Annotated in this window: 74 protein-coding genes and 3 pseudogenes; 34 read left to right on the top strand and 43 right to left on the bottom strand. The window is 58.2% G+C overall.

Annotation, left to right across the window (positions count from 1 at the left end):
* Positions 1–162: 162 nt before the first annotated feature.
* Positions 163–558 carry a hypothetical protein gene (locus AXW79_RS14645; RefSeq protein WP_005315702.1) on the bottom strand — a complete coding sequence of 132 codons (396 nt, stop codon included), beginning with the start codon at positions 556–558 and terminating at the stop codon, positions 163–165.
* A gap of 425 nt (positions 559–983) precedes the next feature.
* On the opposite strand from AXW79_RS14645, the gene AXW79_RS14640 reads away from it, so the two are divergent.
* Entirely contained in the window at positions 984–2960 is a 1977-nt protein-coding gene (locus AXW79_RS14640; protein ID WP_011898689.1) for a Lon protease family protein, read from the top strand.
* 80 nt (positions 2961–3040) lie between these two features.
* Positions 3041–3601 (top strand): 3-hydroxyacyl-[acyl-carrier-protein] dehydratase FabA, encoded by a 561-nt coding sequence (gene fabA, locus AXW79_RS14635; protein ID WP_005315696.1) that lies wholly within the window; start codon positions 3041–3043, stop codon positions 3599–3601.
* A gap of 73 nt (positions 3602–3674) precedes the next feature.
* Here the strand turns inward: fabA and rmf are convergent, their stop codons facing one another.
* The 14 genes from rmf to AXW79_RS14570 all read right to left on the bottom strand — a co-directional run bounded on the left by rmf (position 3675) and on the right by AXW79_RS14570 (position 24480).
* Positions 3675–3854, bottom strand: coding sequence for a ribosome modulation factor (gene rmf / locus AXW79_RS22360; RefSeq protein WP_005315693.1), 180 nt, complete (start codon positions 3852–3854; stop codon positions 3675–3677).
* A gap of 159 nt (positions 3855–4013) precedes the next feature.
* Positions 4014–5648: a DUF3466 family protein gene (locus tag AXW79_RS14630; RefSeq protein ID WP_005315688.1), complete on the bottom strand. Its 1635-nt coding sequence runs from the start codon at positions 5646–5648 to the stop codon at positions 4014–4016.
* A gap of 8 nt (positions 5649–5656) precedes the next feature.
* A complete protein-coding gene (uup, locus tag AXW79_RS14625; RefSeq protein ID WP_011898688.1) occupies positions 5657–7567 on the bottom strand; it encodes an ATP-binding cassette ATPase Uup in 1911 nt (636 codons plus the stop codon).
* A 71-nt stretch (positions 7568–7638) separates the two neighbouring features.
* Positions 7639–7878, bottom strand: a complete 240-nt coding sequence (locus tag AXW79_RS14620; protein ID WP_005315677.1) for a glutaredoxin family protein — start codon at positions 7876–7878, stop codon at positions 7639–7641.
* The gene (rlmKL, locus tag AXW79_RS14615; RefSeq protein WP_005315674.1) at positions 7878–10073 is read right to left on the bottom strand and encodes a bifunctional 23S rRNA (guanine(2069)-N(7))-methyltransferase RlmK/23S rRNA (guanine(2445)-N(2))-methyltransferase RlmL; all 2196 of its coding nucleotides are present in this window, start codon (positions 10071–10073) and stop codon (positions 7878–7880) included. Before rlmKL ends, AXW79_RS14620 begins: the two co-directional genes overlap by 1 nt.
* A 721-nt stretch (positions 10074–10794) precedes the next feature.
* Complete coding sequence (locus tag AXW79_RS14610) at positions 10795–11331, bottom strand: cell division protein ZapC (protein WP_005315669.1); 537 nt, start codon at positions 11329–11331, stop codon at positions 10795–10797.
* 87 nt (positions 11332–11418) lie between these two features.
* Positions 11419–12429 carry a quinone-dependent dihydroorotate dehydrogenase gene (gene pyrD, locus AXW79_RS14605; RefSeq protein ID WP_005315654.1) on the bottom strand — a complete coding sequence of 337 codons (1011 nt, stop codon included), beginning with the start codon at positions 12427–12429 and terminating at the stop codon, positions 11419–11421.
* 46 nt (positions 12430–12475) lie between these two features.
* The gene (locus tag AXW79_RS14600; protein ID WP_005315650.1) at positions 12476–17317 is read right to left on the bottom strand and encodes an NAD-glutamate dehydrogenase; all 4842 of its coding nucleotides are present in this window, start codon (positions 17315–17317) and stop codon (positions 12476–12478) included.
* 278 nt (positions 17318–17595) lie between these two features.
* The gene (locus tag AXW79_RS14595; protein ID WP_005315647.1) at positions 17596–17817 is read right to left on the bottom strand and encodes a DUF2835 domain-containing protein; all 222 of its coding nucleotides are present in this window, start codon (positions 17815–17817) and stop codon (positions 17596–17598) included.
* Between the two features lie 112 nt (positions 17818–17929).
* Positions 17930–20554, bottom strand: a complete 2625-nt coding sequence (gene pepN, locus AXW79_RS14590) for an aminopeptidase N (protein ID WP_005315644.1) — start codon at positions 20552–20554, stop codon at positions 17930–17932.
* Between the two features lie 136 nt (positions 20555–20690).
* Positions 20691–22706, bottom strand: a complete 2016-nt coding sequence (gene prc, locus AXW79_RS14585; protein WP_005315633.1) for a carboxy terminal-processing peptidase — start codon at positions 22704–22706, stop codon at positions 20691–20693.
* Between the two features lie 8 nt (positions 22707–22714).
* Positions 22715–23347, bottom strand: a complete 633-nt coding sequence (proQ, locus tag AXW79_RS14580) for an RNA chaperone ProQ (protein ID WP_005315631.1) — start codon at positions 23345–23347, stop codon at positions 22715–22717.
* 106 nt (positions 23348–23453) lie between these two features.
* A complete protein-coding gene (locus AXW79_RS14575) occupies positions 23454–23912 on the bottom strand; it encodes a GAF domain-containing protein (protein WP_005315627.1) in 459 nt (152 codons plus the stop codon).
* Positions 23913–24021: 109 nt separating this feature from the next.
* A complete protein-coding gene (locus AXW79_RS14570) occupies positions 24022–24480 on the bottom strand; it encodes a hypothetical protein (RefSeq protein ID WP_005315624.1) in 459 nt (152 codons plus the stop codon).
* A 284-nt stretch (positions 24481–24764) separates the two neighbouring features.
* On the opposite strand from AXW79_RS14570, the gene ccoN reads away from it, so the two are divergent.
* The 11 genes from ccoN (at position 24765) to ttcA (ending at position 34964) form a co-directional block, all read left to right on the top strand.
* Positions 24765–26189: a cytochrome-c oxidase, cbb3-type subunit I gene (ccoN, locus tag AXW79_RS14565; RefSeq protein ID WP_005315616.1), complete on the top strand. Its 1425-nt coding sequence runs from the start codon at positions 24765–24767 to the stop codon at positions 26187–26189.
* 16 nt (positions 26190–26205) lie between these two features.
* On the top strand, positions 26206–26820 hold the full coding sequence (ccoO, locus tag AXW79_RS14560) for a cytochrome-c oxidase, cbb3-type subunit II (RefSeq protein ID WP_005315614.1): 615 nt from the start codon (positions 26206–26208) through the stop codon (positions 26818–26820).
* A gap of 11 nt (positions 26821–26831) precedes the next feature.
* Positions 26832–27011: a CcoQ/FixQ family Cbb3-type cytochrome c oxidase assembly chaperone gene (locus AXW79_RS14555; protein ID WP_005315611.1), complete on the top strand. Its 180-nt coding sequence runs from the start codon at positions 26832–26834 to the stop codon at positions 27009–27011.
* The gene (gene ccoP / locus AXW79_RS14550) at positions 27011–27988 is read left to right on the top strand and encodes a cytochrome-c oxidase, cbb3-type subunit III (protein ID WP_005315607.1); all 978 of its coding nucleotides are present in this window, start codon (positions 27011–27013) and stop codon (positions 27986–27988) included. The genes AXW79_RS14555 and ccoP overlap by 1 nt, the downstream gene beginning before the upstream one ends.
* Positions 27989–28118: 130 nt before the next feature.
* Positions 28119–28607: a FixH family protein gene (locus AXW79_RS14545; protein ID WP_005315604.1), complete on the top strand. Its 489-nt coding sequence runs from the start codon at positions 28119–28121 to the stop codon at positions 28605–28607.
* Between the two features lie 86 nt (positions 28608–28693).
* Positions 28694–31087: a heavy metal translocating P-type ATPase gene (locus AXW79_RS14540; RefSeq protein WP_005315601.1), complete on the top strand. Its 2394-nt coding sequence runs from the start codon at positions 28694–28696 to the stop codon at positions 31085–31087.
* Positions 31088–31201: 114 nt separating this feature from the next.
* A complete protein-coding gene (gene ccoS, locus AXW79_RS14535) occupies positions 31202–31390 on the top strand; it encodes a cbb3-type cytochrome oxidase assembly protein CcoS (RefSeq protein ID WP_005315597.1) in 189 nt (62 codons plus the stop codon).
* A complete protein-coding gene (locus AXW79_RS14530; RefSeq protein ID WP_005315594.1) occupies positions 31374–32060 on the top strand; it encodes a sulfite exporter TauE/SafE family protein in 687 nt (228 codons plus the stop codon). The genes ccoS and AXW79_RS14530 overlap by 17 nt, the downstream gene beginning before the upstream one ends.
* 68 nt (positions 32061–32128) lie before the next feature.
* Positions 32129–32884: an FNR family transcription factor gene (locus tag AXW79_RS14525; protein WP_005315591.1), complete on the top strand. Its 756-nt coding sequence runs from the start codon at positions 32129–32131 to the stop codon at positions 32882–32884.
* 141 nt (positions 32885–33025) lie between these two features.
* Positions 33026–33973, top strand: coding sequence for a universal stress protein UspE (gene uspE, locus AXW79_RS14520; protein ID WP_005315586.1), 948 nt, complete (start codon positions 33026–33028; stop codon positions 33971–33973).
* A gap of 82 nt (positions 33974–34055) precedes the next feature.
* On the top strand, positions 34056–34964 hold the full coding sequence (ttcA, locus tag AXW79_RS14515) for a tRNA 2-thiocytidine(32) synthetase TtcA (protein WP_005315582.1): 909 nt from the start codon (positions 34056–34058) through the stop codon (positions 34962–34964).
* 81 nt (positions 34965–35045) lie between these two features.
* Here ttcA and AXW79_RS14510 read toward each other — a convergent pair whose 3' ends face one another.
* Both AXW79_RS14510 and AXW79_RS14505 read right to left on the bottom strand, forming a co-directional pair.
* A complete protein-coding gene (locus tag AXW79_RS14510) occupies positions 35046–35726 on the bottom strand; it encodes a DUF2987 domain-containing protein (protein WP_005315579.1) in 681 nt (226 codons plus the stop codon).
* Positions 35727–35802: 76 nt separating this feature from the next.
* Positions 35803–36540 (bottom strand): hypothetical protein, encoded by a 738-nt coding sequence (locus AXW79_RS14505; protein ID WP_005315577.1) that lies wholly within the window; start codon positions 36538–36540, stop codon positions 35803–35805.
* 285 nt (positions 36541–36825) lie between these two features.
* On the opposite strand from AXW79_RS14505, the gene AXW79_RS14500 reads away from it, so the two are divergent.
* From AXW79_RS14500 to AXW79_RS14470, 7 genes and pseudogenes are all read left to right on the top strand, one after another.
* Positions 36826–37443 (top strand): glutathione S-transferase family protein, encoded by a 618-nt coding sequence (locus AXW79_RS14500; RefSeq protein WP_005315576.1) that lies wholly within the window; start codon positions 36826–36828, stop codon positions 37441–37443.
* A 225-nt stretch (positions 37444–37668) separates the two neighbouring features.
* Positions 37669–38088: a D-ribose pyranase gene (rbsD, locus tag AXW79_RS14495; protein WP_005315575.1), complete on the top strand. Its 420-nt coding sequence runs from the start codon at positions 37669–37671 to the stop codon at positions 38086–38088.
* 20 nt (positions 38089–38108) lie between these two features.
* A pseudogene (rbsA, locus tag AXW79_RS14490) lies at positions 38109–39660 on the top strand (ribose ABC transporter ATP-binding protein RbsA).
* Positions 39657–40625 (top strand): ribose ABC transporter permease, encoded by a 969-nt coding sequence (gene rbsC / locus AXW79_RS14485; protein WP_005315574.1) that lies wholly within the window; start codon positions 39657–39659, stop codon positions 40623–40625. The pseudogene rbsA and the gene rbsC overlap by 4 nt, the downstream one beginning before the upstream one ends.
* A 37-nt stretch (positions 40626–40662) precedes the next feature.
* On the top strand, positions 40663–41544 hold the full coding sequence (gene rbsB / locus AXW79_RS14480; protein WP_005315573.1) for a ribose ABC transporter substrate-binding protein RbsB: 882 nt from the start codon (positions 40663–40665) through the stop codon (positions 41542–41544).
* Positions 41545–41654: 110 nt separating this feature from the next.
* Positions 41655–42587 (top strand): ribokinase, encoded by a 933-nt coding sequence (rbsK, locus tag AXW79_RS14475; RefSeq protein WP_005315572.1) that lies wholly within the window; start codon positions 41655–41657, stop codon positions 42585–42587.
* Positions 42587–43597 (top strand): substrate-binding domain-containing protein, encoded by a 1011-nt coding sequence (locus AXW79_RS14470; protein WP_005315571.1) that lies wholly within the window; start codon positions 42587–42589, stop codon positions 43595–43597. Before rbsK ends, AXW79_RS14470 begins: the two co-directional genes overlap by 1 nt.
* A gap of 61 nt (positions 43598–43658) precedes the next feature.
* On the opposite strand, the gene AXW79_RS14465 is transcribed toward AXW79_RS14470, so the two are convergent.
* The 14 genes and pseudogenes from AXW79_RS14465 to AXW79_RS14400 all read right to left on the bottom strand — a co-directional run bounded on the left by AXW79_RS14465 (position 43659) and on the right by AXW79_RS14400 (position 60572).
* A complete protein-coding gene (locus AXW79_RS14465; protein ID WP_005315570.1) occupies positions 43659–45311 on the bottom strand; it encodes a GGDEF domain-containing protein in 1653 nt (550 codons plus the stop codon).
* Positions 45311–45786: pseudogene (locus AXW79_RS14460) on the bottom strand (hypothetical protein). The gene AXW79_RS14465 and the pseudogene AXW79_RS14460 overlap by 1 nt, the downstream one beginning before the upstream one ends.
* 87 nt (positions 45787–45873) lie before the next feature.
* Positions 45874–46647, bottom strand: a complete 774-nt coding sequence (gene cobB / locus AXW79_RS14455) for a Sir2 family NAD+-dependent deacetylase (protein ID WP_005315566.1) — start codon at positions 46645–46647, stop codon at positions 45874–45876.
* A gap of 90 nt (positions 46648–46737) precedes the next feature.
* Complete coding sequence (locus tag AXW79_RS14450; RefSeq protein ID WP_011898684.1) at positions 46738–47337, bottom strand: GNAT family N-acetyltransferase; 600 nt, start codon at positions 47335–47337, stop codon at positions 46738–46740.
* A 3-nt stretch (positions 47338–47340) separates the two neighbouring features.
* Positions 47341–48588, bottom strand: coding sequence for a response regulator (locus AXW79_RS14445; RefSeq protein WP_005315557.1), 1248 nt, complete (start codon positions 48586–48588; stop codon positions 47341–47343).
* Between the two features lies 1 nt (position 48589).
* A pseudogene (locus tag AXW79_RS14440) lies at positions 48590–52539 on the bottom strand (ATP-binding protein).
* Between the two features lie 54 nt (positions 52540–52593).
* Positions 52594–52890 carry an integration host factor subunit alpha gene (ihfA, locus tag AXW79_RS14435; RefSeq protein WP_005300715.1) on the bottom strand — a complete coding sequence of 99 codons (297 nt, stop codon included), beginning with the start codon at positions 52888–52890 and terminating at the stop codon, positions 52594–52596.
* A gap of 3 nt (positions 52891–52893) precedes the next feature.
* The gene (gene pheT / locus AXW79_RS14430; RefSeq protein WP_005315545.1) at positions 52894–55293 is read right to left on the bottom strand and encodes a phenylalanine--tRNA ligase subunit beta; all 2400 of its coding nucleotides are present in this window, start codon (positions 55291–55293) and stop codon (positions 52894–52896) included.
* A gap of 12 nt (positions 55294–55305) precedes the next feature.
* Positions 55306–56289, bottom strand: coding sequence for a phenylalanine--tRNA ligase subunit alpha (gene pheS / locus AXW79_RS14425; RefSeq protein WP_005315542.1), 984 nt, complete (start codon positions 56287–56289; stop codon positions 55306–55308).
* A gap of 323 nt (positions 56290–56612) precedes the next feature.
* Positions 56613–56969, bottom strand: coding sequence for a 50S ribosomal protein L20 (gene rplT / locus AXW79_RS14420; RefSeq protein ID WP_005300683.1), 357 nt, complete (start codon positions 56967–56969; stop codon positions 56613–56615).
* Between the two features lie 15 nt (positions 56970–56984).
* On the bottom strand, positions 56985–57182 hold the full coding sequence (gene rpmI / locus AXW79_RS14415; protein ID WP_005315535.1) for a 50S ribosomal protein L35: 198 nt from the start codon (positions 57180–57182) through the stop codon (positions 56985–56987).
* Positions 57183–57268: 86 nt separating this feature from the next.
* Positions 57269–57799 carry a translation initiation factor IF-3 gene (infC, locus tag AXW79_RS14410; RefSeq protein ID WP_155603220.1) on the bottom strand — a complete coding sequence of 177 codons (531 nt, stop codon included), beginning with the start codon at positions 57797–57799 and terminating at the stop codon, positions 57269–57271.
* Between the two features lie 21 nt (positions 57800–57820).
* Positions 57821–59749 (bottom strand): threonine--tRNA ligase, encoded by a 1929-nt coding sequence (gene thrS / locus AXW79_RS14405; protein WP_005315531.1) that lies wholly within the window; start codon positions 59747–59749, stop codon positions 57821–57823.
* A gap of 235 nt (positions 59750–59984) precedes the next feature.
* Positions 59985–60572 carry a tetratricopeptide repeat protein gene (locus AXW79_RS14400; protein WP_005315528.1) on the bottom strand — a complete coding sequence of 196 codons (588 nt, stop codon included), beginning with the start codon at positions 60570–60572 and terminating at the stop codon, positions 59985–59987.
* Between the two features lie 176 nt (positions 60573–60748).
* Between AXW79_RS14400 and AXW79_RS14395 the strand changes: the two genes are divergently transcribed.
* Positions 60749–61804 carry a PA0069 family radical SAM protein gene (locus AXW79_RS14395; RefSeq protein ID WP_005315526.1) on the top strand — a complete coding sequence of 352 codons (1056 nt, stop codon included), beginning with the start codon at positions 60749–60751 and terminating at the stop codon, positions 61802–61804.
* A 78-nt stretch (positions 61805–61882) separates the two neighbouring features.
* On the opposite strand, the gene AXW79_RS23350 is transcribed toward AXW79_RS14395, so the two are convergent.
* Together AXW79_RS23350 and gyrA are read right to left on the bottom strand one after the other, a co-directional pair.
* Complete coding sequence (locus tag AXW79_RS23350; protein WP_011898680.1) at positions 61883–62053, bottom strand: hypothetical protein; 171 nt, start codon at positions 62051–62053, stop codon at positions 61883–61885.
* A 268-nt stretch (positions 62054–62321) separates the two neighbouring features.
* Positions 62322–65126 carry a DNA topoisomerase (ATP-hydrolyzing) subunit A gene (gyrA, locus tag AXW79_RS14390; RefSeq protein ID WP_005315523.1) on the bottom strand — a complete coding sequence of 935 codons (2805 nt, stop codon included), beginning with the start codon at positions 65124–65126 and terminating at the stop codon, positions 62322–62324.
* Positions 65127–65327: 201 nt separating this feature from the next.
* Here gyrA and ubiG point away from each other — a divergent pair, with 201 nt between their 5' ends.
* The 5 genes from ubiG to yfaE all read left to right on the top strand — a co-directional run bounded on the left by ubiG (position 65328) and on the right by yfaE (position 71165).
* On the top strand, positions 65328–66044 hold the full coding sequence (ubiG, locus tag AXW79_RS14385) for a bifunctional 2-polyprenyl-6-hydroxyphenol methylase/3-demethylubiquinol 3-O-methyltransferase UbiG (protein ID WP_005315513.1): 717 nt from the start codon (positions 65328–65330) through the stop codon (positions 66042–66044).
* Entirely contained in the window at positions 66044–66730 is a 687-nt protein-coding gene (locus AXW79_RS14380; protein ID WP_005315510.1) for an HAD family hydrolase, read from the top strand. The genes ubiG and AXW79_RS14380 overlap by 1 nt, the downstream gene beginning before the upstream one ends.
* A gap of 556 nt (positions 66731–67286) precedes the next feature.
* Positions 67287–69554, top strand: a complete 2268-nt coding sequence (gene nrdA, locus AXW79_RS14375; RefSeq protein WP_005315509.1) for a class 1a ribonucleoside-diphosphate reductase subunit alpha — start codon at positions 67287–67289, stop codon at positions 69552–69554.
* An 80-nt stretch (positions 69555–69634) separates the two neighbouring features.
* The gene (nrdB, locus tag AXW79_RS14370) at positions 69635–70768 is read left to right on the top strand and encodes a class Ia ribonucleoside-diphosphate reductase subunit beta (RefSeq protein WP_005315508.1); all 1134 of its coding nucleotides are present in this window, start codon (positions 69635–69637) and stop codon (positions 70766–70768) included.
* 76 nt (positions 70769–70844) lie between these two features.
* Complete coding sequence (gene yfaE, locus AXW79_RS14365; RefSeq protein WP_005315506.1) at positions 70845–71165, top strand: class I ribonucleotide reductase maintenance protein YfaE; 321 nt, start codon at positions 70845–70847, stop codon at positions 71163–71165.
* Positions 71166–71369: 204 nt separating this feature from the next.
* Here the strand turns inward: yfaE and mltA are convergent, their stop codons facing one another.
* Entirely contained in the window at positions 71370–72521 is a 1152-nt protein-coding gene (gene mltA, locus AXW79_RS14360) for a murein transglycosylase A (protein ID WP_005315504.1), read from the bottom strand.
* Positions 72522–72671: 150 nt separating this feature from the next.
* Here mltA and AXW79_RS14355 point away from each other — a divergent pair, with 150 nt between their 5' ends.
* A complete protein-coding gene (locus AXW79_RS14355) occupies positions 72672–72923 on the top strand; it encodes a DUF1289 domain-containing protein (protein ID WP_005315494.1) in 252 nt (83 codons plus the stop codon).
* Positions 72924–73022: 99 nt separating this feature from the next.
* Here AXW79_RS14355 and fruA read toward each other — a convergent pair whose 3' ends face one another.
* Genes fruA through fruB form a run of 3 tightly spaced genes read right to left on the bottom strand, consistent with a single transcriptional unit; the run spans position 73023 to position 76839 of the window.
* On the bottom strand, positions 73023–74747 hold the full coding sequence (gene fruA / locus AXW79_RS14350) for a PTS fructose transporter subunit IIBC (RefSeq protein ID WP_005315491.1): 1725 nt from the start codon (positions 74745–74747) through the stop codon (positions 73023–73025).
* Positions 74744–75739, bottom strand: coding sequence for a 1-phosphofructokinase (gene pfkB, locus AXW79_RS14345; protein ID WP_005315488.1), 996 nt, complete (start codon positions 75737–75739; stop codon positions 74744–74746). The genes fruA and pfkB overlap by 4 nt, the downstream gene beginning before the upstream one ends.
* Entirely contained in the window at positions 75739–76839 is a 1101-nt protein-coding gene (gene fruB, locus AXW79_RS14340; protein ID WP_005315485.1) for a fused PTS fructose transporter subunit IIA/HPr protein, read from the bottom strand. The genes pfkB and fruB overlap by 1 nt, the downstream gene beginning before the upstream one ends.
* Before the next feature lie 307 nt (positions 76840–77146).
* On the opposite strand from fruB, the gene cra reads away from it, so the two are divergent.
* The 4 genes from cra to AXW79_RS14320 all read left to right on the top strand — a co-directional run bounded on the left by cra (position 77147) and on the right by AXW79_RS14320 (position 81020).
* A complete protein-coding gene (gene cra, locus AXW79_RS14335; RefSeq protein WP_005315482.1) occupies positions 77147–78133 on the top strand; it encodes a catabolite repressor/activator in 987 nt (328 codons plus the stop codon).
* A gap of 332 nt (positions 78134–78465) precedes the next feature.
* Positions 78466–79659, top strand: a complete 1194-nt coding sequence (locus AXW79_RS14330; RefSeq protein WP_005315480.1) for an aromatic amino acid transport family protein — start codon at positions 78466–78468, stop codon at positions 79657–79659.
* Positions 79660–79926: 267 nt separating this feature from the next.
* On the top strand, positions 79927–80331 hold the full coding sequence (locus AXW79_RS14325; RefSeq protein ID WP_005315478.1) for an MbcA/ParS/Xre antitoxin family protein: 405 nt from the start codon (positions 79927–79929) through the stop codon (positions 80329–80331).
* On the top strand, positions 80331–81020 hold the full coding sequence (locus AXW79_RS14320) for an RES family NAD+ phosphorylase (protein WP_005315475.1): 690 nt from the start codon (positions 80331–80333) through the stop codon (positions 81018–81020). The genes AXW79_RS14325 and AXW79_RS14320 overlap by 1 nt, the downstream gene beginning before the upstream one ends.
* 112 nt (positions 81021–81132) lie before the next feature.
* Here AXW79_RS14320 and AXW79_RS14315 read toward each other — a convergent pair whose 3' ends face one another.
* A complete protein-coding gene (locus AXW79_RS14315) occupies positions 81133–82536 on the bottom strand; it encodes a DEAD/DEAH box helicase (RefSeq protein ID WP_005315472.1) in 1404 nt (467 codons plus the stop codon).
* Positions 82537–82859: 323 nt separating this feature from the next.
* Between AXW79_RS14315 and AXW79_RS14310 the strand changes: the two genes are divergently transcribed.
* The gene (locus AXW79_RS14310; RefSeq protein ID WP_005315470.1) at positions 82860–83702 is read left to right on the top strand and encodes a substrate-binding periplasmic protein; all 843 of its coding nucleotides are present in this window, start codon (positions 82860–82862) and stop codon (positions 83700–83702) included.
* A 120-nt stretch (positions 83703–83822) separates the two neighbouring features.
* Here the strand turns inward: AXW79_RS14310 and aroC are convergent, their stop codons facing one another.
* Together aroC and prmB are read right to left on the bottom strand one after the other, a co-directional pair.
* Positions 83823–84911 (bottom strand): chorismate synthase, encoded by a 1089-nt coding sequence (gene aroC / locus AXW79_RS14305; protein ID WP_005315468.1) that lies wholly within the window; start codon positions 84909–84911, stop codon positions 83823–83825.
* A gap of 12 nt (positions 84912–84923) precedes the next feature.
* Positions 84924–85859: a 50S ribosomal protein L3 N(5)-glutamine methyltransferase gene (gene prmB, locus AXW79_RS14300; protein WP_005315466.1), complete on the bottom strand. Its 936-nt coding sequence runs from the start codon at positions 85857–85859 to the stop codon at positions 84924–84926.
* An 82-nt stretch (positions 85860–85941) separates the two neighbouring features.
* Here prmB and smrB point away from each other — a divergent pair, with 82 nt between their 5' ends.
* Together smrB and AXW79_RS14290 are read left to right on the top strand one after the other, a co-directional pair.
* Positions 85942–86466, top strand: coding sequence for an endonuclease SmrB (smrB, locus tag AXW79_RS14295; RefSeq protein ID WP_005315464.1), 525 nt, complete (start codon positions 85942–85944; stop codon positions 86464–86466).
* Between the two features lie 153 nt (positions 86467–86619).
* Positions 86620–87918: a sensor domain-containing diguanylate cyclase gene (locus AXW79_RS14290; protein WP_005315461.1), complete on the top strand. Its 1299-nt coding sequence runs from the start codon at positions 86620–86622 to the stop codon at positions 87916–87918.
* Positions 87919–87973: 55 nt separating this feature from the next.
* Here AXW79_RS14290 and AXW79_RS14285 read toward each other — a convergent pair whose 3' ends face one another.
* From AXW79_RS14285 to AXW79_RS14275, 3 genes are all read right to left on the bottom strand, one after another.
* The gene (locus tag AXW79_RS14285; protein WP_005315459.1) at positions 87974–88258 is read right to left on the bottom strand and encodes a class I SAM-dependent methyltransferase; all 285 of its coding nucleotides are present in this window, start codon (positions 88256–88258) and stop codon (positions 87974–87976) included.
* 21 nt (positions 88259–88279) lie between these two features.
* Positions 88280–88678 carry a GFA family protein gene (locus AXW79_RS14280; RefSeq protein ID WP_011898674.1) on the bottom strand — a complete coding sequence of 133 codons (399 nt, stop codon included), beginning with the start codon at positions 88676–88678 and terminating at the stop codon, positions 88280–88282.
* Between the two features lie 272 nt (positions 88679–88950).
* Entirely contained in the window at positions 88951–89322 is a 372-nt protein-coding gene (locus AXW79_RS14275) for a VOC family protein (protein ID WP_005315454.1), read from the bottom strand.
* Between the last annotated feature and the right edge of the window lie 152 nt (positions 89323–89474).

Below are 89474 nucleotides of genomic sequence, written 5' to 3'. Positions count from 1 at the left end.
CCGATGGCGTGGCCAATGGCGTGGCCAATGGCCATGTCATCGCTTGTTATCTCTAACGAACGTACGGGGCAGTAATACGGGGGAAATCCCCAGACAACCATGTTCACGCTATCCATGGGCAAGCGGCATATAACAAAAAGGGCCGTTATGGCCCTCTGTTTACTAGTAGCGATCCCTTCTCCACCACTTAAATCCGAACCCTGCTGCTGCAATGGATATTCCCATAATAAACTGCCAATATGACTTACCATACCATGCAGGTTCGATAAATAGTGGCTCACCATTACGACCACCGGCCCAGTGATTGAGAATAGGAGATAGCGCCAATACCATGCCCCCCAGCAACAGGGGCCATGTATCGCTGAATTTCCCCAAAATGTCTTCTTTTTGCAGGAAAACTGTAAATCCGAAAAGCACTACCCACATCAACATGCCTGGCACGGTCTCTATAGCCACCTTCCAAGGCACACCGAATATCGACACAATTCCCAAAGTGAATAGGGCGAGTATACCGCCACTGATTACTAGCGCTTCTGAACCATCATTGTTACGACTCATCAAATTCTCCTATTTAGTTACCAGAACGGCTAAACTGTACAGACACACAGGTTCCCCGCGAGCCTCAATATACACAATAAAGAAGGGGGTTATGAAGCCTATTGAGGTCATTGCCGCTCGTCGCCTTCACTGTCTTTGAGGTCTCTGAGCTTCTCTAGGGTGACTCTGGGTTAGGCTCAATGTGAGACTTGTAGTGCTAGCCGATGAGTATGATGCTAATCGCTCGCAGACGTTAAGTTATGCCGATAAAGCTACTTATCGGCATCAGAACGAACCAAGGGGGCCTTCGGCCCCTTTGTGCTACCTACCAGGCATGACTGCGCATAATGTATATTATGTTAAATTTAATATCTTGTTTTCTGTTCCCGTAAATTGAACTGTGTATAATGGAAACAAATGATCCTATCTCCGACCGGATATCTTAAGTGGCTGAATTAACATCAGAACAACTAAAACCCGCTTTCGCGATTGAACAGTTCCCTGCACTTAGCGAGCTAGAACCCATTCCCTTCGCCGCCTTGCAACCCAGAGTGATTTCCGGCATCAAGCGCCTCGCCAGTTTTGATGGTGATTGCCCGGTCATGCTGCTCAATGGTTTCCCCGGCGCTGACTATGAAGGTGTGTGCCAGACATTGATCGCCGCCTCCAATGGCAAGGATGGTGACCTGTTTGATCTCTGCTATACGGAAAACCTGAACAACCCGTTCAAACCGATCTGGTTACGTCTGCAACCTGGTACCGGCATCGAGTTTTGCGAAATGGTTGGCGAACTGCTCAAACTGATGAGCCACCATCTGGATGCCGAGCGTCTGGTCACTCGCATCATGCGCAAGCAGAACAACGATCCCAAGATCGATGACTTTCTTTCCGATCTGGCGGCCCATGTGGCTCAAGGACTCGAATTCCAGCACCCTGTGCTCATCAACCTGCTGATCCACCATGAAGATCAGGAAGCTCCGGTGATTTATGGCCGGGATCTGAACTGGGATACCCTGTTCGGCTCCATCAACTATCAGACCGAACAAGGCTCTGTTTACGCCAACCAGCATCTGCTGGAGCCGGGTCTGCTGCGTCAGGCCAATGGCGGTTATCTGATATTGCAACTCGACGAGCTGCTGGATCAGCCTCACCTCTGGTTCAAGCTCAAGAATGCCATTCAGAAAGGCGAGCTGGACTGGAACGCCTATCAGGAAGGCAAGACCCTGACTCCCTTCTTTACCCCGGAAGCGACCCCCATCAAGCTCAAGCTGATCCTGGTCGGTGACCGCCTCGAGGTATCCGAGTTCCAGATGCTGGACAGGGACATGTCCGAGCGCATCTTCCTTCGTGCGGATCTGGTATCAGAGGTCAACATTGATGAAGACCTGCCTGAATTTCTGCAGTATCTGGCATGGTTACGCGAGCGTTGGACACTGCTGGACTTCACCCCGGCCGCCCTCGCCGCCCTCTGTCGCCATGCCAGTCGCCTGTGTGACCATCAGGAGTGGCTCTCTCTGTCCGAGATACAGCTCAGTGCCATCATGCGCATGGCGGACAGCCTGGCTCGCGAAATGGAAGCCGAAACCGTGACTGATGAGCATATCCGGTTGGCCCTTGAAGAGCAGGACTACCGCCTGAATTATCTGGTTGAACAGTCTGATCAGGGCGTCATTGACGGCCAGATCCTGTTGCAAACCGATGGTGAGGAGATCGGCCAGATCAATGGTCTGTCCGTCATTCAGGTCTCGGGTCATCCCTATGATTTTGGCGAACCTGTACGTCTCACCGCGACCGTGCACCTGGGCGATGGCGACATTGCGGATGTCGAACGAAAAGCTGAGCTGGCTGGCCATATCCACGCCAAGGCGATGATGATCATTCATGGTTATCTCTCCAACAAATTTGGTGCAGAAACCCCCTCGCCGCTCTCTGCCAATCTGGTTTTCGAGCAGTCCTATCATGAGATCGATGGTGACAGCGCCTCTCTGACCGGCCTGTGCGCCCTCCTCTCTGCCCTCGCCCGCCAGCCCATCTATCAACACTTTGCCGTCACCGGCGCGGTCGATCAGTTCGGCAATGTGCAGGCGGTAGGTGGTGTGAACGAGAAGATTGAAGGCTTCTTCCGGGTGTGCAAGATCCATGGCATCACAGGCAAGCAAGGTATCATTCTGCCGGGCACCAACATCCAGCAGTTGAACCTATCCGACGAGGTGATTGCCGCCGTCGAAGCAGGTCAGTTCCACATTCATCCGGTGGACCATGTGGAAGAGGCCATCGAGCTGCTGACTGGCTGTGTAGCGGGTGAGCCGGACATGCCGGATACCCTGTTTGGCCGGATCCAGCAGCGACTGGACGAACTGAATGGCACCGCGTTCAAGGGGGGCTTGATCCGCCGCCTGCTGGGCCGGTTGTTCAGCCTGTAATAAAGAAGAGATCGGAGTTGTTTAGCGCACAAGTGTACGCTAAATTGGCCCGGCTTTGACCCATATGAAGGATAAACAGCGTGACCGTAGACAATACCACCATTGATCCCCGCCTTTCCCTGTGTGAACAAGGCAAAGACTCGTTTACCCGTGAAGAGCTGCTCGCCTGCAGCCGTGGCGAATTATTTGGTGAGGGTAACAGTCAGCTGCCCGCCCCCAACATGTTGATGATGGATCGCATCGTCAAGATCAACGACAACGGTGGTGAGCATGGCAAGGGCGAGATCCTGGCAGAGCTCGACATAACGCCGGACCTCTGGTTCTTTGACTGCCATTTCCCGGGTGACCCCGTTATGCCAGGCTGTCTGGGTCTGGATGCAATGTGGCAACTGGTCGGCTTCTTCCTCGGCTGGAAAGGCGGTCCGGGTAAAGGCCGTGCACTGGGTGTAGGTGAAGTGAAATTCACTGGCCAGATCCTGCCGACCGCCAAGAAAGTGACCTACAAGATCACCTTCAAGCGTGTCATCAACCGCAAGCTGGTCATGGGGATCGCCGATGGCGTCGTGGAAGTCGATGGCCGTCCCATCTATAGCGCCAGCGATCTGAAAGTAGGTCTGTTCAAAGATACCACTGCATTCTGATCGACTGATTTAGTGGTAACGTAAAGGGGCCTCAATGGCCCCTTTCCTTTTGTAATGAGTGATGAAGTACCAATTACTTCATGAAGAGGCCTGAACCCCGCCCTTCCATGGCGTCTCGCCAACCACCAAGCCAATGCCCTCGGGCATCCAGGCATTGGTACGGACACGCTTCTTTCTGTTTGCCGACCACGCCAGCCTGATAACCACGAGCGCGAGCTCTTTCCAGACGGTCCCGTTTTTGTCTCTTCATCATCTACGACCCTCTTCGTGGAACAAAAAAAGCGACCAATTTTTCATCGGTCGCTTTCATCTTTACCCCACGAGATGGGCAGGGTCAAACAAAAAATGTCATGCTATCCGGTCATTGTGACACAAGACACTGAACCACATTAATTTTTAGTGACATCCCATTTTATCGTTGGTAACGGCGCAGCCAGGTAAACGGCAGGGCCAGCAGAGTCAACCAGAACAGGCTGCCACCACCACTGCCACCATCCTGACCAGTCTGGTTATTGACCGGCGCATTCGCAACCACATAGCTTGCAGGCTCGTTGTTCTTGTAATCGGCAACGGCTGGCGTCAGCTTCACGCTAACGATGGTGGAATTGGTACGATTGTTGAGATCGCTCTCGCTGTTATAGCGAAAAGCCGTCGCAGCGACAGTACCATCCGTGCTGATGCCGCTGGCATACGCGATGTGGTAGTAGTAGCCGTTCTGGGCACACTGCTTGGCACCGGCATCATCCAGCCCGCAGATGAGGTCGTTCAGATACCAATTTTTGCTGGTTGCAGCATTGAGCAGGAAACCTTCCTGCATGCGATTGGTGCCATTGACCACTGGCTGGGTCTGGTGACGAGAGTCACGCCAGCCCACGACCATGTTGTGGTTGTTGATGGCGGCAGCTTCCGAGCCTGCACCGCTGATTGGGCTGTCTTGCAACGGCACACTCGCCGTCTGCTTGGTGTTCAAGTTGAACACGAACATCTCGACCGGGCGATTCTGCCCCTTGTTGATGCGATAGAGCTGGTTGCCAATCACATAACCGTTGTCGTTGACCGCCACAGCCCAGCTGTGTTGCAGCTTGGCGTCATCCTTGCCCGGCTCGCCTTCGGCCAGCGGTATGGTCTGGGTGGTACCGACCTTGCCACCGGCCAGATCCAGCGTCCAGTATGCCGCCAGGTTGCGGCCATCCAGGTAGTTGGTGCCAATTTCACCGGTAGAGGAGTAGCCCACACCGAACAAGCTGCCATTGACGTTGCCAACCCCGAGTGCAGACGCAGTCTGGATCACTTCGTTACGGCCACGGGAATACTCATTGGCCTGGATCAACTTGTTGAAGGTGCCTGTGCTGTTGAGCAACCAGAAGCTGGCCTGGGTGTTGAGGCCCGGGCAGTAGCGGTAGTCACCATACTGGCCGTCGTTACCGGCGAAGCACCAGTTGTAGGTCTCGGAATTGACGGCAATGGTCTTGCCGGTGGCGGCAGTACCGGTCACCAGGTACTGGCCGTTGTCCAGTTTCTTGATGCTGGTCGGCACGCTCAGGCTGTGGGTGCTGGCGCCATCCTTGAGGTTGACGGCGTTGCCTTCCTCGACGATGGCAAATGCGGTGCGCAGTTTGCCATCCATCTTGTAGCCCACACGAGTGCCTGCTACGTCACCCAAAGCGGTAACCAAACCATCAGTTTCGTTGCTGACTAGGTCACCCACATTGCTGCGCTGATCGGTTTTGGCCAGAAAGTCGACACGCCACTGATACGCAAAGTTGCTCTTGTCGTTCCAGAAGGCGTTGCAAACCGAGTTGGAGAGCATGCAGCCCTGCTCAAAACGGAAACGATCGACCAGGAAGTCGGCGAAACGTACGGTCGAGAAGTGATCGGCCATGTTGTTTTTGGTGTTGATCCCGACGAGCCCGTTGCCATCGGCACTGATCGCGCTGGCGAATCCCTTGTCAGACCCGTCAACAATGGTGAAAAAGGGGCTTTGTGCCGCCTGGGCGTGCAGGCTGGCGCTGACCAGAATGGCCAGCATGGATAATTGCTTTTTCATCTACTTCCTTAGTCCTGATGTTTCAACGCTTCCAACTCCTCCCAACGGGAGAAGGCTTGTTCCAATGCAGCCTCTGCTGCATTCAGGGCATCCAGTTTGAGCTGGGTTTGATCGCTCGGCAACGCGAAGAAACCGGGATGGTTTACCTCTGCCTGCAGGGCATTCAGCTCAGTCTCCAGCTGTTCCAGTCGGGCTGGTAGATTATCCAGCTCCAGCTGCAACTTGTAAGAGAGTTTTTTGACTTTAGAGGCAGCAGGGCTTGCCACAGCGACAGGCTCTGGCGTTTTGACCTGAGCCGCTTTTGCCGCCAGCTGTGTGCTCTGCTGGGCCCGCGTCGCCATCATGTCGGCATAACCGCCCACGTAATCGCTGATACGTCCATCCCCTTCAAACAACCAGCAACCTGTCACTGTATTGTCGATAAAGCGACGATCGTGACTGACCAGCAACAGGGTGCCAGGATAGTCCGCCAGCAGCTCTTCCAGCAATTCCAGCGTTTCGACATCCAGGTCGTTGGTTGGTTCATCGAGGATCAGTAAATTACTGGGCTTCAAGAACAATTTGGCCAACAGTAAACGGTTTTTTTCGCCCCCTGACAAGGCTTTCACAGGGGTACGTGCCCGCTTGGGTTCAAACAGGAAGTCCTGCAGGTAACCCAGAATGTGACGGGAACGGCCGCGCACCATCACTTCCTGCTTGCCCTCCCCCACGTTGTCCATCACCGTCTGCTCGGGATCGAGCTGATCGCGATACTGGTCAAAGTAGGCCACTTCCAGCTTGGTGCCCCCCTTGACCAGACCACGGCTGGGCTCGAGTTGGCCCAGCAGCAGCTTGATGAGGGTCGATTTGCCGCAACCGTTGGGCCCCACCAGGGCGATCTTGTCGCCACGCAGCACTTGCAGATCCAGCCCCTGGAACAGAGTACGATCGCCGAAGTCCAGCCCCAGCCCTTCGGTTTCGAACACCAGCTTGCCAGAACGATTCACATCGTCCATTTGCAGCTTGGCCTTGCCCTGCAGCTCGCGACGCTGGGAACGCTCCATCCGCATCGCCTCAAGGGCACGAACGCGCCCTTCGTTGCGGGTACGGCGCGCCTTGATGCCCTGACGTACCCACACCTCTTCCTGGGCCAGCTTGCGATCGAACTCGGCATGTTGCAGCTCTTCAACCCGCAGTGCCTCTTCCTTGCCCTGCAGATATTCGTCGTAGTTGCCAGGCCAGGAGGTGATCACGCCGCGGTCGAGATCGATGATCCGGGTCGCCAGCTTGTGGATGAACTCCCGATCGTGGGAAATGAAGACGATGGCGCCGCGAAAATCCTTGAGGAAATCTTCCAGCCAGTTGATGGCTTCGATATCCAGGTGGTTGGTCGGCTCATCGAGCAGCAGCAGATCCGGATCGCAGGCCAGCGCACGGGCCAGGGCCACTTTACGCAACCAGCCACCGGACAGGCTGTCCAGGGTTGCGTCGGGATCGAGGTTCAGCAGGGTCAGCACCTGGCTGATGCGGGTCTCGAACTGCCAGCCATTCTGATAGTCGAGCTGTTCTTGCAGATCGCTCATGATGCGTATGTTGGCATCGCTCGGATCGTGGGCCAGCTCCATGGAGATATGGTGATACTTCTTGAGCAGCTCGCCGACACCGGCCAGCCCTTCGGCCGTGTAGTCAAACACAGTGAGGTCACTCGATGCAGGCGGATCCTGCTCGAGGCGAGTCACTTTCAGATCCTGCTGCTGTACCATGCGCCCGTCATCGAGCGGCAGTTCGCCGGCAATGATCTTCATCAGGGTGGACTTGCCCGCCCCGTTGCGCCCGACCAGACAGAGACGCTCACCGCGCTCAATGCTGAGCTCGGCATTGTCGAGCAGCGGGAAATCACTGAACGACAGACAAGCGCCGTGCAATGTTAATAAAGCCATGTTTCTTCCTTATTACCTGATGAAAAAAGCGGGGCCAGATACTCTCTGCCCCCCTTTTTCTCTATTCGTGCTCAGCCGTGACTGGCCTGCGCAGTTACCCAGACACCGAGTTCTGCCAACGTAAAGGGCCAGCCCAGCTCGCGGCCGGCCTCATCGCGCAGCACCGGAATGCGTACCCGATAAGCAGCGAGCCATTCGGCATCATTGATGATGTCGCACTGGCGGGTCTGGCTGGCCATTCCGGCCTCTTCCACCAGCTGCCATGCCTGTTCGCACAGGTGGCAGCCGTCGGTGTGAAACAGGGTCAGCATCAAGCCTCCGCTGGCGCCTCGGCGTGGGTGATGATCCAGCAGTTATGGATATGCTGGTTGCGCTCGAAGTCCTTCGGTCGGGTCTTGCTCGTAATGTTCTGCGCCTTGAGGCCAGCAGCCTCGAGCCCGGCCAGATCCATCTTGAAGTGACGCTTGTTGTTGGAGAACACCAGGGTGCCATCGGCCGCCAGCAGGCGCTTCAGGTGCTGCATCAGCAGCAGGTGATCGCGCTGCACATCGAAGCTCTCGTCCATCCGCTTGGAGTTGGAGAAGGTGGGCGGATCGATGAAGATGAGGTCGTACTGATCATCCGCTTCCGACAGCCACTTCAGGCAATCAGCCTGAACAAACTTGTGCTGACGGCCCACCAGCGAGTTGAGACGCATGTTGTCCTGCGCCCAGTTCAGATAGGTGTGAGACATGTCGACCGTGGTGGTCTCGCTGGCACCGCCCAGACCCGCATGCACTGTGGCACTGCCGGTATAGGCAAACAGGTTCAGGAAGCGCTTGCCCTTGGCCATCTGGCCCAGCATGCGGCGAGTCTGACGGTGGTCAAGGAAAAGGCCGGTATCCAGGTAGTCGTAGAGGTTGACCCAAAGACGGGCACCGTACTCCTGCACTTCCATCCGGTGCTGCTCTGCGGCGAGCTTCTGATACTGCTGTTTGCCCTCCTGACGCTCGCGCACCTTCAGGATCACCTTCTCGCCGTCCATGCCGGTCACCTTGATGGCGGCCTGCACCATGTCGAGCAGACGCTGGCGGGTCTTCTGGGCGGGGATGTCTTTGGGCGCGGCGTACTCCTGCACCACCAGGTAATCCTGATAGCGGTCGATGGCAGCATTGTATTCCGGCAAGTCCGCATCGTAGAGGCGGTAGCAGTCGATGCCCTCTTTGCTCGCCCATTTCTCGAGGGTTTTAAGATTCTTGCGCAGACGGTTGGCAAAGTCCTGCGCCACCTCTTTCTGGGAGGCCACGGAGTCCAGCGCAATCTGGTAGTTGCGCAGCTGACATTCAAGCGCCCCGTTGAACAGACGATATTGCTTGTCGGCACGCAGACGCAGACAGCTCAGCAGCTCGGGCGAGGCAGAGAGAATCGAGACACGCCAGCCCTGGAAGCCACGACGCAAGGCATCGCCGAGTGCCTGATGCACTTCGAGCAAGGCCGGAAACTCGCCGAGACGCTCGCCATAGGGCGGGTTGGAGATAAGCATGCCGACTTGACGGGCTTCCTCCTGACTCACTTCCCCTTCAACAACGGCTGGCATCGGCAGCGGATTTTCAAGCTGGGTCACATCGGCTTGCTTAAAGGTGATGAGGTGGGCCACACCGGCCGCCTTGGCGTTGTCGCGGGCTTTCATGAGCACACGGGGGTCGGCATCGCAGCCAAACAACTTAACTTCGCAGCGTTGCATGCCACGCTTGGCGCGCACCTGGGCTTCCATCATCAGGCTCTGCCAGAGTTCGCTATCGTGTTGCAGCCAGCGATCGAAACCGAAGCGCTCGCGGCGCAGCGCCGGCGCCATGTCGGCGGCGATGAAGGCCGCTTCGATCAGCAAGGTGCCGGAACCACACATGGGGTCCATCATGGGCTCACCGGCCCAGCCGCTACGGGCAATCATGGCACAGGCCAGGTTCTCTTTGAGCGGTGCTTCGCCTGTGCCCTGACGATAGAAACGTTGGTGCAGCGCCGGGCCTGACAAGTCCAGCGTGATATTGGCCTTGCCTTTGCCCAGATGCGCCATGATGCGAATATCCGGCGCCTTTTTGTCCACATCCGGGCGCACATGACCGCGCTTGGTGAAGCGATCAACAATGGCATCCTTGATCTTCAGCGCACCGTACTGGGTATTGCGAATGGCGGGGTTGGTACCGGTAAAGTCCACCGCTATGGTGGAGGTGCCGGAGAAGTGCTCTTCCCAGGGGATAGTGTGGGCGCCCAGATAGAGATCCAGATCGTCGTTCATCTGGAATTCGGACAGCACCAACACGATGCGGGAAGCAAAACGGCTCCACAGACAGGCCTTGTAACCAATGGCCAGTTCGCCTTTGAAGTGAACGCCGGCGACAGTCTCACGGACCTGCTCTGCGCCCAGGGTGGTCAGCTCGTCGGCCAACAGGTTTTCCAGCCCCTTGGGGCAGGTTGCAAAAAATTCTTTCATCACGCTCACGGGGATGCCATAAAAATAGTGCCGCATTATACCTTAAGAGCCGATCCGGAGCAGCAAAAGCTTCGCGCTGGCGCGACAGACAGGTACAGGCCAGCTTGCTCCCCACCCCCCATTTATCTGGCATACGCAAGAAGGCTTGGCCAATTGACATATAGGAACCTGATGGAGATGTGATGCTCATGTGGGTCAGCTTGTGGGTCAGCTATAGACGAGCGGTCATCAGATGGTCCCGGATATTCATTGCCTCGTCAGAGCAAGACGCTAGGTAATGGCTTCTATATCCGGGTATGAATGGCCTACCGTTCTTCACAGGGATTGCCATATCTGACAGGCGTCAAACAAAACTCATTGCGTTATTATCTTTCCGACAGAGCAAGTCCTTTCTGTAACCCCGTGTTTTGCCCTCCCGTTATCGTCCGTAAACCGGGAGGGCTATTTTTTGGGCGCTGGCTAGCGATAGCCTATTTATGCCGGACTGTCATATCTGTCAGGTTTCAGAAGAAACAATTCCCTCTAACATGACCCGGCTGTTGAAACAAACCATCCATTCCTTCTGTCGTGTGTGTTTTACGCCCTCTTATCATGTTTGGTAGGAGGGCTTTTTTGTTAGGCAAAAAGTACTATGGCGCGACAGAAAAGGGCTATTCACCAAATAGGAGGGGCATTGAGGAGCAACAACAAAGGGAGCAAAAAAATATCGGACGAGCAAAATCAGACTAAATATTAAGCACGTTTACTTGGATGGGTGTCAGCTCACCTGACGATATTGTGTCTGGGTTGCAACTCTGGCGGTCATGCGGTTGTTCATCACCTTGATCACACCAAAGCGCGGCAGGTTCTTGCTGGTTGTCAGTATCAGATCCTCGGTCAGATTGAGGCACACGCTGGCCTGTTCACCTGCTTCGATCACCATGAACTCCCCCTTGCCATGAGGTGTATTCATGCACACCAAGGATCCGGTTTCAGGAATAATAAAGGGGTGGACCTCACCAAAGAACCAGCTTTGTGGCATCAGTGGTTTATAAAAGCGACTGACAGCGATGGCATTGAGTACCAGCTGGACCTGATGTGGCGTACTCCAGTCGAGTTCGACAACTTTGTCCATCAATTGATAATAGAGGGCAGCATCATCCACACAAAAAGGCTGAGTGGTGAAGGAGCTGGGCACCAATTGTCGCCCTTTATATTCGGTCGCGAATATCATGCGATCGGATAAATCCAGCATCAGACGATCATCATGAGCATCATAATGCCACTGCCAATTGTCATTGGGTTGGATACACATGGGGGTGCCCTTACTGAAAGTCGTTACTCGACTTTATTCCATGTCGAGAATTTCAGCAACTTTAAATAAAGGGCACCCGTTTATTTCTTAAATATGAGTCACAATTTCTTTGACCAGACTCGGGCCCTTATAAATAAAGCCGCTATAAATCTGGACCAAACTGGCACCCGCAGCGAGCTTCTCCCGCGCAGCCATGGCGCTGTCGATACCCCCTACCCCTATGATGGGCAGAGCACCGTCCAGAGCCTTGGCCAGCTGGCGAATAACCTCTGTGCTCTTGTGCTGCAACGGACGCCCACTGAGGCCACCGGCTTCACCGGCATGGGGCATGTCATAGATCATCTCCCGATCCAGGGTGGTATTGGTGGCAATAACGCCATCGATCCCGTTTTTGATCAAGGATGCAGCGACCTGATTAATTTCATCCAGACTCAAGTCCGGTGCAATTTTAACGGCGAGCGGCACGTACTTTTTATATTGGGCGGCCAGCTCTTGCTGACGCACTTTGAGGGCTGCGAGCAACTCATCGAGGGCATCACCGTATTGGAGCGAACGCAGGCCCGGAGTGTTGGGGGAAGAGATATTGACGGCAATATAGCCGGCATGATCATAGACCTTGTCCATGCAGATCAGATAATCGTCTTTGCCCTGCTCTATGGGAGTGTCTTTGTTCTTCCCGATATTGATGCCGATGACACCCTGGTATTTGGCTTTCTTGACCTGCGCCACCAGATGATCGACACCCTTGTTGTTGAATCCCATGCGGTTGATGATCCCCTCTGCCGGAATAACCCGGAACAGACGGGGCTTGTCATTGCCACTCTGGGGTTTGGGGGTGACGGTACCGACTTCTATAAAGCCAAACCCCATGGCCCCAAATGCATCGATGCACTCCCCGTCTTTATCCAGCCCGGCTGCCAATCCGACCGGATTGGCAAAATAAAGCCCCATGACAGTGACGGGGCGTTTGGGCAATGAATGGCGGAAGAAACAATCAAGTGGCGTACCGAGAAGGCGGGGCAAATATTTGATGGAGAGATCGTGTGCCTGTTCGGGATTGAACTTGAACAAGAAATGCCTGGCGAGGGGGTACAACATTTTTGCTCCTTAAAAAAGCCCCGGCAACTGGCCGGGGCTTTCGGGGTTATGCCGAGGTTCGGCAATTCAACTGGAGCAGGTTCAACTCTCGCAAGGCCACCGAGAACTTGGCGAACTCGTGGGTACTCGTGGTCTTGAAGTCGGCCAACATATGGGTCCAACGGGACAAGAGTTGCTCATGCTCCGAAATCCAGTCGGCCAGTATGGTAGCGCATTCTCCCTGCTCTTTGCACCCTTCCAGTACCACAGATGTGAGACTGCGTTGCTGCCAGTCCAGATCTTCACGGAACGATGCCCGTGCCATTGCCTGCCAGTGGTTGCCCACCGGCTGATGGTTGATCTGCTCAAGGAACCAGTGCAGATCCAGCTTGGCACCGAGACGATAGTAGACATTGGCGGCACGCAGTATGTCGGTCTTGTGCTCAGCGGCAATCTGCGCCAGATCCAGGCTGGAGAAGAGGCTGCTCATGTGGGCCACCTGACGGGCGATGGACTCGGGCACTTGTCTGGCCACCAGGGCTGCCACGGCCTGGCTGTGCTCTACCACTTCACTCTCGTCCATCACCTCATAGAGGTGCGAGCCCAGGGTCTCGAACGCCGGGCGGAAGAAAGCGATGTTCTCAGCGATGCTCCAGCTGCGATTGCGGGCACGCAGGAACCAGCGAGTAGCACGACGCACAATGCGGCGGCTGTAGAACATCAGCTCGAGCTGGGTCTGGGCATCCACCAGGTTGTCACACCCTTCGATGTCACGCCACAGGGCCCCCAGGCCAAACACCTCACGGGCCATGGCGAAGCAGCAAGCCACTTCCGCCACAGAGGCACCGGTCTCGTCCTTCATCCGGCTGGCGAAGTTGAGCCCCATGTCGTTGACCAGCATGTTGGCCACCCGGGTCGCAATGATTTCGCCACGCAGCGGGTGCTGGGCAAGCGCTGCACCAAACTGCTGCTGCAACTTGGCCGGGAAGCTGGTGACCAGCATGTTGGCCAGGAAAGGCTCCTCGGTTATCTCAGGGCAGTTGAGCTGCTCCTTGAGCACCATCTTGCCATAAGCCACCAGCACCGCCAGCTCGGGTCGGGTCAAGCCCTGCCCTGCCGCCATCCGCTCGGACAGCTCCTCATCGGATGGCAGGAACTCCAGCCCCCGATCCAGCTTGCCTTCGCGCTCCAGCCCCTGGATGAAGCGTTGCTGCTCTTTCAGTTGCTCGGTGCCACGGAAACTGGTGACCGAGATGGACTGGGACTGGCGGTAGGCGTTGGTAATGACAATTTGCGCTACATCGTCGGTCATCTCATACAACATCTGGTTACGCTGCTTGAGGGTCATATCACCGGCAGCCACCAGCTGGTTGAGCAGGATCTTGATGTTGACCTCGTTGTCGGAGCAATCCACCCCGCCCACGTTGTCGGTGAAGTCGGTGTTGATGCGCCCACCCTGGCTGGCGTATTCCACCCGACCGAGCTGGGTAAAGCCCAGGTTGCCACCCTCGCCGACGATGCGAGCACGCAGGTCGCGACCATTGACCCGCAGTACATCATTGCTGCGATCCCCCACTTCGGCGTCGCTCTCGCGGGCGCTCTTCACATAGGTACCGATACCGCCGTTCCAGAGCAGGTCCACATTCAGACAGAGCAGCGCCTTGATCAGCTCGTTCGGGGCCATGCTGGCCTTGTCGGTACCAAGCAGTGTCTGGATCTGCGGGCTCAGCTTGATGGACTTGGCCGAGCGCAGGAAGATTCCACCCCCTGCCGAGATGAGGTCACGGTTGTAATCATCCCAGCTGGAGCCAGGCAGTTCGAACAGGCGCTTGCGTTCGACGAAGCTCTTGGCTGCATCGGGGGTCGGGTCGATGAAGATGTGCATATGGTTGAACGCACCCACCAGCTGGGTGTGCTCGGAGAGCAGCATGCCGTTGCCGAACACGTCGCCGGCCATGTCACCCACCCCTACGCAGGTGAAGTCGGTGGTCTGGCAATTGATGCCGATTTCACGGAAGTGACGCTTGACCGATTCCCAGGCACCACGGGCCGTGATCCCCATCTTCTTGTGGTCATAACCGACCGAGCCGCCGGAGGCGAAGGCATCGCCCAGCCAGTGGCCATACTCCTGGCTTATCTCGTTGGCGATGTCGGAGAAGGTGGCTGTCCCCTTGTCAGCCGCCACCACCAGGTAGTAGTCATCCTCGTCGTGACGCACCACGGATTTGGGCGGGATCACCTCACCCTGAATGATGTTGTCGGTCACATCGAGCAGACCGCGGATAAACAGACGATAACAGGCCTTGCCCTCTTCCTGGATAAGGGCGCGGGCGGCCCCCACCGGCATCTGCTTGCAGTAGAAGCCGCCCTTGGCGCCCACCGGCACTATGACGGTGTTCTTCACCTGCTGCGCCTTGACCAGACCCAGTACCTCGGTGCGGAAATCTTCCTTGCGATCGGACCAGCGCAGGCCGCCACGGGCCACCTTGCCCCAGCGCAGATGCACCCCTTCCACCCGCGGCGAGTAGACGAAGATCTCGAATTTGGGCAGCGGCAACGGCATGTCGGTAATGCTGGCCGGTGCCAGCTTGAAGGAGATGTAGGGCTTGATCTGCCCAGCCTTGTCCAGCTGGTAGTAGTTGGTACGCAGGGTGGCGTCGATCATCTCCACAAAGCGGCGGATGATGCGATCGTCGTCCAGGTTCGCGACCTGATCCAGTTTGGCCGCCAACTGATCATGGAGCTTGGCCTGTACCTTGGCATCTTGCTTGCCAGCAGGATCGAGGCGCTGCTCGAACAGGGTAAACAGCAGTTGGGCGATGTCAGGATAACGGGTAAGCGTCTCTTCGATATAGGACTGGCTGAAGGAGACACCGGTCTGGCGCATGTATTTTGCATAGGCACGCAGCACAGAAACCTGACGACCCGTGAGGCCGGCCCCCAGTACCAGACGGTTGAAGCCGTCATCTTCCAGTCCCTTGTTCCAGACGGCGGCGAAGGCTTCCTGGAAGCGCTGCTGGCTCTGCTCCAGATCAAAGGGCTGTTCACCGCGCAGCAGCATGGAGAAGTCGAGGATCCAGAATATATCCCCTGAAGGGGTACGCACCTGATACGGGGTCTCACCGATCACCCGCAGCCCCATGTTTTCCAGCATGGGCAGCACATCGGAGAGGTGAATGGGCTCGGTGCGATGGAACAGCTTGAGGCGAACCCGGCGATCGTTCTCTTCTTCCTGAGCGCGGTAAAACAGCATGCCCAGCGGTTCGGCTTCGCTCAGATTGTCCAGCGCCATGATGTCGGCAACGGCGGAGCCCGGCAGTACATCTTCCTTGTAGGCACGGGGGAAGGCGCTGCTGAAACGGCCACGCAAGGCATTGCCGCGGGCCTCGCCATAATGGGAGAGCAGCACGGAGTCGAGTCGGTCATCCCAGCTGCGGGCCGCTTCAATCAGGTTGTTCTGTACTTCGTTCACGTCCACATCCACGTTGTTATTGTTGACCCGTACTATGTATTGGGTCCGCGCCAGCACGCCTTCGGAGAAGTAGACGTTGAACTCCACCTCTTCGCTGCTGCCGAAATATTTCTGCAAAATCTGCTGGGTCTTGACTCGCAGCGCCGTGTTGTAGCGCTCCTTGGTGACATAGACCATACAGGAGAAGAAACGACCGTAGACGTCGCGGCGCACAAACAAGCGCAACATGTCCCGCTCCTGCATCTCCAGCACACCGAGGCCCGTTGCCAGCAGCTCCTCTTCGCGAGCTTGGATCAGCTCGTCGCGGGGGTAGGTTTCCAGCACGTTGAGCAGCGCCTTGTAGGCGTGTGAACCCTTCTCATGACCGGAGGAGGCCATGATGCGTTCCAGCCGGTGGCTGATAAGCGGGATCTGGGTAGCACTGGTGTTGTAGATGGAAGAAGCGTAGAGACCGATGAAACGATCTTCCCCTACTACCTTGCCGTGCTCGTCAAAGCGCTTGATGCCGATGTAATCCACATAGGCAGGGCGGTGGACGCGGGACTTGCTGTTTGACTTGGTGAGGATAAGCAGATCGGAGCTCAACGCAGCATGGCGGGCACTGGCCGGCATATTGCCCAGGCGCTGCCCTTCATCCTTGATGGAGTTCTTCATCAGACCCAGGCTGGATTCCGGCAGCGGCAGTATCTCGTGATCTCCCTCCACCGCCTTGACGTCATAGCGGCGATATCCCATCAGGGTGAAGTTGTGGGCAGCGACCCACTTGAGGAAAGCCACACAGGAGTTGACCTCCTCCTTGCTGACCGGGTTCTTGCGCTTGGGCAGCTCGTCGATGATCTCGTTCAGGCGACCCAGCATGGGTTGCCAGTCCCCCACCGCCAGTGCCACTTCCCCGGCAACCGAGTTGAGCTCGGCAGCCAGCGCATCCATCTGCTCATCACCGGTCAGGTGATCGATCTCGATGAGGAAGGCGGTTTCGACCGAAGTTTGTCCGGCCGTATTGTCGAGATCCAGAATGGCGCTGATCTTGCCTTCGTTGCCACGAATAAGGTGCAACGGCTGGTGCAGCATCATGTGCGCCGTGATGTTCAGACGCTTGAGTGCCATCCGGATGGAGTCCACCAGGAAGGGAGAATCCTGCAGTATGATCTCGACTATGGTGTGGGGAGACTGCCAACCGTGGCGGGTCAGCTCGGGGTTGTAGACCCGGATGTAGGGTTGTGTGCTGGTACGCTGGTTGAGCGCATTCCACAGGCTGAGCGCGGCGCCGTAGAGATCGCTGTCATTGCGATCGTGCAGATCGGTGCTGGCCATGTTGCCATAGAACTTGGCAACGAAGCATTCGACCAGGGAGGCACTCTTCTTGGGCAACTTCTGATGGATCAGGCTGAGAACGTTTTCGAGCAGAACTGAGGTAGGGGCGTCTTTCAATGCCATTGCTATATTCCTTATCGGACGACATGAACCACCGACGGAAAGACATCCACCCTGGATGCCCACCGGTACAGAGTTGCTGCGAAGTGTAATGTCTTGGATCAAGGAAGGCGAGCAAAGGTGATAACGACTTGTTAAAAACAAGGGACAGATCACGGCTTGAGCTGTGAAATATTTTGTCAATTTGGCAAAAAACAGAAAATCCCACTGGGTGATTACGGATTTACCGGATAGATAGTGACTGAAAGCAGATAATTACTCGGGATCCTGTTCGAATTTTGTTAACTTATGCGTTCCAGGCTGATAAAGCGATAATCATCCTGTGTTTTCAGCCGAAAATAGCCGTATACCCCACTGATAGTGACAAATGGCCGGATTTTTTCCAAGGCCAGCTCTATGGTGAGCCCCTGTTCGGTACGCACCACCAGCCGCCTGGCGTGCCCCTGATACATCAACAGTATGTCATCGCTACTGAGTGACAGCCGAAAGGTAAACTGCTTCAACACTGACTCCTTCTCGATAGCGCCCGACCATGATGCGGTCACTGCGGTGCCTTGCTCGATGGTGTTTTCAACAAAAAGGCAGGAGAGCCAGGCTCCCCTGCCCCGTCAACACTTACTGCTGTAGCGCCTTGCTCACCTTCTCGAACAGATCCCGTGCCAGTCCGTCCAGGTTGAACAGCCGGAGCAGCTCTGCGCGGATCAGGGCCTTGCGCCCTTCATCCAGTCGCTTGAACTGAATGAGCGGTGTGATGAGGCGAGAAGCAACCTGGGGATTGACCTCATTGAGCTCGATGAGGATATCGGTCAGGAAACGGTAACCACTGCCATCGATGGCATGGAACTGCACCTGGTTGCTCATGGCAAAACTGCCGATCAGTGCTCGCAGCCGGTTCGGGTTGCGAATGCTGAAGGTGGGATGGGCCATCGCATGACGAACCTCACTGAGGACATCGGTCGCCGGTTTGCTGCCCACCAGTCGCAGCCAGTTATCCAGTACCAGCCCATCCCTGGCCCATTTGCCTTCAAAATCGGCCAGCAGTTCGGAACGGCACGGCAGCAGATAGCCGTTGGCCACCTGCAGCGCCGCCAGGGTATCGGTCATGTTGTCGGCATTGGCGTATTGCTGGCGCACCAGCGCATCAGCGTGCGCGGCATCCAGTGCCGCCAGATAACCGAGCACAACCCCTTTGAGCGCACGCTTGGCCATATCGGCATGCACCACCTGATAGCCTTGCAGTTGCAGGCTCGCATAGGTGGTTGCCAGCCGAGCGCCGAACGCGGCGGCAAGACGAGCATGAATAGCATCCCGCACCTGATGGATGGCATCGATATCGGCCACCTCGAACAGCTCGGCCAGGGTAGCTTCCCCCGGCAGGGCAAGGATCTCGGCCTTGAGTGCCGGATCCAGCGAGGCGTCATCCAGGATGGCGACAAAGGCTGCCAGCAGGGTCTCGGAGACATCGACTCCCTGTCCGTGCTGCACCTGCACAACCCCTGCCATCACCGCCTTGTTGATCAACATCTGGGCCGCATCCCAACGGGCAAATTCGTTGCGGGCATGACGCATCAGGAAGGCCAGTGCCTCGTCGCTGTAGTCATAATGCAGCTTGACCGGCGCGCTGAAGTCCCGCAGCAAAGAGGGAACCGGCTTGACTGGCACCTTATCGAAGATAAAGGTCTGCTCTGCTTCGAGCACGTCAAGCACCTGGCCTATTTCCTTGCCCTGATATTGCAGCGGGATGACGGCGCCATTTTGGTCATACAGCTCAATGTCGAGGGGGATGTGCAGCGGCAGTTTCTGCGGCTGATCCTGAGTCGGCGGCGTGTGCTGGCTCACATGCAGGCGATAGACGCCGCTGGCAGCATCGTACTCATCCGTCACTGTCAGCTCAGGGGTGCCGGACTGGCTATACCAGCGGCGGAACCGACCGAGATCCACACCGGAGGCATCTTCCATCGCCTGCACGAAATCATCACAGGTCACTGCCTGACCGTCAAAGCGCTCGAAATAGAGGCGCATACCCGCCTGGAAATTGTCTTCTCCCAGCAGGGTATGCAGCATGCGGATCACTTCCGACCCTTTCTCGTAGACGGTCAGGGTGTAGAAGTTGTTCATCTCGATCACCACATCCGGGCGAATGGGGTGGGCCATGGGGCCGGCATCTTCGGCAAACTGCGGACCGCGCACAGTACGCACATTGTTGATGCGGTTGACACCACGGGATCCCAGATCGGAAGAAAACTCCTGATCCCGGAACACCGTCAGACCCTCTTTGAGGCTGAGCTGGAACCAGTCGCGGCAAGTGACCCGGTTGCCGGTCCAGTTATGGAAGTATTCGTGACCTATGACCCGCTCGATACCATGGTAATCGCTGTCGGTGGCGGTGGCCGGGTTGGCCAGCACGAACTTGGAGTTGAAAACGTTCAGCCCCTTGTTCTCCATGGCGCCCATGTTGAAGAAGTCCACCGCGACGATCATATAGATGTCGAGGTCGTACTCGAGGCCAAAGCGCTGCTCGTCCCAGCGCATGGAGTTAATCAAGCTCTCCATGGCGAAACCGGCTCTGTCCAGGTTGCCCTTGTCAACGAAGATCTCGAGGGCTACCTTGCGGCCGCTCTTGGTAGTGTAGTGGCTGCGCTCTACATCAAAGTCACCGGCCACCAGGGCAAACAGGTAGCTCGGTTTTGGGAAGGGATCCTGCCACTGCACGAAGTGGCGACCGCCATCCAGCTCACCGCAGTCGACCTTGTTGCCGTTGGAAAGCAGGAAGGGATACTTGGCCTTGTCGGCAGTGATCCTTGTGCTGTAACGGGCCAGTATGTCGGGGCGGTCCAGATAATAGGTGATGCGGCGAAAACCTTCGGCCTCGCACTGGGTGCAGTAGGCATCACCTGACTTGTAGAGTCCTTCCAGCGCCGTGTTGGCGGCAGGATCCAGCAGGGTGACTATGGTCAGCACACATTCGGCCGGCAGGTTGAACAGGGTCAGGGTGTTCTCCCCCTGTTCGTACTCTTGATAAGGCACGCCATCCACGCTGACACTGTGCAGGGAGAGCCCCTCACCATCCAGTACCAGCGGCTCATTATGTTCACCGTTACGGCGCAGACGGGAGATGGCGGTGACCTGGGTCAGCGGCTCCTGCAGTTGAAAATCCAGATCGATGCTGTCGATCCAGTAGAGCGGAGCCTGATAATCCTGGCGATATTTGGCCGTCATGGCCTGGGAGTGATCGGTCATTATTGTTTGCTTCCACGCTTGTAATTGACGTGTCAGAGGCTGTCACAACCGGTTGGCAGGGTCAAATAGTTTGCATTCAGGCAAAAGAAAGGGCGACCTGAGTCGCCCTTGTGTACCTGTTATTGCCAAGCCAACGTCAGCCTTGTTTGCTGAGTTTGGCCAGGTCCGCCGTGATATTGGCCGCTTCGATCAGATACTCGTCGGGGGCTTCAAAATCCGCCGGCAATTCGTCGAGGCTCTTCACCGCAGGTTTGCCAAGGCGTGCCAGACGTTCGTTGGTGCGCAACAGCGCATTCTCGTCCTGCTTGGCCTGCTCTGCCAGACGTTCCGCCTCATTGAGGGAGACAGACTTCTTGTCCTGCTCCACCTTGTAGTCGGCGATGTCCTGCATCACATAGGCAAACTCGGGATCCTTGGCGATCCGTGCCTCGTGGGCCGTTTTCAGCTTGGGCAAGAGGCTGGCGAAGTTACCGAGTTTTTCGTAACTGGCCGAGGCAATCTTGTCCCAGGGCAAGGCGTTGAACTCGCGACTTTCACCCGTCTCATCCGGTGCTACCGCAGTGGGGAAACCGATATCGGGAGCGACGCCCTTGTTCTGGGTGCTGCCACCGTTGATCCGGTAGAACTTGGCAATGGTGTATTGCACGTGACCCAGTGGCTGCTCGTAGAAGTCATAGACCTTGGCGAGGCTGCGATGCTGCTGCACTGTGCCTTTGCCGAACGAGTTTTCGCCGAGGATCAGGGCGCGGCCATAATCCTGCATGGCGGCGGCAAAGATCTCGGATGCAGACGCGCTGTACCTGTCGATCATCACCGACATGGGGCCACCGTAATAGATGTTGCCATCGTCATCGCCATTGACCGTGATACGGCCCATGTGATCACGAATTTGCACCACGGGCCCGCCAGCAAAGAAGAGACCGCTCAGGGCAGAGGCTTCGGTCAACGCACCGCCGCCGTTGCCGCGCAGATCGACGATCAGGCCTTCGATCTTCTGCTTGTTGAGGCTGGAGATCTCCTTGATCACGTCATCGTGCAGGTTGACGTAGAAACTCGGGATTTCGAGCACCCCAATTTTCTTGCCTTCCGCTGTGATCACTTTGGACTTGGCGGCCCTGTCTTCCAGGCGCACCTTGTCGCGGGTCAGCTCGATCTGCTCGGTCTTGACGCCGGCGCCCTTGCCGCGCTGGATCTCCAGCTTGACCTTGCTGCCTTTGGGTCCCTTGATGAGCTCGACCACGTCATCAAGACGCCAGCCAATCACATCGACAATCTTGCCATCGTCCTGCCCTACCCCGGTGATCTTGTCATCGGGTTTGAGGTGGTTGGACTTGGCAGCCGGGCCACCCGGCACCAGGGAGCGAATGACGGTAAAGTCATCCTCTGCCTGCAACACGGCTCCGATGCCTTCCAGCGAGAGGTTCATCTCGGTATTGAAGCGATCGGCGCTGCGCGGGGAGAGATAACTGGTGTGCGGTTCGATGGCACGGGCGAAGGAGTTCATGAAGAGCTGGAACACATCCTCGCTCTCGGTCTGGGACATCCGCTTGATGGCGTTGTTGTAACGCTTGCCAAGCAGCTCCTTGACCTCGGGCCACTCCTTGCCGCTGAGCTTGAGGCTCAGGGCATCGAACTTGACCCGCTGGCGCCACAACTCGTTGAGTTCGCCTTCATCTTTGTGCCAAGCCGCCCCTTCCCGATCAAAGAGGTAATTGTCGGGCTGGGTAAAATCGAAAGGGGTATCGAGCAGTTTGAGGGCGTATTCGAACCGCTCATAGCGCCGCTGCTGACTCAGATTGAACATCTCGTAAGCAGGCGCCAGCCGTCCTCTTTCGAGATCGGTGTCAAAGCCGTTACGGTACTTTTCAAAGCGGCTGATATCAGAGGCCAAAAACAGGTTTCGGCTGTAGTCCAGATTCTCCAGATACTTGTCGTAAATCACGGAGGAAAAGGCATCGTCCAGCTTGAACTGCTTGTAATGCGAGCGGGTAAACAGATTGGCAATTCGCTTGCTAGCCGTAGCATGTTGGCTCTCTTGAGCCAACACAGGCAAATCACTTTCCTTGAGCACCGGCTCGATGGCCTGTGCAAGCCCGGCAAGCGCCAGGCTACAGGCAACGAGGGAAAAACGAATTACGCCATGCTTCAACATTTGTCTCCTTAGAGAACCAGATGCTCAAATTTGACCTGCAGCATCATGCCGGTCTGCAGTTGGACCTGAACGTCATCCTTGGTCACTTCCTTGATGGTCGCCGGCACCGGAGACTTGCCCAGCACGACCCTGACACCCTGATCCACTTTCAGATTGGCGGCATCGACCTTCACCAGAGGCGCATCGGCAACGACTGCCTTGGGTGCGGCCTTGGGCTTGTCAGATTTGGCGGCAGCATCAGCCTTGCGCGGGGCAGGACGACGGGGCTGCTTGGCCTTCTCTTCTTTATTGTTGGTGCGACGGCTGGCAAAGACACGCTCTTTGCTCTCTTTCAGCGCTTGCTTGGCGTGTTCGATGTGCTCTTCGGTGAGCAGCTCGCCCGGGTTGCCGTCCAGATCGACACGGGCCTGGCCGGCTTTGAGGCCATGCAGGTAACGCCAGCTGGAGGTGTATTGACGCAGTGCAGAGCGCAGCATGGTCTTGGAGACTCTGGCATCGTCAGCGAGACGCTCGGCCAAATCCTGGAAGATGCCAATCTTGAGCGGCTTGGCCTCTCCTTCAGCGATGAAGCAGGCCGGGAACTTCTCGACCAGGTAGGCAACGATCTCTTTACTGTTCTTCAGCTTTTCAGTGTTTTCCATGTATAACCTTGGCTTTCATATAAACGCGCGGGTACGCCCGAGCACAACACAACAAAGGCCCCATTATAGAGAGCTTGGGGCCTTTTGCGAACCATCTAGCAATGACTTAGAGCATGCTTTCCAATATTTGCACCGTTTCTTCGAGTCCAATCCGGTCTTTCTCATCAAAACGGTTAAAAATTGGACTGTCGATATCGAGCACGCCGATGATCTCGCCACCACGGCGCACCGGGATCACGATTTCGGCATTGCTGGCACCATCACAAGCGATATGCCCTTCAAATTGATGCACATCGTCAATGAGCTGGGTTTTACCCTCAGCAACCGCAGTGCCGCATACCCCACGCCCGACCGGAATACGCACGCAGGCCGGTTTGCCCTGGAAGGGCCCGAGCACCAGAGTATCTCCCTGCAACAGGTAGAAACCCACCCAGTTGATGTCGGTCAGCTCCAGTGCCAGCAAGGCGGAGAGATTGGCCAGATTGGCAATGAGGTCCGGCTCCCCTTCCAGCAGCGCCTGCGCTTGCTGGTTGAGTCCGCGATAAAATGCTTGTTTTTCAATCATGATTAAATGAACTTCACTCCTTGATAATCTGTGCAAGGTAACGCCCTGCCTGAAAATTTCAAATCAATTTTCACTTCAACCCCATCCTCTTCTTATTAAAGAAGAGGATTTAGCGGGCAACCGAGAGCGCCAGCTGCTGGCGCTGGCCATTGCTCCACTCGATATTGAGCTGCCAGATCATCATCGCCGAGGTACAGGATCCCACCATGGTCGTCCCCTGCCAGCCAGTGCTTGTGGACTCGAAACTGAGCGGTATGGTGCCCATGAACATGTCCCGTCCCTCCAGCCAGGCTTTTACCGGTTTGATCCCCGGATCCCCGCCCTGAAGCAGTATCATGAAGTCATGTTCAGCCTGTACCGGCAGCGACGCGATACTGACGGTCAAGGGTTTGTCACCAAGAACCGTGCTGCATGAGGTGTGAGACAGATCGCAGATTTGATCTTTTTCTGATCCCGCCACCTGGGCCTGCCCCCCGCCAAACCAGGTTCGATAGGCAACCAATCCGAGCAAAATAGCCAGGACGATCGCCAAGTGGACAATTTTGCGTGAAGTGAGTCTCTCTTTCATGAAAAAACAACCTTTTAAGATGCCTGAAAAATGACATTTTCGTGATCTCGCGCAAGGTAATTTATTAAGCAGGCGGGACCCGACGGAGCCAAATATATCACTGTTTATACTGTTATTTTACCTGTCGGTTCAGTATCATTCCCATTGAATTTTCATTTAGCTACTTTTTGCTTTTCCTTTCATTAACAGTTGTTAACAAGAGGCAGGGCAGTAGCCAATGATGTCGGTCCATGTCACTGGACACAAAAATCAAACAACAGCAGCATCGGAAGCGGAATACAACGATGAGCCATATAACTAACCATCCTGAGTACAACTACACCGTTGTTCGCCAGTTCACCGTCATGACAATTGTCTGGGGAATTGTCGGCATGTCGGTTGGCGTACTGATAGCAGCCCAGCTGATCTGGCCTGCCCTCAACTTCGACACTCCCTGGCTGACTTACAGCCGCCTGCGCCCTCTGCACACCAATGCGGTTATCTTCGCATTTGGCTGTAGCGCACTGATGGCGACCTCCTTCTATGTGGTGCAACGCACCTGTCAGGTCAGACTGTTTGGAGGCAAGCTTGCCTCCTTCGTGTTCTGGGGCTGGCAGGCGATTATCCTCTCTGCCGCCATTTCGCTGCCGATGGGATTCACCTCCGCCAAGGAGTACGCAGAGCTGGAATGGCCTATCGACATCGCCATCACAGTGGTCTGGGTTGCCTATGCCGTTGTCTTCTTCGGCACCCTGGTCAAGCGCACCACCTCCCATATCTATGTGGCGAACTGGTTCTTCGGCGCCTTCATCATCACGGTTGCCGTGCTGCACATCGTCAATAACATGGAAGTGCCGCTTTCCGGCATGAAGTCCTACTCCATGTATTCCGGTGCCATGGATGCCATGGTGCAGTGGTGGTATGGCCACAACGCGGTTGGCTTCCTGCTGACAGCCGGTTTCCTTGGCATGATGTACTACTTCGTGCCCAAGCAGGCGGGACGTCCGGTTTACTCCTACCGTCTCTCCATAGTGCACTTCTGGGCGCTGATCTCCCTCTATATCTGGGCCGGTCCTCACCACCTGCACTACACCGCACTGCCTGACTGGGCTCAGTCTCTGGGCATGGTGATGTCCCTGATCCTGTTCGTTCCCTCCTGGGGTGGCATGATCAACGGCATCATGACCCTGTCCGGTGCCTGGCACAAACTGCGTTATGACCCCATTCTGCGCTTCCTGATCGTGTCCCTGTCGTTCTACGGCATGTCCACCTTCGAAGGCCCCATGATGGCGATCAAGACAGTCAATGCCCTCTCCCACTACACCGACTGGACAGTGGGCCACGTTCACTCTGGTGCCCTGGGTTGGGTTGCCATGGTATCCATCGGCGCCATATATCACCTGATCCCGAACCTGTTCGATCAGGGCCGCATGTACAGCATTCGCCTTATCAACGTGCACTTCTGGCTGGCGACCGTGGGGACAGTACTCTACATCGTTGCCATGTGGATTTCCGGCGTGATGCAGGGACTGATGTGGCGTGCAGTCAACGATGACGGCACCCTGACCTACAGCTTCGTGGAAGCGTTGCAGGCCTCTTATCCCTTCTACTTCGTGCGCTTCCTGGGTGGCTGCTTCTTTGTCACCGGTATGTTGCTGATGGCCTACAACGCCTACCGCACCATCTCTGCGCCCAAGGGTTCCCTGGAACCTGTCGCCCAGCCCGCATGATTGAAGAGGTCTAAGCATGAGCAACAATAACCGTCACGAGATATTTGAAAAAAGCGTACCCATGCTGGTGGTCGGCATCATCTTTGCCATCAGCTTGGGGGGGCTGGTTGAAATCACCCCGCTGTTCTTCCAGAAACAGACCACTGAGCCGGTGGAGGGCCTCAAACCTTACACTGCCCTGCAGATGGAAGGACGCGACATCTTCATTCGCGAAGGCTGTACCAACTGCCACAGCCAGATGATCCGTCCGTTCCGGGCCGAAACCGAGCGTTACGGTCACTACTCGGTCGCGGGTGAAAGTGTGTGGGAGCACCCCTTCCTGTGGGGCTCCAAGCGTACGGGTCCGGACCTGGCCCGTGTGGGCGGTCGTTACTCTGACGACTGGCACCGTGCTCACCTCATCAACCCGCGCGATGTGGTGCCTGAGTCCAACATGCCTGGCTACCCCTGGCTCGATACCACTGTGATGACAGGTGAACTGACCGGCAAAAAGCTGGCCCTGTTCCGTGATCACTTTGGCGTGCCCTACACAGAGGCCGACGTGCAAGGTGCAGGCGACGCCGTGAAGGGCAAGACAGAGCTCGATGCGCTGGTAGCCTATCTGCAATCACTGGGTCATGCCCTGAAATAAGGAGTCAGGATATGGATTACGGCACATTTCGCGGCCTTTATACCCTGCTGTTGATGGCCATCATGATCGGCATCATCGTCTGGGCATACAGCAAACGCCGCAAGGCCTCTTTCGACGAGGCAGCCAACCTGGTTTTTGCCGATGACGAGCAACCCGGTGCTGATAACAAGAACGCAGGAGCGAAACAATAATGAGCACTTTGTTTAGCATTTTTGTGACCGTCATAAGTCTGGGAACCATTCTCGGCTGCTTCTTGCTGCTGGTGTGGTGCCTGCGGGACAAGATGGGTGTAGAGGAAGGTAAGTCCATGGGACACGCCTTCGACGGCATCGAAGAGATCAACAATCCGCTGCCGAAGTGGTGGACCTATATGTTCATCTTCTTCATCGTCACCGGCCTGGTCTACCTGCTGGCCTTCCCGGGCCTGGGCAACTGGAAGGGTCTGCTGGGCTGGCAGAGCTCCAATCAGGATGTTCGCTCCCTGGCGGAGTCCAAGGCGGCGGCAGCCTCTGCCAAGGCTGAAGGACGTGCGGTGGAGTATGACCGTGAGCTGCTCAAGGCTGACGAGATCTACGGCGCCAAGTTCCGCGAGCTGACCTATCAGACAGACGGCAAGACTTACAAAGATATCACTGAGATCGCCAAGGATCCGGAAGCACTGAAAGTCGGACAGCGCCTGTTTCTGCAGAACTGTTCCCAGTGCCACGGCTCCGATGCCCGCGGCGGTCGCGGTTTCCCGAACCTGACCGACAGCGAATGGCAATGGGGCGGAGAGCCAGCCCAGATCAAGACCACCATCATGGGCGGTCGTCAGGGTGTGATGGCTGCCTGGGGCGAGATACTGGGCAAAGATGGCGTCAAGGAAGTGGCCTCCTACGTGCTGGGTCTGTCTGGTCGTAAGGTTGACCTGGTGGAAGCCAAGAAAGGGGAAGCCCGCTTTGCCGTCTGCGCCGCTTGTCATGGTCCGGATGCCAAGGGAGGGATCGCCTTCGGTGCCCCGGACTTGACCAACAACATCTGGCTGTACGGCGGTTCCCGTCAGGTGGTCGAGCAGACCATCACCCACGGTCGTCACGGTGTGATGCCAGCCTGGCAGGATATTCTGGGTGAAGACAAGGTGCACCTGCTTGCCTCCTACGTTTACAGCTTGTCTCACACCGACAAGTAAAATCAGCAGTAACATGTGATAAGCACGTGATTACTCAGCAAAAAGCCTCGACTCTTCGAGGCTTTTTGTTATCTTGTGTTGGCTAAATCCCCTCTATTTCGTTAATCACAGGTTTCACGGTAGTAGCACTATGTCCCAACCCTGGTATCGCCAATTTTGGCCCTGGTTTATCATCGCCCTCCCGGCCGCCGCCGTGATTGCCGGCATCAGCACGGCAATCATCGCCAGCAAGGATGGGGTCAATCTGGTCGCAGAAGATTATTACAAACAAGGCAAAGAGATTAATCAGGACTTGAGCAAGTTCGATCGATCCGAAGCGCTCAATATCCGCATTGCGCTGGAAGTGAACGGCAACGAGCTGACTCTCAAGCCCCTCTCAGGAGAGATCCCACCCCGTCAGGCCCTCTACCTCTCCCTGTTTCACCCGACCCTGGCCGGCATGGACAGCGAACACATGGTGACTGCTGACGCCAGCGGCGTTTATCGTCTGTTGCTCGACCAGCCCTTGAGTGGCAAGTGGCATATACGGGTCGATGCCTTCGACCATGAGTGGCGGTTGCAAGAGACAGTCCAGCTCCCGACCACAGCCTCCGTCGAACTCGATCCCAAAGGGCGTTAAGTCATGACAGGCGGTTTTTACTGTGGCGAGCCGGTTGCCGCCAACAGTCGAGGTGCCCTGCTCGCCATCCCCCGGGGTAACACACCATGAAGGCTTGCTTTCATTGCGGCGAGCCGGTTCCCGCCGCCAGCCACTATGCCCTCGAGATAAAGGGCATAGTGGAACCCATGTGCTGCCCGGGCTGTCAGGCCGTGGCAGAAACCATCATGGAGTGCGGTCTCTCCAGCTATTACGATCACCGCACAGCGCCCGGTACTAGGGGAGAACTGGTGCCCGAAGAGCTGGCGGCCCTCACCCATTATGATCTTGCCGAAGTGCAACAGGATTTTGTCACCAACAGCGGCACGGGCAGCCACAGGGTGCGAGAGATCCAGCTCAGCGTTGAGGGGCTTACGTGCGCCGCCTGTGCCTGGCTTATCGAGCGCCATCTGACCGGCCTTGCCGGTCTGCACTACATCAATGTCAACACCACTACTCACCGCGCCCGCATCATGTGGGATCCGGACCAGCTTTCGTTAAGCGACATTCTCAAGGGATTCGCCAAGATAGGCTACCGTGCCTACCCCTTCCAGACCCACACCCAAGAGGCTATTTACGCCAAAGAAGTGCGCAACTACATGTTCCGGCTGGCGCTGGCGGGCCTGGGGTCCATGCAGGTGATGATGTGCGCCGTGGCGCTCTACATGGATCTCTTCATCAGTGTCGAGGATGAGTTCATGGTCTACTTCAAGTGGATCAGCCTCTTGCTCTCGACCCCCATCATGATCTATTCGGCCCAGCCCTTTTACGTGGGGGCATGGCGCAGCCTGAAACAGGGCCACCTCTCCATGGACGTGTCGGTGTCGCTGGCACTGATCGGCGCCTTCGTCGCCTCCATGTGGGCCACCGTCTTCAACACAGGTGAGGTCTATTACGACTCCATCACCATGTTTGTCTTCTTCTTGCTGCTGGGACGTTTTCTTGAGTTGAGAGCCCGGCGCAAGGCGTCCGAGTCCAGCTCCAACCTGGCACGGCTAGTGCCCATCATGGCCACCCGCATTGATGAGGAGGGTGAGCACGAGGTGGCGGCCAAGACCTTGCAGGTGGGGGATAGAGTACGGGTGCTGGCCGGTGCAACCCTGCCGGCGGACGGCATCATTGTCGAGGGACAGGCCAGCCTCAACGAATCCATGCTGACCGGCGAGCAACTGCCACTGCTCAAGCAGGTGGGCGACAGCGTCTATGCCGGCACCATCAACACGGATGCACCGCTCCAGATCAGGGTCAGCCATCGCATCGAAGAGTCACGCATCGCCCAGATAATGCGGCTGCAGGATCACGCCCTCGACGACAAGCCAGCCATCGCCCAGATGGCGGATGTGCTCTCCCGTCACTTCATCCTGGTGCTGCTGATCATTGCCGCAGCAGTGTGGACCTTCTGGCACTTCCATCAACCGGAGCAAGCCTTCTGGGTCACCCTGGCCGTGCTGGTCGCCACCTGTCCCTGCGCCCTGTCGCTGGCCACGCCGACCGCCCTCACCTCGGCCACCGCCCGCCTCACTCGCTCCGGTATTTTGTTGCGTCGCGGCCATGTGCTGGACGTGCTGACCAAGGCCAACCGGATAGTGATGGACAAGACCGGCACCCTGACCACGGGCAATATCAGCCTGACCAGCACAACGGCGCTGGCGGAGCTGAGCGAAGATCAATGCCTCGCCATCGCACGGGCACTGGAAGCCTATTCCGAGCACCCCATCGCCCGCGCGTTTAAAAGCACCGCGGCCGACGACGTCTTGCTGCCTGCAAGCGAGGTGGTCCCAGTCATCGGCCACGGTATTGAGGGGTGTGTGGCAGGCAAGCATTATCGCATCGGCAGCGCCCGCTGGCTGGCTCTGCCCACAGAGCACACCGCCAGCCAGGGCCTTGCCATCTATCTGGCGGATGAATCCCGAGTGCTGGCCCGCTTTATCCTGGCCGATACACTGCGCCCGGATGCCAGGGCCCTGCTCCAGGCCTTCAAGGCCGCCGGTTTGCAGACCACCATTCTCACCGGTGACAGCTCTGCCCAGGCCGACGAAGTGGCCCGCGAGCTTGGAGTGGATGAGCTGGTAAAAGGTGTCACCCCGGATGGCAAGCTGGCCTACCTCAAGGCGCGCGAAGCCCAAGGTGATATCAGCATCATGGTGGGTGACGGCATCAACGATGCCCCCGTACTGGCTGGAGCCCACGCCTCTTTTGCCATGGCGGGCGGCACGGATCTTGCGAAAAACAGCGCAGATGCCATCCTGCTGGCCGATGACCTGTCGCGCCTGCTGGACGCCCGCACCCTGGCCATCCGCACTCGCAAGATCATCAAGGAGAACTTCGCCTGGTCCATCGGCTACAACTTGCTGGTGTTGCCGCTGGCGGCCAGCGGCTGGTTACCCCCCTATCTGGCGGCAGCTGGCATGTCCTTGAGCTCCCTCATCGTGGTCACCAACTCCATGAGGCTCAATCGCTGAACCGTGAAGACGGCGTGCTCATGCGAATATGAGCGCGCCAACACATATTGAATGAAGAGGGATCCTGGCCGGTAACTGGTTTACCATGACCACTCTCATAGCAAGGCTTGCATCATGAACATCATCTTCGTCCTGATCCCCATCGCCATCCTGTTTGTCATCATCGCAGGCGCCGTCTTCTTTTGGGCCATTCGCTCCGAGCAGTTTGAAGATCTCGACCGCCAGGGATCCAACATACTGTTTGATGAAGACAAACCTGCCCAGAAACCCATCGAGTCCAAGTCCGATGACCGCCAGCCTTGATCTGGTAGGGGCCCTGCTGGTGGGGCTCGCTGGCTCTGGCCACTGCATCGGCATGTGTGGTGGCGTCTCGGCCGCCCTCTCCATGGCCATTCCCCCCGAGAAACAGCACTTTTGGGGCCGACTTGGCTATCTCCTCAACTACAACCTGGGGCGGATCCTCAGCTATGTCATCGCTGGCGCTCTGGTAGGCGGGCTGCTGGCCACCACCAGCGAGCTCGGTGCAGGCAAACATGCCATCGCCGGATTGCGGCTGATGGCGGCGCTCTTGATGATAGCGCTCGGCCTGTACCTTGCCGGCTGGTGGCAAGGCATACTGCTGCTCGAGCGGATCGGTGCCCGACTCTGGCCACGGATCAAGCCGCTGGCAGCCAAGTTTCTTCCCTTCACTTCGGCCTGGCAGGCGTTCCCTTTCGGCATGATATGGGGCTGGCTGCCCTGCGGTCTGGTTTACTCCATGCTGACCTGGAGTGCCGCAGCTGGCTCTGCCAGTGGCGGGGCACTGATCATGCTCTGCTTTGGCATGGGAACCCTGCCGACACTCTTTGCACTGGGGGGACTGGCGGACCGGCTGCGCTACTGGCTGACCTTGCGCAGTTTGCGTCAAGGCGGGGCTGTTTTGCTCATTGCATATGGGCTGCATACCCTCTGGGTCGGGATAGCGTCCTTTTGAAACCCTATCCAAAATAGATGAGTTGATGGTAAACTTGTTTGATATAAATCAATTATTCGTATGAGCCTATGATCCCGGAAAAGAAACCTGGCAGACGTATTCAGAGCGGTGGCTGTGCAATTCATTGCCAGGATTGCAGCATCAGCCAGCTCTGTATTCCCTTCACTCTGAACGACAGTGAACTCGATCAGCTCGACAGCATCATTGAGCGCAAGAAGCCGATCCAGAAGGGTGAGGAGCTGTTCAAAGCCGGCGATGAGCTGAAGTCGCTCTATGCGATCCGTTCCGGGACCATCAAGTCATACACCATCACAGAACAGGGTGACGAGCAGATCACCGCTTTTCACCTCGCAGGGGACTTGGTTGGCTTTGATGCCATTCACAAGCATGCGCATCCGTCCTTTGCCCAGGCGCTGGAAACGGCCATGGTGTGCGAGATCCCGTTCGACGTACTCGACGATCTCTCCGGCAAGATGCCCAAGTTGCGCCAGCAAATCATGCGACTGATGAGCAACGAAATCATGGGCGATCAGGAGATGATACTGCTGCTCTCCAAGAAGAATGCGGAAGAGCGCCTTGCCGCCTTCCTGCACAATCTGTCGGTGCGTTTCTCCGAGCGCGGCTTCTCCGCAAAGGAATTCCGCCTCTCCATGACCCGGGGTGATATCGGTAACTATCTCGGCCTCACGGTGGAGACTATCAGCCGTCTGCTTGGCCGTTTTCAGAAGTCCGGCCTCATCAGCGTCAAAGGCAAATACATTACCGTGCTGGATCAGATGGCCCTCGGCGTCATGGCTGGCGCCCCCCGTCCTGCCTGCGGTTAATTTCCCCTCTGTCTGCCCTCGTTGCCGGATCGGTTTAGTCTGAAATTTGATCCGGCACATGTCCCCCAGCCTCCTCCTGAGCTAAGCTGTAATGGCTAAAGGTCTGTCATCATTGGTATTTTTGCCAAGGAGGAAGAGAACATGGTCAAGTACCGAAAAATTCTGGTTGTTATCAACCCGGAAGAAGAGCGGCAAGTTGCCCTCGAACGTGCGGTCAAAGTAGCTGAGCTCGATGAAGGCGCTCAACTGACCCTGTTACTCACTATTTATGACTTCTCATACGAAATGACCGCCATGCTGTCGGTGGATGAACGGGAAGAGATGCGCCACGGCGTGATCGCTCAGCGTCGTGAATGGCTAGACGACATTCTCAAACCCTACCGTGCCAAGGGACTGGACTACGAGGTCAAGGTAGTCTGGCACAATCGTCCCTTCGAGTGTGTCATTCAGGAAGTACTGGAGAATCGCCACGATCTGGTGGTCAAAGCGACCCATCATCACTCCTTCCTGCAAACCTTCATCTTTACTCCGACCGACTGGCATCTGCTGCGCAAGTGCCCCTGCCCTGTCCTGCTGGTCAAAGAGGGCCACTGGCAACGGGGTGGCAACATCATTGCGGCCATCAACTGCTCCAGCGACGATCAGGATCAGAAAGTGCTGAACGAACGGATCACGGAGGAAGGCATTGGCATCGCCGAGTTGCTCGGCTCCAACCTGTATCTGGTCAATACCTATCCCGGAACCCCGGTCAATGTGGCCATAGAGTTGCCGGAGTTCGACCCCAATGCTTACAACGAGGCTATTCGCAAACACCATGAGAGCCTGCTGCTGAGCCATGCCGACAAATATGGCATAGGCCATCTGTGGACCCGGGTGGCGGAAGGATTGCCGGAAGAGGTGTTGCCCGACCTGGCTGACGACCTGCAAGCCACCCTGATGATCATGGGGTGTGTCGGTCGCACCGGCCTCTCTGCCGCCCTGCTCGGCAATACCGCTGAACATGTGGTGGACAGGCTCTCCTGCGACATCCTGATCCTCAAACCCGACGATTACAGCTGCCCGGTAGACAGCCGGCGTCGTCAATCATAAGGCGCCTTTCATCCTGGCACCTTGCCCTCCCCCGGGACATGGCTATAATAACGCGCTTATTTGTGTCCCGGGTTTTACGAGCATGCTAGAAGAGCTGAACGCCAAAGATAAATACAGTTTCAACAAACTGCAAAAGCGCCTGCGGCGCAACGTAGGTCAGGCCATCGCCGACTTCAACATGATTGAAGAGGGCGACAAGATCATGGTGTGCCTGTCCGGCGGCAAAGACAGCTTTGCCATGCTCGACATCCTGATGAGCCTGAAGGCAAGCGCCCCCATCCATTTTGATCTGGTGGCCGTCAACCTGGATCAGAAGCAACCGGGCTTCCCCGAGCATGTGCTGCCTGAGTACCTGGCGACCCTGGGCGTTGACTTCAAGATCGTCGAAGAAGATACCTATTCCATCGTCAAGGACAAGGTACCGGAAGGCAAAACCACCTGCGCCCTCTGCTCCCGCCTGCGTCGAGGTATTCTCTATCGCACGGCGCAAGAGCTGGGCTGCACCAAGATTGCCCTCGGCCATCACAGGGATGACATCCTTGAGACCCTGTTCCTCAACATGTTCTACGGCGGCAAGCTCAAGTCCATGCCGCCCAAACTGGTGAGCGATGATGGCAAGAACGTGGTGATCCGCCCGCTGGCCTACTGCAAGGAGAAAGACCTGGTACGTTACGCCGAGGTCAAGGCCTTCCCTATCATCCCCTGCAACCTGTGCGGCTCGCAGGAGAACCTGCAGCGTCAGGCCATCAAGCAGATGATGCAGGATTGGGATCGCCGCTTCCCGGGTCGTATCGAAACCATGTTCACCGCCATTCAGGACGTGATCCCGAGCCACCTGCTTGATCACAAGCTGTTCGACTTCAAGAGCATCAACCGTGACTCCGGCATCATAGATGGCGGCGACAAGGCATTTGATCCGCCCGAACTGCCGACAGCCCCCTTGCTGAACATCGACGAGATGGACGTGCTGGATGTGATTGAAGTGCGCTAGGCACTGCAAAATCGGTAACGAAATCTGCAACGAAAAAGGAGCGCCTGGCGCTCCTTTTTATCTTTCTGGCGTGACGCTTGCTCAGCCCTTGTGCAACCAGGGGGTCAGTCGCAGTATGTCCCCCTTCAGTTGCAGCTTGCCCGCGGCGAAGTCTGCCAGTTGTGCGTTGCTCAGCAGCAACTGCCCCTCTTGCCAGGAGAGTGGCAGCTGGCGGGCGCCATCAACCAGATAGGCAGTGCCAGCCGGTTGCACCAGTGTCACCCGCACACCCGCCATCTCGGGCAGGAAATACTTGCCGACCATGCCGGCCAGCTTGCTCAGCAGGGCCTGCATATCCTGCTGGCGCTCGGCTACTTCGGCCACCTTGAGCTCCCACTGGCTACCTGACACGGGCGGTGCATCGGCCATCACCTGCACCGAGAGATCGCAGGCTGCGTGTGCCTCGGTCAAGCCCACCACCACGGTCGCCTTGTCCAGATTGAGATCATCGTCGTAGGGCAGCCGCAGCTCGCTGTCTACCGTCACCTCAGCAGCCACGTCCCGATCCAGGGTAGAAACCCGGGCCGAGGTAAGCAGGCAACGCTGTCCATTTTGTTGATCTGTCAGATAAAACCCCAATCTGGCATGGCCAAACTCCCCCTTGGCAAAGGTCTTCATCTGGCTGTAGAAAGTACTGTATTGCAGATCCAGTGAAGGCTGTGCCAACCCCAGGGTGGGCAACAGCAGCAAGCTTGCCGCTACGCCATGTCGAGCCATCTTCATGTGCCATCCTTTTGCATCACGCACTCGTCATGCGTTGAAATCTTGGTGTGCCATCTCTTGGCACTGCATACGCCGGTCAAGCGCTGAAATGATCGGGACCTTCGCTCACTTCGGTCACTTCTACCGCGACCCCACACAGATCCCGATAGAGGATCCCCTTGCAGTTGAAGTAGAGAGGAGCCACCCAGATAAGCCCCAGACCCATGGGGAGCAGCGCCAGGAAAAACAGCGCCAGCATGACACCGTGCAGCAGCACTATGCTGGGCCAGCCGCGAACAAACAACTTGAGCGACACCAGAATGGCCTGCACCGGTGACAAGCCGCGTTCCAGCACCAGCGGCACGGTAAACACCAGCCCCATGCCGATCAGCGCAGACGGTATGAACGCCAGCATCACCGGCAAGCCCACCAGTTCAAACAGGGGACCGAACAAGCTGGTGATCATGCTGCCCAGCAGGCTCAGGCTGCCGAGGCGCAGGAAGTGGCGAAAGAAATCGAATACCTGGCTCGGACGGGCACGGACGCCGACCGATTGCTGCAATCCCAGCATGTCGAGGGACGAGGTCATTGGGGCCATCATGATGGTGATGAGCAGACTCAGCACCAGGGCAATATCCATCCCCCCTTCCTGATTGACGTAAGGCGCCAGCAGGGTATTGCTCAGCAACATCCAGATGGAGGTAACCCCTACTATGGCCAGCAGCAGGCCAAAACCGGTACGGCGCGTCTGTTGCCAACTCTCTTGCAGTACCCCCTTGAGGTCGAGGCGATATCCCTGACTCAGGGATTGCTCGAGGGAACCACCGATCCGCATTTTATTACTCAATGGACTATCCAACATCAGAAAAACACTATTCAGGGGGCACATTATAGCGATTTGACCCGGTATGCGTAGCCGTTTTTCCCCTTATCTGCTGGTGGGAAAGCCTTTGATTTCATAAGCGCAGACCGGTTCACCTCCTTCCTTTCCTTCCTTTCCCGCCTTGGCCCGCCGTTGTGATGGGCGTAGGATGCCAACAGATATACCGCATTTGCTGACTGCCTCCGCCCTTTCCCATCCGGGCGACGCGAGGAAGACACACTTCACAAGGAGACATGCATGTCTGATTTGACCCTGTATCTCGCCCCTGGCACTTGCGCCATGGCCGTACACATAGCGCTGACCGAGGCCCAGGCCCACCATCAGGTCAAGCGACTTGATCTGGTGGCGGGGGAGCAGCGCTCTGCCGCCTATCTCGCCATCAATCCCAAAGGCCGGGTGCCGGCGCTTGTTACCGAGCGCGGCGTGCTGACTGAAACCCCGGCACTGCTGCTCTATGTGGCGCAGCGCTTTCCCGATGCCCTGCTTGCCCCGTTGGATGACCCTTTCCTGCTGGCCCGCATGCAGGAGGTCAACAGCTTCCTTGCCTCCACCGTACATGTCTCCCATGCCCACGGACGCCGCGGCAGCCGTTGGGCCGATGATGAACAGGCTGTCGCCGCCATGCAGGCCAAGGTGCCGCAAAACATGCGCGATGGTTTTGCCGAAATTGAACGCCACTATCTGGGCGGCCCCTGGGTGCTGGGGGAGCGCTTCAGCCTTGCCGACATTTACCTGTTCGTGGTCGCCGGCTGGCTCGAGAGCGATGGGGTGGCCATCAGCGAGTTCCCCAGGGTAGCAGCCCACTATCAACAGATGCTCACACGCCCCGGCGTGCAGCAGGCCCTCGCCCTCTGATCCCTCTCTCCTTCAATCCTCTGCATATGGGTGCCTGTACGCTGTCTGGCACCTCTTTTCATCCTTTTCCCCCCCGGCATTGAGATCGTTTTCACATTTCTGCCATCTCCCTGTGGATCAAGCGTGCCTTAGCGCCTATCGTTTACCTCATGACGCAACCGGTTGCGTAACCGGTTGCCTTGATAAACATCAGATACGCAGACGCAAGTCTGCCGAGGTGCTGTTATGAAACGAGGCGTACTGCTCAATGCTCCCTTGAGTGCCCTGGTGGCACAGATGGGCCACACCGACGAGATCACAGTGTGCGATGCGGGATTACCCATTCCGGCGGGGCCGGAGCGCATCGATCTGGCGCTGATGGCGGGCACCCCCAACCTGCAGACAGTGCTGAAAGCGCTACTGACGGATCTTGTGGTGGAAAAAGTGATTATGGCCAGCGAGATAAAGCTGATCAGCCCTGACACCCATCAAGCCCTGCTCGATCAGATCGAGACCCACTCGCTCGAGCAAGGCAAACCCATTGCCATCGAATATTGCCTGCATGAGGAGTTCAAGACCCGCTCCCGCCAGAGCAAGGCGATAGTACGCAGCGGCGAAATAACGCCCTATGCCAACCTCATTCTCTGCGCCGGCGTGGCGTTTTAAGCCTCTTCAAGGAAGCTGCAATGAGCACAACTCCCTCCCCCCTTTCGGGGCTCACCGGGAGCGTTGACACGCCCCCCTCGCCCATTCTGGAGCTGACCGGGATCGTCAAGACCTTTCCCGGTGTCCGCGCCCTCGATGAGGCAGGACTCAAGGTTTACCCGGGCCAGGTGATGGCCTTGCTCGGCGAGAATGGCGCCGGCAAATCCACCCTGATGAAAGTGCTGACCGGCATCTATCAAGCCGACGCGGGCAGCGTCAGTTACCGCGGCCAGCCTGTGCACTTCAAGGGTCCCCGCGACTCCCAGGATCAGGGCATCAGCATCATCCACCAGGAGCTGAACCTGCTGCCGGAGCTCTCCATTGCCGCCAACATCTTCCTTGGCCGCGAACCGCGTACCCGTTTTGGCAGCATTGACCACAAGCAGTTGCGCGAGCGCGCCAGCAGCCTGCTCGGTCGTCTCGGCGTCAAGCATGGTCCGGATACCCGGCTCGGAGAGCTGTCGATTGGTGAACAGCAGATGGTGGAAATTGCCAAGGCCCTCTCGTTCGATGCCAGCGTCATCATCATGGATGAGCCCACAGATGCCCTGACCGACACCGAAACAGAGCAACTGTTCACCGTGATCCGCGAACTGCGGCATCGTCTATATCTCCCATCGCCTCAAGGAGATCTTCCAGATCTGCGACCGGGTTACCGTGCTGCGTGACGGCAAGTGGATCGGCGAGAAAGCAGTGAGCGATCTCGATGAAGACAGGATCATCGAGATGATGGTCGGTCGGCGGCTGGAAGAGCAGTACCCGCGCCTGCATCGGGAACTGGGTCCTGTCAGCCTGCAAGTCAAAGATCTGGCTGGCCCGGGTGTGCGCGGGGTGAGCTTCTCCCTGCGTCAGGGGGAGATACTGGGCTTCAGTGGCCTGATGGGCTCAGGCCGTACCGAGCTGATGAAACTTATCTACGGGGCCAGTCCCATCAGCGCCGGCGCTGTCGAGGTCGATGGCAAGGTCATGGTGCCACGCACCCCTGCCGATGGGCTGGCCGTCGGCATCGCCTATATCTCCGAAGATCGCAAGGGGGATGGGCTGGTGCTGGAACTCTCGGTGCGGGAAAACATGAGCCTGTGCGCCCTCGATGAGTTCATCCGCGGCGGCAAGATCGACGGCAAGGCCGAGCGCCAGGCAGTGAGCGACTATGTGCGCCTGTTCAACATCAAGACCCCGAGTCAGGATCAGCTGATAAAGCTGCTCTCCGGTGGCAACCAGCAGAAGGTGGCCATCGCCAAGGGGCTGCTGACCAAGCCCAAGGTATTGATCCTGGATGAGCCGACCCGCGGCGTCGACGTGGGGGCCAAGAAAGAGATCTACCAGCTCATCAACCAGTTCAAGCAGGAGGGGATGAGCATCATCCTGGTCTCCTCCGAGATGCCGGAAGTGCTCGGCATGAGCGATCGCATCATGGTGATGCACGAAGGGCGCATCAGCGCAGAATTCATGTCCGCGGACGCCAATCAGGAGAAACTGATGGCGGCGGCAGTCGGTAAACAGTGGCAATCAGAGCAAGAGGCCTTTCAATGACAACCCAAACCCTTTCCCGCCGCGGCATCATGAGCAAGGCCTGGTGGATTGAGAACAAATCCCTGGTCGCCCTGCTGGTGTTGATTGGCGTGGTCTCCTTTCTGAGCCCCAACTTCTTCACCGCCGACAACCTGCTCAACATACTGCGCCAGACGTCGGTCAACGCCATCATGGCGGTCGGCATGACGCTGGTCATCCTCACCGCTGGCATCGATCTGTCTGTCGGCTCTGTACTGGCCCTGTGCGGCGCTCTGGCAGCCACCATGGTAGCGATGGAGCTGCCCATAGCGCTGGTGGTGCCACTGACCCTGGGGGCCGGTGCCCTGCTCGGCGGCATCAGCGGCCTCATCATTGCCAAGGGCAAGGTGCAGGCATTCATCGCCACCCTGGTCACCATGACAGCCCTGCGCGGCGTGACCATGGTCTATACCGAGGGGCGCCCCATCTCCACCGGTTTTAGCGAGGGATCCGATCACTTCGCCAGGCTCGGTACCGGTTACCTGCTTGGTCTGCCTGTGCCCATCTGGCTGATGGCCATCGTCTTCCTGCTGGCCTGGTACCTGCTCAACCACACACGTCTGGGCCGTTACATCTATGCCCTGGGCGGCAACGAATCTGCCACCCGCCTCTCCGGCATCAATGTGGCCAGGGTCAAACTCGCCGTATATGGTCTGTGTGGCATGCTGTCGGCGCTGGCTGGCCTCATTGTCACCTCCCGCCTCTCCTCTGCTCAGCCTACGGCTGGTATGGGCTACGAGCTGGACGCCATCGCCGCCGTTGTGCTGGGTGGTACCAGCCTGATGGGGGGCAAGGGTCGCATCATGGGGACCTTGATAGGGGCCCTCATCATCGGCTTCCTGAACAACGCCCTCAACCTGCTCGACGTCTCGTCCTATTACCAGATGATCGCCAAGGCCAGCGTCATTTTGCTCGCCGTGATGGTCGATAACAAAAGCAATCGATAACAACCTAAGCCATGCCACACACACAAGGAATGAAATGATGAAAAAGCTCAATACCCTGCTCGCTGCCGCCATCATGTCTGTGCTGGGCACCGCCCAGGCCGCCGATCAGACCCTGGCGATGGTGGTCTCCACCCTCAACAACCCTTTCTTCGTCACCATGAAAGAAGGGGCCGAAGCCGAAGCCAAAGCCAAGGAGCTTGGTTATGAACTGGTGGTACTGGACTCCCAGAATGACCCGGCAAAGGAGCTCTCCAACGTGGAAGATCTCACAGTGCGCAAGGTCAACGCCATCCTGATCAACCCGACCGACTCCGAGGCCGTTGGCAATGCCATCCGCCTGGCCAACAAGGCCAACATCCCTGTGCTGACCCTGGATCGCGGTGCTGCACAAGGTGAGGTCAAAGCCCACATTGCCTCCGACAACGTGGCTGGCGGCAAGCTGGCTGGCGACTTCATCACCCAGAAACTGGGCGCTGGCGCCAAGGTGATCCAGCTCGAGGGGATCGCAGGTACCTCCGCCGCCCGTGACCGTGGCGAAGGTTTTGCCTTGGCCGTGGCTGCCAACAAGCTGGAAGTGCTGGCCTCCCAGCCTGCCGACTTTGACCGCACCAAGGGGCTGAACGTCATGGAAAACCTGCTGGCCGCGCACCCGGGCGTGCAAGCCGTGTTTGCCCAGAACGACGAAATGGCGCTGGGTGCCATCCGCGCCGTACAGGCTGCCGGCAAAGAGGTGATGATCGTCGGCTTAGACGGCACTGATGATGGCAAGGCCGCCGTTTCCCGTGGCAAACTGGCCGCCACAGTAGCGCAGCAACCGGCCCTGATCGGTGCCATCGGCGTGGAAACCGCCGACAAGGTACTCAAGGGGCAGCCGGTAGAAAAATCCATCCCGGTACCGCTGCAAATCGTCAGCAAGTAATGTGACAGGGGGGAGCTTGGCCTCCCCCTTTGTTTTTGGAGTTTCCATCAGCTGTGCATCTTGGCTTGGGCCCACTCAAACCAAGATGTTCCAAATCAAGGGTGATAAGAATGAATCGTCTCGTTGTTCTGGGCAGTGTCAATGCGGATCATGTACTGCGCGTCCCTCATTTTCCTCGCCCCGGTGAAACCCTGACCGGCCACAGCTATCAGGTGGTACCGGGTGGCAAGGGGGCCAATCAGGCGGTGGCTGCCGCACGTCTCGGCGCCCCTGTCTCCTTTATTGCCCGCATCGGTGATGACGCCATCGGCCATCAGATGCGCCAGGGTTTCGAGCAAGATGGCATAGACGTCAGTGCAGTAGAACTCGATGAGACCTTGCCCACCGGCATCGCCATCATCTATGTGAGCGACGAGGGGGAAAACAGCATAGGCATCTCCGCCGAGGCCAACGGCGCCCTCTCTCCTGCCATGGTCAAACGGCATGAAGCCATGATTGCCGATGCCCATACCCTGCTACTGCAGCTGGAAGTGCCGCTTGAAAGCGTGTTTGAAGCCGCCAAGCTGGCTAGATCCCACGGCACCCGGGTGGTACTCAATCCGGCGCCCGCCCGCCCGCTCCCGGCCGAGCTGTTGGCGCTGGTGGATCTCATCACCCCCAACCAGACCGAAGCCGAGCTGTTGACCGGCGTCAAGGTGAGCGACGAGGCCAGCGCGGCTCAGGCGGCGGCCCGCTTCCACCAGATGGGAATAAGCGATGTGATGATCACCCTGGGCTCCCAAGGGGTCTATTGCAGCAATGCCAAGCAGCAACAGCTCATCCCGGGGTTTCGGGTTGAGGCAGTAGACACCACGGCCGCGGGCGATACCTTCAACGGCGCCCTGCTGGCCGCCGAGCTTGCCGGTGCAGACTTCAACGCCGCGGTGCGCTTTGCCCACGGCGCGGCGGCGCTTTCTGTCACCAAGTTCGGCGCCCAGAACTCGATCCCAAGCAAGGTTGAGGTCGACGCCTTCCTGCTTGCCCAGACGGCGCAGGGGCACTGATGGCCAACATCAAGGAGGTGGCGGCGCGGGCAGAGGTCTCCACCACTACCGTCTCCCATGTTATCAACGAGACCCGCTTCGTGGCACAAGAGACCCGTGAGCGGGTCTTTGCTGCCATGCGCGAACTCAATTATGCCCCCAGCCTGGTGGCCCGCAGCCTCAAGGTGAAGGAGACCAACAGTATCGGCATGCTGGTCACCACCTCCAGTAACCCCTTCTTTGCCGAGGTGGTGCGCGGGGTGGAGCGCTACTGCTTCGAGCAGGGCTACAACCTGATGCTGGGCAACACAGAGGGGCAAGCCGAAACCGCCCTCTCCTACCTGAAAATGATGCTGCGAAAACGGGTCGACGGCCTGCTGATCATGTGCAGCGAGGGGCAGCAGGAGGTGTTCAACCAGCTCGACTGGCTCAAGAGCCTGCCGGTGGTGGTGATGGACTGGGGCATGGAGAGCAAGGACGTGGATCTCATCGCCGACAACTCCCATCGCGGCGGCTACCTGGCCACCCGCCACCTGCTGGCGCTCGGTCACACCGACATAGGCTGCATCACGGGCCCCCACAGCCGCGCCCCCGCCAATCAGCGCCAGGCTGGCTTTGAGCAGGCGATGCAGGAAGCGGGTCTGACCGTCAATCCGGCCTGGATCCAGGAGGGAGATTTCGACTGTGCCAGTGGTTTCAATGCCATGCAGCGCCTGCTGGCTCAGCCCAAACGGCCAAGCGCCCTGTTTATCTTCAACGACATGATGGCCATGGGGGCCATCAGTGCCGCCCATCAGGCGGGGTTGAACATACCGCAGGACATCTCCATCGTCGGTTATGACAATGTGGCGCTGGCGCAGTATCTGTCACCGCCACTCACCACCATCAATCAACCCAAGGAGGAGCTGGGACGCCTCGCCGTTACCCGGCTGCTGGCACGTATCAATGGGGTGACAGTGGATAACCACCTGATCACCGTTGATCCAGATCTGGTGATCAGACAATCCTGCGCGCCCTTCCCATCCCCCTGACCCGCTGAAAGACGCATGCAAAAAGGGCGATCCATGGGATCGCCCTTTTTATCTCAGCCAGTCAGGCCTGCCGCGCAGCCTGAACATCTGCCGGAATGAGGCGCACCAACCCCAACTGCTGTGCCAGCGGCTGCAACAAGCCGGTGTGGCTTGCGAGCTCCGGCAACCAGTAACGCACCGGCCAGCCGGCGGCCAGCAGCGTTGGCGTGCTGCTGCCAAGCTCGCTCAGTGCCAGGGTACAACCGCGCTGATTCACCTTGGCCAGCAAGCTGGCATCCTGTTGCAAGGCAGGTAACAGCAAGATCGGCTCGACATGCACAGTGGCGGGTAGATAGGCCAGCACATGGGCCAGTTGGGCCTGATGATTGAGCGCTATCAGCAGTGGTTGAGGCTCACCGAGTGCGGCTTGTTCATGCTCTTGCAACAGCCGCGCGATCACGGGTCCCAGTATGCCCCCCTCCTGCAGCCAGCTCATCTCGCAGGGTGCCAGATTGTCCTGCCAGCGCAGCAACACCCCCCTCACCCTGAGCCCGTTCTCACTGCTCAGCCATGGCATATCGACCACCAGAGGGGATGGTATCCGGTATGCCAACCAGTCCCGCAGCTGGTGCAACTGACGCTGGGTCAGCTGCAATTGCTGCAACATGCCTGGCTGAAACCAGGCGATATCCCCATTGGCATCGCGCTTGGCCTGATTGAGGGCAAGGATGGCCTGATCCAGCAGTCGATTGGGATCCTGAGTCTCCTCTACCTGGGCTACCCCCAGCCGGCACGCCAGCTCGAAACGGCTCTCCCGGGTCACAAACTCGAAATGCAGCAGTTGCTTCAGGGCCTGGATCTGTTCCTCCATGCCCTGTATGTCTTCGGTCAGGATCACCGCAAACTCGTCCCCTCCCAGCCGATAGGCGTGCCCGCTGTAGGCCTGCTGCAGCTTGTTCGCCACCGTTTGCAACAACCTGTCCCCCACCTGATAGCCAAGCAGATCGTTGACCTGCTTGAAGCGCTTCAGATCAAGCACCACCAGCGCCTGAGCGCGGGAAGATTGCAACGAGCGAGTCAGCTGCTCTTGCAAGGCTCGGCGATTGCCGAGCTGGGTCAGGGGGTCGAGCAAAGAGAGGCGCCGGTTTTGCAAGTTGGCTCGAATGAGGGCAAACACCAGGGCACCACCGGTCACCAACAGGATCAACTGACAGATTTGCAGCCAGAAAAGGCTGCTGCGGATCTGGTTGACCGAGGCTTCCCGCTCCTGACTGGAGAGGATCCGATCGCCCACCACCCCTATCTGATGGGTCCGTTCGGCAATCCTGGTCTGCAACTGCTCGAGCTCGGCCCCTTCGCGCAACTGCCCGGCCTGCATCTGGGGCTCGAGCAGTTTAATCTGCTCGAACAGTCCGGCCAGGGCCTTGCCCAGTCCGTGACGCTCCCGCGCATCGGCGGTCTCGCTGCTGATGAGGAAGATATCCAGCCGGTTCCACAACAGATCGTAATCCAGGCTCAGGGTCTCCATGTCCAGTTGCCCGGCCCGGTAGAGGCGCAAGTCGTAGAGAAAACGCTGGGACTCCAGCATCACCTGGCTGATGTTCCAGTGGATGTTGCGATAGAAGGTATCGACCAGCTGCTCCTGGCGGTGCTGCAGATAGAGCCCGCAACCCGAGGAGAACAGAAACAGCAGGGTGATTGAGACCAGGAGCAGATTGTGACGCTGACGACCCATCAGCCGATGATCTCGATGCGGGTTACCTGCCAGACCATGCAGTTATGAATGAGGGGGATATCCAGCTTGGGGTAACTGGAAAGGGGGATCAGCAACCAGAGCGGTCCCTTGTTGCGGCGGGTCAGCGGCTTGCCATCCTCATGGCGCACCAGGGTCAGTGGTGCCTCCTCAAACAGGGTGAGATCCACCACCTGCTGATAGCCATTAAGTGCCGAGACGGCAATTTTGCCCGCATTCTTAACCCCTTGCGCCGCCAACACAGCCGCCAGGGTCGGGCCACGGTAGTCATGCATATCCGTGGTCCAGGGAGTCGCTGTCTTGAATTGGGTTTGCGGCAAGGCGGCCAGTGCAGCGTCATCGAGCGCTATCTGCCGACCATCGGGCAGCACAAGTGTCATCAGGGGGGTCGATGCCAATGCGCTGGCACTGGCCAGCATCAGGAGAAAAAAGCGATCCATTGCTTCACTAGGGTCATGATCATTTGCGCCAACTGCGTCCCATATTTTGGTTGTCAGTGTCGCGATTTCACACTCTCATTGCAACTGTGACGTCACACAGTAGCTCAGGATCCACGCATCTCCATCCAGTTGTGACCCTCTATCTGTTTGGGTTGATGCACGCCGCAGCGCTCCAGCAACTCGTCAACGAAAGCGGGTACCAGCAGGGAGGCCGGTCCATAGCGCTTCTCGTCAAACTGGCTGCCCACCTCGCTCGGTTCCAGGTTGAGCTCTATGGTATGGGCACCGTTGAGGCCAGCCTCATGCACGAAGCCGGCAGCAGGGTAGACGGCCCCCGAAGTCCCGATGGAGATGAAAAGGTCGCACTGGGCCAAGGCGCCATAGATGCGATCCAGCCCCAGCGGCATCTCGCCAAACCAGACCACGTGCGGGCGCAGCGGCTGGGGGAACTGGCAACAGGAGCAAAGTTCGTCCTGATGGAGATCGCCGCGCCATTCGATCACCTGGCCCGACTCGGGACAGCGGGCCTTGAGCAGCTCTCCGTGCATATGGATGAGGTTCTTGCTGCCCGCACTCTCGTGCAGGTTGTCGATATTCTGGGTCACCAGAGTGACTGTGCCAGGCAACAGGCGCTCGAGGCGGGCCAGGGCATAGTGAGCAGGATTGGGATGGATCTGCGGTTGTTGCAGCTGATGACGGCGCGAGTTGTAGAAACCCTGCACCAGGGCGGGATCCCGGGCGTACCCTTCCGGGGTCGCCACATCCTCCACCCTGTGCTCTTCCCACAAGCCGTCACAGGCACGGAAGGTCTTGATGCCGGATTCGGCAGAGATACCGGCGCCGGTAAGAATGACGATATGTTTCGCTGATTGCACCATGACTGCTTCCCTCTGATCCCATACAAGGCTGACCTTAGCACAGGCTGAAAAGGCAGCCTATTCACCCTTGGTCTTATGAGGATACCCGCTTCACAGGGTATCGAGCACGCTCAGATCGAGCCGGACAAACACCAGCTCCCTCCCCGTCACCAGGGTGAGCGGCAGCCCCAACCCCCGCAGGAGCGCCAGCATGGGGCGATTCTGGGCTAATACTTCTGCGGTCCACTCCCGAATGCCCTCGGCGCGCGCCAGCAGTGCCAGCGCCAGCAGAATGCGCCTGCCCGCCCCTCTGTGCTGGAAGTGATCTGCGACCAGACAGGAGAACTCGGCCCGGTCCGGGTGCAGCCGCCGCCGTATGGACTGGGCCTGGGCCAGCGGCCGCCCCTGACCATCGGTCAGCAGCAGCGCTATCTGAGGGGCTCTGGGATAGTCGAGAAAGAAGGCGAGTTGATCATCGGTAGCCGGCTGTTTTGCCCGCATGAAGCGCAGGTAAATGCTCTGCTCGCTCAACGCCTCGTAGGCGGCTCTGATCGATTCCGGATCGGCGCCAGCCAGCTCCTGCAAGCGGCAGGGTACCCCGCCTACTTCCATCATCAAGGGCAAGGAGGCCCGTGACGTCGGATGCAGCCAGCCAGCCAGGCTGCGTTGCAAACGCGCCTCATCGGGGGGCCAGCAGAGGTAACGGGGCACGGGTTACCAGCGCCCCGTCATGCCGCGATCGCGCCACAGGGTACTGTCTAGCAGGTTGAAGGGATCATCCAGATAGAGGGCAATGCCAAGCTCTCTGGCCCTATGGATGAAGCGGCCCAGCAGGGAGTCCGCCGTCATGGCCTCGAGCCCTGGTAGCAGGCTCTGCCCCAACAGCAGGTGCTGCAATGGCACCCTCTCCAGCAAATCAAACGGCATATGCTGGTCATTGTCGAGCAGCAGCGCAAGCTTGACGCCAGCCAGACTGGCTTGCAGCACCAGTGCGAACCGCTCGGCCTGGCTGAGCAGGTGATCACGGCGGTGAATGACCAGGGTCAGTTCAGTGGCATCTCGCCCCTGTCTGCCCAGCCAATCCCGCACCAGCTCCCACCGTGGCGGCAAACCTGTCACCGCCAGCCAGATGGGCAGCGGAGATGGCGGGTCGGACAAGAGCCCGATCAGCCCCTTCTCCTCCCCCTGCCAGCTGCGGACGGTACGGCGCAAGCCACTGAGCCGCTGTTGCCGCTGTGGCCCCAGATAGAGCGCCTTGAGCAGCCGCAGCAGATCATCGCTCAACAGCGGTTTGGCCAGGGCGGCCACCACATTGAAACCCGCATCGTGCAACAGCCGGCGGGCCCCGTCTATCAGGGTCTGATCGTGGGCCGACAGCAGTATGATGGGCAGGCCGCTTTGCTGATATTGAGGCTGGCTCATCAGCAGACCGATGGCATCCTGCTCCACCAGGCTGAGATCGCTGATGAGTAGCTTGACGCCTCCCTGTTCCAGCACCTGGATACAGGCATCGCCATCCTGCACCCATTGGCAGGACAGCCCCAATCCCTGGATCTCCTGCTGGATATGGGCGCCTTGAAACGGGTGATCCTCCAGCAACAAGATCTGCATCTGTGCCAGCCACTGCTGCCACTGCTGGTACCTGTCATGGACCCCTGCCAGCCAGTCATCCGAGAGGCGATAGATGCCATCGCTCTGGTTCATCAACTGCGGCAAATAGTCGGCACCGACGTGTGAGGCGGGATCAAACAGGGCGATGGCACCGGCGGCGAACAACCCCTCCCACGGCCAGCGGGCATCGGGTTGCGTGCGACGCAAGGTGGCAAATTCGGGCAAGGTAACGGCTTTTGCCGCCTGATAGGCCACTCCGTCCAGTGCATAGAGGGTCACCGGGTAAAAAAAACGCTCCTGGGTCTCTTCCGAGTTCAGCAACGCCAATAACTCTTCATCTGTGATGATCATGTCAGACTCTCTCACCTAATCGCCGGCAGACTTCATCCAGAGCGTGCCGCAGCGGGGACATCAGGGGTTGTTGTGGATCCCGTTTCCACTGCTCGATCACCTGGATCAGCGGGGTGGCGCCCACCATTTTGGCCGCCCCCTTCATCTTGTGTAAAGCCGCATCAAGCGCTTCAGCATCTCCTTGTGTGATGCACTGCTCAATGTCAGCCAGATCTTGACGAGTTGCCTCCAGATAGAGGTTTATCAACTCGCGGCTCAAAGGGGGCAGTGCCGGCTCATGCCACCCGGCCCCCATTTCCTCGCCTGCGGTGCCGGGAGAGGGTGCGGACAAGAGGACACTAGTGTCCGCAAGCCTTGGCACGCTGCGCAGTAAATTGGCCAGATCTTTAAGCAACAGGGGTTTGTCCAGATGTCCTCGACAACCGCAGCTGGCCAGTCGCTGCGCCGCCTGCTCGCTGAGATCGGCGGTGATAACGTAGGCAGGCAGATGATGCCAGCGCACAGAATCCCGCAACTGCTGGCACAGCTGGGCACCATCCATCACTGGCATCTGCAGATCGGTCAGCACCAGATCCACGGTTTCGTGCTGCAGGATATCGAGCGCCAGCCGACCATTGGCCGCACTCAGCACCTCGGCCCCCAGCTGGGTCAACTGCATGCTGATCAACACCCGATTCACTTCGTGATCTTCAACCAGCAACACCCGCATCCCCTGCCCCGGCAAACTCATCTCCTCCAGGGCAGAGGACACCAGCCTTGGCTGCAACAGGCTGACCACAGAGCCTGGCACCCAGGGCTCGCCCTGCCAGTCCCAGTAACGCAGACCCTGATCATCTTCGACGGCGCGCAGCAGGGGGCCGGCGGGATCCTCGGTCAGGCCGAGCTCGCCAAGCCAGGGCACGAGATAGGCACGCTCCGCATCGTTCAGCTGGATATTGACGCTGGCCACTCTCGGTTGCCAGCGCGGCATCTCGTGCAGCAGCACCAAGGGCAAGCTGCAGGTGAAACGGCTGCCCCCGAGAGGACGCGGTTTGACCCGGATCTCGCCACCCATCTGCTCCATCAGCTGGCGGCTGATGGCCAGCCCCAATCCGGTGCCCTGAGCCCTGGGCTGGCCCTCCTCTCCTCCCTGCTCGAATGGCAGGAACAAGCGAGGCAGCAGATCGTCGCTGATACCCGGCCCGTCATCATCCACGCCGCACAGCAGACGGTCGCCTTGACGGCGTGCCCACAGCACGACTTCACCTGCACAGCTGAACTTGATGGCATTGGCGAGCAGATTGTGCAGCACCTGCTGCACTCTATGGGGATCCAGCTCCACCTGGGCGGGCAGGTGATGGTCGATATCCAGTCGCAGCTGCAACCGCTTGGAGCGGGCCTTGGACCAGTGCACCGCCGCCACATGCTCGCACAAATCAACCAGGTCGGTTGGCTGGGGAGAGAGCGCCAGCTGCCGGTTCTCGTTGCGGCTGAAATCGAGCACATCGTTGAGCAGACCGAGCAGCTCGTCCCCCGCCAGTCTGACATGGGAGAGCGCTGAGTGCTGCTCCGCTGACAAGGGGGTGTGATTGAGCCACTCCAGCAGCCCCAGAATGGCATTCATGGGAGTACGAATTTCATAGCTCACCGCCGCGAGGAAGCGCCCCTTGGCCAGGACGGCCTGTTCGGCCCGCTCATGGGATGCCTGCAAGGCACGCTCCTGCTCGACTCTAGCGGTCACATCCTGCACCACACCGTAAACCCGCCACCCCCCTTCCTGCTGGCTGCGGCCGCGACCATAACATTGCAGCCAGCGCGTGCCCTTGACCGGATGTTCATAGCGCAGCGCGTAGGAAAAAGGTTGGCCGGCATGCAACATGGCCAGCATGGGCGCCCGCATCTCGCGCCTGTCCTGATGAACAAGACGGCTGAGTGCGCTGTCGGGATGGCGGCGGATCTGCTGGCTGGCCAGGCCCAACAGCTCGTAACTGCCACGGCTGATAAATTCGATCCGGGTTATTTTCCCCTGCTGCAAGAGGAACTGGATGACGACGCCGGGCACCGTATTGGTAAGGGCGCGCAGACGTCGCTCGGCCTGATGCAGCAAACGCGTACGCTCGCGCAGGGCGCTGATGTCGGAGAGCGCGATCAGATCCCCCGCCGGCGCCTGCTTGCCCAGTCGCAGCGGGATCTGGGCATAGGAGAACACCTGATCGCCGAGGGTCATTTCCCCCTCGGTTCCCTGCAACTGGGACTGCGGCAGGCTGAGTTCGGCCAGATAGCGGGCTTCCAGCCGTTTGGCCTGTTTGTTGCGCTTGATGATCTCCCCCTGTTCATTTCGCAGGAAGACGGGCACAGGCAGTGCCTGGAACAGGGACTCCCTGAACTGACTCTCCAGTGCCAGCGTCTGCTCCATCTCCTGACGCCGGCTCACTTCTCGCGCCTGCTGCTGGCGCGAGCGCCAGATCAACCAGATGACACCAGCACTGATCAGCAATGCAAGCAACACGGATCCCAGCCAGATGCCATAGCTGACGCCGCTCTGCTGGGTCAGTACCAGCTGACGCCAGCGCTGGTTGAGATCATCGTTCTGCTGGCCTGTGATCGTCATCAGACTCTGCTCCATCACACCGGCCAGCCTGGGGCTGTGGGGACTGATGGCAAACCCTAGCCCGAAACGATCCGGCAGCTCCTTGATATCCAGTCCAGCCAGCAGATTGTTGCGAAGCGGATATTGCAACTGATACAGCTCGGCCAGCATGGCCTCTGCCCTGCCCGCCTGTACCTCCGCAATGCCCGACTCAAGGGTCTGGCTCTTGCGCCACCCATGCTTGCCAAGACGGGCCAGCATGTCGGGATCATAGAGGCTGGCGGGCACGACTACCTCACCCTTGATCTCCTCAAGTCGATCGAAAGACCGCAACTTGTGGCTGACCAGGGCATAACGACTGGCTACCACGATGCGAGTGAAATCAAACTCGCCAGTCAACGCCGGTGTCTCCAGCAGACCCGTCATCATGTCTGCCTCGCCACTGCGCAGCTTGGCCAGGGCGTCTTCGGTGTCCTTGACTGGCACCACATGAAAAATCATCCCGGTCTGCTGGCTCACCCGGTGCAGCACATCTGCGCTCCAGCCCCTGAGCTGCCCCTGCTTGTCGATGCCGCTATAAGGCATCAATGCAGGGTTCACCACCAACTTGACGGCACGGGAGGTACCGACCAGCCAAGCCTGCTCCTTGTCGGTAAAGTGCAAGGGGTTGATGTCCTGCTCTCCCTGCTCCAGATAGCGCTCGAGATCCTTGTAGACGCCCCCGGGCGGCATATAGCGGATCGCCATGTCGACCAGCTCCCTGAGCTCTGGCTTGTCACGCATCATCAGCCGATAGCTGAGCACCAGCTCATCGCTGCGCAAACGGCGCAGACGCAGTCCCACATCCGGGTATTCGCGCATCAGGTAACGCAGTTGCAGGTAGTCGCCGAGGTAGGCCGTTCCCTTTCCCGCCACCAGTGACGAGTACCAGTTGACGGCATCGGTCAGGACCCGCTGGGTCGAATGGGGATAGAGTGTCTTGAGCACCTCGCTCGCCTGCCAAAGGGGTGACACCAGGAAGGTGGCACGCTCCAGCTCACCCTTGTAAAGAATGGCAGCAGAGCGCGACTGAGCGCCATGCCAGGCAACGCCTGCCGTGAAGGGCCTATGTCAGGGATGAGATCGCAGCGCCCCGCCAGCAGGGCCTGCTGAACCGCGGGCCAGTTTGGCAGCTTCTCGTGCAGCAAGGGCACCGGCAGCTGTTCAGCCAGCCGGTCCAGCTGATCGATAAGCAGCCCCCCCGACTCCTCGAGATAGGGCGGCCGGATCAGGGCGGGGTAACAAATGGTCAGCGAGGTGAGAGTGTCAGCATACGCCTGGGTGGCGGGGGACAGAGGCAGCGTCATGGCCTGCACCGGCATGGCCAGCAACAGACCGAACAATAAGTTGGATTTCATCATGAAAAAGTAAAAGCCAGGCGTTTGCCTGGCTTTTTGTCACTCGTTGGGTTCAACATTTTCTACCCTGGCCTTGAGTTTCTGGCCAGGCCGGAAGGTCACCACACGACGGGCGCTGATAGGAATATCCTCGCCTGTCTTGGGGTTGCGTCCGGGACGCTGATTCTTCTCACGAAGGTCAAAGTTACCGAAGCCTGAAATCTTGACTTGTTCACCACGCTCAAGCGCCTGTCTGATTTCCTCAAAGAAGGCTTCCACCATATCTTTGGCTTCACGCTTGCTCATCCCGAGTTGGGTGAACAGGTGCTCTGCAATGTCGGCTTTGGTAAGCGCCATAGATCAATCCCTCAAGGATGCATTCAACTCTTCACCAAGGGCCCGCACGACATTGTCTACGGTCTCGGCAATCTCTTTCTCCTCCAGAGTGCGCTGGGTGTCTTGCAATACAAGACTGATGGCCAGGCTCTTCTTGTCCTCGGCCATACCAGCACCCTGGTATACGTCAAACAAGTTTATTCCAACTACCTGATTTCCGCCAACTTTTTTAATTACTGCGAGGACATCACCGGCCAGAACCTGACGGTCTACCACCACAGCGATATCACGACGGTTGGCTGGGAAGCGAGAAACCTCGGCAGCAAGCGGCACCTTGGCAGGGATCAGCTTGTTCAGTTCCAGCTCGAACATGATGGCCCGGGTCTTGAGACCCAGCTTCTTCTCGAGGCTCGGGTGGATCACGCCGATATGGCCGAACACCTCGCCATTGCGCAAAATGGCTGCGCTCTGGCCCGGGTGCAGGGCACTGTGCTCGGCACGCTCGAAGCTGAAAGTGGCTCCTTCGGCGGTCAAGTCCAGCACGGCTTCCAGATCCCCTTTCAAATCAAAGAAGTCGGCTGCGCGGGTTTTGATGTCCCAGTGCTCGTCGCTCTGGTTGCCGGTGATGATACCGGCCAGCATCGGTTCCTGACGGATGCCGTTCTCGGCGCTCGCGTCCTTGATGAAACGCAGACCCTGCTCGAACAGGCGTACCCGCGGCTGCTGACGATTCTGGTTGTAGACCACTGCCTGCACCAGACCTGGGAACAGAGAGACACGCATGGCGGACATCTCGACCGAAATCGGGTTCGGCAGCACGATGGCATCGCTTTGCGGATAGAGCAGTTGCTGCGCTTTGGGATCCACGAAGCTGTAGGTGATCGCTTCCTGGAAGCCGCGGTCAACCAGCAGGTCACGCACCCGCTTGAGGGTCACCTGCCCTTCTGCCTGCTCAACCATCGCCAGGGAGGCAGCCGGTTTCAAGTTCGGGATATTGTTGTAGCCGTAAATGCGGGCCACTTCCTCGATGAGGTCTTCCTCGATGGCGATATCAAAACGCCAGGAGGGTGCCAGTGCAGTCCAGCCGTCGGCGTCAATGGTCACCTGCATGCCGAGGCGAGTCAGGATCTCGACCACTTGAGCGTCAGCCACGCTGATACCAATCACCTTGTCGAGCTTGGTGCGACGCAGCTTGATGGGCGCCGCTTTGGGCAGATGGGCATCGGATTTGACCTCGATGACCGGACCCGCTTCGCCGCCGCACTCTCCGCCACAAATGTCCAGCAGCAGACGGGTGGCTCTGTCCATCACCTTGGCTTGCAGCTCGGGATCAACCCCGCGCTCGAAGCGATGGGAAGAGTCGGTATGCAGACCGTAGGCACGGGCACGACCCGTGATGGAGAGCGGCGCGAAGAAGGCGCACTCCAGCAGAATGTCGGTGGTGGTCTCGGACACACCGGTGCGATCACCGCCGAAGATACCGGCCATACAGGCAGGGCCTTTGGCATCGGCAATCACCAAAGTGCTCTCTTTGAGCTTCACCTCGTTGCCATCGAGCAGGGTCATCGGCTCGTCAGCGTGGGCGCGGCGCACCACCAGTTCCCCTGCCAGCTTGGCCAGATCGAAGGCGTGCATCGGCTGACCATATTCCAGCAGCAGGAAGTTGGTGATGTCGACGATGGCGTCGATGGAGCGGATACCGCCACGGCGCAGCTTCTCTTGCATCCAGAGCGGGCTCTTGGCTTGCAGGTTCAGCCCTTTGATGACGCGGCCCAGATAACGGGGGCAATCGGCTGGCGCCTCCACCCGGATCGAGAAGGTCGCATCACAGGTGGCAACAGCAGGCGCCCAGGTCGGCTCAACCACGTCCACGCTGTTGAGCACGCCGATTTCACGGGCGAGCCCCACGATACCGAGGCAATCGGCACGGTTCGGAGTCAGGTCCACGTCAATGGAGACGTCGTTCAGATTGAGATAGTCGCGGATATCGGTGCCGATGGGAGCATCGGCCGGCAGCTCGATAATACCGTCCGCTTCCACGTCAATGCCCAGCTCACTGAAGGAGCAGAGCATGCCGTGGGACGGTTGGCCACGCAGCTTGGCTTTCTTGATGGTGAAATCACCCGGCAGAGTCGCCCCTACTTTGGCGACGCACACTTTCAAGCCGGCGCGGCAGTTCGGCGCACCGCAGACGATGTCCAGCAGCTCGGCTTCGCCCACATTGACCTTGGTCACCCGCAGCTTGTCGGCATCCGGATGCTGGGCACACTCGACCACTTCACCCACGACCACGTTGTTGAATTGGCCAGCCACCGCTTCTACGGCGTCCACTTCCAGACCAGCCATGGTGATCTGCTCGGCCAGTGCGTTGTCACTCAACTCGGTGCGGACCCACTCCATCACCCAGGATTTACTGAATTTCATGTTCTCTCGCCCTTACTTGAACTGCTTGAGGAAGCGCAGGTCGTTTTCGAAGAAGGCACGCAGGTCGTTGACCCCGTAACGCAGCATGGTCAGGCGCTCAACGCCCATGCCGAAGGCAAAGCCGGAGTATTTTTCCGGATCGATACCGACCGAACGCAGTACATTCGGGTGCACCATGCCGCAACCCAGCACTTCCAGCCACTTGCCGTTCTTGCCCATCACGTCCACTTCGGCACTCGGCTCGGTGAACGGGAAATAGGAAGGGCGGAAGCGAATGGTGAGATCTTCCTCGAAGTAGTTGCGCAGGAAGTCGTGCAGAATGCCCTTCAGCTCGGTAAAGCTGGCATGCTCGTCAACCAGCAGGCCTTCAACCTGGTGGAACATAGGCGTGTGGGTCATGTCGTAGTCGTTACGATAGACGCGGCCCGGCGCTATGATGCGGATCGGCGGTTGCTGATGTTCCATGGTGCGGATCTGCACACCGGAGGTGTGGGTACGCAGCATCAGATCGGGATTGAAGTAGAAGGTGTCGTGATCGGTACGTGCCGGGTGATGAGCCGGAATGTTCAACGCATCGAAGTTGTGGAAGCCATCTTCAATTTCGGGACCGCGTTCCACCTTGAACCCCATCTCGCCAAACAGGCGCTCAATGCGCTCAATGGTACGGGTCACCGGGTGCAGACCACCGTTCTCGATACGACGGCCCGGCAGGCTCACATCGATGGTCTCGGCAGCCAACTTCTGGTTCAGCTCCTGCTCCACCAGTGCATCACGGCGTGCGTTCAGGGCATCCTGAACCTGCTGCTTGGCCTGGTTGATCACGGCGCCCGCTGCGGGACGCTCTTCGGCGGACAAGGCGCCCAATGTCTTCATCTGCTCGGTAAAAAAGCCTTTTTTACCCAGATATTTGACCCGGATTTCGTCGAGGGTCGCAACGTCGTTGACGCCCTCAATTTCGGCCTTGGCCTGGCCGACTACTTCTTCAAGCTGTTGCATGTCTTCCTCGTCACCACTCCCGATACAGGAGCCTTTAGGCTAAATAAGGTCAAGAGGGGAATAATACAAAAAAAGCCCCTTGGCTGACCATAGTTATGGCGGGCTTTTCTCCCTATAAATCATTTTGTTATATCAAGCGAGTCTCAAGCTCTCCCCTGCCCGCTTCAATTATTGATGATCGACTTTGGTTTGTTGGCATATCAGACATTTTCGCATCGGCTACCAAGACGGATGACGCTGTACGGCACAGCACCATGAAAGCAAAAAACGGGCAACAAAAAAGGAGGCCTGAGCCTCCTTTTATCTTTCATAACAGAACCGGATTAAACCAGTGCTGCTTTAGCCTTTTCAACCAGGGCGGTGAAAGCCAACTTGTCGTGAACGGCGATATCGGACAGGATCTTGCGATCGATCTCGATAGACGCCTTCTTCAGACCGTTGATCAGACGGCTGTAGGACAGACCGTTCTGACGGGCAGCAGCGTTGATACGCGCAATCCACAGCTGACGGAACTGACGCTTTTTCTGGCGACGGTCACGGTAGGCATACTGACCAGCTTTGGTTACCGCTTGTACCGCTACGCGGTAAACACGGGAACGGGCGCCGTAGTAACCTTTGGCGGCTTTCATTACTTTCTTGTGACGAGCTCGAGCAGTCACACCACGTTTAACTCTTGGCATTTTTTACATCCCCCCTTATGCGTACGGCAGACAAGCGACAACACGTTTGTGGTCGGCAGCGGAAACCATGAACTTCGGTCCCAGCTTGCGCTTACGCTTGCTGCTCTTCTTGGTCAGGATGTGACGCAGGTGGTTATGCTTGCACTTGAAGCGACCCGAGCCAGTCTTTTTGAAGCGCTTTGCAGCACCCCGGTTGGTTTTCATCTTCGGCATTTCATACTCCGCATTGTGAGTGACAACAAAATCGCAAGGCGAACCAACTCATGGGCGCGAACCCATGAGTCAATTTCTTGTGGGCCTTAAGATTTCTTCTTGGGTGCGAGGACCATCACAGCTTGACGGCCTTCGACTTTCGGGAACGACTCCACTACGGCCAACTCTTCCAGATCGTTCTTGACGCGCTCCAGAACCTTGATACCAAGATCTTGGTGAGCCATTTCACGACCACGGAAGCGCAGGGTGACCTTAGCCTTGTCCCCGTCTTCTAGAAAGCGAACCAGGTTGCGTAGTTTTACCTGATAGTCGCCTTCGTCAGTACCAGGACGGAATTTGATTTCCTTGACCTGGACGACTTTCTGCTTTTTCTTCTGTTCTTTGGTTGTTTTGCTCTTTTCGTAGAGGAATTTGCCGTAATCCATGATGCGGCAAACGGGCGGTTCAGCGTTAGGACTGATCTCGACCAGATCTACTCCAGCCTCAAGGGCCAAGTTCAGTGCATCATGGATCTCGACGACACCCAAAGGCTCTCCGTCAATACCAGTGAGACGAACTTCTTTCAGACGAATCTCGGTATTGATCCGGTGAGCGCGGGCTTGCGGTTGCTTGCCCAGTTTTTTTCCGCCTTTTATAGCTTATTCCTCCACTTTCTTTTGTCCGCGGGTCTGAACTTCCTGGGTCAACAGAGCAACTAGCTCTTCAACAGGATAAGTGCCCAGGTCAGCCCCTTTACGAGTCCGTACTGCAATCTTACCGGCTTCAACTTCTTTATCGCCGCAGACCAGCATGAAAGGTACTCGCTTCAAAGTATGCTCGCGGATTTTAAAGCCAATCTTCTCATTTCTCAAGTCCGCTTTTGCGCGAAGACCCGCATCATTCAATGCTTTGGCTACTTTTACCGCATAATCGGCCTGATTATCTGTGATATTCATGACCACAGCCTGAGTCGGAGCCAACCAAGTCGGGAACAGTCCGGCGTACTCTTCGGTCAGAATACCGATGAAACGCTCGAGTGAACCCAGAATGGCCCGGTGGATCATCACCGGTACGTGGCGTTCGTTGTCTTCACCCACATACGTGGCACCCAGACGTCCAGGCAGGGCAAAGTCGAGCTGCACGGTACCACACTGCCAAGCACGATCAAGGCAATCATGCAGGGTAAATTCGATTTTGGGACCGTAGAAAGCCCCCTCGCCCGGCTGCAGATCATATTTCAGACCGTTCAGCACCAGGGCTTCGGCCAAGGCGGCCTCTGCTCGATCCCAGGCTTCATCGGAACCGATACGCTGCTCAGGACGGGTTGAGAGCTTGACCACGATATTTTCAAAACCAAAGGTGCCGTAGACGTCATAGACCATACGGATACAGGCAGACACCTCTTCCATGATCTGCTCTTCAGTACAGAAGATGTGAGCATCATCCTGGGTAAAACCACGCACTCGCATCAGACCGTGCAGGGAACCGGACGGTTCGTTGCGGTGGCAGGAGCCGAACTCTGCCATGCGCAGCGGCAGATCGCGGTAGGACTTCAGACCCTGATTGAAGATCTGGACGTGACCCGGGCAGTTCATCGGCTTGATGGCGTACTCGCGGTTTTCGGACTGGGTGGTGAACATGGCCTGAGCATACTTCTCCCAGTGACCAGAACGCTCCCACAACACGCGATCCATCATGAAGGGACCCTTCACTTCCTGATAGTCATACTCTTTGAGCTTGCCACGGATGAAGGTTTCCAGCTCACGGAAGATGGTCCAGCCATCGTTGTGCCAGAACACCATGCCAGGCGCTTCTTCCTGCATGTGATACAGGTCGAGCTGCTTGCCTATCTTGCGGTGGTCGCGCTTGGACGCCTCTTCCAGACGCTGCAGGTAGCCTTTGAGCTGCTTCTTGTCAGCCCAGGCAGTGCCGTAAATGCGCTGCAGCATCTTGTTGTTGGAATCGCCACGCCAGTAGGCGCCTGACATCTTCTGCAACTTGAAGTGGTGGCAGTGACGCATGTTGGGCACGTGCGGGCCACGACACATGTCGACGTACTCTTCGTGATGATACAGACCTGGCTGGTCATCACGGGCAATATTCTGATCCAGGATCTCGACCTTGTAAGTCTCGCCACGGGCTTCGAACACGTCGCGCGCTTCCTGCCAGGAGACTTTTTTCTTGATGACGTCGTAATCCTTGGCGGCCAGCGCCAGCATGCGCTCTTCCAGGGCAGCCAGATCGTCGTCGGTCAGGGTGCGGTCGAGATCGACGTCGTAATAGAAGCCGTTGTCGATGACTGGACCGATGGCCATCTTGGTCTGGGGCCAGAGTTGCTTGATGGCATGACCCAGCAGGTGAGCACAGGAGTGGCGCAGTATGTCCAGACCTTCTTCGTCTTTGGCGGTGATGATGGCCAGGGAGGCATCGGCTTCAATGAGCTCGCAGGCATCCACCAGTTCACCGTTTACCCGACCGGCAATGCACGCCTTGGCGAGACCCGGACCTATGTCCGCGGCCACGTCCATGACGGAAACGGAGTGGGCAAATTGACGTTGGCTGCCGTCAGGCAGAGTAATGATTGGCATTATGTGTTTCCTTATACAGTGGTGCCCCCTACCAAAGGGCACATGCGGGATGGAAAAAATCATTCAAAAAGGGTGATGTTCTGGCTCTCTACAGCACTTTGCAGAGGCGCACTGCGCCGCAAACAGCTTGCTTAACGGCACAAGGCAAACCAAAAACCGGACCATGCTACCAGAAGTAGGCGGGGCTGTATCGAGTTTGGTGAGATTTTCTACAACCAAATGAATCGCTTGCCAGTCACTCACCCAGCAGGGGCTGCCAGTTGAAATCGAAGGTACTGCTCCCCTCCTCGGCCAGGGCGAGCTCCTCCAACACCTTCAATGCAAGCTTGTTGCCCTTCTGCGAAGCCTGATAGAGCCACTGCTTGGCCTGGGGCAGATCGACCCGACCACTTACCCCCATCAGGTGCAGCACACCGACTTTGAGCATGGCGGGCACGTCACCGTTGCGGGCCGCCAGCTCCATCCAGTGAAATGCCTCCCGCAGGTCCCGCTTCACCCCGGCACCGCGCAGATAGACCTCCGCCAGCCGGTATTGGCCAAAGGCGTCTCCGGCCTGCGCCGACTGGCGATAAAGGCTGATGGCTTGCTCCATGTCCTGCGCTGTGCCCTGCCCCACCTCGTGGCTCCAGCCCATCAGTGCCTGAGCCCGGGGGATCCCCTGCTCGGCCAGCGGTTGCCAGATCTTTGTCGCCGTCTCGAACTGGCCGCTACGCCAGGCTCGATTGGCCGATGCCAGCTCCTGCTCGGTGGAGAGCGGGATCAGCCGCCAGATGACTAGGCCAAGTACACCGATAAACAGCCAGCGGGAGACAATGGGTTTCATGATGATTTCCGTGATCCAGTTCGCATTTTGTCTATGTAAACGAAATGTATCAGGGGGATCAAGCAAGAGATCCATTCGTCATGCTGTTTTAAGCAAGGAAGCGATGGCGAGAGCTTGTATTTTGGCACTGAGGCTTGCAAGATAACTGTATATATAAACAGTATTGGTGTGACGCTATGGCAGGACGAGGCAGTTTCCACAATGTTGATCACCGCTTCAGCGGCCAGCGGGTAGACGCAGTTGATGACGGCTGGGCTCAACCCGAGTGGGAAGCGGTATTTGCCGCCAGTGATCCCCGCACCGAGGTGAAGGAGATAACCGCCCGCAGCATCATCAGTTACAACCGCTCGCCGGATGTGCCCTTTGGTCGCTCCATCAACCCCTATCAGGGCTGTGAGCATGGCTGCATCTACTGCTATGCCAGACCGAGTCACGCCTATCTGGAGCTATCCCCCGGCCTCGACTTCGAGACCAGGCTGTTTGCCAAGCTCAATGCCGCCGAGCTGTTGCGCCGGGAGTTTGCCAAACCCGGCTACCAGCCGGACACTATCGTGCTGGGGGCAAACACCGATCCTTACCAGCCCATCGAGCATCACTATCGCCTCACCCGCCAATTGCTGGAAGTGATGCTGGCCCATCGTCACCCGGTCGGCATCATCACCAAGAGCGCCATGATCTTGCGCGACCTCGATCTGCTCGCCGAACTGGCTCGGGAGGGACTCTGTCAGGTGATGGTGTCGGTGACGACATTAAATGAAACCTTGCGCCGTCAGCTGGAACCCAGAGCAAGCACAGGCACGGGTCGGCTCAAGGTGATTGAAAAGCTGGCACAGGCAGGAGTACCGGTCGGCGTGCTGGCGGCGCCCATGATCCCGCGCCTCAACGAACCTGAGCTCGAGCATATCATCAAGGCGGCAGCCGAAGCCGGCGCCCAGAGCGCCGACTACATACTGCTGCGATTGCCCCACGAGCTGACCATCCTGTTCAGCGACTGGCTGGAGGAGCACTACCCCGGCCAGAAGGAGGCCATCCTGAACCAGTTGCGAGCCAGTCGGGATGGCGGGCTCAACAGCCCCGCCTTTGGCACCCGCATGCGCGGTGAGGGCCAGTTTGCGGACTTGCTCGCCCAGCGCTTTCGGCTTATCAACAAGCGTTTGGGCCTGGGCAAGCGCCATCTTCAGCTGCGGCGGGACGGCTTTATCCGCCCGGGTGAACAACTGCGGCTCTTCTGATCGCCCCGACAGCGTCAACCGCGCTCATAACGCCGCTCCTTCGCCGGCGCACCACAAACCATACCGACGAGCAGAGCCTCAACCCCTTGGCCGTGGCGCGTACGTGGCCTTGCCCTGTGCAGTCAATTCGGCGGGCAGTCGTGATGGTTCATGGGCCACTTCGTCCTCATGCTCCTCTGTCAGTGATCCTTGCTGATGTTCGCCCCATACCCGGCTCCACCAGATCTCCCACATTACCCAGCTAGTCATAAGATGCTCCTGTTGATGGATGCAGGCGCCAGGCCCGCTTGGCATGCTTGTTAAGTACAAGGGGCAGCTTGGCCCCGCCCAATGACAGCGAGATGACGCCAGCATGAAGGATTTGGGGTAAATTGCGGGAGTGCGGCAATGTAGAGGAATCAAAGCGGGCCCGATCAGCTGGCTCCCAGGGGCGGATGTAAAAGCAGCAGCAAGGCACAAAACAGCAATAAAAAGAGCGACCCAAGGGTCGCTCTTTTTCATGGGGGCAAACGCGCGATTATTCGTCGCTCGCTGCGCCCTCTTCAGTAGACCCTTCAAAGGATCCTGCGGCGGCAGAGCCGGCGTCTGGCGCAGTATCGGTGCCTTCAGACACCTCACCGTCAATGGCCATGACGTCGTTCTCTTCCTCATCGCTCTCGGCAATGCGCTGCAGGCCAACCACGGTTTCATCTTCACCGGTACGGATCAGACGAACACCGCCGGTGTTGCGGCCTATGATGCTCACTTCGGAGACACGAGTACGTACCAGGGTGCCGCCATTGGTGATAAGCATGATCTGGTCGGTATCGTCGACCTGGATCGCATCGATCACCTTGCCGTTACGCTCGTCCACCTTGATGGAACGAACGCCCTGAGTACCACGGCTCTTGGTCGGGTACTCGGTCAGCGCGGTACGCTTGCCGTAACCGTTCTCGGTCGCGGTCAGGATGGCACCCTCGCCACGGGGGACGATCAGGGAAACCACCTTGTCGCCGTTGAGCAGGCGGATACCGCGTACCCCACCGGCGGTACGGCCCATGGGACGCACGCCCTTGAAGGTACCCTTGCTTTCGGTACTCTCGCTGCCTTCGCCGTTGTCGCTGCCATCATCGTCGTTGCCAGCGTCAATGACACTCTCGTCATCCCCGTCGACATCATCGCTGACATCAGCATCGGCTGCATCGGCGCGGCCGCTACCTTCATTGAAGCGAACCACCTTGCCCGCATCGGAGAACAGCATGATCTCGTTGCTGCCATCTGTGATGTCCACCCCGATCAGCTCATCACCCTCTTTGAGGTTGATGGCACGAATACCGGAGGAGAGCGGACGGCTGAACGCAGACAGGCTGGTTTTCTTCACGGTACCATCAGCGGTAGCGAAGAAGACGTACTTGTCGTCGGCATACTCTTTGACCGGCAGGATGGCGGTGATACGTTCACCCTCTTCCAGCGGCAGCAAGTTGATGATCGGACGACCACGGGCACCACGGGACGCCTCCGGCAGCTGATACACCTTGAGCCAGTAGACCTTGCCACGGGTGGAGAAGCACAGAATGGTGTCATGGGTGTTGGCCACCAGCAGACGTTCCACAAAGTCCTCTTCCTTGATCCGGGTGGCCGACTTGCCACGACCACCGCGGCGCTGGGCCTCGTAGTCGGTGATCGGCTGGTATTTCACGTAACCCTGGTGAGACAGGGTAACCACCACGTCTTCCGGCGTGATCAGATCTTCGATGTTGATCTCGGCGCTGGAGGCGCTGATCTCGGTGCGACGTTCGTCGCCATACTGCTCGCGCACGGCCAGCAGTTCATCGCGGATCACTTCCATCAACCGTTCCGGGCTTGCCAGGATGAACAGCAGCTCGGCAATCAGATCCAGCAGAGATTGATACTCTTCCAGGATCTTGCCGTGCTCGAGGCCGGTCAGCTTGTGCAGACGCAGGTCAAGGATGGCCTGGGCTTGCTGCTCGGTCAGGAAATATTGACCTTCACGGATGCCGAATTCCGGCTCCAGCCACTCGGGGCGGGCCGCGTCGTCGCCTGCTTTTTCCAGCATGGCGGCCACGTTGCCAAGCTCCCAACCGCGGGCAACCAGTTTGGCTTTGGCGTCTGCGGGCGTATCGGAGTGACGGATCAGCTCTATGATCGGGTCGATGTTGGCCAGCGCGACGGCCAGACCTTCAAGGATGTGAGCCCGATCCCGCGCCTTGCGCAGCTCGAACACGGTCCGGCGGGTCACGACCTCACGGCGGTGCAGCAGGAACGCATCCAGAATGTCTTTAAGGTTCATCACCTTGGGCTGGTTGTTATCGAGCGCCACCATGTTGATGCCGAACGTGGTCTGCAGCTGGGTGTGCTTGTAGAGATTGTTCAGCACAATCTCGCCAGACTCGCCACGTTTGATCTCGATAACGATGCGCATGCCGTCTTTATCCGACTCATCGCGCAGGGCACTGATGCCCTCGACCTTCTTCTCTTTGACCAGCTCGGCGATCTTCTCGATCAACCGCGCCTTGTTCACCTGATAAGGCAGCTCGTGAACGATGATGGTCTCGCGACTGGTCTTGTCGTCCACTTCCACTTCGGCTTTGGCACGCACATAGACGGAGCCACGACCGGTACGGTAGGCCTGCACTATGCCAGCACGACCGTTGATGATGGCGCCGGTGGGGAAATCAGGCCCTGTGATGTAGGTCATCAACTCATCGATGGTGAGATTGCCATTCTCGATCAGCGCCAGACAACCGTTCACTATCTCGGTCAGGTTGTGAGGAGGAATGTTGGTCGCCATGCCCACCGCGATACCGGATGAACCGTTGACCAGCAGGTTGGGCACCTTGGTGGGCATGACAGCCGGGATCATCTCGGTGCCATCATAGTTGGGCACCCAGTCCACGGTTTCTTTGTCCAGATCGGCCAGCAGCTCGTGGGAGATGCGGGCCATCCGCACTTCGGTGTAACGCATGGCGGCGGCGCTGTCGCCGTCGACCGAACCGAAGTTGCCCTGACCATCGACCAGCATGTAACGCATGGAGAAATCCTGCGCCAAGCGGACAATGGTGTCATACACGGCACTGTCGCCGTGCGGGTGGTATTTACCAATTACGTCACCGACCACACGGGCCGATTTTTTATAGGGCTTGTTCCAGTCGTTCCCCAACTCGTTCATAGCAAACAGAACGCGGCGGTGAACCGGTTTCAAGCCATCACGCACATCCGGCAGAGCTCGTCCTACGATCACGCTCATGGCGTAATCAAGATAGGAACTCTTGAGCTCTTCTTCGATGTTGATCGGCGTGATCTCTCTGGCCAGATCGCTCATAGAAAGCCTTAATCCCTAATTAGTTGTTCTTTGGCTTAAACAGCGCGCCATGGTAACACACTGAGCCAAATACCTTAAGCCACAAATCCGGCTAACAAGTCGGGCTGGTGTGACAAAGTGTCTCCGTTATAATGCCCGCCAGGACAATAGATTGCGCCCGAGTCTTGCTACCTGCGCGCCCTGCCACAGGATCCACAAAATATGAATAGTGATGCCAATGTCGATCTGACAGAAATCGCCAAATTTGAAGCTATTGCCTCCCGCTGGTGGGACATGGAGGGCGAGTTCAAGCCACTGCATCAAATCAATCCGGTACGCCTTGACTGGATCACCGACAAGAGCGGCGGCCTTTTTGGCAAGCGCATCCTCGACATCGGCTGCGGTGGCGGCATTCTCTCCGAGAGCATGGCCCGTCGGGGGGCTCACGTCACCGGCATCGACATGGGCAAGGAACCGCTCGGAGTCGCCCGCCTGCACGCCCTGGAACAAGGGGTGGAGCTCCAATACCAGCAGATGACGGCGGAGGAGCACGCCAGCCAGACCCCTGACCAGTATGACGTGGTCACCTGCATGGAGATGCTGGAACATGTGCCGGATCCGGCTTCGGTGCTGCGCGCCATCGCCACCCTGGTGCGCCCGGGCGGACGGGTGTTCATCTCCACCATCAACCGCAATCCGAAAGCCTATCTGATGATGATCATCGGCGCCGAATACCTGATGAAGATGGTCCCCAAAGGTACCCACGATCACAAGAAGTTCATCACCCCAGCCGAGCTGTGTCGCATGGGTGAAGCAGCAGGCCTCTTGGTACGGGACATGAGCGGGGTGCACTACGCGCCGCTCTCCAACCAGTTCAAGCTTGGCAAGAACGTCGACGTCAACTACATGGTGGAGTTCATCCGCCCGGAGCATGGCTGATGATCGATAACAAGCCGGTACCGCTGCGCTGTGTGCTGTTTGACCTGGATGGCACCTTGCTCGATACGGCGCCGGACTTGGGCGCCGCCGTCAACCATGTGCTGGTGAGCGAAGGCTTTGCGCCGCTCTCTGACGCCATCATCCGACAGACTACCTCCCACGGCGCGCTCGGGCTGCTCAAAGCCGGGCTTGGCGATGAGCTGCTCGAAGAGCTGGGGGCCACTCGCCTGCGCACCGCCCTGCTCGACTACTACGCGGCGAACCTCTGTGTCGGCACTCGACCCTATGAGGGGATGGTGAATCTCATCGAGTGGCTGGACGAGAAAAAACTGCCCTGGGGCATAGTCACCAATAAGCCGGGCTTTCTCACCGAACCGCTGCTGGCCGCCTTGCCCGAGCTCGCCAGTTGCGGCGTGACTGTGAGTGCCGACACCCTGCCGGTGCGCAAGCCCGACCCTGCCCCCATGTACTTTGCCTGTGAACAGTTGGGGATCGACGCCGCCCACTGCCTCTATGTGGGGGATCACGTGCGTGACATAGAGGCGGGCCGCAATGCGGGCATGCGCACCGCCGTCGCGGGCTGGGGTTATCTGAGTGATGACGAGGATCCCGCCGACTGGGGTGCGGATCTGCACTTCGATACCGTGCAGGCCCTGCACCACTGGCTGCGTTACGAGCTAGCCTGACCCCATGATCCGCCTGATCACAGGCATTGATGGATCATAAAGGCAGCTTTGTTGTCAAACAGTCCCCAAATGAGCACCACCCTATGGTGCCCGCGGGTACGCCAGGGTGCGATGGGAGGTCAGGATTGATCTCCCGTTTTTGCCGTTTGGCAACCGCCAATAGACTGGGACAGGACACCTTTTGACCCTTGCTGCACAAGGGATAACCAGACTGAATTTGCTAGTAAAAACACCCCGTTTTCGCAAGCAAAAAAAGTTATTTAAATTTTCCATGTTCGATCATCAGACTTGCATTTACCGGATCGGACACATGAAAACCCACTCACTGTGAGCGTCCACTAACATGGGTATCGACACCCACAATTTATCCACAGCTAATGCCTTATCCACAGATTGCAAAGCGAGGGCGACCTCACTATCTTGTAGCTCGAACTCAAAATAACACTATATCTTGTGATTCATCGCACAATACGCCCCCACCTCCCGCAGCCGTTCACGGCGCCGAGGCCAGCGCAGTGCGATGGTTTTTCGGGAATCAACTGAAGGTCATCAGCCAATGAACTTGTTTGTGACGAAGCGTAACGGCCACAAAGAACCCATCGATCTGGATAAAATTCACCGCGTGCTGGATTGGGCCGCCGAAGGGCTCGACAACGTGTCGGTCTCCCAAGTGGAACTCAAGTCCCACATCCAGTTCTATGACGGTATCCGTACCGCCGATATCCACGAAACCGTCATCAAGGCCACTGCTGACCTGATCTCCGAGCAAAGTCCGGATTACCAGTACATGGCCGCCCGTCTGGCCATCTTCCACCTGCGCAAGAAAGCCTACGGCCAGTTCGAGCCGCCCCACCTCTACCAGCACGTCGCCCGTCTGGTAGACATGGGCAAATATGATAAGCACCTGCTGACCGACTACACCCAGGCCGAATTCGAGGAGCTCAACGAGCACCTGGATCACTGGCGTGACATGAACTTCTCCTACGCCGCCGTCAAGCAACTGGAAGGCAAGTACCTGGTGCAGAACCGCGTCACCGGCGAGATCTACGAGAGCCCGCAGTTCCTCTACATACTGGTAGCGGCCTGCCTCTTCTCCAAGTATCCGAAAGATACCCGTCTGAGCTACATCAAGCGTTTCTATGATGCGGTGTCGACCTTCAAAATTTCGCTGCCGACCCCCATCATGAGCGGTGTGCGTACCCCGACCCGTCAGTTCAGCTCCTGCGTGCTGATCGAATGCGATGACAGTCTGGATTCCATCAATGCCACCGCCAGCGCCATCGTCCGTTATGTCTCCCAGCGCGCAGGCATCGGCATCAACGCCGGCCGCATCCGTGGCCTAGGCAGCCCCATCCGTGGCGGCGAAGCCTTCCACACCGGCTGCATCCCCTTCTACAAATACTTCCAGACTGCGGTCAAATGCTGCTCCCAGGGCGGCGTCCGCGGTGGTGCGGCCACCCTTTTCTATCCGCTGTGGCACACCGAAGTGGAAAGCCTGCTGGTACTGAAAAACAACCGCGGCGTGGAAGAGAACCGGGTCCGTCACATGGACTACGGCGTGCAGATCAACAAGCTGATGTACCAGCGCCTGATCAAGGGCGGCGACATTACCTTGTTCTCCCCGTCCGATGCCCCTGGCCTGTACGATGCTTTCTTTGCGGATCAGGACAAGTTCGAAGCGCTCTACGTCAAGTACGAGCAGGATCCGGCCATTCGCAAGAAGACCATCAAGGCGGTCGACCTTTTCTCCCTGATGATGCAGGAGCGCGCCGGCACCGGTCGCATCTACATCCAGAACGTGGATCACTGCAACACCCACAGCCCGTTCGATCCAAGCGTGGCGCCGGTACGCCAGTCCAACCTCTGCCTCGAGATTGCACTGCCCACCAAGCCGCTCAACAACGTGGATGACGAAGAGGGAGAAATTGCCCTGTGCACCCTGTCTGCCTTCAACCTCGGCGCCATCGAGAAGCTGGAAGATCTGGAAGAGATGGCGGATCTCGCCGTGCGCGCCCTGGATGCCCTGCTCGACTATCAGGACTACCCGCTTAAGGCCGCCCAGAAAGGCAGCATGAACCGTCGCACCCTGGGCATTGGCGTCATCAACTACGCCTACTACCTGGCCAAGAACGGCGCCCGTTACTCCGATGGCTCCGGTCTGGCGCTGACCCACCGCACCTTCGAGGCGATCCAGTTCTACCTGCTGAAGGCCTCCGTGCAGCTGGCCCGCGAATTCGGCCCCTGCCCGGCGTTCAACGAGACCACCTATGCCCAGGGCATTTTACCCATCGATACCTATAAAAAGGATCTCGACAACCTGTGCAACGAGCCGCTGCACCTGGACTGGGAAACCTTGCGTGAAGAGATAAAGACAGTGGGGCTGCGCAACTCCACCCTGACCGCCCTGATGCCGAGCGAGACTTCCAGCCAGATCTCCAACTCCACCAACGGCATAGAGCCGCCGCGCGGCCTGGTCTCGGTCAAGGCCTCCAAGGACGGCATTCTCAAACAGGTGGTGCCCGAGTATCATCGCCTGAAAGATCAATACGAATTGCTCTGGAAGCAACCGAGCGTCGATGGCTATCTGCAGCTGGTCGGTATCATGCAGAAGTTTGTGGATCAGGCGATCTCCGCCAACACCAACTACGACCCCGCCCGTTTCGAAGGCAACAAGGTACCGATGAAGCAGTTGCTCAAGGATCTGCTGACCGCTTACAAATACGGCCTCAAGACCCTCTACTATCACAACACCCGTGATGGGGCGGATGACGCACAAGCCGATATGCAAGATGACGGTTGTGCCGGTGGGGCTTGTAAAATATAAGCCATTGCAAGATCTGACAACCGGGCGGGAGCGACAAGCTCCCGCTCTCCTGTTTATCCATTCAATACATTCTGGTAACCATGGCCTATTCAACTTTCTGCCAAACCCAAAACGACCAGCTCAAAGAGCCGATGTTTTTTGGCCAATCGGTCAATGTGGCCCGTTATGATCAACAAAAACACGAAGTCTTTGAACGGCTGATCGAGAAGCAGCTCTCCTTCTTCTGGCGCCCGGAAGAGGTGGATGTCTCCCACGACCGCATAGACTATCAGGCGCTGCCGCCCCACGAGCAGCACATCTTCATCTCCAACCTGAAGTACCAGACTCTTCTGGATTCTATCCAGGGTCGCAGCCCGAACGTGGCGCTGCTGCCGCTGGTCTCCATTCCGGAGCTGGAAACCTGGATCGAGACCTGGGCCTTCTCGGAGACCATCCACTCTCGCTCCTATACCCACATCATTCGCAATATCGTCAACAACCCGGGTCAGGTGTTCGATGACATAGTGACCAACGAGCAGATCCTCAAACGCGCTGGCTCCATCAGCTGCTTCTACGATGACCTGATTGAAGCGACCGCGCTCTACAACCTGCACGGTGAAGGGACCCACAGCGTCGCCGGACAGATGCGCACCATCACACTGCGCGAGCTGAAGAAGAAGCTCTATCTGTGCCTGATGAGCGTCAATGCACTGGAGGCAATTCGCTTCTACGTCAGCTTCGCCTGCTCCTTTGCCTTCGCCGAGCGCGAATTGATGGAAGGCAACGCCAAGATCATCAAGATGATCGCCCGTGACGAAGCGCTGCACCTGACCGGCACCCAGCACATGCTGAACCTGATGCGCACCGGCCAGGATGACCCCGAGATGGCCGAGATTTCCGCCGAGTGCGAGCAAGCCTGCTTCGAGATCTTCAAGGAAGCCGCCATTCAGGAGAAAGAGTGGGCCGAGTACCTGTTCCAGGACGGCTCCATGATCGGCCTGAACAAAGACATCCTCTGCCAGTACGTGGAGTACATCACCAACCTGCGCATGAACGCTGTCGGTCTGCAGCCAGCCTTTGCCGGCGCAAAGCAAAACCCGATCCCCTGGATCAACACCTGGCTGTCGTCCGACAACGTGCAGGTTGCCCCGCAGGAAGTGGAAGTGAGCTCCTACTTGGTCGGCCAGATTGACAGTGAAGTGCATGCCGACGATCTCGGTGACTTCGAGCTGTAAGTCAGTTACCCGATATGCTGCTCGGTCAGACCGGCAGAAACCTAGATACAGACAATTTATCAGGTGACGTTGAACTGTGAGTGACGCAACCAACACCTTGGCCCCTGCCCTGCAACCTGCAACGCAGCAGGAGGCACCACAGGCGCCGCTGGTACATACCTGTGATGGCACCCTGCTCGCCCATCCCGGCGAGAGCCTGTTGGAGACCCTGGAGCGCCACGGCCATCAGCTGGAGTTCCAGTGCCGCAGCGGTTATTGCGGCGCCTGCCGCACGCCCTTGCTGGCAGGCTCGGTGCACTACCCCAATGTGCCGCTGGCGTTTGTCTCCCCGGGTGAATGTCTGCCCTGTTGCTGCAAACCGGTCGGTGCCATCCGGCTGGACCTGACGAAGGGTTGAGCCTCCTCGGCAGACTGTGGACATAAGCACATACAAAAAAGCCGCCGGATTGCCTCCGGCGGCTTTTTTCTTTGCCGCCGCCCCTCGAAGGAGGAGCAGGGGAAGGGTCATCAGCGTCTTGTGTGGGTTAGCTGCAAAGTGGCATCACCCGCCACAGTCGCCTTATTCCATTACAATCCCTGTTTCGCTTATATCCTGTTTTGCTTATAACCAAGGCGCAGCAGTCGGCCCATGGTGCAGACCCAGCTTCCAGACCCGGCCAAAGTGCTTGTAGTGACCGGCCGCCACACCCGCCTTCTCACCCATGCCATGGTAAAGATCCAGGTGCCCCTTCTTCACGGCGCCACCCACATCCAGCGCGATCAAGAGCCGCAACTGGTGCTTGCCGGTCCAGTTGCCGGCCTTGTCGAGCAAAGGCACTTCCGCCAGGATGGGGGTGCCCATCGGCAGCAAACTCTTGTCAGCCGCAACGGCCGCCAGCGGCAGCAACGGAATACCGGCGGCGCCAATCACGTCATTGGTGGGGCGACGCTCGAAGAAGACATAAGAGGGATTCTGCTCAACCAGCTCCTTGACGCTCTCCTCCGGTTGGGCGTTGGCCCAATCCTTGATGGCCTTCATCGACATCTTCTCTTTGGGTACCTCGCCCCGGTCGATCAGCACCCGGCCTATGCTCACATAGCCGTGACCGTTCTTGCCGCTGTAACCCAGGTATTGCAACCGATCGTCATCCCCATAATGCACAAAGCCCGAGCCCTGCACATCCATCAGGAAGTTGTCGATAAGAGACTTGCTATAACCCAGCTCCAGCCCACGGTTGGCCAACGCCCCCCGATGGATATCGGCCCGGCTTGGGCAGCGGCCACCACATTTTGGCATGGCATAAATGGGGTACTTGTACTTGGCATCCGGGCGATGGCGCACCTCCAGCACCGGCGAGTAGTAACCGGTGAACAGCACGTTGCCCATGCGATCGGCGCCGCCCAGCTGGGCCAGGCTGATGCCGTACTGGGTGATATGGGCCGGATTGCCACCATTGGCCACCCAGCGGGAGAGCTGATGATAGAGCTCGCCATAACGGCGGGTCATCTTGCCGGAACGCTCCAGTACCAACCTGCTCTGGGGGCCGAACTTGCTGAAATCAGAACGCTGGCGGCTGTTGATGCGCTCTACCCGCACCAGATCGCCCGGCAGGGCACCGTCCAGATACTGCTTGCCCAGGTTTTCCGGCACCTCGCAGTTGAGAAAACATCCGGCATCGGGTTTCTTTTTGGGCACCTGCACCTGCTCAGGATTGCCCGCACAACCGGCCAGCCCCAGCACGGCAGCGGTCAGCCAGTACGCGTGTTTGTTCATATGTCCTCATATAACACCAAGCCTCATGCTTGGCGGGGAAGATGCCAAATTTGCTGGGGGAAAGCAAACGCCTTCACCCCCTTGGCGACGGATTTCTCCAAAGGGGATCTTCTGGGTTATAACAAGGTAACAAGGTGTGAGAGGCCATGGATGGAACAGCTCGAGATCTTCCCGCTACAGAGCCCCTGTATCGGGGTATGCGAAGTGAACAACAAGGGCTACTGCAAGGGCTGCCTGCGCAATCGGGAGGAGCGTTTCAACTGGCTCACCATGACACAAACCCAGCAGCAGGAGGTGATGCGTCTTTGCCGTGGCCGCAAGGCACGGGTTGAGGCCGCGCGCCGCAAGGCACAAGAGGCCGAGCAAGCCAACCAGCCAGCGCAGTCCGGCTGGGATTTTTAAATTTCCCACGGGCTAGCTCTCTTCTTCCGCTTGTTTACCCCCATCAGAAACAGACAAGGCGACCCGCAGGTCGCCTTGTCATTTACACCCTTGACGTTGTCAGGTCGTCGCCAGCTTGGCCTGCTCTTCGCCGCGCTTGAGCATGGCATAGCCAACCCCTGTCACCAGGGAACCGGCGGCGATTGCCAGTATGTACATGAACACATGGCTGATGGCGTTCGGAATGAAGAGCACGAACAGACCACCGTGAGGTGCAACCAGCTCGCAACCGAACAGCATGGAGAGCGCGCCAGTCAGGGCACCACCCGCCATGCAGGCCGGGATGACGCGCATCGGATCCTTGGCGGCAAACGGAATGGCCCCCTCGGAGATGAAGCACAGACCCAGTACGAAGGAAGCCTTGCCTGCTTCCTGCTCCGTCTTGATGAACTTGGCGCGCGCCAGGAAGGTGGCGATCCCCATCCCCAGTGCCGGTACCATACCGGCGGCCATCACGGCAGCCATGGGGGCATAGGTTTTGGAGGCGAGCAAGCCGACACCGAAGGCGTAGGCCGCCTTGTTGACCGGACCACCCATGTCGAAGCACATCATGGCACCTATGATGACACCCAGCAGCACGGCGTTGGCAGAGCCCATGTTGTTGAGGAACTCTGTCATGGCACTCATGATGCCTGCAACCGGACCACCCACCACGTAGATAATCACCAGACCGGTAAACAGGCTGGCAAACAACGGGATGATGAGGATGGGTTTGAGCGCTTCCAGAGTCACTGGCAGGCGCACCTTGTCGCTCAGGTACTTGGCACTGTAACCGGCCAGGAAACCGGCGACGATACCGCCGAGGAAACCGGCGCCCAGGGAGCTTGCCAACATACCGCCAATCATGCCTGGTGCCAGACCCGGACGATCGGCGATGGAGTAGGCAATGTAACCGGCCAGCACAGGGATCATCAGGGCGAAGGCTGAGGCACCACCGATCGTCATCAAGGCGGCGGCCAGGCTGCCTTCCACCTTGAACGCTTCGATACCAAAGATGAAGGAGATGGCAATGATGAGACCACCGGCCACCACCATGGGCAACATGAAGGAGACACCGGTCAGCAGGTGCTTGTAGGGGCCCGCCTTCTCCTCCTTCTTGGGCTGACTGGCGCCGCTGTGGCGATAGACCTTGGCTTCCAGCCACGCCTTGTCGAGCTCGGCACGGGTCTTCTTCAGCGCAGCACCGGTACTGGTGCGATACACCTGCTTGCCATCAAAGCGGGTCATGTCCACTTCGATGTCGGTGGCGAGGAACACCAGATCGGCAGCGGCGATTTCATCCGCGGTCAGGGCATTCTGGGCACCGACCGAGCCTTGAGTCTCGACGCGGATCTGGTAACCCAGCTGCTTGGCCATGGTCTCGAGCGCTTCCGCCGACATGAAGGTGTGGGCCACCCCGGTCGGACAGGCGGTGACTGCGACTATGCGTTTGGCCGAGGCCGGTTGGGCGGCGGCAACCGGCGCAGCCTGATGATGATAGACACTGGCACCACTGGCGGCGGCGTCGAGCACGGCGGCCGGATCCTGCAAGGCAAGATCCATGATCCCCTGATAGAGACGCTTGCCGTCGTAGGCGGCGAGATCCACGGGGGCACTTGCCACCACCAGGATCAGATCGGCGGCGGCTATCTGCTCTTTTGAGGGGATCTGGCGCGGTTGTACGCTGGAGCCAACATCGAGTGTGAGCTCCCAACCCGCCAGTTTGGCCTGTTGTTCTATCCGTTTAGCAACGAGAAAGCTGGTGGCAATGCCCGCCGGGCAAGCCGTGACCAAGATTGCTTTCATTGGGCATCTCCTGAGTTTTCCATTGAAGGGGAATGGCTATTGAGTTGAGCGGGGGCAAGGTCATCCAGACGTTGCACACGCACCTGCTCGAGTAAGGGTGTCAACACGTTCATATCGCTAAAACCGACTGCCACCTGGCTGACGGCCAGCGCCGAAACGGCGGTGGCCAGACGCAAGGTCTGCTCCGGCGCCCAGCCGAGACTGAGGCCATGGGCCAGCCCAGCCACCAGGGAGTCACCAGCACCGACGGTACTGACGACCTGCATACGGGGTGGTATGGCCTGCCAGGTGGCATCCGGACCAAACCAGACGAGGCCATCGGCACCGTTGGAGATCACCACATGGGCTATCCCCTGAGCCTGCAGCTCGCGGGCACACTCGGCCTGCTCGCTCAGGGTCTTGATGGGGCGACCGGCCCACTGACTCAGCTCTTCCAGATTGGGCTTGATCAGGGTCGGCGCGGCCTTGATGCCTTCCGTCAGGGCCAGGCCGCTGCAATCGAAGATCACCTGCTTGCCTTTGGCCTTGAGCAAGGTAATGAGGCGGGCGCAATAATCAGGCGCCACCCCTTTGGGCAGGCTGCCCGCCAGCACAAACCAGTCTGCCTGTGGTGCCAACTCGTCAATCGCGGTCTCAAGGACCTTCACTTCACGCTCGTCAATGATGAGCCCCGGCAAGTTGAGGTCGGTGACCCTGCCAGATTGCTCGGAGATCTTGACGTTGATGCGGGTATTGCCCGCCACGCGCACGAAGTGATCACCCAGGGCTCGCTCGGCAAACAGCGAGACGAAGCTCTGCTGATTGTCAGCGCCGAGCCAGCCGGTCAGCCCGACGTCACGGCCCAAGTCTTTGAGCACCATGGCAACGTTGATCCCCTTGCCTGCGGCGCGCAAATTGGCTTCGCTCACCAGGTTCACTTCACCAAGGGCCATGGCCTCGAGACGAGTGGTGAGATCCAGCGCTGGGTTGAGGGTGATGGTGACGATATCCATCAGTGCGCCCCCTCACCCAGGCCTGCGGCAATGGCGGCACCAATGCCCTTGAGGGCCGCTTCGGCATCCGCCCCTTCTGCGCGAAATGCCAGGCGATGACCGCACTTGACCCCAAGGCCGATCACCTTCATCAGGCTCTTGGCAGAGACGGCTTCACCGCTGCCATCGAGGTTGGCAACACGAATGTCGGATTCGAACTCCTTGGCCACCTTGACCAGCATGGCGCCCGGACGGGCGTGCAAGCCATGGGGGTTGATGATGGTGAAGGTATCAGACAGGCCGCTCGCCGGCCCTGCTTGCAACATGGCAAGGCCCTCGGCGCCAGCCAGCGTCGCAAGTTGGTCTGCGGCGGCCAGCTTGGCCAGATTGTCCAGCTGTGGCAGATGGCTCGCATCGCTGGCGCACAGCAGCAGCAAGGTGCTGACCGGCAGTTCACCCACGGTGAGTGCGCTACTCGGGGTTGCCAACACCCAGCCGGTCTGGGCCGCTTGCGTACGGGCCAGCCAGACTCCCTCCCCCAGATAGGCAGGATCACTTGCCAGCAGTGAAGTGACCATGGCGGCCTCCCCCCAACCGGCGGATTTGGCGCGGGCGGCAGCCCCCAGCAGCAGTTGGTCACGGTCGTCTGCGGGGAAGTTGGCCAGGGTCAGGAACTGCACTTCTTTCGCCGCGCTGGCACCAGTCAGAATATTTATGATGGTGTCGGCATCGGTGGCATTTTTCAGCGCAGCTGCCGCCTGCTCGTCACCCAGCACATGGGTAAGCTGGCGCAAAATACCCAGATGCTCGTCGGATTTGGCGGCGATGCCGATGGCCACATAGGCGATCTGGCCCTCGTCCCATTCGATCCCCTTGGGGAACTGGGCCACCATGACACCCGTGCTCTTGACCAGATGGCGGGTGTCCGTGGTGCCGTGGGGAATGGCGATGCCGCTGCCAAGGTAGGTGGCGTGCTGGGCTTCCCGCGCCAGCATGCCGTCCACATAACCCGCTTCCACCAGACCGGCCTCGGTCAGTTTGCTTGCCAGCAGAGCGATGGCATCCGCCTTGGTCGCCACCGACTGCCCCAGCAAAATCTGCTGCTGTGCCAACTTCAACATAGATATTCTCCATCAGGTTCCGGGCTGGCCGTGCGGCTCACCGGATCAATACAATTGAAAATTCGGGTAATTTGCCTGCTGACAATAGACCGGATTGCATCCCGCCGGAGTGGTATCGCATTTTTATACCCGGACATCGATTGCCTGCTGACAAGCTGAATCGTTTCACTTACACTCAGACTGAATCGTTTCAGCCAATTGATCAAGTACCCGCAAAGAGTGCTTTTCAATGATATGATCCCGCGCACACTTTTCGGTGCCCTCACCTGGCAGTGACCGTGGGCCTTGCAACTCAAACAGAGCCGATATGATGAAACTGGATGAAATCGCCGCCCTCGCCGGTGTCTCGCGCACCACGGCCAGCTATGTGATCAATGGCAAGGCCGATCAATGCCGCATCAGTCAGGCAACCCGTGACAAAGTGATGGCGGTGGTGACCGCCCACAACTACCAACCTGACAGCCGCGCCGCCTCCCTCCGTGGCGGCCAAACCAAGACCCTCGGCTTTATCCTGCCCGACCTCGAGAACGCCAGTTATGCCAAACTCGCCAAGCGCCTCGAACAAGGGGCCCGAGCCCAAGGTTATCAACTGCTGATCGTCTGCTCGGAAGATGAACCCGCCACCGAGAAAGAACTGGCCGAGATGCTGGCCAGTCGCCATGTGGATGCCCTGCTGGTGGCCAGTTGCCTGCCGCCGGACGACCCCTTCTATCCGCGCCAGCAGGCGCGCGGCATCCATGTGCTGGCCATCGACCGGGCCATGGCCGTCGACAAGTTCGTGACCGTCGCTAGTGAAAACCAGAAGGCGAGCTTTGATCTCACCGCCTCCCTGCTCACCCCGGCGCTCAAGCACATCGCCTTGATCACCGCGCTGCCAGCACTCACGATCAGTCAGGAACGAAAAGCGGGCTTCGAGCAGGCTGTCGCCAGCCACACCACGGCCCGTCACCTGTGCGAAGGAGCACATTTCTCCCGTGTCGAGGGCTATCGCCTGATCAAGGGACTTCACCAGCAACTCGGCCAGCTGCCCGAAGCACTGGTTGCCACCTCTTACATATTGATGGAGGGGGTGCTGGATTATTTGCTGGAACAAGAGACCGACATGAGCCAGCTCGCCATGGCCACCTTCGGCGACGATCGCCTGCTCGATTTCCTCCCCTTTGGCATCAACTCCCTGCCCCAGCAACACGATGCACTGGCCAGCCAGGCGCTGGAGCTCGCCCTCAAGGCCATCAATGGCGAGTACCAATGCGGGCTGCATTACGTGAGCCGGACCCTCAAGCGCCGACGCTAAGCAACCCCCTCACGCGCTGGCGGCGACCGCCATCTTCGCCAGCGCGTTTTCCATCCATTGGCTTGCCAGCCCTTTTCACTCCCCAGCACATAGTTTTGTCATCTTTTATTTCCACCTATTGCGCCCTTCCAGTACAAAATCCGCCTTTACAGGCTTGTTTCCACTATTTTGATCCGTTAACTTGGCAACCAACTTTTACAACCAACGGGTTTTTCGTAACGATGCGTCCACTCCGATATTGCTAGCCTCCGGTTTCAACCCCGGAGGCGTCTTGATGACACCGCCACTTTCACTCTTTATGAACACGCAGTTTCTCGATCCGGATGGACACAATGAACACCAAAACCCTGGGTTGTACCCTATTGATTGCCGGCACCACCATAGGCGCCGGCATGCTGGCCCTGCCGCTGGCCTCCTCATCTCTGGGTGGCCCCGCCACTTTGCTGCTGATGATAGGGCTCTGGGCCCTGATGGCCTTCACCGCCATGTTGCAGGTAGAAGCCAGCCTCAACACCGGCAAGTGGTACCTGCACCAGCTGGCGGATCACCTGCTCGGCCCCTGGGGCAAGGGCATCGCCTCTTTTTGTATCCTGATGCTGTTTTACTCCCTGGCCTCCGCCTACATCAGTGGCGGCAGCAGCCTGCTGGCCCAGGCGCTGGACGATGCGGGCATGACCATTAGCCAGGAGCAGGCAGCCTGGGCCTTTACCTTGCTGTTCGGTGGCATGGTCTGCGTCGGTACCCGCTCGGTGGATTACCTCAATCGACTGATGTTTACCGTCAAACTGGTGATCATGGTGGCGGTACTGGGGCTGCTGCTGCCCCGCGCAGAAGGACAACACCTGCTCTCCCTGCCGCTCGGCCAGGGGTTGCTGCTGGCAGGCTTGCCCGTCATCTTCACCTCGTTCGGCTTTCACGGCTCCATCCCGAGCGTCATGCTCTATCTGGGGGATTGCCCCAAGCAGCTGCGCCGGGTCTTTGTCTGGGGCTCCGCCCTGCCGCTCATCCTCTACGTGCTGTGGCAAGTGGCCATTTTGGGGCTGCTCGGTCAGCAAACCCTGATCCAGACCGGCGGGGCGCTCGACAGCCTCCTGGCCAGCGTCGGCAATCTGGTGAGCTGGCCTGCGTTTAATCAGGCGATGCACCTGTTTGCCGATCTGGCGTTGGCGACCTCTTTCCTCGGCGTGACCCTTGGGCTGTTTGATTTCATGGCCAAAGTGACTCGTCGCAAGGACAACTGGCAAGGCCGCAGCCAGACCGGGCTTATCACCTTCGTGCCGCCCCTGTTGTTTGCCCTCTACTTCCCGCAAGGCTTCATCATGGCACTGGGCTACGCCGCCATTGCACTGGCGATCCTCGCGGTACTGCTGCCGGTCACCCTGGTGTGGCAGAGCCGCAAACAGGCAGAGGCGCACCACTACCGCGCCCCGGGTGGCGTACTGGCCCTGGGCCTTGCAGGTGCCATGGGGGTGCTGATCGTCGGCGTACAGGTGAGTGTCAGCCTGGGATTACTGCCAGCTCTGTAACCCTCGCCCCATGATGGATAACGAAAGCCCTGCCAACCCAGTTGGCGGGGCTTTTTGCCAGCAGAAGTACAGTAAAACCCAATGATGACTCCTTATCGTGGTCGGTATCACTTAGCCCCGTAATGCCGCTCTCTTCAGCACACACATCGACGTACATACTCATCACCAACCACGCAAATATGTACATATATGTACAAGTCTTCTACACTGAATGCAGATAAACCCTTCACGCCCTCTTATCCGGCGTGAACAATACAAGGAGGAGATATGGCCGCAACAGCACAAAAGGCAATGAAAGAAGGCGCCATAGACCCCAGCAAGGCGCTGCCTGTGGTATTCCGCATCCTGGACAAGTGGCAGTGCAACACAGATGAACAACTGACACTGCTCGGCATTTCATCTCGTTCAACATTGAACAAATACAAGGAGTCAAACGGCGGGATCCGTCTCAGTGTGGATATGCAGGAGCGAATGAGCTACCTCCTCAACATCCACAAAAGCCTGAGGGTGCTGTTCAGCGCCGATGACAGCATCTATGGCTGGGTACGCAAGCCCAACAGCCACCCCTTCTTTGCCGGTCGCAGCGCGATGGAGATCATGAAGGGTGGTCGGGTGGCCGATCTCTATGAAGTGGCGACCCGATTGCACGCCTGGCGCGGGGGTATGGCCTGATGCAGGAGCCACCACTGACCCCATTCCAGGGAGAGCGGGCCTACCGGATCATTCCGAGCCGCTACCCCACTATCTGTGTCTATGAAGATGTGGCCAATGCAGACGAACTGGAGGCGGTATGGGCCATGGAGGCACTGACCAACGACAGGTTGCGGGAGGAGGCGGGAGACTTGTCTCGCGTCCCCAGGGCCGATTGGCTGGTGGGCTTGCACGGGGGCAGCTATGTGATGGCCGCCTTTACCCATATCAATCCGGAAGGGGCCCGTTTTACCACGGGCGATTTCGGTGGTTATTACTGTGCACCTCTGCTCGATACCGCCGTCAAGGAGACTGTCTACCATCAGGAGCGGATCTTCGGCTACACCGGAGAACCAGCCCAGAAAGTGCAGATGCGGGTGCTCTGTGCCGAGTTCAGTGCCAATCTGGTCGATATCACAGGGGACGCATTTCTCTCCACCCCTCTCTATCACGCCACCAGCTATAGCCAGTCTCAAGTCTTTGCCCTGGAGCAGAAAACCCGGGGGGTGGATGGCATCCACTACCGCTCGGTGCGTCACAGCGGCCACAATTGCCATGTACTCTACCGCCCCTGTCTCATTACCCGGATCCATCAGGCCCAGCATCTGGAGTACCACTGGAATGGCAGTGCCATCGCCAATGTGCTGGAGATCAAGCTGTATGGGGAGTGATATCGAGACGAAACGCGGCAATAAACTGCCCGCCAGAAATGACAAAAGCCCTGCCGGATTGGCAGGGCTTTTTACATCAACCGATGCAGAGTGAGGGTGTCCCCTCACCTGCTTACTGGTTGTGGGTAGCGCGACGGGGGCGACGAGCCTGGGCCGGTTTGCCAGTAGCATCAACCGGACGCTGCGCACCTTGCGGTTTGGGCTTGCCACTGTTGCCGGTGCGAGCACCGCCAGCGTTGCCACCATTGGCAGAGCGACCTGCGCCCTGACGCTGGCCTTGACCTTGCGGACGTGGCGCTGCACGGCGCGGCTCGCTCGGGTCACGAGGCTCTTTGCGCAGGGGCGCGCCGATACCACGGGCAATGTTGTCCAGGGTTTCGCGGGAGGCTTCAAAACCAGCCACCTGCTCGCACGGTATGTTCTGCTTGGTCAGACGCTCGATCGCCTTGATAAGCTTGCCTTCATCGGCAGCGACCAGAGAGATGGCATGACCGGCAGCACCGGCACGACCGGTACGGCCGATGCGGTGAACATAGTCTTCCGCCACATTGGGCAGCTCGAAGTTTACCACTTGCGGCAACTTGTCGATGTCCAGACCGCGGGCAGCGATATCGGTCGCCACCAGCACCTTGACGTTACCATCCTTGAAACCGGCCAGGGCACGGGTACGGGCACCCTGGCTCTTGTTACCGTGGATGGCGGCGGCGCTGACGCCGTTCTTGTCGAGGGTCTCGGCAACACGGTTGGCCATGTGCTTGGTACGGGTGAAGACCAGTACCTGCTGCCAGTCATTGCTGGTGACCAGATGGCTCAGCAGACCTATCTTGTTGGCCTTGTCGCACGGGTGCACCAGCTGCTCGATACGCTCGGCCGTGCTGTTGCGCGGCGCCACTTCGATAACTGCCGGATTGTTGAGCAGGCCGGTGGCCAACTCGCGGATCTCTTCGGCGAAGGTCGCGGAGAAGAGCAGGTTCTGACGCTGCTTGGGCATCAGGGCCAGGATCTTGCGGATATCGCGGATAAAACCCATGTCGAGCATGCGATCCGCTTCGTCCAGCACCAGTATTTCGACTTCGTCGAACTTGACGGCATTCTGGTTGTAGAGATCCATCAGGCGGCCCGGGCAGGCCACCAGCACGTCCAGACCACGGCGAGTCGCCATCATCTGCGGATTGATGCTGACGCCGCCAAACACTACATGGCTGCGCATCGGCAAATGCTTGCCGTAATTGCGCACGCTCTCGCCCACCTGGGCAGCCAGCTCACGGGTCGGGGTCAGTACCAGAGCGCGAATACGGTTCGGAGAAACCTTGCGCTTGCTCTCCATCAGACGCTGCAGCATCGGCAGGGTAAAGCCTGCGGTCTTGCCAGTCCCTGTTTGGGCCGCCGCCATCAGGTCGCGGCCAGCCAGAACGGCGGGGATCGCTTGCAGCTGAATGGGAGACGGGGTGTCGTAGCCTTGCTCGGCAACGGCACGCAACAAGGGTTCGGCCAGACCGAGGGAAGAAAAACTCATAATTACCTGCTAGGGATAGTGGCGCCGGGGATTTGTGGTGGGGCTCCTCTGCTGAGCCGATGCCATCTCACAAGAACTGGGCCTATTGAGAAAACAACGATTTCCCCGGGGAGCAGAGCAAAGGGGAAAGAATAGAGGCGCAGTCTAACGGAGTTGCTGTGGATAAACGAGAAAAATGTGATATTCATCCCAGCACAAACCCAAAAAGTGGGTCAGCGTCCTATTCAGCCCGCCCACCTCAGAACTCATTCGAATCAAGCTATGCTGGATGCCAGATAAGATGCGACCATCATCTCAGTACCGGAACAAGGAGGTTCAGGCTCATGGCAGTTCATATCACACGCATCCACAGGGCATGGCGACCCGTTGCCCTGCTGCTCATAGCCCTGGGGGCAAGTCTGCCCCTTGGCGCCAAGCCCCCTTTGACGGTCGCCTGGAATCACTGGCCCCCTTTTAGCTACATCAATCCACAAGGCACCCTGGATGGGCTGGACGTCACCCTGACCCGCCAGATCCTCAGGCAAGCGGGGCTGGAGACGCGTTTTCGCAATCTGCCCTGGGCCCGCGCCCTGCATCTTATCGAGCTGCAGCAGCTGGACTTGGCCATGGGAGCGCTCGATACGCCGGAGCGACGCCAGTTCGCGCGCTTCTCTGTCCCCTACCGGCGCAGCACCTTCGTGCTCTTGAGCAACAACCCCATACCGGGCCATGCCAATCCCTGGCTGCGTATCCAGAGCCTCCCCGACTTGTGCCAGCAGACAGCGCTACGCCTGGGCAAGCTGCGCGGCACCCGCCCTACCCAGCAAATGGAGGACTGCCCAGCCCTCAAGAGCGCCACCGAATACAACGCCGACGACAGGTTGATCGATCTGTTGCTGGCCCGCCGGCTGGACGGGGTCATCATGGAGTGGCAATACGCACGCTATCGCCTGACACAGCTGGGGGCCGAGAAGGTTATCAGCTGTCAGTTGTTGCTGCACCACCAGCCAGTCAGCCTGATGTTTGCCAAAGAGGCAGTAAGCGAGGCCGAGATAGCTCGAGTCAATGAGGCCATCGCCACCCTGCCCCCGCCAAACATTCGCTTTGCCCCGCCTCCCTGTCGCTTTGGCAATCCAGAGGGCGAAGCAATCCCTCGACCAGCATCTGCACAACCCCAGCCAAGCTGACAGTCGCTAAGCATTAAACGCAAACCAATAAAGAAGGCGACCCTGAGGTCGCCTTCTTGCTCTGTTATTGACAGTGCTTCTTGATCTTGCCCTGGATCAGCCGGGCATTCGAAAAACCGATCAGCGCAACTGCGGCGTCTGGGTCATCACACCCTGATTCTGGGCACGATGGCGCAGCAGGTGATCCATCAACACCAGCGCCAGCATGGCTTCGGCGATGGGTACGGCGCGAATGCCGACACAAGGATCGTGGCGCCCCTTGGTGATCATCTCTATGGCTTCGCCTTCGGTATTGATGGTCTTGCCCGGCACGGTAATGCTGGAGGTAGGCTTGAGCGCCATGCTCACCACTATGTCCTGACCCGACGAGATACCGCCCAGAATGCCACCCGCATGGTTGCTGGCAAAGCCGGCCGGGGTCATCTCGTCGCGATGTTCGGAGCCTTTTTGCTCAACCACCGCAAAGCCATCGCCTATCTCCACCCCTTTCACCGCATTGATGCCCATCATGGCGTGGGCAATGTCGGCGTCGAGGCGATCGAAGACAGGCTCGCCGAGGCCTACAGGCACCTTGGTCGCGATGACCTGTACCTTGGCACCGACACTGTTGCCCTCTTTTTTCAGATCGCGCATGTACTGATCGAGCTCTTCCAGCTTGCCCGCATCGGGGAAGAAGAAGGGGTTCTGCTCAATTTGCGCCGCGTCAAAGCCTTCCGCCTTGATGGGGCCGAGCTGGGAGAGAAAGCCGGTGATCTCGATGCCATGCATCTGCTTGAGGTACTTCTTGGCAATGGCACCCGCCGCCACCCGCATGGCAGTTTCACGGGCGGAGGAGCGACCGCCCCCCCTATAATCCCGCTGACCATATTTCTGGTGGTAGGTGTAATCCGCATGGCCCGGACGAAACACGTCCTTGATGTCGGAGTAATCCTTGGAACGCTGATCGGTATTCTCGATAAGCAGCCCGATGGATGTGCCCGTGGTTCTGCCCTCGAACACACCGGAGAGGATCTTCACCTCATCCGGCTCACGCCGCGGCGTTGTGTAGCGGGAAGTACCCGGCTTGCGCCGATCCAGGTCTATCTGCAGATCCGCTTCGCTTATCTCGAGTCCGGGCGGGCAACCATCGACCACGGCGCCCAGCGCCAGGCCATGGCTCTCGCCAAAGGTGGTGACCCGAAAGAGTTGGCCAAAACTGTTCCCTGCCATGAGTGCTCCTGCTTAGCTCTTGTAAATCGCGAAATGATCCTGGTACTGCTCCAGTTCCGCCTTGGTCATCACGAACACGCCGTGACCGCCGTTCTCGAACTCGACCCAGGTAAAGGGCACTTCCGGGAACTGGGCTTCCAGGTGGATCATGCTATTGCCCACCTCGACCACCAGCACGCCGTCATCCTTGAGGAAGTCTGCTGCATTGGCCAGCAGACGCTTGGTGAGCTTGAGGCCGTCGGAACCTGAAGCGAGCGCCAGTTCCGGCTCGTGACGAAACTCCTGTGGCAAGTCCGACATGTCTTCGGAGTCCACATAGGGCGGGTTGGAGACGATGAGATCGTATTTGTCACCCACCGGCAGATCACGCATCAGATCGGAGCGGATCGGGATGACCTGCTGCTCCAGACCGTGATCGGTGATGTTGCGCTCGGCCACGTTCAGTGCATCCACGCTGATGTCGATGGCGTCCACTTCCGCATCCGGGAATTCATGGGCCATGATGATGGCGATGCAACCTGAACCGGTACAGAGATCCATGATCCGGGTCGGTTCATGCTTGAGGAAGGGGGCGAAGCGGTTGGCCACCATCTCGGCAATCGGCGAACGGGGAATGAGTACCCGCTCATCCACGTAGAACTCCCAACCGGCATACCAGGCCTTGTTGGTCAGGTAGGCGGCCGGCACGCGTTCTTGCACGCGGCGAATGATGAGTTCGGCGATGCGATGACGCTCGCTGGTGGTCAGACGGGAGTGGCGCATGCCCGGATCCACGTCAGGCGGCAGATGTAGCGCGGGCAGTACCAGCTGCACGGCCTCATCCCAGGCGTTGTCCGTACCATGTCCGTAGAAGATCCCGGCGTCGTTGAAACGACTCATGGCCCAGCGCAACATGTCCTGGATGGTGTGCATCTCGGCAACCACCTCATCGATAAATATCTTGTCCAAATCCACCTCCAAGTCGAGTAATATCCGGCCCGAGCACCCACTGTATAGCGGGCAAGACGCATACCTGACAAATGAGCCTCTGATGAAAAAAACTCCCTCACCGACGATCGAGGAAAGCCTGCTGTTTCGCGATGCTGTCAAAGGTACCCGGAAAATTAAGCAAGATACCATAAGGGCCGACCTGCGCCCGGTCAAGCAGAAACGCGAACTGCGGGAAAGCCGCGAAAAGCTTGGGGTTGGCCACTTTTTCAGCGACGAGTACCAGCCCCATCTCGATGAGGATGGCCCGACCCGTTACGTACGTGACGATGTGTCAAAATTCGAGCTGAAAAAGCTCAAACGCGGCATCTATCCGCCGGAGATTTATCTGGATCTGCACGGCATGAACCAGAATCAGGCAAAACAGGAGCTGGCCGCCCTGCTCACCCTCTGCCAGAAAGAGAACATCCATGTCGCCTCCGTGATGCACGGCATCGGCAAACACATCCTCAAGCAGCGGATCCCGAGCTGGCTGGCCCAGCACCCCAATGTGCGCGCCTTCCATCAAGCCCCCCGTGAATGGGGCGGCGACAGCGCCATCCTGGTGCTGCTGGACATAGAGGAATAGCGCTCGCTTCTCGACAAGCTGCCGTTGCCGTCTTGGTGACGTCAGCAAGGCATCCGGCCTCCACCTTCACATCAAAGCTCCATATGCCTCCCGCAACGAGTAAATCGGCAGCACTATACTGAATATCAATGTGTTATTCGTCATGGAGGTTGCATGTTTACAAAGGGTTCTCATGCCGAGATCAAATCATCTCTCGATGCCATCGGTGCGGCGGTGGCGGTGTTTTCCCTGGATGCGGATGATCGCTTCATTCTGGTCTCGGCCAACGATACCTTTGCCCAGGCATTCGAGCTGGATGTGCCGGGCACCATAGGCAAACGACTCAACGAGATGTTTCCCCGCTACATCACCGGCAGCATAGAGCAGCCGATGCATGACTGTGTCAGCCAGCAAACCGGGCTGGAGAGCGAGCTTCCCATCGATACTCTGTCACGTACCAGCTGGTGGCGTTTCATCCTCTCCCCCATCATCATTCCCGAACAGTCCCGGATCACCCGCATCATAGTCACCGCCATCGACATCACGGCCAAAAAGCAGCTGGAAGATGCACTTAAAATGAGTCGAAAGCGTTTCGAAGCCGTGGTGAATTCGGCCTATGACGGCATCATCAGCGTCAGCAGCGAATCCCGTATCGAGCTCATCAATACCGCCGCCTGCGAGATGTTCGGGGTCGATGAGAGCTATGTGGGCAAACGGCTGGAAACCCTGTTGCCCCTGCGCTTTCGCTCCAACCACGAGAGCTATTTCAGAGCCTTCAGCAACTCCCCCATCAACTCGCGCCCCATGCACGCCCGCGCCTCCGTCATGGGTCTGCGCCGCGATGGCAGCGAATTTCCGCAGGAAGTGACCATCGCCAAGATCAATCTGGGCCAAACCACTGAGATGACCGCCATACTGCGGGACATTTCGGAGCGGGCCCGTCTGGTGGAAGAGCTGAAAGTGGCGGCCACCACGGATCCCCTGACCGGGATCGCCAACCGGCGCCGCTTCGATGAGCTGGTCAAGCAGGAAGTGCAGCGCTGCCAGCGTTTCGGCCATACCATGAGTCTGCTGCTGCTCGACATCGATCACTTCAAGCAAGTCAACGACACACACGGCCATCAGCAAGGGGATCAGGCGATCCTCAGTCTGGTGAGGCGTATTGCCAAGCAACTGCGGGAGGTGGACATACTGGGCCGCTGGGGTGGCGAGGAGTTCATCATCTTGCTGCCGGAAACCTCGCTGGATCTGGCCTGGGCCAGTGCAGAGCGGATCCGGCTAGCCATAGCGTCAGAGAGCCACCCATTGGGCGCCGACATCGAGATCCCGCTTACCGTCAGTATCGGCATCAGCGCCAGTCAAGGCCCACAAGATAACGTCGACAACATGGTGCGCCGGGCCGATACAGCGCTCTATCTGGCCAAAAAACAGGGGCGAAACTGCTGCATCAAAGAGGCAACTGAGCAGCCGTAAGCCGGAATGTGACCACACCAAAGACTCCCCGCGTCAGACCTGAATGATGCTAAATTCAGGTCTGACGCAGCAGCACAGCTAACCGGACCTTGTCCCGCCCACCACTGGAGAGGATCAGCCCACCTGCACCTGCCAGCACCTCACACGCTTTTTGCAACAAGGGTTGATGCGCAGCTCTTGGCAGATGAAACAGTGAATCCCAGATAACCACCCCATCGAAAGGCCCTGCGGGTTGATCATTTTCAATACCTGCCTCGATCCAGACCTGCTCAGGGAAGTCCTGCCGAGCCTGCACCAATGAGGTGGCTGAGTGATCCGCACCCGGCACGTCATAACACATGAGCTGATCAAGAAGGCGACATCATGGCTTGGGCGCAAACTGCTCGAACACCTGCTGGCCGGTCAGGGTGGGCGTCTCGTTCTTCAACTCGTAAAAGTCAGGCTTCTCATCGATGAAGATCTGGCTCGTTAGCTGGAACCTTTCCATCTGGAAAAGACCGGCTGGCACTATGTACTCATCCGTCGGCAGCAGATGATAGAAGAGGTGAGTGCCGCAGGTGGGGCAAAATCCGCGCTCCGCCCACTCCGATGATCGATAGGCGACAGGGGCGATCCCGGTGAAGCGCACGTCCGCACCGCAATGCACCGCAAACAGCGGTCCACCCGACCAGCGCCGGCAGGTGGTGCAGTGGCAGAGATTGACCTCCTGGTGATCTCCGGTCGACACAACGATGCCACCGCACAAACAATGTCCTTGCATAACGCCTCCCTAACAAGATGGATCCAAGCCGTTCTTCGGCCAAATTTAGCATCAGATGAGTACCATACCTGTCACGCCCTCGCCATTAACTGCCTCACAAAACGCGGCACGGATCCGGCATATTCACCGCATCTGGGGTGGCGGCGCCTCTATACTGTCAGCCAAAGAGGGACACGCTCGCCACGTCCTGCTCTTCACCCATCCCCCCGCAAACATTTCTTGAAGCACACTTATCCAGTGTCCTGAATGCAATCCGCCATTCAGCCATTGCATCAGCGCCTGGCAGTTTCCTGCAGGGCGATCCGGTTGCCCTCGGGATCCTGGAATTCCGCCACCCTGATGGTGTCACCAACCCGGGTAACGGGATACAGACGTTGGGCACCGGCCAGCAAGGCGCTCGCCATCACCTGCTCGATATCGGCCACCGCCAGATAAATCCGCGTACCATCCAGGCTCGGAACATACGTCTCTCCCCTGACCAACGCACCGGAACACCCCTCACCCCCTTCCGAGAGCGGGAATAACGCCATTTCGTTGCCATCTATCTCGGCTCGCTCGAACGTGATGCCAAATACGCGAGAGTAGAACCCGATGGCTCGTGTCATATCTGTCACCGGAATTTCAAAATGCATGGCGATATTCATTGTGTCCCCCTCCTTGTTTATCCCGTTTCTGCCAGCGCATCATCAATCTAAATAGCTGTTCCGAATAGTAGCTCACCGGAGGAAGGGACCTCAGTCCAGTTTGTGCGATCTCATTAGTCGCCAAACAAAACAAGACACACCCACAGGACTGA

Source organism: Aeromonas salmonicida subsp. salmonicida, assembly GCF_001643305.1.
Taxonomy (GTDB): Bacteria; Pseudomonadota; Gammaproteobacteria; order Enterobacterales; family Aeromonadaceae; genus Aeromonas; species Aeromonas salmonicida.
The sequence above is the reverse complement of the archived record's forward strand: the minus strand, read 5'-3'. Positions and strand labels throughout refer to the sequence as shown.

Bases quoted from the DNA above. Each gene is read 5' to 3' on its own strand.
- AXW79_RS14645 (WP_005315702.1), bottom strand. From the start codon at position 558: ATGAGTCGTAACAATGATGGTTCAGAAGCGCTAGTAATCAGTGGCGGT.
- rmf (WP_005315693.1), bottom strand. From the start codon at position 3,854: ATGATGAAGAGACAAAAACGGGACCGTCTGGAAAGAGCTCGCGCTCGT.
- AXW79_RS14630 (WP_005315688.1), bottom strand. From the start codon at position 5,648: ATGAAAAAGCAATTATCCATGCTGGCCATTCTGGTCAGCGCCAGCCTG.
- uup (WP_011898688.1), bottom strand. From the start codon at position 7,567: ATGGCTTTATTAACATTGCACGGCGCTTGTCTGTCGTTCAGTGATTTC.
- AXW79_RS14620 (WP_005315677.1), bottom strand. From the start codon at position 7,878: ATGCTGACCCTGTTTCACACCGACGGCTGCCACCTGTGCGAACAGGCA.
- rlmKL (WP_005315674.1), bottom strand. From the start codon at position 10,073: ATGCGGCACTATTTTTATGGCATCCCCGTGAGCGTGATGAAAGAATTT.
- AXW79_RS14610 (WP_005315669.1), bottom strand. From the start codon at position 11,331: ATGTGTATCCAACCCAATGACAATTGGCAGTGGCATTATGATGCTCAT.
- pyrD (WP_005315654.1), bottom strand. From the start codon at position 12,429: ATGTTGTACCCCCTCGCCAGGCATTTCTTGTTCAAGTTCAATCCCGAA.
- AXW79_RS14600 (WP_005315650.1), bottom strand. From the start codon at position 17,317: ATGGCATTGAAAGACGCCCCTACCTCAGTTCTGCTCGAAAACGTTCTC.
- pepN (WP_005315644.1), bottom strand. From the start codon at position 20,554: ATGACCGATCACTCCCAGGCCATGACGGCCAAATATCGCCAGGATTAT.
- prc (WP_005315633.1), bottom strand. From the start codon at position 22,706: ATGTTGAAGCATGGCGTAATTCGTTTTTCCCTCGTTGCCTGTAGCCTG.
- proQ (WP_005315631.1), bottom strand. From the start codon at position 23,347: ATGGAAAACACTGAAAAGCTGAAGAACAGTAAAGAGATCGTTGCCTAC.
- AXW79_RS14575 (WP_005315627.1), bottom strand. From the start codon at position 23,912: ATGATTGAAAAACAAGCATTTTATCGCGGACTCAACCAGCAAGCGCAG.
- AXW79_RS14570 (WP_005315624.1), bottom strand. From the start codon at position 24,480: ATGAAAGAGAGACTCACTTCACGCAAAATTGTCCACTTGGCGATCGTC.
- ccoN (WP_005315616.1), top strand. From the start codon at position 24,765: ATGAGCCATATAACTAACCATCCTGAGTACAACTACACCGTTGTTCGC.
- ccoO (WP_005315614.1), top strand. From the start codon at position 26,206: ATGAGCAACAATAACCGTCACGAGATATTTGAAAAAAGCGTACCCATG.
- AXW79_RS14555 (WP_005315611.1), top strand. From the start codon at position 26,832: ATGGATTACGGCACATTTCGCGGCCTTTATACCCTGCTGTTGATGGCC.
- ccoP (WP_005315607.1), top strand. From the start codon at position 27,011: ATGAGCACTTTGTTTAGCATTTTTGTGACCGTCATAAGTCTGGGAACC.
- AXW79_RS14545 (WP_005315604.1), top strand. From the start codon at position 28,119: ATGTCCCAACCCTGGTATCGCCAATTTTGGCCCTGGTTTATCATCGCC.
- AXW79_RS14540 (WP_005315601.1), top strand. From the start codon at position 28,694: ATGAAGGCTTGCTTTCATTGCGGCGAGCCGGTTCCCGCCGCCAGCCAC.
- ccoS (WP_005315597.1), top strand. From the start codon at position 31,202: ATGAACATCATCTTCGTCCTGATCCCCATCGCCATCCTGTTTGTCATC.
- AXW79_RS14530 (WP_005315594.1), top strand. From the start codon at position 31,374: ATGACCGCCAGCCTTGATCTGGTAGGGGCCCTGCTGGTGGGGCTCGCT.
- AXW79_RS14525 (WP_005315591.1), top strand. From the start codon at position 32,129: ATGATCCCGGAAAAGAAACCTGGCAGACGTATTCAGAGCGGTGGCTGT.
- uspE (WP_005315586.1), top strand. From the start codon at position 33,026: ATGGTCAAGTACCGAAAAATTCTGGTTGTTATCAACCCGGAAGAAGAG.
- ttcA (WP_005315582.1), top strand. From the start codon at position 34,056: ATGCTAGAAGAGCTGAACGCCAAAGATAAATACAGTTTCAACAAACTG.
- AXW79_RS14510 (WP_005315579.1), bottom strand. From the start codon at position 35,726: ATGAAGATGGCTCGACATGGCGTAGCGGCAAGCTTGCTGCTGTTGCCC.
- AXW79_RS14505 (WP_005315577.1), bottom strand. From the start codon at position 36,540: ATGCGGATCGGTGGTTCCCTCGAGCAATCCCTGAGTCAGGGATATCGC.
- AXW79_RS14500 (WP_005315576.1), top strand. From the start codon at position 36,826: ATGTCTGATTTGACCCTGTATCTCGCCCCTGGCACTTGCGCCATGGCC.
- rbsD (WP_005315575.1), top strand. From the start codon at position 37,669: ATGAAACGAGGCGTACTGCTCAATGCTCCCTTGAGTGCCCTGGTGGCA.
- rbsC (WP_005315574.1), top strand. From the start codon at position 39,657: ATGACAACCCAAACCCTTTCCCGCCGCGGCATCATGAGCAAGGCCTGG.
- rbsB (WP_005315573.1), top strand. From the start codon at position 40,663: ATGAAAAAGCTCAATACCCTGCTCGCTGCCGCCATCATGTCTGTGCTG.
- rbsK (WP_005315572.1), top strand. From the start codon at position 41,655: ATGAATCGTCTCGTTGTTCTGGGCAGTGTCAATGCGGATCATGTACTG.
- AXW79_RS14470 (WP_005315571.1), top strand. From the start codon at position 42,587: ATGGCCAACATCAAGGAGGTGGCGGCGCGGGCAGAGGTCTCCACCACT.
- AXW79_RS14465 (WP_005315570.1), bottom strand. From the start codon at position 45,311: ATGGGTCGTCAGCGTCACAATCTGCTCCTGGTCTCAATCACCCTGCTG.
- cobB (WP_005315566.1), bottom strand. From the start codon at position 46,647: ATGGTGCAATCAGCGAAACATATCGTCATTCTTACCGGCGCCGGTATC.
- AXW79_RS14445 (WP_005315557.1), bottom strand. From the start codon at position 48,588: ATGATCATCACAGATGAAGAGTTATTGGCGTTGCTGAACTCGGAAGAG.
- ihfA (WP_005300715.1), bottom strand. From the start codon at position 52,890: ATGGCGCTTACCAAAGCCGACATTGCAGAGCACCTGTTCACCCAACTC.
- pheT (WP_005315545.1), bottom strand. From the start codon at position 55,293: ATGAAATTCAGTAAATCCTGGGTGATGGAGTGGGTCCGCACCGAGTTG.
- pheS (WP_005315542.1), bottom strand. From the start codon at position 56,289: ATGCAACAGCTTGAAGAAGTAGTCGGCCAGGCCAAGGCCGAAATTGAG.
- rplT (WP_005300683.1), bottom strand. From the start codon at position 56,969: ATGCCAAGAGTTAAACGTGGTGTGACTGCTCGAGCTCGTCACAAGAAA.
- rpmI (WP_005315535.1), bottom strand. From the start codon at position 57,182: ATGCCGAAGATGAAAACCAACCGGGGTGCTGCAAAGCGCTTCAAAAAG.
- thrS (WP_005315531.1), bottom strand. From the start codon at position 59,749: ATGCCAATCATTACTCTGCCTGACGGCAGCCAACGTCAATTTGCCCAC.
- AXW79_RS14400 (WP_005315528.1), bottom strand. From the start codon at position 60,572: ATGAAACCCATTGTCTCCCGCTGGCTGTTTATCGGTGTACTTGGCCTA.
- AXW79_RS14395 (WP_005315526.1), top strand. From the start codon at position 60,749: ATGGCAGGACGAGGCAGTTTCCACAATGTTGATCACCGCTTCAGCGGC.
- AXW79_RS23350 (WP_011898680.1), bottom strand. From the start codon at position 62,053: ATGACTAGCTGGGTAATGTGGGAGATCTGGTGGAGCCGGGTATGGGGC.
- gyrA (WP_005315523.1), bottom strand. From the start codon at position 65,126: ATGAGCGATCTGGCCAGAGAGATCACGCCGATCAACATCGAAGAAGAG.
- ubiG (WP_005315513.1), top strand. From the start codon at position 65,328: ATGAATAGTGATGCCAATGTCGATCTGACAGAAATCGCCAAATTTGAA.
- AXW79_RS14380 (WP_005315510.1), top strand. From the start codon at position 66,044: ATGATCGATAACAAGCCGGTACCGCTGCGCTGTGTGCTGTTTGACCTG.
- nrdA (WP_005315509.1), top strand. From the start codon at position 67,287: ATGAACTTGTTTGTGACGAAGCGTAACGGCCACAAAGAACCCATCGAT.
- nrdB (WP_005315508.1), top strand. From the start codon at position 69,635: ATGGCCTATTCAACTTTCTGCCAAACCCAAAACGACCAGCTCAAAGAG.
- mltA (WP_005315504.1), bottom strand. From the start codon at position 72,521: ATGAACAAACACGCGTACTGGCTGACCGCTGCCGTGCTGGGGCTGGCC.
- AXW79_RS14355 (WP_005315494.1), top strand. From the start codon at position 72,672: ATGGAACAGCTCGAGATCTTCCCGCTACAGAGCCCCTGTATCGGGGTA.
- fruA (WP_005315491.1), bottom strand. From the start codon at position 74,747: ATGAAAGCAATCTTGGTCACGGCTTGCCCGGCGGGCATTGCCACCAGC.
- pfkB (WP_005315488.1), bottom strand. From the start codon at position 75,739: ATGGATATCGTCACCATCACCCTCAACCCAGCGCTGGATCTCACCACT.
- fruB (WP_005315485.1), bottom strand. From the start codon at position 76,839: ATGTTGAAGTTGGCACAGCAGCAGATTTTGCTGGGGCAGTCGGTGGCG.
- cra (WP_005315482.1), top strand. From the start codon at position 77,147: ATGATGAAACTGGATGAAATCGCCGCCCTCGCCGGTGTCTCGCGCACC.
- AXW79_RS14330 (WP_005315480.1), top strand. From the start codon at position 78,466: ATGAACACCAAAACCCTGGGTTGTACCCTATTGATTGCCGGCACCACC.
- AXW79_RS14325 (WP_005315478.1), top strand. From the start codon at position 79,927: ATGGCCGCAACAGCACAAAAGGCAATGAAAGAAGGCGCCATAGACCCC.
- AXW79_RS14320 (WP_005315475.1), top strand. From the start codon at position 80,331: ATGCAGGAGCCACCACTGACCCCATTCCAGGGAGAGCGGGCCTACCGG.
- AXW79_RS14315 (WP_005315472.1), bottom strand. From the start codon at position 82,536: ATGAGTTTTTCTTCCCTCGGTCTGGCCGAACCCTTGTTGCGTGCCGTT.
- AXW79_RS14310 (WP_005315470.1), top strand. From the start codon at position 82,860: ATGGCAGTTCATATCACACGCATCCACAGGGCATGGCGACCCGTTGCC.
- aroC (WP_005315468.1), bottom strand. From the start codon at position 84,911: ATGGCAGGGAACAGTTTTGGCCAACTCTTTCGGGTCACCACCTTTGGC.
- smrB (WP_005315464.1), top strand. From the start codon at position 85,942: ATGAAAAAAACTCCCTCACCGACGATCGAGGAAAGCCTGCTGTTTCGC.
- AXW79_RS14290 (WP_005315461.1), top strand. From the start codon at position 86,620: ATGTTTACAAAGGGTTCTCATGCCGAGATCAAATCATCTCTCGATGCC.
- AXW79_RS14285 (WP_005315459.1), bottom strand. From the start codon at position 88,258: ATGTGTTATGACGTGCCGGGTGCGGATCACTCAGCCACCTCATTGGTG.
- AXW79_RS14280 (WP_011898674.1), bottom strand. From the start codon at position 88,678: ATGCAAGGACATTGTTTGTGCGGTGGCATCGTTGTGTCGACCGGAGAT.
- AXW79_RS14275 (WP_005315454.1), bottom strand. From the start codon at position 89,322: ATGAATATCGCCATGCATTTTGAAATTCCGGTGACAGATATGACACGA.